This window comes from Enterobacter sp. WCHEn045836, assembly GCF_003965585.1.
Lineage (GTDB): Bacteria > Pseudomonadota > Gammaproteobacteria > Enterobacterales > Enterobacteriaceae > Enterobacter > Enterobacter dissolvens.
The window spans coordinates 1-89911 of sequence record NZ_RXPT01000021.1; the positions used below are offsets into that span (position 1 = coordinate 1).

An 89911-nucleotide genomic window follows, 5' to 3' on the forward strand; every position below is an offset into this window, starting at 1 on the left:
TGGTGGCGACTGAGCCACCCTGGCACGTTCACGGGTTATGTCGTTACAGAGTAGCAAGAAACATAAAGTGAACGGAATTACCTCTACAGCCATATGTTCCCCCTCACCCCAACGCTCTCCCTCAAGGGAAAGGGGGTCCTCCGTGCAGGTATTATTTTGTGGGGAACCCTCAGCCCTGTGGGAGAGGGTTGGGGTGAGGGGGAGCAGCACGCACAGAGTGACTTGCATTAGTTCGGTTTTCCAAACATGATCCCCCCATGAAAATAGAAACCGCACATCCCTCACACTTCGAACGCCTGGTCGCCATCTGGGAATCCTCCGTTCGCGCCACCCATCACTTTTTACAGGAAAGCGATATCGCGGCTCTGCGCCCGCTATTGCTCAACGCGTATCTGCCAAACCTCACCGTCGTGATGGCCCGCGATGATGCAGGCGTTATCCACGGTTTTTTGGGCGTGGATGAAAACCGCATTGAAATGCTGTTTGTTGATGACGCGAACCGGGGAAAGGGCGTCGGGAAATTACTGCTGAAATATGCCATCGCAGAGTTTGGCGCAAACGAAGTCGATGTGAATGAGCAAAATCCGCAGGGCGTCGCGTTTTATCGCCATATGGGGTTTGTGCAGGTCGGCCGCTCAGAGGTTGATGGGCAGGGGAATCCGTTTCCGCTGTTGCATATGCGGTTGAATCGGGATTAGCGCTTAGCCTGCTTATCCCATTTTAATAAGCCGACAATATCTTTCTCACCCTCGGCTTCTTTCAGCAGGCGCTGCTTCTTTTCATACTCGATGTATTCTGAGCACGCCTTTCATCCGCCGCTTTTTTGCTGATTTTGCCTGCGCCTTCTAAAACGTCCCGGTCGTTAAATTGCAGGAACTGATCGAGTTTGGTTTGCCAGTCTCGTAAAAATACCTGCTTGCGGCGTTTGGCCTGATCTTCAGCAAAGTCGAGCCACATATTAACGACACGATTTAGTTCGCTGACTTCATCCTGAGACAGATAATTTTTTGCTGTGGTGACATCGCTTTTACGGACTTCTTCGCCTTTATAGCTGGTCAGCCCCATATACGGTTGCGTGGCGTTCGCACGCTGGTGAATCAACTCAGCGGCGGTAAGGCCGGTGCAGGCAAAATGCAGTTTATTCTGGATGGTCTGGAAGAATTGCGTGGTTTCTTTGAGTGACGGCTGATAGTCAGCGGCTAATGCAAAAATCTCCCTCACGCGGAGATATACCCGGCGTTCGCTGGCCCGTATATCGCGAATGCGTTCCAGCATTTCATCAAAATAGTCAGGTACGGCGGATGATCCCACAGGCGGGTTTTTCAGGCGCTCGTCGTCCATAACGAACCCTTTTACCAGATATTCCTGCAGCGTTTGGGTAGCCCACTGGCGGAACTGTGTCCCTCGCGTGGAGCGGACGCGATAGCCGATGGCGAGGATGACGGGCAGGCTAATATATTGAACATTATATACTTTACCATCGCTGGCAGTTGTTCGGTAAAACCGAACAACTGAATTTTCGACGAGCTCACCCTCATCAAAAATATTCTTGATATGCCCACTGATCGTTGCTTTGGCTTTGCCGTATAACTCACAGATCGTAGCCTGTGAGAGCCACAAAGTATCGCTTTCGAAGCGGCATTCAATGCGAACTTCTCCATCCTTGCTGGCAAACATGACGAACTCACCGGCTGGTGAATTGATTAATGCTTCATATGTCATGCAGCCTCCGCCTCATAAGGTTGATGTCGGTAAGTTCGTAGTATGCCAGAAACAATCGTTAAGCCAGGAGGTTTGTATTTGATTTTGCGAGGCGCTTTCCAGCATGCGGAGTTTGGATCGCTGCAAGCGCGTTCTCTATCTCAATAAGCTTTGCTTTCGTCCGTTTATAATCATCCTGCAACCTCTGCTCCTGCTCGTTATACGCCACCAGAACGATGCATCCCTTCATGACTTTTATCGTGACCTGCTGTCCGGTATCAAAACCTGCTGCGCGTAGCCACTTGCCGGAAAGGATGATTTTCGGCGTGGATTTGTCGAAAACACTCGGGCGGTATCCCACAATTAACGAACGCTCGGTTCCGGATTGGTCGGTGTCTGGGGTAGAATGCGAATCAGCCATAATCAACTCCTTGATAGTTGGTGAGGTTAGACGCTCCTGTTGTGTTCCCGCACATCGGAGCCTTGCTAGTAGAGGAGGTTTAGGTGGCCTCCAATATGGCTCGGAGTAGATGGATAGGTGGCCTCATGTCAATCATATCGCGCGAAAAAAAACCAAAAGGCGGTGGGCAGTCCCCGCAATTTAAGATGCGTATTGATCCGGCATTGAAGGAGCAGTTGGATGCCGTGGCGGCTGAGGAAGGGGTGAGTCTCGCCAGTTGGTTGAAGGAACTGGCGAGAGAGGCTTTACGACGAAAAGGCCTGGAGCCAAAGGGATAATTCACTACGGGTTTCATTGCACTTCGACAATGAGTCGCGGTTGCTAAGCAAGGGCAAGTCTGCGCACCGTCATCAGGAAGTCGTAAGAGGTTGTCTCCCACAGCTCAGGCGAAAAATCAAATCCATATCGGCTTTTGAACTCATCATCCAGCTTGTCTCCGTAACACCCAATGAAAGTATCAATCTCTTCGGCTAACTTTTTTAACAACCAACCAGGTGCCGTCTTTTTAAATAGCCCAATTATTCCCTCAATTGTATCCTCATCATCATTAATGAGGTCATAATCTTGATTGAAGTAACCATGAATAAACTGATCAAGATGATAGAAATTTTGCATAATTCACCTACGGGGTCGGGAATGCAGTAAGGATATAGTAAGGCTTACCATTATATTCTTTCAGCTCAATAACAATCCTCACACTTCGCATGCTGATACGCTGTGTACTACCTCGTGAAAACCCATATCCAATCTCCTGACCTGCCGGGTAAACTATAGTGAGGCGCCCCCCCAGTGATCGGTTACTCAGCGTTTCCGCTTCTGTCACGCTCTTATCTGAAAGCACCGCCGCCAGTTGTACCGGTGACATAACGACGGTCATTCCACCTTCTTCCATAATATAATTCCATCACCATATCCTTACCCGATAATAATAAAAAACATCTTCGTTTGGTAAGAATAAATGCCTAATCTGTCTTTCTTGTTAAATTACGAAATAATAGTAGATGTAAAAGGATCGACTATTATTGAATATAAATTCAAAGATAGCTCGTCGGACTGCTATGGATCAGTGAATAACAATGCGAAGGAAAATAGAGATTTTTTAGACTTTCTCGGATAGTTGCGGACGAACTTTTGGCGGAAGATCACAGGAGTCGAACCTGCCCGGGAACGCTGGCGTCCCCAACTGGATTTGAAGTCCAGCCACCTCACCGGAGATGACGATCTTCCGCGCCTTCATTGCTACATGGAGGCGGGGCGCATTATAGCTACTTTCAGACATTTACCACATACCCCGACACACTTTTTTCACCTCTCTTTTGACCTGAACACCCCCATTTCAGTTAATTCTTAAGAAAATCCTCAGGTTAGCATTTCGTGCTCCGCGACATTTACCCCGATCACAAAAAACAAGAAACGTAATTTGCTAACCAGAAAACGCAATACTCGCTCCTGAAACAATGGTTTAAAACCTCTGTAACCGGTCTCAGTGCCCGTATCGCCACACGGCAGGCACCTGACGGCCAGCAAAGGATTATAGAACCAGGAGGACGAAAGTATGAAAATCAGTGATGGAAACTGGCTTATTCAACCTGGCCTGACCGTGACGTATCCGGTCCAGGTGTTCGATGTGGAGCAGCAGGGCAATGACCTGGTGGTGTATGTGGCACCGCGCGACGTCCGCGAACGCGCGTGGCAACTCGATACGTTGATGTTCACCGTCCGGCTCTTCGCACCGCAGGAAGGGATTGTCGGGGTGCGCATCGAGCACTTCCAGGGGGCGCAGGACAAAGGCCCGCACTATCCGCTCAACGTGCTGAAGGACGTAAGGGTCGAGACGGTAAATAACGCCGAATACGCCGAGCTGAAAAGCGGAAATCTCAGCGTGCGCGTCACCAAAGGCGAGTTCTGGGCGCTCGATTTTATGCGCAACGGCCAGCGGATCACCGGCAGCGAGCTGAAAAACAACGGCTACGTGCAGGACAGCAACACGAATCGCAACTATCTGTTCGAACGTCTGGATCTGGGCGTCGGGGAAACGGTCTATGGCCTCGGTGAGCGCTTTACCGCCCTGGTGCGCAACGGTCAGCAGGTCGATACCTGGAACCGCGACGGCGGCACCAGCACCGAGCAGTCCTACAAAAATATTCCGTTCTATCTCACCAACCGCGGCTACGGCGTGCTGGTCAACCATCCGGAAAATGTGTCGTTTGAAATCGGCTCGGAGAAGGTCTCCAAAGTGCAGTTCAGCGTCGAGGGCGAATATCTGGAGTATTTTGTGATCGACGGGCCGACGCCGAAAGCGGTCCTGGACCGCTACACGCAGTTCACCGGTCGTCCGGCGCTGCCGCCAGCGTGGTCCTTCGGCCTGTGGCTCACCACCTCGTTTACCACTAACTACGACGAAGCGACGGTGAACAGCTTCATCGACGGCATGGCCGAACGCGACCTGCCGCTGCACGTCTTCCACTTTGACTGCTTCTGGATGAAGGCCTTCCAGTGGTGTGATTTTGAGTGGGACCCGGTGACCTTCCCGGATCCAGAAGGGATGATCCGCCGCCTGAAAGAGAAAGGGCTGAAGATCTGCGTGTGGATCAACCCGTACATCGGCCAGAAATCGCCGGTGTTTAACGAGCTGAAAGAGAAAGGCTTCCTGCTGAAACGCCCGGATGGCAGCGTGTGGCAGTGGGACAAATGGCAGCCCGGGCTGGCGATTTACGACTTCACTAACCCGGACGCGTGCCGGTGGTACGCCGATAAGCTGAAAGGCCTGGTGGATATCGGCGTGGACTGCTTCAAAACCGACTTCGGCGAGCGTATCCCGACGGATGTGCAGTGGTTTGACGGATCCGATCCGCAGAAGATGCACAATCACTACGCCTTCATCTATAACGAACTGGTGTGGAACGTGCTGAAAGAGACGGTGGGCGAGGAAGAGGCGGTGCTGTTTGCCCGTTCGGCGTCCGTCGGCGCGCAGCAGTTCCCGGTGCACTGGGGTGGCGACTGCTATGCCAACTATGAATCCATGGCGGAAAGCCTGCGCGGCGGGCTGTCGATTGGTCTGTCCGGCTTCGGGTTCTGGAGCCACGATATCGGCGGGTTCGAAAATACCGCCCCGGCGCACGTCTACAAACGCTGGTGCGCGTTCGGGCTGTTCTCCAGCCACAGCCGCCTGCACGGGAGCAAATCCTACCGGGTGCCGTGGGCGTACGATGATGAGTCCTGCGACGTGGTGCGCCACTTTACGCAGCTGAAATGCCAGCTGATGCCGTACCTCTATCGTCAGGCGGCGCTGGCACGGGAGTGCGGCACGCCGATGCTGCGGGCGATGATGCTGGAGTTCCCGGACGATCCGGCGTGTGGCTATCTCGACCGTCAGTACATGCTGGGGGATGCCTTGATGGTGGCGCCGGTGTTCTCTGAGGCGGGTGAGGTGCAGTTTTACCTGCCGGAAGGTCGCTGGACGCACTTGTGGCACAACGATGAGGTTCAGGGCTGCCGCTGGCATAAGCAGCAGCACGATTTCATGAGCCTGCCGGTTTATGTGCGCGACAACACCTTGCTAGCGCTGGGCAATAACAAGCAGAAGCCGGACTACGCCTGGAATGAGGGTGCGGCCTTCCAGCTGTTTAACCTGGATGAGGGCGCAACGGCGGTGAGTGAAGTGCCTGCGGCTGACGGCTCCGTGGCGTTTACGTTGAAGGCGTCACGCCAGGGCGACACCGTGACCCTTACCGGCGCGGGTGAAGCGCGGAACTGGTCTGTCTGCTTGCGCAACGTGCAGAAGGTGAGCGGTGTGAAAGGTGGCGCATACGCGAGCAGCGAGTGGGGCGTGGTGGTGAACGCGGAGGGGGATGAGGTGGTGGTTCACCTTTGAGCGCAAGGTATTGTGCGGTTTGATGCCCTCACTCTGGCCCTCTCCCACAGGGAGAGGGAACCAAAACCGCGTAGCCGCTACCTGGCTTATTCATTGTGAAACTACGCCACCCGTCATGGTTTGCTGAACCTGCTGTTTATCCATATTTACCGCGCTCAGCTTGCCATTTACCGTCGGCTTCAGCGGGGCAGTCGCCTGCACGCTACCGCTGGCAGTCAGCTGAATATTACCGTCGCCGCTCACCGGCAGCGCAGGCCAGCCCCACTGCTGCAGGATGTTGAGCGGTACGCCGCGCCCGTTCAGACTCACCGTGGTCTGTCGTTGCGCAAGCTGTGAAACCGTCGCGGTGGCTTCCAGAATGCCTTTTTCGGTAAAGGCGCTCAGGTCGGTGATATTGACCGTGGCGGCGTTGGCGTTCAGCGCCAGCGACGGACGTCGCACGTCCACGCGGTTGAAGGTGGCCGCCGCGCCGTTCAGCGTGGCGCTGCCGCCCCACACGCCCCATTTGTGCTCCTGGGCCAGCTGCAGGTTAGCCCCGTAGCCATCAAGAGAGGTGATCTGCCACGGGAAAGTCGGATCGATGTCGATCACCAGGTTGCGGCTCAGGCCGAATTTCTTCAGCGTCACGCTGTTCAGCCATTCTGGCAGCGGATCCATCCACAGTGTTTTCCAGTTCTGCGGCAGGGTGTACTCCAGCCCGGCGACGGCGACATCGTCCAGTACCAGCGCTTTACCGTCGCGCAGCCAGTTGCCGGAGGTGCGCACCATGCCCCCTTCCCAGCGGGAGGTGAACTGACGCAGCGCCACACCCTGCGAAGAGAATTCCGCATTCAGGATCGGGTCGAACAGATGCAGTGAACCGTAAATGAATTCGCTGGCGTTCATCGATAAACGCCCCTCCTGGCTCTGCCAGTCTCCTTTACTCAGCGTCAGGTTGCGCAGGCTGAGATCCAGGTCGGTGACGGCCCAGTCTGGCCCCTGCAGGCGCGCGTCGGTGACCTCAAGACGGCCAATCTGCAAAGAGGGGATCGTGTTGAGCGGCGCAAAGAAATCCAGCAGCGATTTATCGCTCTGCAGGCGGATCTCATTCAGGCGCATGGTGTCGATGATCCAGCTTCCATCAGCGTTGCGCAGGGCGGAGCCGGTGAGTGAGCCGCGCGCCATATCGGCGCCGATGGTGTTCAGCACCACCTCCTTGCCGTTGAGCTGGCCCTGGATCAGCACGTTGGTGGCCGGTACGCCGTTCAGGGTGAGCGAACCCGCACTCATCTGGATCTGCGCGTTTTTACCCAGCACGTTACCCGCTTCTGGCTGCCACGGGCTGACACCGCCCGTCACTTTTTGCGCGCTTAAATCCCACTCCGTGTTGGGGCTGTTAAAGGCCATGTTGTTCAGCTGCAGACGGTCTGCCTGGAAGGGCAGCGGGGCGGTCTGCGGAGAGAGATTCAGCGTGCCATCGACCAGGGTGATGGTGTCCATATGCAGCGGATCGGTGAGCTGTCGGCTGCCAAGACCAATATCGACTTTTTTAGCCACCAGGGTGGCGGGCTGGCCGTCACGGCCAAAGGTGACGTTTTCCAGAAGGATGTGGGAAGGCGACGAAAAGCGGTGGTCCATCAGATCGAAACTGAGTTCGTAATCGGTGTTCACCGTGACCCAACTGCTGACCTGTGACGCACCCCAGCGGGTCTGGAGCAGAATATAAAGTGCCAGCAGCACAAGGAGCAGGGCTACCAGAAGATAGACGAGCAGCTTTCCAATAAATTTCATGGTCTTCCATCCCGCGAAACGCACATAAAGGAGTTATGCACGATTTATGCGCAATGCTCAAGGCGGGAATGGTGTAAAGAGATGTCACGGCAGGCATTGACAGCCTGCCGTGAGGACGATCAGTTTTTCTCAGGCGGGAAAACGAGGTTCAGTACGATAGCGGTGATGCGCCAGCGGCGATGCCGGAAGAGAGCAGGTTTTTCACCCAGTCCGGCGCAAACTGCAGGATCAGCGGCTGCTGAGAAACACCCAGACCCACGGCCAGCGACAGGGCAATAATCATGATCGCGCGGCGGTTCAGCGGCTCGCGGGAGACGATACGCACGCCCGAGGCCGCAATGGTACCGAACATCACCAGCGTTGCACCGCCCAGCACTGGCTCAGGGATGTGCTGCACAAAGCCACTCACCGCCGGGAACAGGCCAAGGACGATCAGCATCAGTGCCACCACAAACCCAACGTAGCGACTGGCCACGCCGGTCAGCTGGATCACGCCGTTGTTCTGCCCGAAGCAGGAGTTCGGGAAGGTATTGAATACGGCGGAGACAAACGAGTTCAGGCCGTTCGCCAGTACGCCGCCTTTCAGGCGCTTCATGTACAGCGGGCCGGACACTGGCTGCTCAGAGACGTCGGAGGTGGCGGTGATATCGCCGATGGTCTCCAGGGAGGTGATCATAAAGACCAGCATCAGCGGCAGCAGCAGACCCCAGTCAATGCCCAGGCCGTAGTACAGTGGCGTTGGAACGGTGATCAGCGCGCTGTTGGTTGGCGCGGTGTTTTCCGGCAGCATGCCCAGCGCCCACGCCAGCAGGTAACCGGCCGCCATGGCGATCACCAGCGAGGCCACGCGCAGGTACGGGTTACGCTGACGGTTGAGCAGGATAATGATGGCCAGTACCACACCAGCCAGCAGCAGGTTTTTCGGTGCGCCAAAGGTGTGGTCGCTCATCGCGGCATAACCCCCGCCGATGGAGGTCAGCCCCACCTGGATCAGCGACAGACCGATAATCATCACCACCACGCCCGAGACCAGCGGGGTAATGACGCGGCGAGCCAGGTGCAGAACGCGGGAGATCACCATCTCCGTGCAGCTGGCCAGCATCAGCGTGCCGAACAACGCCGCCATCATGGTCGGGACATCCGCTCCGCCGGTTTTCAGTGCCGTACCGCCCATGATCAGCGGTGCCACAAAGTTGAAACTGGTGCCCTGAATCGACAGCAAACCCGAGCCCACCGGACCCCACGCTTTAATTTGAATAATCGAGGCCACGCCAGAGGCGAAGAGGGACATGCTGATGATGTGCTGCGTATCCTGAGCCGGTAAACCAAGCGCCTGACAGATCAACAGCGCCGGGGTGATCACCGCAACAAACATGGCCAGAAGATGCTGGCAGGCAGCGAAGAGCGTCTGCGGAAGCGGTGGGCGGTCTTCAAGACGGTAAATCAGTTCGCTATTTTGCTTCTGCGCAATCGGTTGCGCATCAGGAGACTCTATGCTGTTAACGGACATCGACGGTAATCCCACGGTGGAAAAGCGGGCATTTTATCTGACCATCTGGTAAAAGCAAACGATTGCCAGCAAAAAAAGAGGAGAAAATCTGCCGCTGTGAGCAGGTTTTCTACAACCCACAGCGAAAAAAAATTACACTTTTTGCGCCGGTGGCTCATGACGAGCGCAAACCGGCCAGGATTACGCCGCGTGTGTATGGAACACGCGCATATAAGGAGCCTCCTATGATTCATCTCGATACGTTGTCGACCCTTGTTGCCGCAACGCTGGTTTTACTGCTTGGTCGCAAGCTGGTACACAGCGTTTCCTTTCTGAAAAAGTACACCATTCCTGAACCTGTTGCCGGTGGGTTGCTGGTGGCGCTGGCCCTGCTGGTGCTGAAAAAAAGCATGGGCTGGGAAATCGATTTTGATATGTCCCTGAAAGATCCACTCATGCTGGCCTTCTTCGCCACCATCGGCCTGAATGCCAACCTGGCAAGCCTGCGGTCAGGGGGCAAAGTACTCGGCGTGTTCCTGATTGTGGTCGTCGGACTGTTGCTGATGCAAAACGCCATTGGCATCGGTATGGCGACGCTGTTGGGGCTGGATCCGCTAATGGGCCTGCTGGCCGGATCCATCACCCTGTCTGGCGGACACGGTACCGGGGCGGCATGGAGTAAGCTGTTCATCGAACGCTATGGCTTTGAAAACGCGACGGAAGTGGCGATGGCCTGCGCCACCTTTGGTCTGGTGCTGGGCGGGTTGATTGGCGGGCCGGTGGCGCGCTATCTGGTGAAGCACTCCACCACGCCGGATGGCAGACCGGATGATGAACTGGTGCCCACCGCATTTGAAAAGCCGGACGTGGGGCGCACCATCACCTCCCTGGTGATGATTGAAACGATTGCCATGATCGCCATCTGTCTGACGCTGGGTAAAGCGGTTGCGCAATGGCTGGCGGGCACGGCCTTTGAGCTGCCGACTTTTGTTTGCGTGCTGTTTATCGGGGTGATCCTCAGTAACGGTCTGGCCCTGATGGGCTTCTATCGCGTGTTTGAACGCGCTGTTTCGGTGCTGGGTAACGTCTGTCTGTCGCTGTTTCTGGCGATGGCCCTGATGAGCCTCAAACTGTGGGAGCTGGCGTCGCTGGCGCTGCCGATGGTGGCGATTCTGGCGGTACAGGCGCTGTTTATGGCGCTCTATGCCATGTTCGTCACCTGGCGCATGATGGGCAAAAACTACGATGCCGCGGTGCTGGCAGCGGGGCACTGTGGATTTGGACTGGGCGCCACGCCAACGGCAATCGCCAATATGCAGGCGATCACCGAACGTTTCGGGCCTTCGCATATGGCGTTTCTGGTGGTACCGATGGTGGGGGCGTTCTTTATTGATATCGTCAACGCGCTGGTGATCAAGCTGTACCTGATGCTGCCGATGTTTGCCTGAGATCAGGCGTTGGAGTAGCGCTCAGTTTCCGGCATCCAGCGCTCAATTAACGCTGCCGCCTGTTCGGGGTAGCGTTCATGAATATGGCGTGCAAGGCGCTGAACTTCGGGGATCATCGCCTGATCGCGCAGCAAATCCGCCACCTTGAATTCAGCGTTCCCCGTCTGACGTGTGCCCAACAGCTCGCCCGGCCCACGGATCTCCAGATCTTTTTGCGCAATGACGAATCCGTCGTTGCTGTCGCGCAACACCTGCAACCGCATCTGCGCGGTTTTTGAGAGCGGGGCTTTGTAAAGCAGGACGCAGTGGGAGGCCACCGCACCACGGCCCACGCGGCCACGCAACTGATGTAACTGCGCAAGCCCCAGCCGCTCCGGGTTTTCGATGATCATCAGGCTGGAGTTTGGCACATCCACGCCCACTTCAATCACCGTTGTGGCGACCAGCAAATGCAGCTCACCCTGTTTGAAGGATTGCATGACGGCCTGTTTTTCTGCGGGCTTCATGCGCCCGTGTACCAGGCCCACCTTCAGTTCCGGCAGCGCCAGCTTTAGCTCTTCCCACGTAGCTTCTGCGGCCTGCGCTTCAAGCAGGTCAGATTCCTCAATCAGCGTGCAGACCCAGTAAGCCTGACGCCCTTCATGGGTGCAGGCGTTACGCACGCGGTCGATGATGTCGCTGCGACGTGTGTCCGGGATGGCCACCGTCGTGACCGGCGTACGGCCCGGCGGCAGCTCGTCAATGGTGGAGGTGTCCAGATCGGCGTAGGCGGTCATCGCCAGGGTTCGCGGAATAGGCGTGGCGGTCATGATCAACTGATGCGGATGGAAGCCCTGCTGTAGCCCTTTTTCCCACAGTGCCAGGCGCTGATGCACGCCGAAGCGGTGCTGTTCGTCGATGATCACCAGTGCGAGGCCGTTAAACTGCACCTGCTCCTGGAAGATGGCGTGGGTGCCGACAATCATCTGCACCTCACCGCGAGCGATGGCGTCCTGTTGCGCAAGACGCGCTTTGCCCTTTTGTTTTCCGGCAAGCCAGCCCACCTCAATGCCCAGCGGGGCGAACCAGGCGCGGAAGTTATTCGCGTGCTGCTCCGCCAGCAGTTCTGTCGGCGCCATCAGCGCCACCTGCTTACCGTGGGCAATGGCGCGCAGGGCTGCCAGGGCGGCAACCAGCGTTTTACCGGAGCCTACATCGCCCTGCACCAGGCGCATCATCGGGACATCAAGCGCCATATCGCGCTCGATCTCGGCGGTGACGCGCGCCTGGGCACCGGTAGGTTTAAACGGCAGGGAGGCCAGCAGCTTATCCTTGAGTTCATCACGCGGGCTTAAGGGCTGGGCATGAAAACGCTGCGCACCGGCGCGCAGCGCCAGCATGCTCAGGTTATGCGCCAGTAACTCCTCAAGGATAAGACGCCGTTGGGCGGGGTGTTTGCCGCTTTCTAAATCGCTGAGCTGCAGCGTGGGCGGCGGGCGATGCAGCGTACGCAGCGCTTCCGGCAGGCTCATCATCCCCTGCGCCAGCTCAGGTGGCAGCAGCTCGGTGATGGCGCAGGTATCGAGTAACTCCAGGGCCTGGTCGGTGAGCTTACGCAGCGTCGCCTGCTTGATACCTTCCGTTGTCGGGTAGACCGGAGTGAGCGTCTCCTGCAGCTCCGGCGTGCTGAGATCACCCTGTACGCGGTACTCCGGGTGGATCATCTCTGCGCCATATTTCCCGCGTTTGGCTTCGCCATATGCCAGCACCCGGCGGCCTGTCGCAAGGCTGTTTTTCATCGCCGCGTTGAAGTTGAAAAAGCGCATGGTGAGAATGCCGGTACCGTCGCTGATCTGACAGGTCATCATCCGGCGTCCGCCAAAGGTGATATTGCAGTTCAGCACTTCGCCTTCAACGGTGGCGTAAATCGCAGGCAGCAGATCGCCAATCTTATAGAGCTGGGTGCGGTCTTCATAACGCAGGGGGAGGTGCAGCAGGAGATCCTGCACGGTGTGCAGGCCAATTTTGCCCAGTTTACTGCTTTGCGCCGCGCCCACGCCCGTCAGGCTATTGAGCGGGATGGCATCCAGCAGGCGGCCTTTCATCGGTTACCCTGCGTACTGCATGGTGGCCCACCACCCGGCATCGGCTTCGATTTCGCCCTGCGCGTTGACGTGGGGGTAAGGCAATTTTTTCTGCTTCGCAACACGAGCCAGCACCGGATAACCGCCTTCAAACAGCAGGCGCTGTTGTTCGTCTTCCGGCAGCATGCTGTTGCTGCGCTCGTACATCCCGGCGTTCTGACGCTGGCGCTGCGCTTCATACAGAATGAGCGCGGAGGCCACAGAGACATTCAGGGACTGCACCATGCCGATCATGGGGATGATGATGTCCTGATCCGCCAGATCCAGCGCTTCCTGCGTGATCCCGGTTTTCTCCTGACCCATCAAAATGCAGGTCGGGCGGGTGTAGTCGATCTCGCGAAAATCAACCGCTTTGGCAGACAGGTTGGTGGCAAGAACTTGCATACCGCGACCTTTCAGGTGCGATACGGCTTCGCCGATGGTCTGATGGGTTTTGACGGACACCCAGCTGTTACTGCCTGCGGCTGTCGACGCCATGGTGCGCATGCGGGTACCCGGCCAGACGGCGTGCACTTCATGCACGCCGACGGCATCTGCGGTACGGACAATGGCAGAAACGTTATGAGGTTTATGGACCTGCTCCATGCAGACCGTCAGATCAGGCTGACGCCTGGCGAGCATTTCGCAGATACGTGCATAACGTTGTGCATTCATAAAACTAGTTTCGGTTTCGGGTGACTTTAATGACGTCCGGCATGACGCGGATCTTGCGCATAATATTTGCCAGATGCACGCGGTCGCGGGCGGTCAGACGAATAAAGGCGCTGTACACGCGGCCATCTTTTTCTTCCGTGTTCAGGCTCTGAATGTTGGAAGAGGCCGTGTTGATCGCTGCCGTCAGGTTCGCCAGGGCACCCTGGTGGTTGAACATATCCACCTTAATTTCGGTGATAAATTCCTGCGCCGTTTCTTTATCCCACTCGACCGCCATAAACTTCTCCGCCTCTTTTTGATAGCCGCGGATGTTACGACAGGATTCATGGTGGATAACCAGCCCTTTGCCCGGGCTGACGTGCGCAATAATCGGATCGCCAGGAATTGGACGGCAACACTTCGCAAAGGTGATAAGCACCCCGTCCGCGCCTTTGATCGGCAGATGCGCGTGGCCGGATGCGCCAGGTGCGGAAGGGATTGCTTCGCCCTGCTGCAGGTTTTTGGCCACCACGACGCTCATCGCGTTACCCAGACCAATTTCAGCCAGCAGATCGTCCAGAGAGGTGAGCTTCATCCGGTCGAGTTCACGCTGGATATGTTCTGGTGGGATTTCTGCCAGCTTACGGCTGCCACCCAACGCGTGGTTGAGCAGACGACGCCCCAGGCTGACGGAGTCATCACGCTTGAGGTTCTTCAGCAGCTGGCGGATTTTGGCGCGGGCTTTGGAGCTCACAACAAAGTTCAGCCAGGCCGCGTTTGGACGTGCGCCCGGAGCGGTGATGATTTCGACTGTCTGACCGCTGGCGAGCGGTTGAGACAGCGGATAAGGTTGTCTGTCTACGCGCGCGCCTACGCAGGCGTGGCCGATATCGGTATGCACGGCATACGCGAAGTCGACCGGGGTCGCGCCCGCAGGCAGTTCGACAATACGCCCTTCAGGCGTGAAAACGTAAATCTCATCCGGGAAGAGATCGGATTTTACGCTCTCGATAAATTCAAACGAGCTACCCGCACTCTGCTGCAGCTCCAGCAGGCTCTGCATCCAGCGCTGGGCGCGGATTTGTGCCGTGGTGCTGCTTTCACCACCGTGTTCTTTATAGGCCCAGTGTGCGGCGACACCCATCTCCGCCATCTGGTCCATGTCTTCGGTGCGGATCTGCACTTCAACAGGGACGCCGTGCGGGCCGATCATCGAGGTATGCAAAGATTGATAGCCGTTCGCTTTTGGAATGGCGATGTAATCTTTCATGCGTCCTGGACGCGGCTTATAGAGGCTGTGCATCTGCCCCAGCACGCGATAGCAGGTGTCGGCGTCGTGGACGATCACGCGAAACGCGTAGATATCCATGATTGAGTGAAAACGCTGCTCTTTCAGCACCATTTTGCAGTAGATGGAGTACAGGTGTTTTTCGCGACCGCTCACGCGGCAGGGAATGCCTGCTTCCTGTAAACGCCCTTCAATTTCCGAGAGGATCTTTTGAATCATCTCTTTACGGTTACCGCGGGCGGCTTTCACCACCTCTTTAATGACGCGATAGCGGTTCGGGTACAACGCTTCAAAACCCAGCTCTTCCAGCTCGGTTTTAATGTGATGAATACCTAAACGGTGCGCCAGCGGACTGTAGATTTCGAGGGTTTCACGGGCAATGCGGCGACGTTTGTCCGGGCGGAGTGAGCCCAGCGTGCGCATGTTGTGGGTACGGTCAGCGAGTTTGATGAGAATGACGCGGATATCCTGCACCATTGCCATAATCATCTTGCGAAAGTTTTCGGCTTGCGCCTCTTTCTTGTCGCGGAAGTTCAGCTTATCAAGCTTGGACACCCCTTCCACCAGTTCGGCAACGCTTTTGCCAAACAGCTGTTCCATATCCTGGTAAGTGGCAGGGGTATCTTCGATCACGTCGTGCAGCAGAGCAGCCATCAGCGTTTCATAGTCGAGTTTCATCTCGGCCAGAATACAGGCCACCGCTACCGGGTGCGTGATATAGGGTTCACCGCTTGAACGTGTCTGGCCCTCGTGAGCGTCACGTGCAACGAGATAAGCCTGCTGAAGACGCTTAATCTGGTCTTCAGGCAGGTAGGTTTGAATCAGTTGATTCAGGCTTTCAAACAGATACAAGGGCGACCCGCAGGTTTAATTAACGACGACCTTCAGCAATGGCGGTAACGGCCTGCAGTTCTGCGGCTTCCTGCTCTTGCTGCTCCTGGCGCTCACGTACGTCGAGGATCTGGTTGTTGATCAGACCTTCTTCGATTTCGCGAAGTGCAATTACGGTGGTTTTATCGTTTTCTTCCGGTACCAGCGGATCTTTACCGCCTACCTGCATCTGACGAGCGCGACGCGCGGCGACCAGCACCAGGTCAAAACGGTTACCAATTTTCTCTACAGCGTCCTGAACAGTTACGCGTGCCATACTTAAAATGCTCCACAGGTGAAGAAATGACTGGGCATAATACTGAAAGTGGGTTCAGTCTGCCAACAGTTTGGTGATTAATGCGTCATGTCGCTGCTTCTGGCGGCTCATACGCAGACGTTCTGCGCGAAGGATGGTTTTGAGATCGCTCAGTGCGGCATCAAAATCATCATTCACAATAAGGTAATCATATTCGGCGTAATGGCTCATTTCTGCAACTGCCTGCTCCATACGCTTTGCAATGACCTCTTCGCTGTCCTGACCGCGGCCACGCAGGCGGCGATCCAGCTCATCTTTCGACGGCGGTAAAATAAAGATACTGCGCGAATCAGGCATTTTCTTGCGAATTTGCTGTGCGCCCTGCCAGTCGATATCCAGGAACACATTCACGCCGGTTGCCAGAACCTGCTCAATAGTTTCACGCGAGGTGCCGTAGTAGTTACCGAAAACTTCTGCGTGTTCAAGAAACGCATCTCTGCCGATCATCGCTTTAAATTCGTCGTGATCGACAAAGAAATAGTGTTCGCCGTGCACTTCACCAGGACGCGGTTTACGCGTGGTGTGTGAAACTGAAACCTGTGTGTCGTACAACGGTTGGGTTTTTAACAGTGCCTGAATAAGGCTGGATTTACCCGCGCCACTAGGGGCAGAAACAATATAAAGCGTGCCTTGAGCCATGAGAGTCTTTTGTATGTGTTAACGAAGAAGTCCTACATACGGGCTTATTATACACGTCGCCGCTGTGTGACGTAGCCTTTGTCACACTTTTTCCCCTGGATTATTACATTTTGCGTGTCGTTTTCAGGTTTTACCTGTGTTTTGCAGCAACATAAACAAACCCTGGATGGCGCCTCGCAAAGCGCAATGTTGCTGTTAGCGTTGTTTTAGACGTCGGGTTATACCTCCTGCAACGCAAAGGAGGGGTAGCAATGTGGCGATGGATAAGCGGATTCATGCTGTTGTGGAGCGGTTATGGTACGGCGGTGTGTCCGGTGTGGTCTCAGGCAAAAGCGGAAACAGAGATTGCGACGCTAAGCGCGCAAATCAAACGCTGGGATGACGCCTACTGGCAGCAGGGTATCAGCGAAGTGAACGATGAGGTGTATGACCAGCTCAACGGGCGGTTAAAGCAGTGGCAGCACTGTTTTGGACATGAATCATCAGACGCAGCGATCCCCGCCCTTACTGGAACTATCAAACACCCTGTCGCCCATACGGGGGTTCATAAAGTAGCCAGTAAAGAGGAGCTTCGCCAGTGGATGCATACCCGGCGTAATCTCTGGATGCAGCCCAAAGTTGACGGCGTTGCGGTAACGCTGGTGTATCGGGGTGGAACGTTGGCTCAGGCCATTAGCCGTGGCGATGGGTTAAAAGGTGAAGACTGGACATCGCAGGTGCGTTTAATACCGTCGGTGCCACAACACCTTTCCGGCGCGCTGGCGAACAGCGTGTTACAGGGGGAGCTTTTTTGGCAGCGTGAAAACCACATTCAGCAGCAGATGGGCGGAATGAATGCACGCGCAAAAGTCGCAGGTGCGATGATGCGCCAGCAGGATAACGCGTTTTTGAGAGAGGTTGGGGTATTCATCTGGGCCTGGCCAGACGGGACAAAAGAGATGAAAACCGCACTGGCGGAACTCTCTGACGCGGGTTTTACCCTGACGGCGCGCTATACCTTGCCCGTAGAGCATATTGAGGCCGTCGAAAAGCAGCGCTCAGCGTGGCACACCGCAGCATTACCCTTTGCCACGGACGGCATTGTGGTTCGCTCGGCGGATGAACTGCCGGGTGAAAACTGGCTGCCTGGAGAGGGCAGTTGGGTAGTGGCATGGAAATATCTTCCTGTCGCGCAGGTTGCTGAAGTGCGGGATATTCAGTTCAGTGTGGGCCGAACGGGGAAGATTGCCGTTGTGGCGGCGCTGGAGCCAGTACGGCTGGATGATAAACAGGTGCAGCGGGTTAGCCTGGGATCCGTTGGCCGCTGGCAAAGGCTGGATATCGCGCCGGGCGATCAGATCCAGGTCAGTCTGGCCGGGCAGGGGATCCCCCGATTCGACAAAGTCGTCTGGCGAGGGACTGACCGGCAAAAACCAGAACCTCCAGTCCCGCAGTACCATTTTCTCAGCTGTTTTTACGCTTCACCGGAATGTATGGAGCAGTTCTTTGCCCGGTTGACGTGGCTCAGTTCAAAACAGGGGCTGGATATTGCCGGTTTAGGCGAGTCCGGCTGGCGAACGCTCTGGCAGGCGCATCGCTTTGAACATATTTTCTCATGGCTGTTGTTAACCCAGGCGCAGCTGCAAACCACGCCGGGGTTGTCTGCTGCACGCGGACTGGCGCTCTGGCATCAGTTTAATCTGGTGCGCGAGCGGCCTTTTATTCGTTGGATCATGGCGATGGGTGTTCCGCTGGCTCAGGCGACCCTGAAAGCCGCCGGCGAGCTATCATGGCAGACCATGCGCCAGCGTAGTGCTCTGGACTGGCAGACCTTGCCGGGAACGGGAGAGGAGAAAGCGCGGCAAATCGTTAACTGGCTGCACGTGCCGGAGGTGGATGTGCTGGCAAAGTGGCTGACTGAACAGCACATCAAGGGATTCGGAAATTAATGGGCGTTGTGTTTGTAATGAAACACCGGCAATCCGAGCTTCAGTCGCAGCGCCAGCATGCGGGCCGTAAAGCCAAACAGCAGCGTGGAGATGACCACCACATCATGGTTCGAAACATAATGCTGCAGGGCGACATAGAGCACCGCTGCCGCGAAGGAGATGCCGGCATACAGCTCCTTTTGAAAGACCAGGGGAATGCGTTTGCAGAACATATCCCGCAGGACGCCCCCAAACACCCCGGTCACCACGGCAGCAATGGTGGCGATAACCGGTCCTTCTCCCATATCGAGCGCGATTTGTGCGCCGATGATTGAAAAGACGATCAGGCCCAGCGCATCAAGCACCAGGAACAGGCGGCGCAGGTGGGGCATAACGGGTGCCACGATGGTGGTTAATACGGCAGCCGTAGCTACGATAATCACATACTCAGGGTGTTTAACCCAGCCGAGCGGGTAGTGGCCAAGCAGAATATCGCGCACGGAACCGCCGCCCAGCGCGGTCGCTGTGGCAATAATGATCACGCCGAAGGTATCCATTCGGCGACGACCGGCTGCAAGCGCGCCAGTCATGGCTTCTGCAGTGATGCCAATGAGATAAAGAATATGAAGCAGCATATAACCTCCGGTGTGAAGCCGGGAAGGTTAGCGTTTTGTGCGCACGATCACGATTGAGATTTTCTAAGGTGATCCGGTTTGCCATATAAATATTTATCAACTCATGTTGGACAAGGTTGTTCAATGGCGGTAAGGGAAGAAAGGGGATACATAAATGGATTAGAAATAGTAATGGGTGGCGTCAACCGACGTCACCCGAAAGGCATTACTCGATATTCTGGATCTGCTCGCGCATCTGCTCAATCAGTACCTTGAGCTCAATGGCGGAATTCGTCACCTCGGCATTGATCGATTTAGACGCCAGGGTATTCGACTCGCGGTTGAACTCCTGCATCATAAAGTCGAGGCGTCGCCCAACGGCTTCTTTCTTCTTCAGAATGTTGTAGGTCTCTTTAACGTGCGCTTCCAGACGGTCCAGCTCTTCGGCCACGTCAACGCGCTGCGCCATCAGTACCAGCTCTTGTTCCAGACGGTTGTTTTCCAGCTGAACTTCCGCTTCTTCCAGTTTGGCAACCAGACGCTCGCGCTGCCACTGCAGCACTTCCGGCATATGGGTACGTACTTTTGCCACTTCGGCGCTGACGCCCTCAAGGCGCTGTTCAATCATCGCTTTCAGCGCCTGGCCTTCGGTTTCGCGAGCAACGATAAAGTCATCGAGCGTGCTGTCGAGGGCTGCAAGGATTTCAGCAGCAATTGCATCCAGATCCTGCTCTCCGGCAGCCATGACGCCAGGCCAGCGCAGAATATCAACCGGATTAATTTCGCCTTCGTCGCTTTGCATTTTGACCCAGTTCGCCGCATTGACGAGCTGTTTTGCCAGTTTTTCGTTGAGGATCAGTTCGCCCTGCGCGCTGGCATCCGGCTCAAAACGCAGGTTACATTCCACTTTCCCGCGCGTCAGACGCGTACGGATACGCTCACGCACCACAGGCTCAAGGCTGCGGAACTGCTCCGGCATACGGAAATAGGTTTCCAGATAGCGCTGGTTTACCGAACGCATTTCCCAGGTAGCGCTACCCCAGCTACCCTTGATTTCACGCCGGGCGTAGGCGGTCATACTGCGGATCATAGATATTCCCGTTTTTAAAGGAGAGATGGGGGGATTATAGCTTTCAGGGGCTTCTCAGGATAGGAATAAGCGTCCTTTATCCGTATAATGCGCAGCCACATTCGTTTCAAGCCGGAGAATTCATCATGCGTCCAGCAGGTCGTAGCGCCAATCAGGTGCGTCCCGTCACCCTGACCCGTAACTATACAAAACACGCTGAAGGCTCCGTTCTGGTTGAGTTTGGTGACACCAAAGTGCTGTGCACGGCTTCCATTGAAGAAGGCGTTCCGCGCTTCCTGAAAGGTCAGGGCCAGGGCTGGATCACGGCTGAATACGGCATGCTGCCGCGTGCAACGCATACCCGTAATGCCCGTGAAGCGGCAAAGGGTAAGCAGGGCGGCCGGACCATGGAAATTCAGCGCCTCATCGCGCGTGCGCTGCGCGCCGCGGTTGATCTGAAAACGCTGGGCGAATTCACCATTACCCTGGACTGTGACGTCATTCAGGCTGACGGTGGCACGCGTACTGCATCGATTACCGGTGCCTGTGTGGCGCTGGCGGATGCCCTGAATAAACTGGTTGCGGCCGGTAAGCTGAAAACAAACCCAATGAAAGGGATGGTTGCCGCAGTGTCCGTCGGTATCGTTAACGGTGAAGCGCTTTGCGATCTGGAATACGTAGAAGACTCCGCCGCCGAAACTGACATGAACGTGGTGATGACCGAAGACGGACGTATCATTGAGGTGCAGGGCACCGCAGAAGGCGAACCGTTTACCCACGAAGAACTTCTCACCTTGCTGGCTCTGGCCCGAGGGGGGATTGAATCTATCGTAACGACGCAGAAAGCGGCGTTAGAAAATTGATTTTAAAGGCGACTGATGAGTCGCCTTTTTTTTGCCTGTAAGACAGAAAAGACAAAGGAGCGAATCCATGAAACCGTATCAGCGCCAGTTTATTGAGTTTGCGCTTAACAAGCAGGTCCTCAAGTTTGGCGAGTTTACGCTGAAATCCGGGCGCAAGAGTCCCTATTTCTTCAACGCCGGGCTGTTTAATACCGGGCGCGATCTGGCGCTGTTAGGCCGTTTTTATGCCGAAGCGCTGGTGGATTCAGGGATTGATTTCGACCTGCTGTTTGGCCCTGCCTATAAAGGCATTCCGATTGCGACGACCACCGCTGTGGCGCTGGCAGAGCACCATGACCGCGACGTACCGTACTGCTTTAACCGTAAAGAGGCTAAAACGCACGGTGAAGGCGGAAACCTGGTTGGCAGCGCACTGCAGGGCCGTGTGATGCTGGTGGACGATGTGATCACCGCAGGTACCGCCATTCGTGAATCCATGGAGATTATCCAGGCCAACGGCGCGACGCTGGCTGGCGTGTTGATTTCTCTGGACCGTCAGGAACGGGGACGCGGTGAAATCTCGGCCATTCAGGAAGTTGAACGTGATTACAGCTGCAAAGTGACGTCAATCATCAATCTGAAAGACCTGATTGCGTATCTGGAAGAGAAGCCAGAGATGGCGGATCATCTGGCTGCGGTGCGGGCATATCGCGAAGAGTTTGGCGTGTAACAGAATCGCCCGGTGGCGCGTCGCTTGCCGGGCCTGCGCAATTTGTGGGCCGGATAAGGCGTAGCCGCCATCCGGCAACGACGTTACTGCAACTGCGCCGCCACTAACGGCCAACGGGCGTCGAAATCGTCCGTTGGGCTGTATTTGAACTCACTGCGTACAAAACGAGAGAGCATCCCTTCGCAAAACGCCAGGATCTGGCTTGCCAGCAGCGTTTCATCCGTGTTGTAACCTTCGCCTTCACGCATTTTCTTCTCGCGCAGTACCTGGCGCAGCTGCGCTTCAATACGCTCGAAAAGCTGGTTAATGCGACCCTGCAGTCTGTCCTGCTCAAACATCAGCGCATGGCCAGTCAGAATACGGGTCAGGCCCGGGTTACGTTCGCCAAAGCCCAGAATCAACTGCACAATCAGACGCAGACGCGCGGTGGTGTCTTTTTCGTCTTTCAGAATCAGGTTGATGCGCGTGATCAGGCTGTCTTCGATAAACTCGATCAGGCTGTCGAACATCCGGGTTTTGCTCGGAAAATGACGGTACAGCGCCGCCTCAGACACGCCTACCGAGGCGGCCAGTTTTGCGGTGGTGATGCGTTGACTGCCATCGCTGGATTCAAGCATCAGAGCCAGAGATTGAAGTATTTCTTCGCGACGGTTCCTTTTCGCGGTTTGTTTTTCTGCCATGTTGCAAAATACCCCTGAAAATAAGCACTTGTCAGGCTGGCATCCACACAGCGACCGCAAACTGACGTTTGCGGTTTGTTATGACATTATGGCGCTGTGAGATGCGTGTCTGTCGGGCGGTTATTTGCGCCCGGAATGGCCGAAGCCGCCTTCGCCACGGTCGGTGGCATCAAAGTCTGCCACCAGGTTAAATTCTGCCTGCACTACCGGTACAAAGACCATCTGCGCGATACGCTCACCCGGTTCAATGGTGAAGCTGTCCTGACCCCGGTTCCAGACGGAGACCATCAGCTGGCCCTGGTAGTCAGAGTCGATCAGGCCGACCAGGTTACCCAGCACGACGCCATGCTTATGACCCAGACCAGAACGCGGCAGGATCACCGCTGCCAGTGAAGGGTCAGCAATGTGAATCGCCAGACCCGTTGGGATCAGGGTGGTCGCACCCGGAGCCAGTTCTACGGCGTCATCGAGACAGGCGCGCAGGTCAAGACCGGCAGAGCCGGAGGTGGCATAGGTTGGCAGCGGGAATTGCTCGCCAACACGCGGGTCCAGAATCTTAACGTCGATTTTTTTCATCATAACGGGTAACGATCTCGTCCAGTAATTGTTGGCCCAGGAGTTCCTTGCGCTCAAGCGGTAAGATTTTATCTCCATCCTGCCAGAAAAGGTGCAGTGCGTTGCTGTCGCTGTTAAATCCTTGCGTGGCCAGCGATACGTCATTCGCGCAAATCAAATCGAGGTTTTTGCGGGTACGTTTTTGCCGGGCATATTCTTCCACATTATTTGTTTCTGCGGCAAACCCAACAACGTAAGGACGATGGGTTTTCAGCGCGGCGACACCAGCAACGATATCCGGGTTTTTCACCATTTTTAGTGTTAATTCATCGCCTTGCTTTTTGATTTTGGCATCGGAAATGGTCTCTGCGCGGTAGTCCGCGACGGCAGCACAACCGATAAAAATCTGCTGGTTTTGCGCATGGGCCTGTACCGCGGCTTCCATTTCCAGCGCGGTGGTGACGTCAATACGCTGCACAAAGGGCGGCGTAGGCAATGAGACCGGGCCACTGACCAGCGTGACATTCGCGCCGCGTTTTGCCGCTGCGGCAGCAATCGCAAAGCCCATTTTACCGGAGCTGTGGTTGGTAATGTAGCGTACCGGATCCAGCGGCTCACGCGTTGGGCCCGCAGTAATCATGATGTTGAGATGTTGCAGGTCGTTGACAGGCGAAAAATGGGCCGCGGCCAGATCGACGATAGTCAATGGATCAAGCATACGACCTGGACCGACATCGCCACAGGCCTGGCTCCCGCTGTCCGGGCCCCAGATCAGCAGGCCGCGAGTGGCCAGCGTCTCCAGATTATGCTGGGTCGCGGCATTACGATACATCTGCTGATTCATGGCCGGCACAACGGCAACAGGGGCGGGGGTGGCCAGACAAATGGTCGAGACCAGATCGTTTGCCATCCCGGCGGCGACGCGGGCAATCAAATCGGCCGTGGCGGGGGCAAGGATAACCAGGTCTGCCCATTTCCCAAGCTCAATATGGCCCATCGCGGCTTCTGCGGCAGGGTCAAGCAGGCTGTCAGATACCGGGTATCCTGAAACGGCCTGCAGGCTTAAAGGAGTGATAAAGGCTTTTCCACCTTCGGTTATCGCGACCCGTACGTCGGCCCCGCGCTCGCGCAGACGGCGCACCAGTTCTGGCGCTTTATAGGCTGCAATGCCGCCGCTTACGCCAAGAACGATTTTTTTACCGGCCAGGCTCATCATGATTCTTTCCTGTTGGGTTTCACCAGAGAGCGGGCATTTTATCACAATCCCAAAAACGGGGTGATCTTGTCCTTCGGTCACTTTGCGAGGCGTTACGCAAGAACGAGACGCGAGAGTCAGGTGCCTGAGTAGCCTATGGCAAGATGGGCAAAAAACAGGGAGAAAAAGCATGGAAGAAGAGGACGAACTGCTGTTGCCGCGAGAAAAAATGCTGCGCTATGGCGTCACCTTACTAAAAGATGATGAACTGCTGGCGCTTTTTTTGCGCACTGGTACGCCGGGCAAAACGGTCTTTACGCTGGCAAAAGATCTGATAGGCCATTTTGGCTCACTGTACGGTCTGATGACGGCGGAACTGGCGGAGTTTGCGCATGTGGAGGGCATCGGTGTGGCGAAATATGCCCAGCTTAAGGGGATTGCCGAACTGGCCCGCCGTTTCCAGTGTGTTCGCATGCAGGAGGAAGACCCGATACTGACCCCTGCGATGACGCGTGAGTTTCTGCAAAGCCAGTTAACCGATATTGAACGCGAGATCTTTATGGTGATCTTTCTCGACAACCGGAACCGGGTGCTCAAGCATAGCCATCTTTTCTCGGGCACGCTCAGTCATGTAGAGGTTCATCCGCGTGAAATTGTGCGGGAAGCAATAAAATTGAATGCAGCCGGCGTGATACTCGCGCATAATCACCCCTCTGGCTGTGCAGAACCAAGCAGAGCTGACAAAGAGATCACCGACCGCATTGTCAAATGCTGTCAATTCATGGACATTCGTGTGCTGGACCATCTGATAATTGGCCGCGGAGAGTACCTTTCTTTTGCAGAACATGGCTGGATTTAGGCTATTTCTCGCGATCCATCGGGATCTTTGTCTGTTCGGGACTTGAGCACACCGCCGAGTCAGCGTATACTACGCCACCTTTGAGAATCTCGGGTTTGGCATTTGGGCCTGGCAATCGAGAGTTCAATAGAACTATGCGATGACCGGGCTGTAAAGCCTGACGAGGCGCCGATACCCCATACGAAGCTCGAGCTAATTTGATTTTTGGAGAATAGACATGTCCCGAGTCTGCCAAGTTACTGGCAAGCGTCCGGTGACCGGTAACAACCGTTCCCACGCACTGAACGCGACTAAACGCCGTTTCCTGCCGAACCTGCACTCTCACCGTTTCTGGGTTGAGAGCGAGAAGCGTTTTGTCACCCTGCGCGTATCTGCTAAAGGTATGCGTGTAATTGATAAGAAAGGCATCGATACAGTTCTGTCCGAACTGCGTGCCCGTGGCGAAAAGTACTAAGTACTTAAAGAGGAAATAAATCATGGCTAAAGGTATTCGCGAGAAAATCAAGCTGGTTTCTTCTGCTGGTACAGGTCACTTCTACACCACCACGAAGAACAAACGTACTAAGCCGGAAAAACTGGAACTGAAAAAATTCGATCCAGTTGTACGCCAGCACGTACTGTACAAAGAAGCTAAAATCAAATAATTTTAGTCTCCTTGTATTGAAAAACCCCGCAACTGCGGGGTTTTTTGCATTCTGCATCTTACTACGGAGGAATCATGCCTGAATTACCTGAGGTGGAGACCAGCCGCCGCGGTATTGAGCCGCATCTGGTCGGCGCGACCATTCTTCATGCTACCGTGCGTAACGGCCGCCTCCGTTGGCCGGTTTCTGATGAGATCCATGCGTTAAGCGATAAACCGATCCTCAGCGTCCAGCGCCGCGCGAAGTATCTGCTGCTGGAGCTGCCCGATGGCTGGATTATCATTCATCTTGGCATGTCCGGCAGCCTGCGGATCCTCACTGAAGAGCTGCCTGCGGAAAAGCACGACCACGTCGATCTGGTGATGAGTAACGGCAAAGTACTGCGTTATACCGATCCCCGCCGCTTTGGCGCATGGTTGTGGGCCAAAGAACTGGAAGGACATAGCGTACTGGCACATCTGGGGCCTGAGCCGCTTTCAGAAGCGTTTAACGCGGAATACCTGAAAGCGAAGTGTGCGAAAAAGAAAACCCCGATTAAACCCTGGCTGATGGATAACAAGCTGGTGGTCGGCGTGGGGAATATCTATGCCAGCGAATCGCTGTTTGCAGCCGGGATCCATCCCGATCGGCTGGCCTCTTCGCTGTCGGCGCAGGAGTGTGAGCTGCTGGTGCGGGTGATTAAAGCGGTACTGCTTCGCTCAATTGAACAGGGGGGAACGACGCTGAAGGACTTCCTGCAAAGCGACGGTAAACCGGGTTATTTTGCTCAGGAGCTGCAGGTGTATGGCCGCAAAGGCGAGCCGTGTAGGGTGTGTGGAACGCCGATCATCGCAACAAAGCATGCCCAGCGCGCCACATTCTATTGCCGTCAGTGCCAGAAATAGCGCTACTTTAGCTTGTCCATCAACGCCTGGTGGACGTTAACCGGCAGGAAATGGGTAACGTCCCCGTGATGACGTGCCACCTCTTTCACCAGCGTGGAAGAGATAAACGACCACTCCTTGGATGGCATCAGAAATACGCTTTCCAGCTCCGGCATCAAATGACGGTTCATGTGCGCCAGCTGCATCTCATACTCGAAGTCTGCCACCGCGCGTAAGCCACGGATCAGAATCGTCGCCTGCTGAGCGCGGGCAAAGTTGGCCATCAGATCGCTGAAGCCCACCACCTCCACGTTCGGCAGGTGCGCAATGGCCCCGGTGGCAAGCGCGACGCGCTCGTTCAGGTCAAACATCGGTTTTTTGCTTGGGCTGGCAGCAATTGCCAGAATCACCTTGTCGAACATGCACGCCGCACGGGTGATGATATCAAGATGACCATTGGTGATCGGATCAAAGGTACCCGGATAAATCGCTTTTGTGCTCATGGCTCACGTTTTCTCTGAGTAGCCGCGGCTGAGCGCCCACAGCTCGGTGTATTTGTTGAAAGTATACTGGGCATTTACCACGGCCAGTAACCAGCCCTGTTTACCGTCCAGCACGCCCCCACGCAGCAGCAGCGTTTTCAGAAATGCCCCCAGCGTGTGGGTGAAGATACCGGTCAGCGTGGCTTTCTTGCCACGCTGATGGCGCTCCTGCGCCCATGCGGTGGCGTAGTTGAGCTGTTTTCGCTGGAAGCTGGCGAAATCCCGACAGGTCAGGTGCAAAAGATCGCCCGTCAGAGGGACGACAGGCGCACTGTCGCAGGCCAGGGATTCATGGACCAGATTATCATTGTACTGATACCGCTCGCGCTCGTAGAGACGCGTCACCCGGTCAGGATACCAGCCGCTGTGACGCATAAAACGGCCGAGGAAGTAGTTGCGACGCGCAATGCTGTAGACCGTGCCCGGCGTTGGTGCGGCGAGCACCGCCTGAATGGCCTGACGCAACTCCGGCGTGATGCGCTCGTCTGTGTCGAGCATCAGTACATAATCACCGGTGGCATATCCCTGCGCGCGCTGGCGCTGGATACCATAACCTTGCCAGTCGGTGTTGGTATAGACTTTTGCACCCGCTGCGCGGGCAACGTCCGCCGTGTTGTCTTCACTGCCGGAGTCGAGCAGGATAATTTCGTCAGCCCAGGCAACGGAGGCCAGGCAATCCGGAAGCAGGTCGGCAGCGTTTTTGGCGATCAGAACGACCGACAGGCGCGTTGACATTAGTGGCTCCGCTGCGGCAGATAAGGTTGCAGAAGCTGCAGCAGACGGGTGAGGGCACCCTGGTTCTGATGCAGCACTTCGACGGCATGACGACCGTACCACAGGCGATAATCTTCGTCGGTCAGCAGGGTCGAGACCTCTTTGACCACCGAATCCGCATCGGTCACGGTAATTAACCCTTCGGCTTGCTGCAATTTCGCACAGATATCTTTGAAGTTAAAGGTATGTGGGCCCATCAGCACGGGAATGGCATGGGCCGCTGGCTCCAGCGGGTTATGACCGCCACGCTCCACCAGGCTGCCGCCAACAAAGGCCAGGTCAGCGATGCCATACAGCAGCATCAGTTCGCCCATGGTATCGCCAATGACCACCTGGGTGCTGCTGGAGGGGATCTCACCGCTGCTGCGCAGGGTGAAGCTGAAGCCACCTTTTTGCACCATTTCGCGGGCGTCTTTAAAACGCTCAGGATGGCGAGGCACCAGAATCAGCAGTAAATCGGGGAATTTCTCAAGCAGCTTACGGTGTGCCTGCAGGATGATCGTTTCTTCACCCTCATGGGTGCTGGTCGCAATCCAGACCTGGCGACGCGGTGCCCACTGGCGACGCAGCGTTATGGCACGGGCGGCGAGTTCAGGCGTGACAGAGATATCGAATTTCAGGCTGCCGGTCACCGCCAGCTGGTTGCGTTTCAAACCCAGCGCAATAAAACGCGCTGCGTCTTCTTCGTTTTGCGCAGCAATCAGTGTGATCTTGCTCAGCAGGCGGCGCATAAATTTCCCCAGCTTGCCGTAGCCTTTTGCCGAACGCTCTGACAGGCGAGCGTTAGCGATCACCAGGGGGATCTTGCGGGCATGCAGGGCGGAAATCATATTCGGCCACAGCTCGGTTTCCATCACGATCACCAGTTTAGGGCGAACGGTTTCCAGGAAACGGTTCATGGCGCAGGGGAGATCGTAAGGCAGATAGACATGATGGACATCTTTACCGAAGGCGGACATCACGCGCTCAGAGCCGGTAGGCGTCATGGTGGTAACGGTGATCGGCAGTGACGGGTAGCGGTGACGCAGGGCGCGAACCAGCGGGATCGCTGCCAGCGTTTCGCCAACAGAAACGGAATGCAGCAAAATACCGTCCGGGGCAACTTTATTGCGGCAGAAGCCATAGCGTTCAGCCCAGCGTTTTCGATACGCAGGCGCTTTACGGCTACGAAGCAGCAGTCTCAGCCACACCAGTGGTTGAATGATGTAGAGCAGGGCGGTATACAACAATTCCAAGCGATTATCCGTCTTTTTAGTTTCGGCGGGCAAATTCTAAGCATTTGGGCCAGGTAAAGCTATCTCTTATGCCAGATAGCGCTTCAAACGGAAGTAACGACGGCCCAGTCGCCAGCGCAGTCGTGGACTTTTTGCACTTTTCCAGATGAGTTTCCAGATCCCTTTCTCGAAAAACTCTTTGATAATAAATGCTTTTTTCTGTTCATCTTTCATATTGTCGAAAGTATGAATAATTCCCAGCCCTTCTTTGGCAATTTGCCAGTGGCATGCAGGGATCCCTTTCACTTTATCAGGGTAGCGCTGGTTGATGGCATCGAGCATCTGCAGGATTTTCATGTAGTGACGCGCCGAACGAATGAGCGTGTCATCATTGTCCGGCATATGTGAAACGGACGCCGAATGAATGTAATAGTCGTAGTAACGTTCACTGGTGTACTGCACCCGCTCCGCCGCCAGCAGCACTTCGGTGGTCCACGGAATATCCTGATGGCGCAGTCCCGGTTCAAAGTGAAAACCGTGCTCGCGAATAAAGTCATGACGATAGATGTTCAGCCAGGTCACGTGCAGGAACTTACGGGAGTCGAGCGCCATTTTGAGCCATGCAGGGCCGGACATGACGCCCGTTGATGCCAGTTTGTCTTCAGGGAAAATAGGGCGTGAAGGCTTCTTATTATTTTCCCAGACGTAGTTGCCGTTACAGGTAGCGACATCAAGACGTTGCGTGACCGCCATATCAAGCAGGTGCTGATACATGCCGGGTTTGAAGACATCATCAATATCAGGAAACGAGAGATATTGGCCCGTCGCGACGGCCAGACCGGTATTACGCGCGATGGATACACCCTGGTTTTGCTGTTCAATAACCTGCATCTGCGGCAGTTTTTCGCGCCAGTTTTCAACGATCTGCATCGAACGATCAGTGGAGCCGTCATTGACGATGATGACTTCCATACTGTCGATGCGTTGATTCACAAGGCAGGTAAAGAACTGATCCAGGAAAGCTTCACCGTTATAAACGGCTACCACCACGCTTAATAATGGCGCTGAATTTTGCATAAGAAACCTGATTATTTTTGATTGTCGACCAAAGCAATGTATTGCTGGCAAATGGCATTGATACCGAACGAAGCAATAGTTGCGCGATCAACGACCGGTGGAGAGCTGTAAATATCCGCCAGCGTTTTTGCCAGTGACTCGTCATTCAACTCTGCCAGACCGCGGGATAAGGCTCCCGTAAGGATTTCGGCAGGGCCACCGGGACAATTTGTACTGACAGGTGGCGTCTGGCAGATAATGGACTCAACCAGCACATTACCAAAACCTTCGCAGTCAGAACTTAACACTAAAAGGCGTGCCCCTTTTATCCAGGGATAAGGATTGGATTCAAACGGGCGGAAAACCGTTTTGTCTTCGATACCTAACTCGCGGGCAAGCTGCTTAAGCTTTTGAATTTTTACCTCAGAGCCATTGCCCATCATGACCAGCGTGGTGTCGAGCTGGCTCAGCGCGAACGCCCGTAACAGGCGGTCATGACGTTTGTGTTCATGGAAGCGTCCAACATGAATAATGTAATCCTTTCCCTGCATTTCAAAGGGGGCGTCCGCCAGACGCTGGATTTCAGGAATATCAAAAGGATTATGGATTACCGCCGTGCGCCGGAGATTCAGGGCCAGCGTCTGGGAAAGATCTTTCAACACCGCGCCTGAGACAGCCACCACGTTGCGGTTTTCGTAGGTATGGCGAATTTTAGTGTGTTTAAACCAGCGTGAAAGCCCGCGGCGATGACGAAGGTAGGAGAACGAGAACATGCCATGCACGCAGAACCAGACTTTATCCCGTTCCAGCGCACGGCAGTGCGCCACGATGCGGTCAGTTTTGTGCAGATGGGAGAACACCACATCAAATTTACCGCTGCGTTCTGCCCGCTCGATAGCCTGATCCAGCAGTCTGGCGCGGCGTGGGATCTCCGTTAGCTTCCGCCACGGTTTTTTGCAGGTATCCTGAACAACCTGATAATCGATGCCTTCCGGAATGGCGTAGTCGCACACTTTCCGCAGTGAGAACAGGGAGACCTGGTGTCCCATCTCTGTTAATCCGCTGGAGAGTGTAAGAACCGTTTTTTCAGCTCCTCCACCGGGTAAACCATCAATAATCATTAGGATGCGCATTTTTAATCCAGTAATTTTTGATAAAGCGAAATAAGCTGACTTGACAGTTTCTCGGGGGTGGCGTCTTTTACTCGTTCACGTGCCGCCCGTCCCATATTGTTATTTTTTTCCAGCGAAGGGGTGGCCGCAACCGCCTCCTTCAATGTGCTGATATCAAGTGCGTCACAGTAAAATCCGTTCTGGCCTTGCTGAATAAATTCTGCCCCACCGCAACTCTCTGAAGTAATGACAGGCAAACCGCAGGCCATCGCTTCAAGAATGACGTTAGGAAAGGGATCATACAGCGTTGGTAGCAGTAAACCATCAGATAGCTGATAAAATGGTAACGTCTCTTTTTGCATCCCCAGAAAGCGGATCTGCCCCTCGCAGCCCAATGAACGGGCGAGGTCGCGATAGCGACGTTCTGCTTTATCCTGCCCAACCACAATCAGCCACGCCGCGGTTCCTGCGACGGCACGTATAGCGCTGGCCAATCCTTTTCGTTCAAATCCTGACCCTACGAAGCAGAATATGACGGCATCGGTTGGCAAGCCAAACTGCTGACGCAGTGCAATACGCTGTGCTTCTTCTGCCGGAACGAAGCGGGTGGAATCGATTGAATTATAAATCACATGTATTTTTTTTGCGTCAATATCAAAGTCTTCAACGATTTCGCGTTTGATCATCTCCGCATTACAGATAACCGCTTTCAACTCCGGTGCCTGGTACATTTCACGTTCGGCATTCATTACGTAACGATGATAGCGGTCATGCATAAGCATTTGCGCGCGCCAGGCGGGCAGAATGCGCGCGCGCTGCAACAGCCAGCGGCGGTGTACGCCATCGCCAGCACGATAAATGTCGCAGCCTGGTATACGCTCGTGGCTTTGCACAATATCAAATTGTTGCTGCTGCCAGAGGGCGCGTGCGGCATGCGCAAACCCGCGTTCGCGGCTGATGCGGCCCCATTTACGCGGATCGCAAATATGAATATGCCAGTCGTCCTGTTTCTCACCCTGCCACTCGCGCGTGATGACGTTGAGCTCGAGATTTTGGTTGCTCAGCGCGGTAAGGGCGCGAGACACGAAGCGTTCTGCCCCGCCATCCGGGCGATACTTTTGGCGAACAATCGCCAGGCGATGGTGTTTCATGACAGATATCTCCTTGCGGCGGAGACGACAGCATCAACGGGAATGGCGTCGAGATAGCGTTCTTTTGTTTTGGTATCAATGGCGTCTGGATCGGGCAGTGGGCCGTAATCACCTGCCCAGATGACTTCCCCATTAACCTGCCAGGGTGACCAGAAGGTGAGTTTTGATGGGCCAAACAATGCCACACAGGGGGTATGAAGCGCAGCGGCCATATGCATCGGAACGGAGTCAACGCCAATGAACAGAGACGCATGATCGATAAGCGAAGCCAGTTGACGCAACGTGAGCTGCCCCGCCAGCGAGACGACTCCCGTCGCTGGCGAGGCGGTGAGAATGCGATCGATCATCGCCAGCTCTTTTTTATCCGGCCCGGCGGTGAGTACGACAGTGTGACCATCCTGCCGCAGCGCTGTGATGGTTTGCGCCATTTTGCCTTCGTCCCAGCATTTAAAGAACCAGCGTGACGTAGGCTGAATCACGATGTAATTGTCTCCCACACCGTTTTGCATCAGCTTTTGGTGAGCCGCGTGCCAGTCTTCAGCAAGGTAGGCCATGGTCACGGCAGGTTGAGCGGTGACCGGTAATGGCGACAAAATAGAGAGGTTCTGTTCGACAGTATGCAGCGCGTTGTGCCCGGCCACAGAGACCAAATCGCTATGGCAAAACCGCCAGAATGCGTTGTTGCGCTTGTGAAAAGCGAACCCGAGTCGTACCGGTGCGCCGGTGAAACGGGTGACGATAGCGCTGCGCCACTGATCGGCAAGATTAATCACCAGGTGATAATGTTGTTTCCTTAACGCACAGAGCAACTGCCACTCTTTTTGCAGATGTTTCAGCGTGCCCAGCTGCTTCCATTTACGGTCGATCCCGTAAACAGTACCGATCGCCGGGTGTGCGGCGAGCATATCGCGGGTTTCTTCATACAACAGCACATCAATCTGTGCCAACGGCCATTTTTGACGTAACGAATCAATGACGGGAGTGGTCAGCAACATGTCGCCATGATGGCGGAGTTTGATAAGTAAAATGCGCAAATCAGGCGTGTCAGGTAAGTTATTCATCATCATCTTATTGGCGTTGTACTGTTGGCAATTCTAATAGACCTGATAGCGACTTGCACTCTTTCTCCATAATCTCAGGAAATTCCCTGGAAGGGTTTACTCATGCTTCGGAGAGTGCGTAACATAGCGCTAACTTTCCTGTCTTGCGGACTCATTATGAAAAAACCAGCGTTTATCATCACGATTGATACTGAAGGCGATAATCTCTGGCAAAATCACCGCGTCATTAAAACGGAGAATGCGCGCTATCTGGCGCGGTTCCAGACGCTTTGTGAGCGTTTCGGTTTTAAACCCGTATGGCTGACAAATTATGAGATGGCCATTGAGCCCGTTTTCATTGAGTTCGCCAGAGACGTGATTGCCCGCGGTCAGGGTGAAGTCGGGATGCACCTTCATGCCTGGAATAGCCCTCCTGAATACGATCTCACGGGAGATGACTGGCGCTGGCAGCCGTATTTGATTGAATTTTCAGATGAGGTGATGCGCGAGAAAGTGTTGTTCATGACCCGTCTGCTGGAAGAGACCTTCCAGACCAAAATGTTAAGCCATCGCGCCGGGCGCTGGGCATTTGATAGCCGTTACGCCAGACTGCTGATTGAACTGGGCTACCAGGTTGATTGCTCTGTTACACCGCGCGTGAACTGGCGCAACGCGAAAGGCGCCCCGCAGGGGAATGGCGGAACCAATTATCAGCACTTTCCAGACCATGCCTACTTTATTGATACAGACGATATCTCACGAGCGGGCAATAGCCCCTTACTCGAAGTGCCGATGAGCATCCAGTATAAGCATCCGGCCTGGCTGAACACCGTCAAACAGGGCTACGATCGCCTGCGCGGTAAATATCGTTCACCGTCCGTAAACTGGTTGAGACCGTCCGGTGGTAATGCGTCGCAGATGATTCAGGTCGCACAGCAATGCCTGTCACAGGGACATGACTACGTGGAGTTTATGCTGCATTCCTCGGAATTTATGCCGGGTGGAAGTCCTACGTTTAAAGACGAGGCGGCGATTGAAGGGTTGTATCAGGATCTGGAAGTGCTCTTTAGCTGGTTATCCGACAAGACGGTAGGGATGACGTTGGCGGAGTTTTATGCTCATAAGAAAGGCGCCGACTAATCGGCGCCTCTGCAATTATTTTTGCAGCGCGGTTTTTACCGGGGTGCTGAAAATAATGGCAAGTGGAAGCCAGAATAGCACCCAGTATTCTCGCGGATTGCTGATCACAAACATGCCCTGGGTAACATAGAACATCAGCGCAAAGACAATAACCGCAATCTCTGCTTTGTGATTAGCAGCAAGGTGGCGAAGACATTGTCTGCCCGCAAAGAGAATCATACTCAAAAGCAGCAGAAGCCCCACTACACCGCCCTTCAGGAAAGTCGCTAAATAAAGGCTATGCGTTGTGGTAACAGGTTGACCATAGCCGTTAATGAATTCAAGTTCTTTATTGAAACCCCAGCCGAAAATCATTTTTTGTTTCGCCACTTCAAAGGCATGCTGCCAGATGCCGAAACGGACAGAGCCTGCACGGGAAGATTCTTCCGCGCGTTTGATGAATATATCGAAGAAGCCGCTGAAATAGAGGATGGAGCCAATAGCTAACAATACGATCAGCGAGCCCGCTAACAGCTTAAAATTCCATTTCGGTTTACACAGAAACGCAACGATAGCGGCGACAATCATCGAAAGGAAAGGCCCACGGCTTTGGGTCAGAATCAAGCAGACCAGCAGCAGGGGAACGGGAATATAGAACCAGTAGTTACGCGTTTCGCGAACCAGAATGGCACTCAATAGAATACCCAGCGCCATATATCCCCCAAGATCAATGACATTATCCGGGGAGAACGGGAAAGCACGCGATAGTCGGTTTTGAAATATATGCTCTTTATTGACATAAATCAGCGTTAATATCGTCAGTGCCACGATACCGAGATAGGCTGCGCCAATGATGTATTTTTTTCTTTCCTGTAACTCACACTGACGATAAAGGCACAGGAAAATAAATAAATAAAAGGAATGGCTGATGGCTGAGCTAAGATGTGAAGATTCCGCCCACAAATTTGAGAGTGAAAAGTAGAGCAAAAAGGCACCGGTCATCCCCAGTGCAGGAAGGAAGTCACGATCGTTAATAAAACGGGTGCGTGTCTCACTATTGATAATCATAGTGATGATAAACAGAGCCAGCGTGATATGGAATAAGATATTTACCCGTGAGACACCGCAAAAAATCATGCTCAAAAACATAAAGAGCACAAAAGGATAGAACAGGTAGCGTTGCAAATTAATTGAAGACATCACTAAAATCCTTTCTGGGAAAAACGGAGTCAGGGATAGCGCTTTGAGGAGAGAGATTGATAACTGAAATGTTATCATCTTTGAAAATGGTGCTTGCCAGCGTTAGCGCGGGGATCACAACATTATGCACTTTATCCTCAAGAAATGAGGGCAACATCGTATCGTTGCTTTCATAGAAACGTGGCTGGTTGAAATTATTCATATCAAGGCCAGCAATGTAAATTTTTTTGAATCCCAGAAAGTAAATTATCTGGAGCGCCCAGTATATCACGGTGCCAGCATCCACCACACCATGTCGCACATCACGACTAAAAGCAATATTCGGATGCGTATCAGAGAAAACGATTTCTGGTGTGTCTGCTAAAGCTTGACGCAGATTATCCTGTTTAATTGAAGGTTTGTAGGTCTCATAACAAATATCTTCAATGATACAAATTTCGCATTGAATGTTTTCGTAGGAAAACCGCTTTATAAGCTTGACGATCCCCATGACAGTAGTAAATAAAATAACATTTTTACAGCCTGTTAATCGTTTCAAAAGCGCCGTTTGGCGGTCGATAAACGTCATATCGACAATGAAATAAAGACTAAAGTTGAGCTGATTATTAAGGTGCCAGGCGCCGTTCACGCCTGCCGTCGCTACCGATGTCGGCAATTTTGAAAAATCAATATGTTTGATTGAGGGGCCTGACGCCGCAATCAGGATCTCACCATTGAATCGATGATGAAGTGAGGACAAAGAGGTCAGTTTGATATCCAACCCCTTATATTTTAAATCACATATTTCACCGGTTTCATTGCGGGATAATTTAATAAATGGCCATAAATTCTCATTATGTCGCATATTACGCTTATGCGTATATCGATACAGTTGCTTGGTCAAAGAGCCCATTTTACGCCTCAAGTGATTCTTTTTTGTTTTTATTCACTGTCGTCAATAAACTCGCAATCTTATCCAGATCGGTTTCACTTACGGCAAACAGCTCTTCTTTCGGTTGGCTGAAATAGTAACGCGTTTCAAATACGTATGAGTTAATATTCTCATCATTGCCAATCAACAGAACATTGCCGAGAGGGCGTTGTTCGTAATGGCAGCACGGGCCAAACAACATGACGATAGGCACACCCACTGCATCGGCAATGTAGATATTCCCGGAATCAGACGCGATATAGCAATCCATCTTTGAAATAGCCCACGGGAGTTCTTCCAGCGTGATCTTCCCAATCAGACTGATCAAGTTAGGAATGTCACCGTAAGCGCGGGTGATATCGTCCAGCCACGACTGTTCATCAGGGGCGCCAAACACATAAAACTCGCAGGGCAGGTCGGCGAGATGGTCAATAATTCGCTTCCAGATGACCGGCGGCACCGTTTTGGCTTTATTACCTGCGGCAATGCTGATGCCGATGCGGATCACATCAGGTTTGTCGAGAATTGCCGGGTAGGTCGCTGGTTTGAACAGCGGCTTTGTGGCGTGCTTAGGAGAGTCCTGCCACGTCAACGAACGGTCGGCTAGCTTCAGGTAATTGGTCACTGATAGCGTTTTTTTGCCGTGCTCAACGGTACCGTCGGCGGTGAGATAGAAAATCCCGTGATACCATCTGCGAGTGTAAATACTCAAAAATTGTTTGTTTTTGGCATTACAGACGGCGGCAAAAAAGAGATTTACGCTGTTGGGTTGCAGAAGATAGACATTGTCGTAGCGGTTCATGATTCGGCAGGCAAAGCTAAGCTTACGCCACAGGCTACGCTTATGCTGCTCGATAAAAAAAATCTCTTCGATCGTTTCGTCATGCTTCGCCAGCGCACCCACGCTGCGACTGATGAGCACATCGCTTTTTTGCAGGTATGCCAGAAGAGGCGTAGCATTAACAAAATCACCGATTTTGGCTGTCTGAATGACCAGGTTCTTACCTGTGTCTTTGCGAAACAGCTTCCGGATAAGCTTTACCGGAAGGAGTAAAATCAGCAGAAATACGTAACTCATGCGTTAGATATCCCTGTCGGAAAGCCAGTGGCTGCCCTGTAAAAATGAAAAAATAGCATCTGCGCTAATGTCCTTCGTTTGCTGAGTCGGGCTGACCATTTGATGCTGGTTTTTACCGTAACCCCCAATCAAACCAGGATCGGTCGGACCAAAAATCGTGATGTTTGGACGATCCAGCGCCGCGGTTAGATGACTTAAACCCGTATCAACGGAAACAACGGCTTTAGCTCCGGCCAGCTCAGCAGCCACTTGCGCCAGCGTGAGTTTAGGTAAAACCTCTACGTGCGAAAAACCAGCGGCCAGGCGTTCTGCACGCTGCCGCTCATGTTCAGCGCCCCACGGCAGTTTAATATGGATGCCGCAAGGTTGCATTAGTTCAATGAGCCTTCGCCAGTGCGTTTCCGGCCAGTGCTTATCATCACGCGTTGTGGCATGCAGGAAGACCAGCCAGGGCTGTGCAGATGTATCTGCATCGCGCAGAAAATGCTGCGAAATTGCGTAATCACCCTGGGTTTCCGGCTTTGCATAACCGAGGCTTTTTGCGAACAGCTCGCGGGTGCGTTCCACCGCGTGCTGCTGTTTTGCAATGTGGTGTCGACGATTATAGAACAGGCTGGCCAGCGGTTCGCGGGCGGTTTGCCAGTCCATGCCGTGCTTAACGCCGTGTGCCAGGCGCGTCACCAGCGCGGCGCTTTTGACCAGCCCCTGCGCATCAATGATCGCATCGTAACGCTGCGCCTGCACCGCATCGCGGAAGGCTTTGCGCTCGGCTTTAATCGGTGTGGAAAACCACGCTTTACGCCAGCGGCGGATGGCCACCGGGATCACGCGGTCGACTGCTTCATGCCAGGTAGGGATCTGCGCGAAGCCCTCTTCCACCACCCAGTCAAAACGAATGCCTGGAATGGCCCGCATGGCGTCCGTCAGCGACGGAAGCGTATGCAGCACATCACCCATCGAAGAGGTTTTAACGATCAATACCCGCATTCGTTATCCTTCTTCGCTCAGCAGCAGTTCGTTGAGTTCTTCGAGAACGCGCTGCGGCGTGATATCGATCAGGCTCTGGTGATACCCTTCCGCGGCATCGCCTTTTCGCACCTTATGGTAACCCGTGATCAGACGAATAACGCGCGCTTTATTTGAGAGCGGCGGCGTGAAGTCCGGGCTACTTGGACCGTACAACGCAACCAGAGGGCGGTTGAGCGCGGCGGCGACGTGCATCAGCCCGGAGTCGTTGGTGACTACGGCTTTGCAGGCAGCAAGCAGGATAACCGCCTGCTCAAGCTGGGTTTCCCCGGCCAGGTTGCGGCACCAGGCCTGCTGTTCTGTGCTGAGGGCAGCGAGGATTTCGTTCCCTGCCTCATGGTCTTTTGCCGAGCCGAACAGGACGACCTGGTAGCCTTCATCAATCAGCTGTTTTGCCAGTTCGGCGTAGTGATAGTGCGGCCAGCGTTTTGCCGGGCCGAATTCGGCACCTGGGCAAAAGCCAATCATCGGACGTTCAGAGGAAAGGCCAAACGCGTTACAGGTCTGGGATTTTTCACCCTCGCTGACCTGTAGCTGTGGCCATAGCAGCGGTTGCGGCAGGTCTTTTGCGCTGCGCATTACGCCTTTGTCGTAGGCCAGCGCCACATAGCGCTCCACCATTAATGGCCAGGCCTCTTTATCCAGCACGCGTGCGTCATTCAGCAGACCGTAGCGCATCTCACCGCGCCAGCCGGTACGGTGTGGTACGCCGGCGAAGAAGGGCACAAGCGCGGATTTAAACGAGTTGGGTAACACGTAAGCGCGGTCATAACGCTTCTCGCGCAGACTGTGGCCGAGTTTACGACGTTCGCCAATTTCCAGTGCCCCGTGGCCGAGCGGCATCGGGATGGCCTCATTCACTTCGGGCATACGCGACAACAACGGACGGCACCATGCGGGTGCCATCACGTCGATTATCGCCTGGGGATAACGCGCCTTGAGCGTGCGATAGAGACTTTGCGACATCATCATGTCGCCCACCCATGACGGGCCGATCACCAGAATTCTCATACTTACGCGTCGCGGTTCAGCCAGGCCATATATTCCGTTACGCCTTCGGCAACGGTCTTGAACGGCTTGTCATAACCCGCTGCGCGCAGGTTAGTCAGATCGGCCTGGGTGAATGCCTGGTAGCGGCCTTTCAGCTTGTCCGGAAAAGGAATGTACTCAATGCTGCCTTTCTTGTGATACGCCAGGGTTGCGTCAGCCACGGCCTGGAAGGATTCCGCGCGGCCAGTACCAAGGTTGAAAATACCGGATACCCCATTTTCCCAGAACCACAGGTTCACGGCGGCAACGTCGCCTACGTAGACGAAGTCACGCTTAAAGCCGTCGCTGCCTTCGAACAGTTTTGGACTTTCGCCGTTATTCAACTGGGTGTTCAGGTGGAACGCCACGCTCGCCATGCTGCCTTTGTGGCCTTCGCGCGGTCCGTAGACGTTAAAGTAACGGAAGCCGACAATCTGGGAGTTCGCTTCTGGCAACACCTGACGCACATACTCGTCGAAAAGGAACTTGGAGTAACCGTAAACGTTCAACGGCTGCTCATATTCGCGGGATTCAATGAAATCAGAGGTACGTCCGCCGTAGGTGGCCGCTGAAGAGGCATACAGGAACGGAATTTCACGCTCCAGACAGTAGTGAAGCAGCTCTTTAGAGTACTGATAGTTGTTGTCCATCATGTACTTGCCGTCCCACTCGGTGGTGGAAGAGCATGCCCCTTCGTGGAAGATGGCTTCGATCTCGCCGAACTCTTCACCTGCCATAATCTGGATAAGGAAGTCTTCTTTATCCATATAGTCCGCGATGTTCAGATCCACCAGGTTGACGAACTTGGTGCCGTCTTTCAGGTTGTCAACCACCAGGATGTCGGTGATGCCTTTGTCATTGAGAGCCTTAACAATATTGCTGCCGATAAAGCCCGCGCCGCCGGTAACGATGATCATAACAGTAACCTTTGAAGTGTGGAGTCCGGGGACAATCCCGGACGCTAATGGTTCTATCATATCATTAGTATGGCTGCCCTTCAGCCATTCACCGACATAGCGCAAGGGTACACGTGATTTATGCTGCAAAAACGAGAAGAGATAATGTGTCATCTCGTCATGAACTATAGGTTTGGGTAATATGTGCCGAAATTTGCCGAGTCTGGAGAATTGCAATGCGTGGTGATTTTTACAAACAGTTAAACAGCGACCTTGAGACCGCGCGTGCGGAAGGGTTGTTTAAAGAAGAGCGTATTATCACGTCTGCTCAGCAGGCGGACATCACCGTTGCCGATGGCAGCCATGTGATCAACTTTTGCGCGAACAACTACTTAGGTCTTGCGAATCACCCTGAGCTGATTGCTGCGGCGAAAAGCGGTATGGACACCCACGGTTTTGGTATGGCCTCCGTACGTTTTATCTGCGGTACGCAGGACAGCCACAAGCAGCTTGAGAAAAAGCTGGCGAACTTCTTAGGGATGGAAGACGCGATTCTGTACTCCTCCTGCTTCGACGCCAACGGCGGTCTGTTTGAGACGCTGCTGGGCGCAGAAGATGCCATTATCTCCGATGCCCTGAACCACGCTTCCATCATTGATGGTGTGCGCCTGTGTAAAGCGAAGCGCTTCCGCTATGCCAACAATGACATGGTTGAGCTGGAAGCACGCCTGAAAGAGGCGCGTGAAGCGGGGGCTCGCCATGTGCTCATCGCCACCGACGGCGTGTTCTCTATGGACGGCGTGATCGCCAACCTGAAGGGCGTGTGTGACCTGGCGGATAAATACGATGCGCTGGTGATGGTCGATGACTCGCACGCGGTCGGTTTTGTGGGTGAAAACGGTCGTGGCTCACATGAATACTGCGACGTGATGGGCCGCGTGGATATCATCACCGGTACGCTGGGCAAAGCACTGGGCGGTGCGTCCGGTGGCTATACCGCTGCGCGTAAAGAGGTGGTGGAGTGGCTGCGCCAGCGATCCCGCCCGTACCTGTTCTCCAACTCCCTCGCACCGGCGATTGTTGCCGCTTCCATCAAAGTGCTGGAGATGGTGGAGTCCGGCGCTGAGCTGCGCGACCGCCTGTGGTCCAACGCGCGTCTGTTCCGCGAGAAAATGAGCGCGGCAGGGTTTACCCTGGCCGGTGCCGATCACGCGATTATCCCGGTGATGCTGGGTGATGCTGTCGTGGCGCAGAACTTTGCCCGTGAGCTGCAGAAAGAAGGCATTTACGTGACCGGGTTCTTCTTCCCGGTCGTACCAAAAGGCCAGGCGCGTATCCGCACCCAGATGTCTGCGGCGCATTCGCCTGAACAAATTGAACGTGCGGTGGAAGCCTTTACCCGCATCGGCAAACAGCTGGGCGTAATTGCCTGAGGACGTGTGATGAAAGCGTTATCCAAACTGAAAGCGGAAGAAGGGATTTGGATGACCGACGTGCCGGAGCCGGAAGTCGGTCATAACGATCTGCTGATCAAAATTCGTAAAACCGCTATTTGCGGCACTGACGTTCATATCTACAACTGGGACCAGTGGTCGCAAAAAACCATTCCGGTACCAATGGTTGTCGGCCATGAATATGTCGGCGAAGTGGTGGGCATCGGTCAGGAAGTCAAAGGTTTCAAAATTGGCGACCGCGTCTCGGGTGAAGGTCATATTACCTGCGGTCACTGCCGTAACTGCCGCGGTGGGCGTACGCACCTGTGCCGTAATACCATTGGCGTAGGTGTGAATCGTCCGGGCTGCTTCGCGGAATATCTGGTGATCCCGGCTTTCAACGCGTTCAAAATCCCGGACAATATCTCTGACGATCTGGCCTCCATCTTTGATCCATTCGGCAACGCGGTACACACAGCGCTCTCTTTCGACCTGGTTGGCGAAGATGTGCTGGTCTCCGGCGCGGGCCCTATCGGGATTATGGCCGCTGCGGTGGCGAAGCACGTGGGTGCGCGTAACGTCGTGATCACCGACGTGAACGAATACCGTCTGTCGCTGGCACGTAAAATGGGCGTTACCCGCGCGGTGGACGTCTCTAAGGAGAGCCTGACCGACGTGATGGAAGAGCTGGGCATGACTGAAGGCTTCGATGTTGGACTGGAGATGTCCGGTGCGCCACCGGCGTTCCGTACCATGCTTGACACCATGAACCACGGCGGTCGTATCGCGATGCTGGGTATTCCGCCGTCAGATATGTCTATCGACTGGAATAAAGTGATCTTCAAGGGGCTGTTCATTAAAGGCATCTATGGCCGTGAAATGTTCGAAACCTGGTATAAGATGGCGGCATTAATTCAGTCTGGTCTGGATCTGTCCCCGATTATTACACATCGTTTCTCGATTGATGATTTCCAGAAAGGCTTTGATGCGATGCGTTCTGGTCAATCAGGGAAAGTTATTCTGAGCTGGGATTAAACCCACCAGCTGGCACCCGTATCAACGGGTGCCAGTGCTATTTTTGGTAGTTTGACTTTTCGGATTTTTCTTGTTATTTTTCAATTAATTACCACTCTTTCTTCTCCGCGCTTTTATTAAGAATAATTACGTCAGGAAGACACTGTCAGGCTCGTCAAAATATTATGTCTACACACCTTTCGCTGAAGTTAATTGATACAACTTCACGGTTTACTTCTTTTTTAAATCTGGTCATTTCTCTTTTAATATTTATTACTATAAATATTTTACACACCCGATATAATTTAGTCATTAACAGAACATTTGTTTTCCTGTTGATGTTGTTGATGCTGAAGTGCATAGACAATAAATTAATTCGCAATGTGCTGGCGATTGTACTTCTCATTCCAGTTGCGGCAGATATTTCTCTCCAGCTATACGCATGGAGAAATTTCGATTCCGCATTCAGTTATGGGTTTGCAATGAGCATAATTCACGCCACACCGGATGAAGCAAGTTCAATGCTCAGCCTGTACTGGCGCGAATGTATTATTTTTATCACACTCTCTGCTTTTTTTATTTACACCGCAAATATGGGCGCATGGCCTGTTGCACCACGTTTTCGTCGCTGGCCTGCCATTGTGCTTGGTATAACGTTGTTGGCTTTCTATGGTCAGGCTTTACAGCATCAGCTACGGAAAAGTAGCGTCGAAAGTCTGGCGCAGCGCGTGGTTCAGGCGACGCCAGTCAGTACGGCAAAAGTATTTATGCAGGCTATGGAAGATAACGCAGTCATTGCCAATATCGGTAACAATATTCCCGATTACAGGCTCACGTTTTCGGATACCGGTATTGAGAACTATGTGCTGGTCATCGGTGAGTCTGAGCGAGCGGCGAATATGGGGATCTATGGTTATCAACGAGATACAACGCCAGAGCTGGAAAAACAGAAATCGCAACTTTTACTGTTCCGTAACGCTGTAGCGCCAGCACCGGTCACGATTATGGCCGTACCGTTGGCCATGACCGCTGATAAAGTGAATATTCGCGATCCGAAAAATTATGGTGATAATGTTATAAATATTGCCAATAAAGCGGGCTATGACACTTATTGGTTTAGTCATCAGGGTAAAGGTGGGGCGCATAACAACGTCATCACCGGAATTGCCATGAATACGAAACAGCATGAATGGCTCGAAGGCGGTTACGATGAAGATCTGCTGCCTTTGCTGCTGAATGCATTAAAAGCTCCAGGCAAAAAAGTGATCGTCTTGCATCTCTATGGCAGTCATGAACCTTCCTGTACGCGCTTTCCGGCAAACCAGGCGGTGTTACAGGGTGATAATGAGGCTGATGACTGTTATGACAACTCTGTGCGGTATACAGACACATTGATGGGCAAGATGTTTAGCATGCTGGAAAATTCGCGTTCTTCGGTCATGTATTTTTCCGATCATGGTTTGATTCGTGATCCGCAGCGCGCTGTCGTTTACTCTCATGGTAATGTGCATCCGCCCCGAGAGGCTCTGCATATCCCTGTGTTTATCTGGTATGGGCAACAGGTTGATCAAGATAAGCAATACACCGGTGACTACAATACTGTCTGGTCTGCTGATGATGTGAACACGCTTGCTGAACTGTGGTTGGGGATCCATCGCCAGGGTCAACCTGTCCAGTCTGTACAATCCTGGCTTGCCGGTTATGATAAGAATGTCTCAGTACTGGATACTACAGGCAAGACCTATTACTGGAGCAATTTACATTAATCCGGACGCGTTAAATGAATGATATTGGTTGTATCCTCTGTCAATAACCGGAACGCAAAGCAATAAAAAGGGGCCTGAGGCCCCTTTATTAGTTAAAGGAATTATCCTGACTAAGTTTACTCAGTACTTTTGACGAAATATCATCAATATTAATTTTATTTTGGCGCTTATCATAAATCAGCTGCTCCGAGTTCTTACCAACAGGTGCGAAAATTGTATTGCCCTCAAAGTTTTTATTATGATCCAGCAGCATCGAAAAATAGACGGCAATAAGTTTTTTGTCATAAGCACAGGCGATATGAACGATAGCCGTATCCACGGAAACCACCAAATCGGCTTTTTTGATGAGTGTGATGGCATCCCAAAGCGATTTAAAACGGCAAACAGTAATTTTCTCATCATCGAAGGTAAGATCTGCCAGTTTTTTACCTTCACCAATGATAAAGACTTGAGTATCCGGGTGTTGTGCAATCTCATTCGCCAGTTTCTCCAGTTGAGGTAGCGAAAGACTGCGTTCCGCAACGCTCGCGAATGGGTTAAGCACAACGATCTTTTTCCCTTCATGCGGTTGTAGATAATTGTCTATAAAATCCTCATGTTCGGGCAAAACAGGTAAGGAGTAGCTGAGGAGTGCTGGCTTAACGTTCAATGCGTTAAGTATTTTGTTTTGGGGATGGGTTATATGAAACTCAGGACTAACGGGTAACATTAAGTTATAAGGTTTATCCAACCAGCCACCAAATCCAATCGCATATTTATAATGGATCTTAGCTAAAATTTGGGTGTTAAATAATTCCTTCCTTTTCATCCAGGAATAATGGCTTATCACCAGATCTGTCTCGATGTCTTTCATTATCTCGATATTGTTGATATCAACAACATAAACTTCATCAATGTACACCATCTTTTCGAAGAGATCGCGATTTCGCTCTTCAACAATCACCTGAAGTTGATAGCCTGCATCTTTCAGGTTACGCCAGGTTCCTGTGTGGCATACCGCATCGCCAATTCCAAGATCAACGAAAGGGAAAAGGATTTTCTTAATGCTGGAAACGTCAATTTTTTCTTGTCGCTTATCCTGTAGTTGTCGCGATAATGAAAGCAACTTTAACCGTCTTTTTAACTCTTTCGTTTTATAGTTCCGCTGCCTGTTAATTTCCTTTAAATAACCAATTATTTTTTTCATAACCACGCTGAACCAAATTAAGCATTTTACTGTGGGTAGTATAATCTTAATGCCAACGAAAAGGAATGACTGCGGGAATAGAGAAGTGAGATAAGTATTTTGCTATTAGTAAACAATAAGTTAATGAATCTTCTCACTCTGTGAGTTCGGTCATCCTTTCTGAGGTGACTAACGTGTTATAGAGTTTTTTATTGACCAAAGTGAACCTTGCCAGCTTTTTCATAAAAAATAACAAAATAAGGTACAGATTCGGAAGTGACAATAGTGTTAGCTGGCACTATCTTGTCAGGAGTGACTTGACTGAGTTCAGGAGACCACATGTTTAAACTAACCGTATGTCTTTTGACATACAACTCTGCTCGCTTGTTACATAAGGTTTTAACTCCGTTAATGAGTATTGCAGATGAGTTTATTGTTGTAGATTCTGGTAGTTCAGATGAGACGTTAGTTATCCTTCAGGAATATGCTATTACGCCAATATTTCATCCATATGCAATGCACGGTGAGCAGATGAATATTGCTATTTCCCGGTCATCGAACGACTGGGTGTTATGTATGGACAGTGACGAAATACTTGATGAAGACACCGTTCAGTATATCCTGGCGTTAAAGTCTGGAGAGGAGCCACCTGCGGATTACGGCTGGAGCCTGTCACGCTACTGGTATGTCTTAGGCGAGAGAACGCGAACCATTTATCCGATTTCTTCTCCAGATTTCCCTTTAAGATTGTTCAACCGCCAGCATGTCAGATTTAACAATCGACCAGTGGATGATAAGGCGATAGGTGCGGTGCGGGTGACGCGCATACCAGGCCATGTCAGGCACGACACATTTTATTCCCTGCATGAAGTGTTTAATAAGCTAAATGTCTATACCACCCGGGTCGTAAAATATCAGACGCTCAGGCCATCAATCGCACGTGGTGTGGTGAGTGCTATTGGGGCTTTCTTTAAATGGTATTTGTTTAGTGGGGCATGGCGGCAGGGAAAAGTTGGGGTGGTAACGGGTCTCTATGCCACCTTGTACAGTTTTTTAAAATATTTCAAAGCCTGGTATCAGTATCAGGATGAACGGGAGTCCGCCGCCCGGGAACATACGGACTCTCACTTTATAAAATAGTTATGCTTTTTTACCCCATCCCTGCCACTGCTGCTGGACGTATTTCACCAGCGTGCTATTGCTCACGCTTTCACCAATCACAGAGAAGAACCGGGTCGCATAAACCGGTTCAGGGGCTTGTTTCGGCACACAGCGTTTTACGCCGCGGAACGGGTTACGCGGCGTTGATGACCCAGGTTTCCCCTGGTTCGGCGTCGACGTATCAACCTGTGGTTCGTTCAGAAGATCGCTCGGACGCACCAGCGTGATATCCGAAGGCAAGGTTGGCAGCATTTGCTGCAGGACGCGAACGGTAGACGGGTGAGGGTGGCCAATGGCAATCGCCGAGCCATTGCGGCGGGCCAGCTGTACGGCGCGATTAAACTGCATGCGAATGTCTGCTTCGTTCTGCGTATCGTCAAGGAACACCTTGCGCTTGATCACCTTCACACCTGTTCCCTGCGCGGCACGCATCGCCTGACTGTTGCCGATGGTCATGCTGTCGAGGAAATAGAGGTTGTAACGCTCCAGCGCCTGCATCACTTTGAGCATCCCGTACAGGCTGGATGTCATCGCGCTACCCATATGGTTGTTTAACCCCACGGCATACGGCACTTTGTTGTATGCGTCGCGGATGATGCGATCGATCTCATCGCTGCTCATCTCCGGGCGCAGGGTATCTTTTTCCAGCGGTTGTTTGCTGATGGGGGCCATCGGCAGATGGATCAGCACCTGATGGCCGCTGTTGTGGGCCTTGGTCGCCATCTCACGTGCATGTGGCGCATTGGGGAGGACGGCGACAGAAATGGCCGCCGGCATCGCCAGCACCTGATTTTCGTAGTGAGGACGATAACCGAAGTCATCAATCACAATGGCGAGTTTACCGGCGTAAACCGGTGCAGCCAGCGCCAGTGCGCTGGCGACGGAGAGAACAATTCGACGAAATTGAAGCAAAACTTATCTTCCCAACCACGGCTGTGGATTGACCGCCTGACCCTGGCGACGAATTTCGAAATAGAGTGACGGGCGGCCCTGACCGCCACTGCTGCCCACAAGGGCGATGGGTTGACCCGCGCGCACCTGAGTGCCAACGCTGACCAGTGCGCTCTGGTTGTAGCCGTAGAGGCTCATGTCGCCTTTACCGTGCTCAACCACCACCACAAGCCCGTAACCCTGCAGCCAGTCGGCCAGGATCACGCGGCCATCGGCGATGGCTTTCACTTCGCTACCTTCAGACGCACCGATCACTATCCCTTTCCAACGTAGTTCACCCTGCAGCTGTTCGCCATAACGATGCAGAATTGAACCGCGAACGGGCCAGTAAGCCTGACCACGAGGGGAGCCCAGGCCACCGGTTCGTGACATCAGCGAGCGTTCGCTTTCGCTTGGTTTATAGGTCGTGCCTTTACGGGAGGCTTCCTGCTGCTTATCGCGCACGGCCTGCGCCTCGCGCGCCTCTTTTTCGGCGCGCGCTTTTGCTGCCGCTTCCGCACGGGCGATGCTGTTACGCAGCTTCGATTCGTTGGCGCGCATTTCGCTCAGCTGGCTCTGACCCGCCTGAATGGAGGACTCGAGGCCGGAAAGGGTTTTCTTACGCTCGTTGCGGGCCTGTTCGAGCTTCGCTTGCTGGGCCTGCTGTTCGTAGAGCAGCGTCTGCTGCTGGCTCTGCTTCTCTTCCAGTTCGGCTTTTTGCGTGGTGACCTCTTCGCGCGTCTGTTTCAGCTGCGCGATAGTCTCCTGACGCGCCTGGTTCAGATAGCCAAAGTAAGCCTGCAGGCGCTGCCCGCGCTGGCTCTCTTCGCCGCTGAGGATCAGCTGAAGGCCGGTGTGTTCACCCTGGCGGAATGCGGCATCAAGCTGTGCCGCAAGATTACGTTCCTGCGCATCGCGTTGACGTTCCAGTTTGGCAATCGACGCGTTCATCTCGTCGATCTGTTTATTCAACTGGGCGAGGGTGTTTTGTGTTTCGCGGAGCTTGCGTGCGGCGGCGGAGATCGCCTCTTCCTGCTGCTTAAGCTGAGCAAGCAGCGACGCGCGTTGCTGTTGTTGCTGACGTACCGCACGCTCTTTGGCGGCGATATCAGCCTGAATGGATTTCAGCTGGTCGCGATCATCCGCGTGGGCGGATGCGGCGCACAGCAATACGCCAGCGCTGAGTGCGCTGGCGTAAAACAGAGGTCTGACTGATAACCTAAGCGGCTTCACGACCCATGTGATTGAAAAAATCGCCTTTCCCCTCATGGGGAGCGATTATTCCACGATGAACAGCGGCTTACCAGTCATCTCTTCAGGGATCGGCATACCCATCAGCGACAACATGGTTGGCGCGATGTCAGAAAGCTTGCCGCCTTCCACTGCTTTCAGTGCTTTATCACCTACATAAATCAGCGGAACCGGCAGGTTGGTGTGGGCCGTATGCGCCTGGCCTGTTGCCGGGTCGCGCATCTGTTCTGCGTTACCGTGGTCAGCGGTAATCAACAGTTGGCCGCCAACGGATTCAACGGCTTTGGCAACCTGCTCAACGCAGTGGTCCAGCGCTTCAACCGCTTTAATCGCCGCTTCCATCACCCCGGTATGACCCACCATGTCACCGTTCGGGTAGTTACAGATGATGGTGTCGTATTTGCCGCTAACGATTGCCGCAACCAGTTTTTCGGTCAGTTCCGCAGAGCTCATCTCTGGCTGCAGGTCATAGGTAGCGACTTTTGGTGAATTAATCAGAATGCGATCTTCGCCTTTGAACGGCTCTTCAACACCGCCGTTGAAGAAGAAGGTGACGTGGGCATATTTCTCGGTTTCGGAGATACGCAACTGCGTCTTATCGTTTTTCGCCATCCACTCACCGAAGGTATTGGCCAGTGAAGCCGGCGGGTAAGCACATGGGGCGTTAATGTCAGCGGCGTACTCGGTCAGCTGGATGAAGTTGATATTCACCGCTTTCTTACGGGTAAAACCGTCGAAATCGCTGTTGACGAATGCACGGGTGATTTCACGCGCACGGTCAGCACGGAAGTTCATGAAGATCAGCGCGTCGCCATCTTCCATGGCGGCATCAGCCTGGCCTTCTGCGCGAATAACGGTCGCTTTCACGAATTCGTCGTTTTCATCGCGTGCATACGCGGCTTCAAGGCCTTCAACGGCAGTCGCGAACTGGAACTCACCTTTAGCCAGCGTCATCAGATCATAGGCCTGTTCCACACGATCCCAGCGATTATCACGATCCATGGCGTAGTAGCGACCAATGATAGACGCCACGCGGCCTTTGCCCAGGGCGGCAAATTTTTCTTCGAAGGCTTTGAGCGAACCTTTAGCGCTGCGCGGTGGCGTATCGCGGCCATCCAGGAACGCGTGCAGGTAAATTTTTTCCGCACCGCGCTCAGCGGCCAGTTCAACCATCGCCATAATATGATCTTCATGGCTGTGAACGCCGCCAGCAGAGAGCAGACCCATGATATGAACGGCTTTGCCTGCGGCAACGGCTTTATCCACCGCACCACACAGCACAGGGTTGGCGAAGAAGGTACGTTCTTTGATTTCAACATCCAGACGCGTCAGATCCTGATAGACGATACGCCCGGCGCCCAGGTTGACGTGACCCACTTCAGAGTTACCCATCTGACGGTCTGGCAGACCCACTTCCAGGCCGGATGCATCAATCAGGGTGTGGGGACGTTTTGCCCACAGCGCATCCATAACCGGGGTTTTAGCGTTGAAAATGGCGTTATCCTGTTGGTCTTCACGGTAGCCATAGCCATCCAGAATCACCAGTACCATAGGTTTTTTAGAAACCGACATTGCGACAACCTCATGCTCAAGAGTCAAAATTTGCGTAATTTTACTACAGCTGAATCGATCAAATAGCCGCAGAAGATCAAAGAAAGGGCAGGGGCAAGATGCTTCTCCGACCATTTTGAGGCATTTTTTTAGGTGGCATGCCGCAGAAAATGGATTAGCTTAGGGTCGCTGGCTGTATTTGCCACAACGCACAGGTATACTCCTGTCCTGGTTTTTTTAATCACTAAGTCGGGAGTAGTTACCCTCCATGCAAGAAATTATGCAATTCGTTAGCCGCCATCCGGTTCTGAGCATCGCGTGGATTGGCCTGCTGGCCGCTGTGCTGTTCACCACATTTAAGGGCCTGACGTCTAAGATTAAGGTTATCACCCGTGGTGAAGCGACGCGTCTGATTAACAAAGAAGATGCCGTCGTGGTCGATCTGCGTCAGCGTGACGATTTCCGCAAAGGGCACATTGCAGGCGCTATTAACCTGCTGCCAGCTGAAATCAAAGCGAACAACGTGGGCGAGCTTGAGAAGCATAAAGCCCAGCCGATTATCGTTGTTGACGGTACCGGCATGCAGGCGCAGGAATCTGCCAGCCTGCTGCATAAAGCAGGCTTCGAAAACGTATCTGTGCTGAAAGAAGGCATTTCCGGCTGGAGCGGAGAAAACCTTCCTTTGGTGCGCGGTAAATAAGGAGTTCAGTGATGGCCAATATCGAGATCTACACCAAAGCGACCTGCCCGTTCTGTCACCGTGCGAAAGCGCTGCTGAACAGCAAAGGCGTAACGTTCCAGGAACTGCCGATCGATGGTGACGCGATTAAACGCGAAGAGATGATTCAACGTAGTGGTCGCACGACGGTTCCGCAGATTTTTATTGATGCGCAGCACATTGGCGGCTGTGATGACTTGTATGCGCTCGACGCCCGTGGTGGACTCGATCCCCTGCTGAGCTAAGAGACTTTAGGACAATTAAAAAGGGTTTTTCCATGTCAGAACAAAACAACACCGAAATGACTTTCCAGATCCAGCGTATCTACACCAAGGATGTCTCTTTCGAAGCGCCAAATGCGCCACACGTTTTCCAGAAAGATTGGCAGCCAGAGGTTAAACTTGATCTGGATACCGCATCAACCCAGCTGGCTGATGACGTGTATGAAGTCGTACTGCGTGTGACCGTAACCGCCTCTCTGGGTGAAGAAACTGCATTCCTGTGTGAAGTACAGCAGGGCGGTATCTTCTCCATCGGCGGTATTGAAGGCAACCAGATGGCGCATTGCCTGGGTGCATACTGCCCGAACATCCTGTTCCCGTATGCGCGTGAATGCATCACCAGCCTGGTTTCTCGCGGTACATTCCCGCAACTGAACCTTGCGCCAGTTAACTTTGATGCGCTGTTCATGAACTATCTGCAGCAGCAGGCTGGCGAAGGTGCTGAACAACATCAGGATGCCTGATGAGCACTGTTAATGCGTCAATGACTGTGATCGGTGCCGGCTCTTACGGCACCGCTCTTGCCATCACGCTGGCAAGAAATGGTCACGAGGTGGTCCTGTGGGGCCACGACCCAAAACATATCGCAACGCTGCAGCACGACCGCTGCAACGTGGCGTTCCTTCCTGACGTTCCGTTCCCTGACTCCCTGCACCTGGAAAGCGACCTTGCGACCGCGCTGGCGGCCAGCCGCAATATTCTGATTGTGGTGCCGAGCCATGTGTTTGGCGACGTGCTACAGCAGATCAAGCCGCTGATGCGCCCGGATGCACGCATTGTGTGGGCGACGAAAGGGCTGGAAGCCGAAACCGGTCGTCTTCTGCAGGACGTTGCCCGCGAAGTGCTGGGCGAGGAGATCCCGCTGGCGGTTATCTCCGGTCCAACCTTTGCCAAAGAGCTGGCCGCAGGCCTGCCGACAGCGATCTCGCTGGCCTCCACGGATCCTGCCTTTGCGGACGATCTTCAGCACCTGCTGCACTGCGGCAAGAGTTTCCGCGTCTACAGCAACCCCGATTTTATCGGCGTGCAGCTGGGCGGCGCGGTGAAGAACGTGATCGCAATAGGCGCAGGGATGTCCGATGGCATCGGCTTTGGCGCAAACGCACGTACTGCGCTGATCACCCGTGGGTTAACCGAGATGTCTCGTCTCGGGGCGGCACTGGGTGCCGATCCGGCCACCTTTATGGGGATGGCGGGTTTAGGCGATCTGGTGCTGACCTGTACCGACAATCAGTCGCGTAACCGCCGCTTTGGCATGATGCTCGGTCAGGGTATGGATGTAAAAGGCGCGCAGGAGAAGATTGGACAGGTGGTTGAAGGCTACCGCAATACCAAAGAAGTCCGCGAATTGGCGCACCGTTTTGGTGTCGAAATGCCAATAACCGAGGAAATTTATCAGGTATTGTATTGCGGAAAAAATGCGCGCGAGGCAGCATTGACCTTATTAGGTCGTGCGCGCAAGGACGAGCGCAGCAGTAACTAGTCGGAACCATTGTCACCTGAATGACCCAGCCAGCGCAGAACTGGCTGGTCATTATACTATCGTCTGGAGTAAGCAATGCCGTGTGAAGAACTGGATATCGTCTGGAATAATATTAAAGCCGAAGCCCGGGCGTTGGCCGACTGTGAGCCGATGCTGGCCAGTTTCTACCATGCAACGTTACTGAAGCACGAAAACCTCGGTAGTGCCCTGAGCTATATGCTCGCCAACAAGCTGGCGTCTACAATCATGCCCGCCATCGCCATTCGTGAAGTGGTGGAAGAGGCTTACGCCGCAGACCCGGAAATGATCGCCTCTGCCGCCTGTGATATTCAGGCCGTGCGCACGCGTGACCCGGCGGTCGATAAATATTCTACGCCGCTGCTGTACCTGAAGGGTTTCCATGCCTTACAGGCGTACCGCATCGGCCACTGGTTATGGAAGGAAGGCCGCCGCGCGCTGGCTATTTTCCTGCAAAACCAGGTTTCTGTGACCTTCCAGGTTGATATTCACCCGGCGGCCAAAATTGGCCGGGGGATCATGCTCGACCATGCCACCGGGATTGTTGTCGGTGAGACGGCGGTCATTGAAGATGACGTGTCGATCCTACAGTCGGTTACCCTGGGCGGTACCGGCAAAACCAGCGGCGATCGCCATCCGAAAATTCGTGAAGGGGTGATGATTGGCGCGGGTGCCAAAATCCTCGGCAATATCGAAGTGGGCCGCGGCGCGAAAATCGGCGCGGGCTCTGTGGTGCTGCAGCCCGTGCCGCCGCACACCACCGCCGCTGGCGTACCGGCGCGCATCGTCGGTAAGCCAGACAGTGATAAACCGTCCATGGATATGGATCAGCACTTCAACGGCATTCACCATACGTTTGAGTATGGTGACGGCATTTAACTTCTGAGAATGGCGCCCGGATACCCCAGCTGGCGCCAGGCTTCATACACCACCACGGACACCGCGTTCGACAGGTTCATGCTGCGGCTGTCCGGCATCATCGGAATACGGATTTTCTGCTCAGCGGGCAGGGCGTCCAGAATCGTGGCCGGCAGGCCGCGGGTTTCCGGGCCAAACATCAGATAGTCACCGGCCTGATAGCTTACGGCACTGTGCGCGGGCGTGCCTTTGGTCGTCAGGGCAAACATGCGCTCTGGCTTTTCGCTTTCCAGAAACGCGGCGTAATCATGATGGCGAACCACCGCGGTAAATTCGTGATAATCCAGCCCCGCGCGGCGCAGGCGTTTGTCATCCCACGTAAAGCCCATCGGCTCGATAATATGCAGGCGAAACCCGGTGTTGGCGCACAGGCGGATAATGTTGCCGGTATTAGGCGGAATTTCTGGTTCGAATAAAACGATGTTAAGCATGCTGCCCCCTTAATTGCGGGGGCAGCATAGCAGAAATGACGGGCACTACGCGACGCCGGGTTCCTGTGGGCGGCAGCGCAGCATTTTATAGACGGTGGCACCCGCAGCCACCAGCGCGGGCAGGCTGAGGATCATCAGTATACTGTCTGCCTGCCACTGCATGGAGAGAAGCTGCGCGCTGGTCATGGTACCCGCCACGCCACCAAAACGGCCAATTCCCTGCATCCACGCGATACCCGTCGCACGGCACTCGGTAGGGTAAAAGGTGGCGGCCAGGGTTTGCATCCCTGATTGCGCGCCGTTCATGGCGATCCCCATCAGGAAGATCAATCCGCCAAACAGGGCGATGTGATTATGCTCCATGCCGAGCAACAGGATGAGCCCCATCGTCAGGACAAACCCGCCTGCCACCACCCTGTGCGCTTCCCAGCGGTCCATCATCCACCCGGCGAGAAGAATGCCTGCGGTACCGCCGAAGGTGAACAGCGAGGTGAGCCAGGCAGATTCCGCCAGCGGATAACCCATCCCCAGCATCAGCGTCGGCATCCAGCTCAGCAGGACGTAATAAATCACCAGCCCCATAAAATAAGTCACCCACAGCATCAGGGTGCCGGGCAGCCAGGGCATAGAAAACAGCTGTGCCACGCTCCCTTTCTTAGACGCGACCCGCTCCTCCGCCAGGAAAAAGCCGGTCACGCCATCCAGCGTGCCGCGGGCGAAGCGGCTGGCGATACGGCGGACCTGCATCACGTCTCTTCCACGCTGTACCAGAAACTTCACCGACTCCGGCAAAAGCAGCGCCAGCAGCAGCGTCAGGATCAGCGGGGCAATTGCGCCGGTCAGCAGTACGCTTCGCCAGCCGTGATGAGGAATCAGCCAGGAGGATATTGCCCCGCCGCCCGCCGCGCCCAGAGGAAAACCACAGTACATGGTATTAATTGCCATGGCGCGACAGCGCTTAGGGGCAAACTCTGAGATCAGCGTGATGGCGTTAGGCATTGCCGCACCTAATCCCAGGCCCGTGAGAAATCGCCACAGCGTCAGGGTGTTCAGGGTTTGTGCCCAGGCGGCGCCCAGGCTTGCAACACCAAAGAATAAACACGAAAAGACCAGCACGCGCTTGCGGCCCATCCGGTCCGATACCGGGCCTGCGATCAGCGCACCCAGCGACAGTCCCAGCAGCGCGGCACTCAGTACCGGCCCCAGATCCTGTTTGTGGATCCCCCATTCTGCCGACAGCGTCGGGGCGATGTAGCCCATTGCCGCCGTATCGAACCCATCGACCGCCAGCACCAGAAAGCCCAGCACAATGAGTAGCCAGTGAAACCATGAAAAGGAACTGTCGTCGATCACCTGCTGAATATCCACCTTACCTGAATAGGCCATACGCTCCTCTCTGATGTGATGTTGTTTTTGTGTTCTTGTCTTTGCTTGTCTATACAATTGCGTGTGGCAGGGGATGTCAAATATTCTTATCTAATATGTTATCTGGATGTTATTTGCGACACAAAAACGCGCCCGATGGAGGAGATCGGGCGCGTGAGTAAGGTAGGTTAAGCGGAGGGGATCAGGCCGCGTCTCCGTGGGTAAGCGGTGCCAGTGCCGCAGGGATCTTGCTCAGCTCCTGCACCAGAGAATCCTTGCTGATCTCGCCGATTGTTTTCGCCCCGGTGAGAGTCATAGCAACCTTCATCTCTTTCTCAATCAGGTTGAGCAGGTTTGCTACCCCTGCCTGGCCGCTGGTGGCCAGCGCGTAAAGATAAGCGCGTCCCAGCAGTACGCTGTCGGCGCCGAGCGCAATCATACGTACCACATCCAGCCCGTTACGAATACCGCTGTCGGCGAGGATAGCGATGTCGCCTTTAACCGCATCGGCAATCGCCGGAAGGGCGCGTGCGGATGAAAGGACGCCATCGAGCTGACGTCCGCCGTGGTTCGAGACCACTATCCCGTCTGCGCCAAAACGCACCGCGTCGCGGGCGTCGTCCGGGTCGAGGATCCCTTTGATCACCATTGGACCGTCCCAGAATTCGCGGATCCACTCCAGGTCTTTCCAGGAAATGGACGGATCGAAATTGTTCGCCAGCCAGCCGATATAATCTTCCAGCCCGGTAGGTTTACCGAGATAAGCCGAGATGTTACCCAGATCGTGTGGACGGCCATTCAGGCCCACATCCCACGCCCACTGCGGATGTGTTACCGCCTGCCAGTAACGACGCAGGGCAGCGTTCGGGCCGCTCATGCCGGAGTGGGCATCACGGTAGCGCGCGCCGGGGGTGGGCATATCAACGGTAAAGACCAGTGTGGAACAGCCCGCCGCTTTGGCGCGCTCCAGCGCGTTACGCATAAAGCCGCGATCGCGCAGGACGTACAGCTGGAACCACATCGGGCGCTTGAGGGTCGGGGCGACCTCTTCAATCGGGCAGACCGAGACGGTGGAAAGGGTAAACGGAATGCCTTTGGCATCCGCCGCGGCAGCGGCCTGCACTTCACCGCGACGGGCGTACATACCACACAGCCCGACCGGGGCGAGCGCTACCGGCATGGCGAGCGTTTCGTTAAACAGTTTCGTCTCAAGGCTCAGATCCGACATATTCTTCAGCACGCGCTGACGCAGAGCCACCTCCGACAGATCTTCCACGTTACGGCGCAGGGTATATTCGGCATAGGCCCCGCCGTCGATATAGTGGAACAGGAACGGCGGCAAAATACGCTGCGCCGCGGCGCGGTAGTCACTGGCTGCTGAAATAATCATGCTTTGTTCTCCCTGGATATATCACTGTCGCCAGGCAGACGGGTAATACGCGCCTGTCGGGCCTGATCTTCATCAAATCGTTTAATGGTGGTGTGGACGAAGCCCAGATGCGCCATCATCGCCTTGCGTGCGGCCTCGGCATCACCGGCCAGAATGGCGTTCAGCACCGCCTCGTGCTGTTCGGTCAGTTGGGCAAAGACCGGTGGGACCAGATACATGCGCTGGCGGCTCTGCTTCACGGAGGATTGCAGCAGGTCGAAAAAACCGCGCATGGTCTGGAGCAGCACCACGTTGTGCGACGCCTCGGCAATCGCCAGGTGAAAGCGGACATCCGCCTGCGAAGCGATATCCGGGTTGCTGCTTTGCGTGGCCTCAAAGCAGGCTTTGAGCTTCTCTTTGTCGGCATCGGTTGCCCGCATGGCCGCATGCCAGGCGGTACTGGTTTCGATGGCGTGACGGGCTTCGAGGATGTCGAAGCTGTAGTCCGGGTCATTCTCCATCAGGGTTTTGAGCGGCTGGACGATGTTTTGCTCGGACCAGTCGTCATGTTGCCAGCGCACAAAGGTGCCGCCGCCGCGACGGCTTACCAGTACCCCTTCGCTGACCAGCGTCGCCAGCGCTTCACGCAGGGAATTGCGCGACACGCCAAGCTGGGCGGCGAGTTGACGTTCGGCGGGCAATTTCATACCCGCTTCAAGCTGTTGTTCTTCAATCAGCGCCCGCACGCGAGAGGCAATCTCGTCGGACAGGCGTCTGGGCATAACTATCATGGGATCATCCAGGTTAAGACATAGGCCTGCAGGGTGGTGATCACCCCGACCATGCAGGTGAATATCAGGCTGTGTTTCACGGTAAAACGGAACAGGTCGGACTCTTTACCCACCAGCCCTACTGCCGCACAGGCAATGGCGATGGACTGGGGAGAGATCATCTTCCCGGTCACGCCGCCGGTAGTATTCGCGGCCACCAGCAGCACGTCAGAGACGCCAATCTGCTGAGCCGCCGTCGCCTGCAGGGCGGCGAACAGGGCGTTAGACGAGGTATCTGAACCGGTCAGGAACACCCCCAGCCAGCCGAGGAACGGCGAGAAGAAGGTGAAGGCGTGGCCGGTATGGGCCAGCGCCAGTGCCAGCGTTGATGACAGGCCGGAGTAGTTCGAGATAAACGCGAACGCCAGCACCATGCCGATGGAGTAGATCGGCAGCATCAATTCTTTAATGGTCGCCGCAAAGGTCTGTACCGCGGCGGCCGGCTTCATGCGCAACCACACCACAGAAAGGAGTGCGGCAAACAGGATGGCCGTGCCGGTGGCGGAGAACCAGTCGAATTTATACACCGCGGCGTACGGCGTGGCAGCGTGCACCACCGGCGGCATACGGGCGACCATCTTGTCGAGGAACGGCACGGAGATGTTAATCACCATGTCATACAGCGCACCGCCCGGGGCAAACAGGGCCTTAAACGGCGGGATGCTCCAGAGCGTTACGGTGGCGGTCAGGAACAGGAACGGTGACCAGGCGCGGACGATCTGCCCGGCGGTGTAGCCGGTGCGGGCGAGCGTCTGATCCACATGCGATGCACCCATATCGGCGAAGCGGAAAATACGTACCGGCTGCCAGCGTTTCAGGAACAGCGTCAGACAGACCAGCGACACCAGCGAAGAGATGATGTCCGGCAGCTCCGGGCCAAGGAAGTTGGAGCTGAGATACTGGGCGATAGCGAACGAACCGCCCGCCACCATCACCGCAGGCCAGGTCTCCTTCACGCCGCGCCAGCCGTCCATAATCGCCATGATCCAGAACAGCACGATAATGGTCAGGAACGGCAGCTGGCGGCCAACCATCTGACCAATTTCGAAGCTGTCCAGGCCAGTCACCTGGCCTGCGACCAGAATCGGAATACCCATCGCGCCAAACGCCACCGGTGCGGTGTTGACGATCAGGCAAAGACCGGCGGCATAGAGCGGGTTAAATCCCAGCCCCACCAGCAGCGCGGCGGTGATTGCCACCGGTGCGCCAAACCCTGCCGCCCCTTCCAGAAACGCCCCGAAGGAGAAGCCAACAATCAGCATCTGCAGGCGCTGGTCCGGCGTGATGGAGAGAATCGACGAGCGAATGATGTCGAACTGCCCGGTTTTGACTGAGATTTTATAGACAAAGACTGCGGCAATGATGATCCACGCAATCGGCCACAGGCCGTAGAAGAAACCGTAGACAACGGAGGCCAGCGCGCGATCGATCGGCATTTTGTAGAAGAACAGCGCCACCAGCAGCGCGATGGCGACGGTGTACGTCGCGGCGAGGTAGCCCTTCAGCTTGAGCTTAATCAGCGCAAAGAAGAAGAACAGGATCGGCAGCGATGCGATCAGGCTAGACAGCCAGATATTCCCGGCCGGGTCGTAGTTTTGTTGCCAGAGGCTCATGCAGGTCTCCTGGGGACCAGACAGCCTATGCTGCGGGTGAGTCTCCGCTCATCTCTGCGTCACAGTCTGTGTAAAAGTGGTCCTGCCAATATTGTGTTGTAGGGGTAATGACAACAAATGGTAAACCAGATGTTATGGACTGGCAATGGTTTTGTGAGCGGAAATAATGGATTTGTGAACCAGGGAAGAAAGAAAGGGGGGATTGGTTGGGCCTATTAAAAGCAGGGTGGGGCCTGATGCCCTCACCCACAGAGAGGGGAATGATCAGAACGCCGTCTTACAAAACCCCGTCATCTCTTTCAGACCCATCTCGCGGCCAAGCTCGGTCATCGGGTGGACCACCACCAGACCCCGGACGCTTTTCTTCAGCTTGCCCATGTCGGCCTGCTCTTTTTTGGTGATGGCGCGACGGTGCGGCATATTCATTAGCTTCTGCGCTTCTTTGCTCAGCTTCTGGCCTTTTACTTCACGCAGACGCTCGATTTCCGCTTCCAGCTTCGCGGTCTCTTTTTCAAGCTCGGCGTACTTCTCGGCGGAGTCTACCAGCGAGAGGCCGGCCATCTGATGGCGGATCAAATCCAGGCGGTCGCTCAGGCGTTTAATTTCGTTCTTTTCGACTTCTTTCATGACAAATAACTCTGAAAACGGGGAATTTAGAGGGAAGGATACACCAATGTGAGCAGGCTTACTTCTGAAACGCTTTTTTTAAGCTGATTCGGGAAATCAGCTCAGTCAGGGAAAGAACCATCGTGGAACGGACAACCTGTTGATAACGCAGCTTTTGCATGGCGTACAGTTCCGGGTCGCTGTTATCAAAATGGGGGGCAGGGGGGAGCGCGGTAACGCAATGCAGCTCGCCGAAGGGGCCGAGGATCTCGTCATCGGTAAAGGTGTACTCATTGCCGTCATGATTGAGCTCTTCGCGCAGCGCCATCAACAGCTCCGCATCTTCATACTCTTGCCGGTTCAGCACGCCAAGACCATATATCAGCTTCAGACGCACGGATAAATCGCCCAGCGGTCCGTCGCCGTCCAGTAACGGTTCTACAGCATATTTTACCGCGTAGTCGTCTTTGCGAAACACCTGAAGTACCAGGATATTCACCGCCTCGGTTAACAACTCGACGGCGGTAATCAGGAAACTTCGTACGGTTTTGCCAGCATTCAGACGCTCAAGCACACGATTTTCAAAGGCCTGGGTTTGTTCCATTATTGCCTGCATATCTGACAATCTGTAATCAGGGCGCAGGATTACCTGCGCCTCACTGTGCATCATTTGGTTGCGTTATATGCGTTAACCGCCTCCGCAACCACATCGCTGTTGGCGTCCAGACCGGAAATCTGCGCCAGCGCCGCCTGCGCGCCTTTTTCATCAATCAACTGAGCCAGCTCCTGCGCCTGTGGATCCTGCTCGCTGCGGTAGTGCATCGCGGCGGCAATCCCTTTCACCAGGTTGGCGTGCGGCAGGCCGTATTCCAGCGTGCCCAGCAGCGGCTTAATCAGGCGATCGCCCGCGCTCAGTTTACGCAATGGCTGGCGGCCCACGCGCTCAACGTCATCTTTCAGATACGGGTTTTCAAAACGACCGAGGATTTTCTGGATGTATGCTGCGTGTTTATCAGCATCAAAACCGTAGCGTTTGATCAGCACCGCGCCGCTCTCTTCCATTGCCCCTTTTACCACCGCGCGGATCTTCTCGTCGAGGATCGCATCACGAATAGTCTGATGACCGGCCAATTTTCCGAGGTACGCGGTTATAGCATGACCCGTGTTCAGCGTGAAGAGTTTACGTTCCACAAATGCCATCAGGTTATCAGTTAATTCCATGCCTGGAATGGTCGGCAACGCGCCTTTAAACTGGGTTTTGTCCACGATCCACTCGCTGAAGGTTTCCACCGTCACTTCCAGCGGGTCGTTAGTCGCAGATTCTGACGGCGGAACGATACGGTCAACGGCAGAATCCACGAAGCCAACGTGCGCTTCCACCCAGGCTTTGTCTTCGTCCGCAACGGCGGCCAGAACGTGGCCTTTCAACTGCGTGGTGCCACGCACCATGTTCTCACAGGCGATGATGTTCAGCGGGGTATCAATGCCCTGCGCTTTACGTTTTGCCAGGCCTTTTGCGACCGCAGGCGCGATGCGCTCAAGTACCACCGGGCCCACCGCGGTGGTCACCAGATCAACGCTGGCGATGAGGTCGATAACATCGTCACCAATGCTGCTTACCGCGTTGACGCCAGAGACCGTTTCAACCTGCTCGTTTTCTCCCACCACGTGTACCTGGTAGCTATGACGGGCATTCAGGGCATCCAGAACGACCTGATTCACATCGGCGAATGTCAGCGTAATGCCCGCGTCTGCCAGCAGTTTGCCGATAAAGCCACGACCGATATTACCTGCGCCAAAATGTAATGCTTTCATAGTGTTAACCTTTATCAATGTTTTTACCCGAGAGGGCTGGGGTGAGGAACGTTTACCCCTCACCCTAGCCCTCTCCCCGGAGGGAGAGGGAGGAGTACGGTTATTTGTTCAATAGCGCGAGCACTTCTTCCACGCTGGTGGTATTGGCCAGACGCTCAATGACGGACTCATCGTCCAGCGCATTGGTCAGGCTGGTAATCACCTGAATGTGCTCGTTATTGCGAGCGGCGATACCAATCACCAGACGGGCAATGTCGTCTTCTTCTTCACCGAAGCGCACGCCATCAGGATACTGGCAGAACACCACGCCGGTTTTAAGCACGCGGTCTTTCGCTTCCACCGTACCGTGCGGCACCGCGATGGATTCGCCCAGGTAGGTTGGCGTCAGTTTTTCGCGTTCCATCATCGCGTCGACATATTCAGGCTGAACGTAGCCGCCTTTTACCAGTTGCTCACCGGCAAAGCGAATGGCCTCTTCTTTGGTCGTTGCGGTACGGCCGAGGAAGATATTCTCCGCACCCAGTTTAAACAGGTGGGCGTTGCTCTCGTCGAAGCTGTCCTGCAGGCCGGAGCGCACTTTCACTTCGTTGTCTTCGTGACGCTGCGCGGCCACCAGACGTTCGGTCAGGCTGGTGTACAGGCCGCTGTCGAGGAAGTTGGTCAGCGAAATATGCTGTGCCTGCGGTACCTGGCGCATGGCGCGTTCGGTCAGATCGCGGTGCGTAATCACCAGGTCAACATCCGGTGGCAGACTGTTAATGGCGCTGTTGGTCACTGAGATATTGGTCAGGCCCGCATCCTGCACTTTCTTACGCAGCACGCCGGCACCCATTGCGCTGGAACCAATACCGGCATCACAGGCAACGATGATTTTACGCACGTGGCTCAGGTCGTTAGAAACATCACCCGCTGACAGCGGCGTTGCGCCTTTGGACTCGGCTTTCATGTCGTGCATACGACGGGTTGCCGCTTCGATATCGTCATCTTCTTTCACTTTGCTGGTTTTCAGCAGGATAGAAGCGACCACGAAGGAGACCGCCATTGCCGCACAGATAGCCGCGATGTTAGCAAAATAGGCACCTTTTGGCGTCATTGCCAGTACCGCCAGGATAGAACCCGGAGACGCCGGAGAAACCAGACCACCACCCAGCACGCTCAGGGTGAACACACCGGTCATACCGCCGAGGATAACGGCCAGGATCAGACGTGGGTTCATCAGCACGTACGGGAAGTAAATTTCGTGAATACCGCCCAGGAAGTGAATGATAGCCGCACCGCCAGCAGACTGCTTCGCGCTGCCGCGACCAAAGAACATGTACGCCAGCAGAACGCCCATACCCGGACCCGGGTTCGCTTCAATCAGGAAGAAGATGGACTTGCCGAGGTCATGAGACTGCTGAATACCCAGCGGTGAGAAGATACCGTGGTTAATGGCGTTGTTCAGGAACAGGATTTTCGCCGGTTCAACAAAGATAGACGCCAGCGGCAGCATGTCGTGCGCCACCATGAAGTTAACGCCCGCCGCCAGAATCTTGGACAGGACTTCAACTGCCGGGCCAATGCCGAGGAACGCCAGAATCGCGAGGATCATCCCGATGATGCCCGCAGAGAAGTTGTTCACCAGCATTTCGAAGCCGGATTTGATTTTGCCATCAACCCAGACGTCGAATTTCTTAATCGCCCAGCCACCCAGAGGACCGGCAATCATCGCACCGAGGAACATCGGCATATCCGCACCGACGATAACGCCCATGGTGGTGATGGCACCCACTACGCCACCACGGTCACCGCCCACCAGACGACCACCGGTGAAACCGATGAGCAGGGGCAGCAGGTAAGTAATCATGGGGCCAACAAGTTTCGCCAGCGTTTCGTTAGGCAACCACCCTGTCGGAATGAATAATGCAGTGATGATACCCCACGCGATAAACGCGCCGATATTTGGCATCACCATATTGCTGAGGAAACGACCAAAGCTTTGAACTTTGATCTTGAAATCGGATGACATAAAACACCCCTTCTTCTGTTTACGCTTAGGCTTGCGGCCCGAGGTTTATTGTTAATGAGGCGGCAGAGGTAGCCGGGCCCTGTTCTGATGCTGTGAAATCTGGCACTGAATCGTTCAACTGTCCAGACAGCGAAAAATTGTGTGATCGCAATCACGTAAACGAAGGGGGTGTGACGGGAAATGAGGTGATCTGAATCACAAAACCGCAGTCTAAAAAAAACACAATGGGGAGAAAATCGGCAAAACACCCTTCTTTTTGTGATGTGAATCACATTTGGTTGTCGCGAGTTTGTTTCTGAGTTGTGACTGAATTCACAAAAAATTTTTATGCAGATTTCTCCGGATGTGATCGCTGACAAATTCTGCTCTGCGATTCAACGCCAGGATGATTACGACACACACATAAAGCTAAAAAACCACTTTTAAGATGTGGTATGGCGAAAAGTTAAAACCTGGATTACGCTCATAATGTAAGGTTAAGTATATTATTATTCAGGATATATTTTGACACGTTTATAAACTTGCATGGAGATATTATAAAAAACGATACTCCCCGGCTCTGAAATTACCCGCATACCTTTTATGTTTAAAAATAAATTAATTAGGTTGCGTACTGTTTTATTAATTTAATGAGTTGACGTTGTTTAAGTGAGGAGAATATGTTTCTCAACTATTTCGCGCTGGGCGTATTGATTTTTGTATTTCTGGTTCTTTTTTACGGAATCATCGCCATTCATGACATCCCCTATAATATGGCCAAAAAGCGTAATCATCCCCATGCCGATGCGATTCACACGGCGGGCTGGATTAGCCTGTTTACGCTCCATGCCATCTGGCCGTTCCTGTGGATCTGGGCCACATTGTACCGGGAAGATCGCGGTTGGGGCATGCAAAACCACATCACCAAACCTGATGAGGTGCCAGGTATGGATGCGCTGGCCAAACGCGTGGCCGAATTAGAACAAAAGCTGGCAGCGGTACAGCCCACTGCTGATACGAAAACGCTGGAGCGCTAATTATGGATCTGTTGATTATTTTGACCTACGTGGCGTTTGCCTGGGCGATTTTTAAAATATTTCGTATTCCGGTTAACCAGTGGACGCTCGCCACCGCCACATTAGGCGGGGTATTTATCGTGGCGGGTCTCATTTTATTAATGAACTATAACCACCCGTATACGTTTACGGCGCAAAAGGCGGTTATTTCTATTCCGATTACGCCGCAGGTGACCGGGGTGGTCAGCGAAGTCACCGATAAAAATAACCAGCTCATTAAAAAAGGCGAAGTGTTATTTAAACTTGATCCAGGTCGCTATCAGGCTCGTGTCGACAGACTGCAGGCCGACCTGGTGACCGCGACGCACAATATTGACGTGCTCAAAGCACAGCTGTCGGAAGCGGTAGCCAACACCACGCGGGTCTCCGCGGAGCGGGACCGTCTGTATAAAGATTACCAGCGCTACCTGAAAGGCAGCCAGGCGAAGGTAAACCCGTTCTCTGAAAGCGATATCGACAACGCGCGGCAGAACTATCTGGCACAGGATGCGCTGGTAAAAGGCTCTGTGGCGGAACAGACGCAGATCAAAAGCCAGCTGGACAGCATGGTGAACGGCGAACAGTCGCAGATAGCCTCTTTACGCGCCCAGCTGGCCGAAGCCAAATACAACCTGGATCAGACCGTGGTGCGTGCGCCGAGCAATGGCTACATCACCCAGGTGCTGATTCGCCCGGGAACGTATGCCGCCGCGCTGCCGCTGCGCCCGGTTATGGTCTTTATTCCTGAACAGAAACGTCAGATTGTGGCCCAGTTCCGTCAGAACTCGCTGCTGCGTCTGAAGCCGGGCGATGAAGCGGAAGTGGTGTTTAACGCTCTGCCGGGGCAGGTCTTCTCTGGCAAGCTCACCAGCATTCTGCCGGTGGTGCCAGGGGGCTCGTATCAGGCACAGGGGGCGCTACAGTCGTTAACGGTGACACCGGGAACGGATGGCGTGCAGGCGCTGATAGAACTGGAGCCGAACGCCGAGGTGGATGCGTTGCCGGACGGTATTTACGCGCAGGTGGCGGTCTATTCCGACCATTTTGCGCACGTCTCGGTGATGCGTAAAGTCCTGCTGCGCATGACCAGCTGGATGCACTATCTCTATCTTGATCATTGATCCTCGCCGGGCAGGAATGCGACATGCATACCTGCCCTTTTTTCAGCGCTTGATCCATACTGACTTTTTCTGGCATCAAGGATCAGGCAATGAAACTCATCGGCAGCTACACCAGTCCCTTCGTGCGAAAGATCTCGATTCTCCTGCTGGAGAAAGGGATTGAATTTGAATTCGTTAATGAACAGCCGTACAACGCCGAAAACGGCGTTGCGCAGTACAACCCGCTGGGGAAAGTCCCGGCACTGGTAACGGACGAGGGCGAATACTGGTTTGATTCCCCGATTATCGCTGAGTACATCGAGCTGCTCGGCGTTGCGCCAGCCATGTTACCGGCAGATCCGAAAGCGGCCCTGGCAGTGAAGCAAATTGAAGCCCTGGCCGATGGCATCATGGATGCGGCGTTAACTTCCGTGCGCGAGCAGGCAAGGCCCGTTGCTCAGCAGTCGGAAACGGAGCTGCTGCGCCAGCGTGAGAAAATCAACCGAAGCCTGGACCGGTGCGAGCAGCTCATCCAGGAGGGCAAAATTGCAACGGATAGCCTGAATCTGGCGACGATCGCTATCGCCTGCGCCATTGGTTATCTCAACTTTCGTCGCGTCTCTCCGGGCTGGTGCGTCGACCGTCCACTGCTGGTGAAGCTCGCCGAAACGCTCTTCCAGCGCGAGAGCTTCGCCCGTACCGAACCGCCAAAGGCTTGACGCGGGTTATAACACTTCGCGTCAGGAGGCGGTACAATCCCTCCACATGTTAACTCCCTCTCCCGTCGGGAGGGGGGATGATATTTACTCGCCAGGCGCTTTCATGACTACTCATCACTCCCTGTACAGCCAGATCCCTGCTACCGACCGACTTCTTCGAGAACCCCTTATTCATTCCGCTGTCGAGCGGTTCGGCCATACCGCAACGGTTGAGATGTTACGTCTGCTTCAGGACGAGGCCCGGCGCCATATTCAGGCAGAAAATGCCTTGCCCGCCTGGTGCGTGGCGTGGGAGCAGGCGCTGGAACAGAGGCTGGTTGAGAAAGGGCAAAGCGCGTTGCGCCGGGTGATTAACCTGACGGGGACCGTCCTGCATACCAATCTCGGGCGTGCGCAGCAGGCAGAAGAGGCGGTTGACGCCGTTACGCAGGCCATGCGTTCGCCTGTCACGCTGGAGTACGATCTCGGCGGTGCAGGACGCGGGCATCGTGATCGGGCCCTGGCGGATCTGCTTTGTCAGCTCACCGGTGCTGAAGATGCCTGCATTGTGAATAACAACGCGGCGGCGGTCCTGTTGATGCTGGCGGCGATCGCCTGCGGCAAAGAGGTGGTTGTCTCGCGCGGCGAACTGGTGGAGATTGGCGGCGCGTTTCGCATCCCGGACGTGATGCGCCAGGCGGGCTGTACCCTGCAGGAAGTGGGTACCACTAACCGGACCCATGCGAAAGATTACCGTGCGGCGGTTAATGAAAACACCGCCCTGCTGATGAAGGTCCACACCAGTAATTATCATATTGAAGGGTTCACCAAAACCGTTGAAGAGGCTGAGCTGGCGGCGATTGGCCGCGAGCTGAATGTACCGGTGATTGCCGATCTCGGCAGCGGCTCGCTGGTGGATCTAAGCCAGTATGGTCTGCCGAAAGAGCCGATGGTGCAGGAGATGATTGCGGCGGGCGTTAGCCTGGTCAGTTTCTCTGGCGATAAACTGCTGGGCGGGCCGCAGGCCGGGATCATTGTCGGTAAGCGTGAGCTGATTGCGAAGCTGCAGCAGCATCCGCTCAAGCGCGCCCTGCGCGCCGATAAAATGACGCTTGCCGCGCTGGACGCGACGCTGCGACTCTATCTCCACCCGGAGAAACTGGCGGAACGCCTGCCAGCGCTGCGTCTGTTAACGCGTGATGCCGCCTCGATTCGCGCGCAGGCCGAGTTACTGTTGCCCAATGTCGCGTCGCATTACGCCGATTTCGACGTGCGCATTGAGTCCTGCCAGTCGCAAATTGGCAGTGGCTCGTTACCGGTGGATCGGCTGCCCAGCGCGGCCCTGACTTTCACCCCGCGCGATGGCCGCGGCAGCCAGCTTGATGCGCTCTCTGCGCGCTGGCGTGCCCTGCCAACGCCGGTTATCGGGCGGATTTACGATGGCCGAATGTGGCTGGATCTACGCTGTCTTGAAGATGAAGAGCGATTTCTGGAGATGTTGTTGAAATGATTATTGCCACCGCCGGTCATGTTGACCACGGAAAAACCACCTTGTTGCAGGCCATCACGGGCGTGAATGCCGATCGCCTGCCGGAAGAGAAAAAGCGCGGTATGACCATCGATCTGGGTTATGCCTACTGGCCGCAGCCCGATGGCCGCGTGCTGGGCTTTATTGACGTCCCCGGACACGAAAAGTTTCTTTCCAACATGCTGGCGGGGGTTGGTGGTATTGACCATGCCCTGCTGGTGGTGGCCTGTGATGACGGCGTTATGGCGCAAACGCGTGAACACCTGGCGATCCTGCAGTTGACGGGCAACCCACAGTTGACCGTGGCGCTGACCAAAGCCGATCGTGTGGACGCGACGCGTATTAACGAGGTGCGCGAGGCGGTGCAGGCTACGTTGCGCGAATATGGCTTTACCGATGCTGCGCTGTTTGAAACGGTCGCCACAGAAGGGCGCGGGATCGACGCACTTCGCCACCATTTGCAGCAGCTCTCGTCGCGAGAACATGCCAGCCATCACCGCTTTCGTCTGGCCATCGACAGGGCGTTTACCGTGAAAGGGGCGGGTCTGGTGGTGACCGGTACCGCCCTGAGTGGGGAAGTGAAGGTGGGCGATACCGTATGGCTGACGGGCGTTAACAAACCGATGCGCGTGCGCGGGTTGCATGCGCAAAACCAGCCCGTTGAACACGCTCATGCCGGGCAGCGTATCGCCCTCAATATTGCCGGCGATGCGGAGAAAGCGCAGCTAAACCGCGGCGACTGGCTGCTGTCTGAGGCGCCGCCAGAACCGTCTGAGCGGGTGATTGTCTCCCTGCAGACGCATATCCCGCTCAGCCAGTGGCAGCCGCTGCATATCCACCATGCGGCCAGCCATATCACCGGGCGCGTGTCGCTGCTGGAAAACGATCTCGCTGAACTGGTTTTCGATACGCCGCTCTGGCTGGCAGATAATGACCGTCTGGTGCTGCGTGATATCTCGGCGCGGGAAACGCTGGCCGGGGCGCGGGTGGTGACGCTCAACCCGCCGCGTCGCGGGAAGCGTAAACCGGAGTATTTGCAGTGGCTGTCGGCACTGGCGCAGGCCAGCAATGACAAGGCAGCGCTGGAGGTGCATCTTGAACGCGGTGCGGTGAGCCTGACCGACTTCGCCTGGGCACGTCAGCTCAGCAACGAAGGCTTGCTCCCGCTGACCCAGCAGCCGGGATTTATCCAGGCCGGTAATAACCTGCTGAACGCGCCGGTTGCGGCGTGCTGGCAGCGTAAGGTACTGCACACGCTCGCCACCTACCATGAACAGCATCAGGATGAACCTGGCCCGGGGCGCGAGCGCCTGCGTCGCATGGCGCTGCCCATGGAAGACGATGCGCTGGTGCTGTTGCTGATAGAAAACATGCGTGAAAGCGGCGTGATCAAAAGCCACCACGGCTGGCTGCATCTGCCGGATCACAAAGCCGGGTTCACCGCAGAGCAAGAGGCAATCTGGCAAAAAGCGGCCCCTCTGTTTGGCGATGAGCCGTGGTGGGTTCGCGATCTCGCCCGGGAAACGAATACCGACGAGCAGGTGATGCGCCAGGTATTGCGCCATGCCGCACAGCAAGGGCTCATCGTTGCGATCGTGAAAGATCGTTATTACCGCAACGATCGGATTGTCGCGTTTGCCAGTCTGATCCGCGAACTGGATCAGGCGCGAGGCTCTACCTGTGCGGCTGATTTCCGCGATCGTCTGAACGTCGGACGTAAGCTGGCCATTCAGATCCTGGAATATTTCAACCGCATCGGTTTTACCCGCCGTCGCGGTAACGACCATTTATTACGGGATTCGTTACTCTTTCCAGAAACAGCGTGACCCCTGTCGTAAACACCGTTACCGGCTGGCGATAAAATCACCAGCCGGGACTACCCTTGATGTACACCAACAGCAAGGAGACGGTCATGACAAACAATCCTCCCTCTTCACGCATTCAGCCAGGCGAGTACGGTTTTCCTCTCAAGCTGAAACCCCGTTATGACAACTTTATTGGCGGCGACTGGGTGGCACCCGTCGACGGCGAATACTATTCCAACCTGACCCCCGTCACCGGCCAGCCGCTATGCGAGATAGCCAGCTCAGGCAGGCGCGATATCGATCTGGCGCTGGATGCGGCGCATAAAGCCAAAGATAAATGGGGACAGACTTCCGTGCAGGACAGGGCGGCGATCCTGTTCAAAATTGCCGACCGGATGGAGCAAAATCTTGAGCTGCTGGCGACGGCAGAAACCTGGGATAACGGCAAGCCGATCCGTGAAACAATGGCGGCGGATGTGCCGCTGGCGATTGACCACTTCCGCTATTTTGCCTCCTGTATTCGTGCTCAGGAGGGGGGGATCAGTGAAGTTGATAGCGACACCGTGGCGTATCACTTCCACGAGCCGCTGGGCGTGGTGGGGCAGATTATCCCGTGGAACTTCCCGCTGCTGATGGCGAGCTGGAAAATGGCGCCCGCGCTGGCGGCCGGGAACTGCATTGTGCTGAAACCGGCCCGCTTGACGCCGCTGTCGGTACTGCTGTTGATGGACATTATCGGTGACCTGCTGCCACCAGGCGTGATTAACGTGGTCAACGGGGCCGGGGGTGAGATTGGGGAATATCTGGCGACCTCAAAACGCATCGCCAAAGTGGCGTTTACCGGCTCGACGGAAGTGGGCCAGCAGATCATGCAGTACGCCACCCAGAACATCATTCCGGTGACGCTGGAGCTCGGCGGTAAATCCCCGAATATCTTCTTTGCGGACGTGATGGAGGAAGAGGACGCGTTCTTCGATAAAGCGCTGGAAGGGTTTGCGCTGTTTGCCTTTAACCAGGGCGAAGTCTGTACCTGCCCAAGCCGTGCGCTGGTACAGGAGTCGATCTATGAGCGCTTTATGGAACGGGCCATTCGCCGTGTGGAGTCGATCCGCAGCGGTAACCCGCTTGATAACGTGACGCAGATGGGCGCACAGGTGTCACATGGACAACTGGAGACCATCCTCAATTACATTGATATCGGCAAAAAAGAAGGGGCGGATGTCCTGACCGGTGGACGTCGTAAAGTGCTCGGCGGCGATCTGCAGGAAGGGTATTACCTTGAGCCGACCATTCTGTCTGGCAAGAACAACATGCGCGTTTTCCAGGAGGAAATTTTCGGACCGGTGCTGGCCGTGACGACCTTTAAAACGATGGAGGAGGCGCTGGAGATTGCCAACGATACGCCGTATGGCCTGGGAGCTGGCGTCTGGAGCCGCAACGGCAATCTGGCGTATAAAATGGGACGGGGGATTCAGGCCGGTCGCGTATGGACCAACTGCTATCACGCCTACCCGGCGCATGCGGCCTTTGGGGGTTATAAGCAGTCAGGCATCGGGCGTGAAACGCACAAGATGATGCTGGAGCATTATCAGCAGACGAAATGCCTGCTGGTCAGCTACTCCGATAAACCGCTGGGGCTGTTCTAATCATCCAGTTCAGGCCGTCCGTTGGCGGCCTGAGCTATTTGCTGGCGAAGATTATTCAGGACGCCATCCAGAACGTATTGCACGCGCCATGGCTGGTATTCACGCTTGCGGAAAATGGCCGTGAGATCAAGCCACCACTCTTCCTGATGCGGGAAGCAGGGAACAAGTGAACCGTTTTTTAACTCTTTTTTCAGGCTCTCTTTTGGGGCAAAGACGATACCGAGATTATTTCTCGCCAGCTCCAGAGCGGTTTGCGTATTGTCGCAAATATAATTCCCGGTAACCCGGTAATCCTGTACATCATCACTGCCATGAACGCGAAAACGCCAGATGTTAGCATCATCCACCAGCATGGAGTCGATTAAAATACAAGAATGGTTTATTAAATCTTCCGGACCGTTTAATGGGTGCTGATTTAAATACTCTTCGGTCGCGAAGGCGGTAACGGAATATTGGGTTAAAACACTCGCGACCAGACTTTCGTCTTTCGGCTGAGCATAGGTAATTAAAATATCGCAGTCATCCGGAAAGGTCACACCCTCAGAAAATTCATTGCGATCCAGATTGTATGTTTTGAGTGAGATACGAATATCACCGATATCTTTTATCTGGTGGATCACATGACGGGAGAGATAGGTCACGATACCTGTCGGGGCGTAAATCGTCACTTTCCCGCGTTTTTCATGCTTATAATCGGCAATGAAATTAATAAGCTGACTATTTTTATCCAGCGTGGCGTTCACATAGGGAAGTAAGGCCTCACCAAACTGCGTCAGTGCCAGCTGTCGGGTGGTGCGCTCAAAGACCTTCAGGCCGACTCGCGTTTCAAAATCAGAGAGATATTTACTGACGTTGGCCTGTGCCATGCCCAGCAGGGCGGCGGCGTCGCCAATGCTGTGGGTGGCGGCGATGACGGAAATTATTTTTAATTCACGGGGTTTTAGTTGTAATTTATTCATCATGCGCACCCATCTATATGATTTTATATATAATATTATATAAACAGCGGCGTTGCACAGGCAAATTTGTAACCATTATTATTCGCCTCGCTTGTTTGGCGTTTAAATGGATTACATGGAATGACTATTAAAAACAATTTACTCATCGCTGCCACGTTATTTGCGACCTCATCCGCAATGGCCGGTGACTTTTCACTTGGCGCGGGGGCTGTATTTAATGAGTCACCTTATAAAGGGTATAATGAAAATACCACCGCGGTTCCGTTAATTAGCTATGAAGGTGACCGATTCTATGTCCGCCAGACCACGGGAGGGTGGATCCTGTGGAAAGACGAAAAAAATGAATTTAGCCTGACCGCGTCGTGGATGCCGCTGCATTTTGATCCCGACGATAACGACGACCCTCAGATGAAACACCTGGATGAGCGTAAAGCGTCCGCTTTCCTGGGGGGCGCCTATTACCGCCATGAAAACTGGGGTTCGCTGAAAGTGGCCGTCTCTGGCGATGCGATGGATGAAAGTGGTGGCGTAGTCGGTGAGATTTCGTACTTCCGCCCCATCCGCATGGAACGCCTCACGCTGACGCCATCTGTGGGCATTTTCTACAGTGACGAGAGCTATAACGACTACTACTACGGGGTTTCCGTCAGCGAGTCTCGCCGTTCAGGTCTCAATGAATACACCGCTGGTGACAGCTGGACGCCCTACGTGGGTCTGGCGGCAAAATATCAGTTAACCCAGAATCTGTTCCTTAACGCCAGTGCGATTTATTCCGTATTGCCTGACGACGTGAAGAACAGCCCGATGATCGACCGCGACGACAGCTTTGCGCTGATGACCGGGCTGAGCTGGCGCTTCTGATGCTGTAAAGCCGGGTGGCGGCTTCGCCTTACCCGGCGTTGTGATAGCGCCTGCATGTTGATCAGCAATTTACCTGTTCCGCCTTTCTTTTTGCGTTGCTTCTTCCTGTTCAGACAAAACCCGGCTGCGTTTGCATTTCCTTTCGTCTATTGTCATCTGCACCAGTAGCGATGGTGTGTGTGATGTGTATAATCATGGAAGGATTGGAATGTGATAAGTGCGGATGTCATTACTGTTCTGGTCAGGCATGGCTGGAAATGTGTAAGAACGAAAGGAAGCCATCATCAGTTTCGCCACCCAGTACATGCGGGGTTGGTGACCGTTCCACATCCCAAAAAGGACATAAAACCCGGCACCCTCGCGCAAATCTGGCGGCAGGCGGGAATCAAACACTGATATCAGGAGTAGTTATGTTTTATCCGGCTTACATTCATTCTGATCCCGACGGTAGCGCCAGCGGTTTTTTTCCTGACGTTCCTGGTTGTTTTTTTGCCGGCAATTCTCTGGATGATGCTTTTCAGGATGCACGTGAAGCACTGACAGCTCACTTCGAAGCGCTATTTGAAATGGATGAAGAGTTACCTCTCCCTGGCAATGTTGAAGCACATCTTGAAGCCACACCGGGTGATTTTATCGGCGGACAATGGTTGCTTGTAGATATCAATATGAAGCAATTCGACGGTAAGGCCGAACGTATCAATATCACCCTGCCTCGTCGATTGCTGGTGAAAATTGATTCTTTTGTGAGTGAACATCCGCAGTTTAGTAACCGAAGCGCTTTTCTGGCTGAGGCAGCGCGTCGCGTGCTGCCTTAATGATCCCTCTCCCGTGGGAGAGGGTTGGGGTGAGGGCATCAGGCCGCAGATATTCAGCCCTCATCTACCCAAATGCGCATTTCCCCTTCTCCCCGGTTAGCCCAGCTAAACCACGGAATAAAGGTCAACGTTTTGGGTTGACGTTGCACCGCAGGACGGTCGTACTGCCATAACGCCTCCGATCCCGCTTCTGCGGCGTCATGCGTGACACCTTCCGCCTGAATCAGCATCTTATGAGCGAAAATTCCTTTACCCTCGAAAACCCGGAATTCACTGTCGGCAGGCAGGGCTAGATTATGCAGGTTGGCGCCATTATCGGCTTCTTCCAGGCAGTAGACCAGCGGACCGCGCTGCAGCGCGACCTTTCCGGCCTGCTGTCGAACCTGTGGATGACCGTACACGCGGCGGACCGGCATCGGTAAGGTTAGCGTGAGCGTATCGCCCTCCTGCCAGCGACGGGTGAGGTGAAGATAACCCCGTGATACCTCGCCCGTCATGCCTTCTCCGTTCAGCGACACGTGAGGATTTGCGCACCAGTCCGGCAGTCGCAGGGCCAGGGTGTGCGTTACCGGTACGGGCGAGGCGATCTCAATGTTGACCTCTTTCTGCCACGGATAATTACCGCTGATCCGCAGCTTGAGCGTCTCATCGCCCACCGGGATGGTGACCTCATTCCCTACGAAGAGATTAATGAAAAGCGCATCCGGGCGAACGGTGTAAATGTAATGCCCCAGCGACGTCAGCACCCGGGCGATATTCGGCGGGCAACAGGCACAGCCGAACCAGCGCTGACGAACCGGTTTGACATGGTCGTAGATGTGGTTAAAGGCCAGCGTCCTGGGGTGTACTTCCAGCGGGTTGACATAGAAGAAATGTTTACCGTCCAGCGCCATGCCGCCCAGCACCGTGTTGTACAGAGCGCGCTCCATCACGTCGGCGTAGCGGCTATCCGCTTCCATCTCCAGCATCCGGCGGGCAAACATCATCAGGCCAATCGAGGCGCAGCTTTCGGCATACACCGTATCGTTAGGCAGATCGTAATCGCTGCTGAAGGCTTCACCGCTACTTTGCGAACCAATCCCGCCGGTAATGTACAGCTGGCGCTGCGCCATGTTGTTCCACAGGCGTAAGCAGTCCTGACGTTTTGCGTCGTCTTTGCTCAGACGGGCCAGGTGTGCCATACCCGCCATCAGGTAGACAAAACGCACCGCATGGCCAATCGCCGTTTGTTGTTCAGCAAGCGGTTGATGCGCCTGGCTGTAAGCTTTGTCCTTGACCATCCATGCCGGGCCGTAGGTATGCCAGTACGATGTTCTGCCGCGCTTCTCGTATTCGGTATCATAGAAGTGAGGCTGCGTACCGCGCGCCTCGATGAAGTATTTCACCAGGTTCAGGTAGCGTGGCTCCTGAGTAACGTCGTACAGCCGCATCAGGGCCAGCTCGATTTCCGGGTGGCCCGGATAGCCGTGAAGCTGACCCTCCCGGGGGCCAAAAACGCTGTCGATATGATCTGCCAGTTTACACACCACCTCCAGCAGTCGGCGTTTTCCGGTGCCCTGAAAATACGCCACGCCAGCTTCGATCATATGCCCGGCGCAGTAAAGCTCGTGGCACTCGGCCAGATTGGTCCAGCGTTCGTCAGGCGCTTTGACGGTGAAGTAGGTATTGAGATAACCATCTTCACACTGCGCCGCGGCGATCAGTTCAATCACCTCATCGGCGGTTTTTTCCAGTTCAGCATCTGGTTTCTGACACAGCGACCACGCCACGGCTTCCAGCCATTTCGCCACGTCACTGTCCTGAAAGACCATGCCATAGAACTCACCTTCTTCAAGACCTGCCGCAATGCGGAAGTTGGTGATGGCATGACTGGGCTCGGCTTCCGCCACGCGATCGTTGAGCGCATCCCACTGATAAGGGATGACCACATCACGCACCAGCCGCTGATACTGGCCAAGAAACGGGTCGGTGATTTTCAGGTTATGCAGGTTGGCTTCCATTATGGACATCACGTTCTCCTCAGGACGGTACATGACGCTGGCGCAAATCGGTGGCAATGCGCGACATCATCGGATTGTTGAGTCTGCACCAGCGGATTGAGACCGCCAGCAGCAGGTGGAAAAGGGCAGGGAGCAGCGTCTCCATGGCGGTAATGCCCTGCAGCGAGGCAGGTGTCTGGTTACCCGCTCCCGGCTGATAGGCGACGGCGATAAACACCAGGCTGATGATCCCGGCGCTGGAGGCCCATGCCAGCTTGATGAAAAACAGGTTGAAGGCGAAGTTCATGCCCGACGATCGCACGCCGGTCTTCCACTCGCCGTAGTCGTCGGCAAAAGCCATCAGCGAGAAGTGCAGCGGCAGGGTAAAGCCCAGGATGACGCCGTTACTCAGAATCACGATCAGCCAGAGCGACTGATGCGCCGGGCCGCCGGGCAGGAACCACATGCCAGCCGCGATCGCGGCGAGCACCAGGTTGGTGTAGTAGTAGAGTTTGACCGTATCAATACGGCGAGAGAGGGGGCTGACGATCACCGCCCCAAGGATCGCTGCGAAGGTCACCATGGTAAAAAACAGCGAGGTGTAGGCGGTGCTGCCCTGCAGCACATAGGTGATGAAGTACATGTATCCGCCGCCACGGATATTGAAGACGTTGATCAGCAAAAATGACATCACCAGCATCAGCAGCAACTGGTCGTTTTTACGCAGCCCAGCCAGGTGTTCGCGCAGGGTGAATTTCCCCATCAATGCCAGTGGGACGCGTTCACGGACCCAGAAGAAGCAGCAGAGAAACATCACCACGGCGAGGGTGCACAGGACGCCAACGCCCAGCTGATAACCCCGGGCGGCGTTACCTTGCCCCAGCGCCGCCACCAGCCACGGCAGGCCGACGGAGACCAAAAATCCCGCAACGCCGCACAGCACAAAGCGCCATGACTGGCAGGAAATGACCTCGCTGTGGCGGGTGGTCATGGTGTTGATCAGCGCACAGTAGGGCACGTTGATGGCGGTATAGCCGACGGACAGCAGCAGGTAAGTGCCGAATGCCCACGCAATCTTCACGCCCATGCTGGCTTCAGGTACGGTGAAGGTCAGCACGCCGATGATGCCAACAGGGAATGCCACCCACAGCTGCCAGGGACGAAAGCGCCCCCATCGGCTTTGGGTGCGGTCGGCAATCACGCCCATGACAGGGTCAGAAATCGCGTCAAATACGCGCAGGGCAATAAACAGCGTGCCGACAAGCGCCGGGGTCAGGCCAAAAATATCGGTATAGAAAAAGGTCAGAAAATTCATGATCAGGCAAGTAATGACCGTGCCGCCCGCGTCGCCCAGGCCGTAGCCAATTTTTTCGCGAACGGACAAACGATCTTCTCTCACCCGTTGTGCAACGTCAGACTCGGTAATCGGTGTGGAAGTCATGAGATAACTCCTCGGTAATCGATTTTTATCGTATTTGTGCAAGGTACCTCATTCATTCTGCACCGAACGCAAAGGGCAACAAGGGAAGGGAAAAGTATAAAAAGAGGACGATTCCGACCTGATGAAGAAAGTGTGAGTTTGATCGGGCAGCTATAACGTTAATTGTTAATAATCAATGGATAAGTCAATTAAATACGGCAATAAAAGCGGAATGGTGAATATCCATGCTCGAATTATCCATAGCGCTTCCGATTAAGGTGCAAAATGGCGGATTATTTATTTCGCGGGGCGTGGGTCGCCACCCGGCGCGTAAATTAACGTCGTGGGAGATTATTTTTGTCGAAAAAGGGACATTAACGATCCGGGAGGAGAACCGTCTTTTTGAGGTGAAGGCGGGGGAGAGTTTATTGCTCTGGCCGAAGCGGAGGCATGTGGGTACAGAAGATTTTCCGGCCGATCTGCGATTCTACTGGCTGCATTTTGAGGTGAAGCCTGAGTCTTCCGCTTTGCCGGAGGCTTCTCCGCTGACCATTGAACAACATTGCTGCGTGAGGGATGTCCCGTCGGTGATTGCGCTTTTTCGCCAGTTCCTCAGTGAGCAGGAAAAATTACAGCGCAGCGTGGCGCTGGAAATGCTTTTGCTACTGATTTTGCAGCAAATATCCCTCTCAGCAGGGTATGAGGACCGCGCCGATGAGGTCGGTGCAGCACTGGCCTGGAAGGCAAAACAGCTTATTCGCACGCAGTTTCATTTACCGCTCTCCACCTCGTTGCTGGCAAAATCGCTGCACTGTAATGCCGATTACCTCGGGCGCGTGTTTCGTCGGACATTTCATTTAACCCTGACGGAAGCGATTCATCGCCAGCGCGTCAGGGCGGCAGAAAAAATGCTGCTGAATGACTCAGCGTCATTAACGGAAGTGGCCGCCCGCTGCGGTTTTAACGACGTGGGGTATTTCCGGCAGATATTTTCGAAGCATACCGGGTTAACGCCCGCCGTCTGGAAACGGCGGTACTGTAAGGAACACATTAATTCCGGTTGATCACTGCCCGTAATAGGCATGCGCACCGTGCTTGCGCAGATAATGTTTGTCGAGCAGTTCCTGCTGCATAACCGTAAGCTGCGGCGCAAGCTGGCGCGAAAACAGGCCCATATACGCGCACTCTTCCAGCACCACGGCGTTGTGTACCGCATCGGCGGCATCTTTACCCCATGCGAACGGTCCGTGGGAGTGCACCAGCACTGCCGGGATCTGCATGGGGCTGATGTCGCGCTCTTCAAAGGTTTTGATGATCACTTCACCGGTCTGATACTCGTAGTCTCCTGCGATCTCCGCCGTGGTCATCCGCCGCGTGCAGGGGATCGCGCCGTAGAAGTAGTCCGCGTGCGTCGTGCCCCAGGCCGGCAGATCCTGACCTGCCTGAGACCAGATGGTGGCATGGCGGGAATGGGTATGGACGATGCCGCCCATCTCCGGGTAGCGACGGTACAGCGCAAGATGGGTAGGCGTGTCTGACGACGGTTTCATGCTGCCCTCGACCACCTCACCGGTGGCAATATTCACCACCACCATATCCTTCGCCGTCATCACGTCATACTCCACGCCGGACGGTTTGATCACCATCAGACCGCTGTCGCGATCCACCGCGCTGACGTTACCCCAGGTGAAGGTCACCAGCTGGTGGGCGGGCAGTGCCAGGTTGGCTGCCAGCACCTCGGCTTTGAGTTGTTCTAACATGTCATGCCTCCTTCCTGCATACGGGCTTCAATCCAGCGGCGCGCCTGGATAATCTCCAGTACCGGCTCTTTTGCTTTTTCGGTCCACATTTCAATCAGAAACGCGCCGCGGTAGTTCAGCTTATTGAGCGTGCTAAACACGCCAACGAAATCGACGCAGCCCTCGCCAAACGGCACGTCGCGGAACTGTCCTGGGCTTTGTGCCGTGACGGGCTGGGTATCTTTCAGGTGGATTGCCGCGATGCGGTCAATGCCCAGCGTCAGTTCGGCGGCCACATCGTTACCCCACGCGCTGAGGTTGCCGACATCCGGGTAAACGCTAAACCACGGCGAGGCCAGCATCTCGTCCCACTTTTTCCATTTGCTGATGGAGTTCATAAACGCGGTGTCCATGATCTCAACGGCCACCATCACCTGCGCGGCGGCGGCCTGCTCGACTGCCCATGCCAGCCCTTCGGCGAAGCGTTGCCGGGTGCCTTCATCATGCTCTTCGTAATACACGTCATACCCGGCCAGCTGGATGGTGCGAATACCCAAATCACGCGCCAGTTTAATGGCGCTGGACATGATCTCCCGGGCGCGGGTGCGGACGGTTTCGTCCCGGCTGCCAAACGGGTAGCGGCGGTGGGCAGACAGGCACATGGAGGGGATCGACACACCGGTTTCCAGCATCGCTTCCACCAGCGATGCACGCTGCGTGGTGCTCCACGCCAGGCGTGACAGGCGTTCGTCCGTTTCATCTACCGACATTTCAACAAAATCAAAGCCACAGCTTTTTGCCAGCACCAGGCGCTCCGGCCAGGTGAGGGATTTCGGCAGCGCTTTTTCGTAAATACCTAACGGATGCTGACGCATGATTACGCTCCCCAGATGTCGCGGATTTGCGAATGGAAGGCCTCTGCCACCTGCGGTGGATTGGCCGCGCCTGCCAGCGCGCGACCGGCGATAAAGGCTTTGACGTTGATCTGCTTAAACAGCGGCAGGTCAGCCGGGGTGATGCCGCCGGTGACGGACAGCTGCAAACCGATGTCGGAGAGCGCTTTCATTCGGGCGAGATCGGCCTCACCCCACTGCTGACCGCTGGCCTGTGCGTCGCGTCCCCGGTGGTAGATGGCCTGCTTCACGCCGATGCGGTGCCAGGCGCGGGCATCGTCCAGCGTCCAGTTGCCAAACAGCTCCATCTGAATTTCCCCACCGCAGCGCAGCGCCACCGCGTGGCCTTTTTCAACCGTGGCCAGCGGCGCGGCGCAGATGATGGTCATCCAGTTCGCGCCTGCGCCAAACGCCTGCTCTGCCAGCGTTTCTCCGGCGTCGGCCACCTTCCAGTCCGCCACGAGGGTTTTTGCCGGACACTGCTCGCGTAGCGCACGCACGGCGTTAAGCCCTTCGGTCAGACATAAAATGGTGCCCGCTTCGATAATATCGACGTGATCGGAAAGCCTGGCGACATCGCGCTGGGCAGCCTGAAGTGAGGTGTGGTCGAGCGCCAGCTGCAGTAATGGTCGGCTCATAGGTCGTGCTCCTTAACACGGGCGTGATAGCCCTGTAGTGCTGAAATCAGTAACTGGTAGCGCTGATACTTGCGCTGATAGGCCGCATGGGCGTGCATGTCGGGTTCAATGACCCGAATGTCGTGTCTGAGCGCGCGCTGCGCTGCGTAAAAATCGGGATAAACGCCGGTACCAACCAGGGCGGCCAGCGCCGCGCCGGAACAGCCAGTCTCTTCCACCTGCGGCAGCGCAATCGCCAGACCGCTGACATCCGCCAGCATCTGCATCCATACGTCAGAGTGGGTCGGGCCGCCGGTGACGCGCAGTGCCTGTACGTCGGTAAAGCGTTCGAGCATGCGGCTGAGATGGGTCATATGGCTGAACACCACGCCTTCGTAAACTGCCTGCAAAAGATGCGCGCGAGTATGCAGCGCCTGCATGCCGTAGAAGCCGCTCGTCATCTCCAGCCCGGCGTTGCTGCCATAGAGAAACGGCAGGAAGAACAGATCGCTTTCGGCTTTCGGCAGGCTGGCCACGGCGTGGTTGATCTCGCAAAAAGAGATCTCGCCCCACTGGGCGGTTAACCACTCAAGGTTGCCGGAAGAGGTGGGGCTGGCTTCGTGGACAATGTACTGCTGCGGGTGGACGTAACGCCCATAGACATAGGGATACGGTTCGTTGTCCCGAAGCGCATTGGCAATCCCGCTGGTGACGGCCCAGGTGCCCATCACGGCGTTCAGCGTATGTTCGTCGTGCAGTCCGGCACAGATCGCGGTGGAAACCACATCAAACAGCCCACCAACGACGGGGGTTCCCGCCGCGAGACCGGTAAGTGCGGCAGCCTGAGCGGTGATTTCCCCGCAGATTTCTGCTGAACCGACAACAGGTGGCAGAGCGTTGTCGATTTCACTGATACCGAGCCAGCGCGTGAGCTGCGGATCGTACTGGCCGGTGTTCATGTTGTAGAGATTGGATTCAGAAATATTGCTCTCTTCGCAGCCTTTTACGCCGGTGAGGCACCAGCGCAGGTAGTCGTGCGCCATCATCACGCAGCCAATCTGCTGATAGCGCTGTGGCTCATTCTCTTTGACCCAGCGCAGAAGAGAGGCCGGATGCCCGGTCCAGAGCGTCTGTCGCGTGTGCGGATAGAGCTTTTCGGGAATACCGTCCTGCTGCCAGCGCTGCACGATGTCCAGTGCCCGACGGTCTGAGGAGAGCATTGCATTGCCCAGGGGACGATCCTGTTTATCGAGAAGAAACAGCCCCTTGCCTTGCGCTGAAATGCCCACGCCTTTGATCTGCTCGCCGCTAACCCGGGCGTTGTTGAGCAGAAGAGCGACGGTGGTGTGACACTGCTGCCACAGCTGGTTCATGTCCCGCTCCGCATAGCCTGCTCGCGGGCTGAGCGTGGCAACCGTGCGGCGTTCAATACAGACCTCTTTGCCCTCGCGGGTGTATAAACCGGCTTTCAGATAAGTACCGCCACAATCGATACCCAGCCAGAAAGGTTCTTTTTCACTCATCTTTGACTCTCTCGTCTTTCTCCCTCTCCCCGTGGGAGAGGGCTGGGGTTCTCGTCTTGCTCCCTCTCCCTGTGGAAGAGGGCTGGGGTGAGGGCATCAGGCCGCACGCTTATGCGGGTTCACCGTAGGATTAGGCTCCGCACCGGCATCGCACTTCGCCGGTAGCAGCAGGGCCAGCAGCGAGGCCAGCGCCAGCGACACCGCCAGGCAGTAAACCCCCGCATCTTTGCTGTATAAGGTGATCAGCACGCCGACCGCATAAGGGCCACAGAACCCGCCGAGGTTACCCAGGGCGTTAATTACACCCCGCGCACCGCCTGCCATCTCCGCGCTGAACAGGCGTGCCGGAATGGTCCAGAACACGCCCGCCGCCGACTGCAGGAAGAACCCACACCCCACCAGCGCGGCGTAGGCCAGCCAGGTATGCTCTTTCAGCGCCACGGAGAGGAACATGCAGAGCGCAAAACCAATCAGCGGCAGGGAGACAAACAGCTTGCGCTTACCGGTACGGTCAGAGAGCGAAGAGAAGAGGAACATACCCGCAATGGCCCCGATATAAGGCAGGATCGCGAGCACGCCTACCTGGCCGATGCTGGTGTGCGTGAGCTCTTTGAGAATGGTGGGTAGCCAGAGGGTGTAACCGTAAATGCCGGTCTGGTAGAAGAAGTTCAGGGCAATCAGCTGCCACATGGTTTTGTCGGACAGCACCGCGCTCAGCGAGGCGTTTTTCACCGCTTTACCGGCAATGGCCTGCTGTTCTGCGGCCAGGGTTTTGACCAGATAGTTTTTTTCCGCTTCAGAAATCCAGCGTGCTTCCTGCGGGCGGTCGTACACCGTGAAGGCCCACAGCACCAGTACAACGATGGACATCAGCCCTTCAATGATGAACAGCCAGCGCCAGTCGAGTGCGGTAATAATCCAGCCCGACAGGGGGGCGGTGATGATCCCGGCAATGGGGACGAACATAATCACAATCGCATTGGCGCGACCGCGTTCGGCGTCAGGGAACCAGTTACTGATCATCGTCAGCACAACCGGCAGCATCCCGCCTTCCGCTACCCCGAGTAAGAAACGCAGCACCAACAGTTGATACTGGCTGGTGACGAGTCCGGTCAGGACCGAAATCACCGCCCAGGCGACCAGCGACCAGCCGATAAATTTCTTCCCGCTACCATGAACGGCAATCTTGCCGCCAGGCACCTGCAAAAACAGATAGCCAATAAAGAAGATCCCACCCGCCAGGCCTGCCATGGTGGCAGAAATACCTAACTCTTCATCCATACCGCCGGGCATGGCAAAAGCAATATTCACACGGTCCATATAAGAAATAATGCAGGCGATAAGAATCGGGGGAATAATTCTTAGCCAGCGCTGGCGCGGAATGTCCGCATGTAGAGCTTGAGTAGACGTATTCATATTTAATATCTCAGTGTAGGTAACCGGAATAAGATTTTTTTTATTGTTATTGCGTTGCTTTTTTCATTTGGCCAATGCCGTCGCGCAAAATAGCGATGCGATGGCTGATATCAGCATTAGCATTTATTTCCAGTAATTTAATACCGGAAAATTTCAATGTTGCGGCGCTCGCCGCAGTAAAGAGTGCTTTTGCATGTTCAGTGGTCATCAAACTGTCGGTACAGTACGATGAAAACGGCGCGTGCAGATCCTGCCATTCACCGTACGCTCCGCGAGTGGTGGTGCCGGAGAACATCAGCGCGGCCAGTTTTCCGGCCTGAAGGGCGGTCTGAACGTGCTCAAGCGGAAGCGTGGTGTTGCGCCCTTCAATGGCTGAGCGCGCCCAGTTGATACAGACGCTGATATCCGTCTCTTTTATCACCTCCAGCACCTGCTCTAAGGGTAAAAATCCCTTACGCGGTGCGGGACCGGTCATGGCATCGCAGTGTTCAAGCACCAGATCGCAGTCCCACTCCCAGCGCGTGATGTCGCGGATGGAGCGCGCGAATGCCTCCGTGGCTTGTTCGACAGAACCTTTGCCCGCCTGCGGTGCTGCCTGCATTTCCAGAGCGATCACCTTTCCCGGAAAACGGGCGTTAACCGCAGCAATCTTTTGCTGCAGATGGCGGTAATATTCCACACACGCTTTACGCTGTTCTTCGTCAGCAGACGCCAGCCCAAATGCGCCGTTGGTACCACGGCGACGCATGGTTTCCATCACGGCCGTGACGACGATTTGCCAGTCTCCAGGCGTATGGCGGAACAGCCATTCATCACCAAACAGATGCAGGTTTTCCAGGCACGGTTGTTCCAGCCCACGGATGTGAGGTGTGTCGGAAAGCTCCCGCCAGAAGGCCTGTTCTTCTTGTTCCCCTTTCTGGTGAAACGAGGGTGCGCAGGGGTACGCACCAATAATAAACCCGGTGTTGGTCATTTCGCGTTCCTGTATTTATCAGAAAATTAATCTAATTCGCTGATTGCCACTTTCACCACAATTTTACGAATTGCAGCTTCCTTGTTTTTAATACAGGCAGGACGGTGTACATCCTGCGGGAAAAATATGGCATAACTGCCAGGTACCATTTCAATAAACGATTCATTTTCACTGTTGTGATAAAAAATAATATCCCGTTGTTCCAGTAATGATTCGCTGATTTTGTTATTTCCGGTATCGATAGCAATACCGATTTTTTCTTCACCCCACGCCAGAAATTGAATATCGAGATAGCGGCGATGAACTTCGGGGCGATTCTCATGCTGCTCTTTGGTGGTCAGGTCGATGACCTGGGCAAAGAGGTTCCGTCCGTCAATCTCCACCACGCCCGGCTCCAGGGCGGTGAAATCCGTGGTGCGCAGAAAATCGAGGGCTTTTTCAATCGCCTGCGGCAGGCGGCACGGATTGGGCTGCGAAATATGTCCGAATATCATGGCCCACTCCTTACAGCGCCTGGATTTTCGCCCACACGCTGTCGTCAATGGTGATGCCGTTGCGGCGGTTCTCTTCAAGCAGTCGCGTAAATTCATGCCCCGGCAGACGGACAGCGACGTTTTCGTCAGACCGCTCGGCGGTGGTGATGAAGTCCATGATGCGCTGCAGTTTGGCATCGCGGGTTGGGCCGTCGATCAGGCGGTCGACCTCGATGGCGATAAAGATCTGCGACACGCCATACTCGTCGCTGTTGTCCTGGGTGACTTCCGCCACGGAGGCGCCGTTAGAGAGCAGGGTGGCGATCATGTCGAGCACAATCGATAAGCCGGAACCTTTCCAGTAGCCCATCGGCAGAATGCGGCGGTTTTTCTCAATCACGCCAGGCTCTTTGGTCAGATTGCCCTCGTCGTCGAATCCGCCGTCGACCGGTAACGTGCGTCCGGCCAGTCGGTTCACTTCCAGCATGCCGTAGGAGAACATCGACATCGACATATCGACCATGGTGATTGGGGAGGAGGGGATCGCCACGATCAGCGGGTTGGTGCCGATGCAACATTCTTTTGAGCCCCACGCGGGCATCACCGCAATAGAGTTGGTCCAGCAGATCCCGATGTAGCCCTTCTCTGCGGCTTGCCAGCCGTAGCTGCCCCCGCGCATCCAGTGGTTAGCGTTACGCAGCGCAACCAGACCGATACCGTGATCGGAGGCCAGTTCGGTGGCGCGATCCATCATTTTTTTCGCCGTCAGGTTACCGATGGCGCGTTGGGCATCCCACTGTTCGATGGCCCCTAATGTGGTCACCCGTTTTGGCTGGGCATCAGGAAGGATGTCGCCCGCGTCCAGTTGCTGAATAAAACGCGGGAAGCGGTTCACACCGTGGGAATAGACGCCAGATTCCGTGGTGCGGGCAAACATCTCCGCGCAGGCGTCCGCCGTGTCTGCTTTTACACCGCGATCGAGCAGAACCCGATTGAACGCTGCTTTCAACTCTTCGAATGTCACTTTCATCCCTGTTCTCCTGTTCTTCGTAGGGGCAAGTGCGAGTGCTTTTTTATCGCTAAATTTCACTATGCGAAATCTGATTTCAAATATAGCGATCAAATTTTGCCAGATCAACGACATTCATGTTTTTCAAAATCGATTAAAATCAACTGGTTGTGTTTTTTCTGTTGAGATCGTGAACTGAACCACACTTTGCGCTACCATCAGGGCGCGATAAAAAGGAGCCATGGGATGAGCATGAAAGAGAGCGACATGACGCAAGAAAGAGAGAGGCCAGCTGGTAGCCAGAGCTTGTTTCGCGGTCTGATGCTGATTGAGATCCTCAGTAACTATCCGAACGGCTGTCCTCTGGCCCATTTATCGGAACTGGCCGGGCTGAATAAAAGCACCGTGCACCGGTTACTGCAGGGATTGCAGTCGTGCGGGTACGTCACCCCGGCACCGGCGGCGGGCAGCTATCGCCTGACCACCAAATTTATCGCCGTCGGGCAAAAGGCGCTGTCGTCGCTGAACATCATCCACGTGGCTGCTCCGCATCTTGAGTCGCTGAATATCGCCACTGGCGAGACGGTGAACTTCTCCAGCCGCGAAGACGATCACGCGATCCTGATTTACAAGCTTGAGCCGACCACCGGTATGCTGCGCACGCGCGCCTATATCGGCCAGCATATGCCGCTTTACTGCTCGGCAATGGGTAAGATCTACATGGCATTCGGTCACCAGGATTATGTGGCGAGCTACTGGGAAAGCCACCAGGATCAGATCCAGCCGCTGACCCGCAACACCATCACCGAACTGAGCGCGATGTATGACGAGCTGGCGGAAATCCGTGAGCACAGCATGGCGATGGACAAAGAAGAGAACGAACTGGGGGTCTCCTGTATTGCGGTGCCGGTGTTTGATATTCATGGCCGCGTGCCGTATGCGATCTCTATTTCGCTGTCGACCTCCCGCATGAAGCAGATTGGCGAAAAAAATCTGCTCACACCGCTGCGTGAAACGGCGGACGCGATCTCCAGAGAGCTGGGTTTTACCGTGCGCGAGGGATAACAGATGAACCGGTTCATCATGGCGGATTCGGCAAAATGCATCGGCTGTCGCACCTGCGAAGTGGCGTGTGTCGTGTCGCATCAGGACGCCATCTCAGCAGACGCCTTTACGCCCCGCATTCGGGTAATCAAAGGGGACGCTTTCACCACGGCGGTGGGTTGCCATCAGTGTGAAGATGCCCCTTGCGCGAATGTCTGTCCGACGCAGGCGATTCGCCGTGGCGAGGGGGCCTGGCAGGTTGAACAGGCGCGCTGTATTGGGTGTAAACGCTGTATGGTGGCGTGCCCGTTTGGGGCGATGCAGGTGCAGTGGGCAGGAAATACGCTTCAGGCGCTGAAATGCGATTTATGCGCGCATCGCGCGGAGGGACCGGCCTGTGTGGAAGCCTGTCCGACCCACGCGCTGAGCTGTGTCGATCCCGCCAGATTACGCACCGAACGGTTGCGTCATCTGGCGTAGGTTCTTACTGGGCGTCTTCGCGCCAGGCGAACGCAATCTCTTCGGCGAGAATTTTTACCCCGGCTTCGATTTTTTCCGGATCGGGCACGTAGTTCATGCGCATACATTGATGCGTATGCGGCCACGGCTTGTCCAGCCCCGGGAAGAAGTAATCACCCGGCACCATCAATACGCCTCGCTTCTTCAGGCGCTGGTAAAGCAGCTCGGTGGTGATCGGCAGATCTTTAAACCACAACCACAGGAAAATCGCCCCTTCAGGTTTATGGATCAGGCAGCGTTCTTCCGGTAAATAGCGGCGAAGAATGGAAATCGTCTCCTGAACGCGCTGATAGTAGAACGGCTTAATCACGTCATTAGACAGGCGCAGCAGATCGTTGCGTTTAATCATTTCGCACATCATCGCCGGGCCAATACCGCCAGGAGAAAGGCTGATAATGCCGTTCATGTTGGTAATGGCGGTGATGATTTTTTCATTGGCGACGATGATCCCGCAGCGGCTGCCCGGCAGGCCGAGCTTGGAAAGGCTCATACACAGGACGATGTTCGGGTTCCACAGCGGACGTGCTTCGCTAAAGATAATACCCGGGAACGGCACGCCATAGGCGTTATCGATCACCAGCGGGATGCCATGCTGATTTGCCAGCGCATCCAGCTTCATCAGCTCATCGTCGGTGATGACGTTGCCCGTTGGGTTGGTGGGACGTGATACGCAGATCATGCCCGTCTCTTCACCAATGTGCAGATGTTCAAAATCGACGTGGTATTTGAACTGGCCTTCCGGCAGCAGCTCAATATTCGGGCGCGCGGAGACGAACAGATCCTCTTCCAGACCCGAATCGGCGTAGCCGATATACTCCGGGGCCAGCGGGAACAGCACTTTTTTGGTGGTACCGTCGGCGCGACGTCCTGCGAACAGGTTAAACAAGTAGAAAAACGCGCTCTGGCTGCCGTTTGTTAGTGCAATATTCTGCGGTTCGATATCCCAACCCAGCTCTTCACGCAGCATATCGGCGAGGAGTTTCAGCAGTTCGGTTTTACCCTGTGGGCCGTCGTAATTGCAAAGCGCATCGGTTGCTTTGCCGTTTTCCAGCATCTGAGCGAGCAGCGTCTGGAAATAGGTATTCATCTCCGGGATTTGAGCCGGGTTTCCGCCGCCGAGCATGATGGCGCCCGGTGTGCGCAGCCCGTCGTTGAGGTCCTCCATCAGGCGGGTAATGCCTGAATGGCGGGTAAATTTGTCGCCGAAAAGTGAAAACGTCATAGCAGGTGATCTGTCGAGCTTGTTTTGAAAGTGGGTAACCATAACGCTAGCACCGTGCGGGTGCAAATCGGCTGGTGTGGTCGGATTTGTGGTTTTATGTGGCGGGTGTGGATTTTTGTAGTGAATAGTTCTGTTGAGTTCCCCTCTCCCCTTGGGGCTGAGGGTTCCCCACAAAATAATGCCTGCACGGAGAACT

Annotated in this window: 85 protein-coding genes, 1 tRNA gene and 2 pseudogenes; 33 read left to right on the forward strand and 55 right to left on the reverse strand. The window is 54.7% G+C overall.

Annotated elements, in window-relative coordinates; genetic code table 11:
* Positions 1-257 precede the first annotated feature (257 nt).
* Positions 258-698 (forward strand): acetyltransferase, encoded by a 441-nt coding sequence (locus tag EKN38_RS21725; protein ID WP_014830118.1) that lies wholly within the window; start codon positions 258-260, stop codon positions 696-698.
* Here EKN38_RS21725 and EKN38_RS21730 read toward each other — a convergent pair.
* A pseudogene (locus EKN38_RS21730) lies at positions 695-1722 on the reverse strand (virulence RhuM family protein). The gene EKN38_RS21725 and the pseudogene EKN38_RS21730 sit on opposite strands and share 4 nt — an antisense overlap.
* A 58-nt stretch (positions 1723-1780) precedes the next feature.
* On the reverse strand, positions 1781-2122 hold the full coding sequence (locus EKN38_RS21735) for a SymE family type I addiction module toxin (RefSeq protein WP_014830120.1): 342 nt from the start codon (positions 2120-2122) through the stop codon (positions 1781-1783).
* A gap of 125 nt (positions 2123-2247) precedes the next feature.
* On the opposite strand from EKN38_RS21735, the gene EKN38_RS21740 reads away from it, so the two are divergent.
* On the forward strand, positions 2248-2439 hold the full coding sequence (locus EKN38_RS21740) for a toxin-antitoxin system HicB family antitoxin (protein WP_028028019.1): 192 nt from the start codon (positions 2248-2250) through the stop codon (positions 2437-2439).
* Between the two features lie 43 nt (positions 2440-2482).
* Here EKN38_RS21740 and EKN38_RS21745 read toward each other — a convergent pair whose 3' ends face one another.
* The 3 genes from EKN38_RS21745 to EKN38_RS21755 all read right to left on the reverse strand — a co-directional run bounded on the left by EKN38_RS21745 (position 2483) and on the right by EKN38_RS21755 (position 3388).
* Positions 2483-2776: a contact-dependent growth inhibition system immunity protein gene (locus EKN38_RS21745; protein WP_014830122.1), complete on the reverse strand. Its 294-nt coding sequence runs from the start codon at positions 2774-2776 to the stop codon at positions 2483-2485.
* Between the two features lie 7 nt (positions 2777-2783).
* Positions 2784-3026 carry an RNase A-like domain-containing protein gene (locus EKN38_RS21750; RefSeq protein ID WP_225738787.1) on the reverse strand — a complete coding sequence of 81 codons (243 nt, stop codon included), beginning with the start codon at positions 3024-3026 and terminating at the stop codon, positions 2784-2786.
* Between the two features lie 267 nt (positions 3027-3293).
* Positions 3294-3388, reverse strand: a tRNA-Sec gene (locus EKN38_RS21755).
* 328 nt (positions 3389-3716) lie between these two features.
* On the opposite strand from EKN38_RS21755, the gene yicI reads away from it, so the two are divergent.
* Entirely contained in the window at positions 3717-6035 is a 2319-nt protein-coding gene (gene yicI, locus EKN38_RS21760; RefSeq protein ID WP_014830137.1) for an alpha-xylosidase, read from the forward strand.
* 90 nt (positions 6036-6125) lie between these two features.
* On the opposite strand, the gene EKN38_RS21765 is transcribed toward yicI, so the two are convergent.
* Positions 6126-7805 (reverse strand): AsmA family protein, encoded by a 1680-nt coding sequence (locus tag EKN38_RS21765; protein ID WP_014830138.1) that lies wholly within the window; start codon positions 7803-7805, stop codon positions 6126-6128.
* Positions 7806-7924: 119 nt separating this feature from the next.
* Positions 7925-9315 (reverse strand): annotated as a pseudogene (locus tag EKN38_RS21770) (nucleobase:cation symporter-2 family protein).
* Positions 9316-9539: 224 nt separating this feature from the next.
* Between EKN38_RS21770 and gltS the strand changes: the two are divergent.
* The gene (gene gltS, locus EKN38_RS21775) at positions 9540-10742 is read left to right on the forward strand and encodes a sodium/glutamate symporter (protein ID WP_014830140.1); all 1203 of its coding nucleotides are present in this window, start codon (positions 9540-9542) and stop codon (positions 10740-10742) included.
* A 2-nt stretch (positions 10743-10744) separates the two neighbouring features.
* Here gltS and recG read toward each other — a convergent pair whose 3' ends face one another.
* The 5 genes from recG to gmk are packed head-to-tail and all read right to left on the reverse strand — an operon-like array spanning position 10745 to position 16611.
* Positions 10745-12826 (reverse strand): ATP-dependent DNA helicase RecG, encoded by a 2082-nt coding sequence (recG, locus tag EKN38_RS21780; RefSeq protein ID WP_014830141.1) that lies wholly within the window; start codon positions 12824-12826, stop codon positions 10745-10747.
* 3 nt (positions 12827-12829) lie between these two features.
* Positions 12830-13519 carry a tRNA (guanosine(18)-2'-O)-methyltransferase TrmH gene (gene trmH / locus EKN38_RS25825; RefSeq protein ID WP_014830142.1) on the reverse strand — a complete coding sequence of 230 codons (690 nt, stop codon included), beginning with the start codon at positions 13517-13519 and terminating at the stop codon, positions 12830-12832.
* A gap of 4 nt (positions 13520-13523) precedes the next feature.
* Positions 13524-15638 carry a bifunctional GTP diphosphokinase/guanosine-3',5'-bis pyrophosphate 3'-pyrophosphohydrolase gene (spoT, locus tag EKN38_RS21785; protein WP_013094882.1) on the reverse strand — a complete coding sequence of 705 codons (2115 nt, stop codon included), beginning with the start codon at positions 15636-15638 and terminating at the stop codon, positions 13524-13526.
* Positions 15639-15657: 19 nt separating this feature from the next.
* Positions 15658-15933: a DNA-directed RNA polymerase subunit omega gene (gene rpoZ / locus EKN38_RS21790; protein ID WP_000135058.1), complete on the reverse strand. Its 276-nt coding sequence runs from the start codon at positions 15931-15933 to the stop codon at positions 15658-15660.
* 54 nt (positions 15934-15987) lie between these two features.
* The gene (gene gmk, locus EKN38_RS21795; RefSeq protein WP_013094883.1) at positions 15988-16611 is read right to left on the reverse strand and encodes a guanylate kinase; all 624 of its coding nucleotides are present in this window, start codon (positions 16609-16611) and stop codon (positions 15988-15990) included.
* Between the two features lie 251 nt (positions 16612-16862).
* On the opposite strand from gmk, the gene ligB reads away from it, so the two are divergent.
* The gene (ligB, locus tag EKN38_RS21800; protein ID WP_014830143.1) at positions 16863-18539 is read left to right on the forward strand and encodes an NAD-dependent DNA ligase LigB; all 1677 of its coding nucleotides are present in this window, start codon (positions 16863-16865) and stop codon (positions 18537-18539) included.
* Here ligB and EKN38_RS21805 read toward each other — a convergent pair.
* Together EKN38_RS21805 and EKN38_RS21810 are read right to left on the reverse strand one after the other, a co-directional pair.
* Positions 18536-19153 (reverse strand): trimeric intracellular cation channel family protein, encoded by a 618-nt coding sequence (locus EKN38_RS21805; protein WP_014830144.1) that lies wholly within the window; start codon positions 19151-19153, stop codon positions 18536-18538. The genes ligB and EKN38_RS21805 overlap by 4 nt on opposite strands.
* 205 nt (positions 19154-19358) lie before the next feature.
* Entirely contained in the window at positions 19359-20222 is an 864-nt protein-coding gene (locus EKN38_RS21810) for a YicC/YloC family endoribonuclease (RefSeq protein WP_014830145.1), read from the reverse strand.
* Positions 20223-20347: 125 nt separating this feature from the next.
* Here EKN38_RS21810 and rph point away from each other — a divergent pair, with 125 nt between their 5' ends.
* Positions 20348-21064 carry a ribonuclease PH gene (gene rph, locus EKN38_RS21815; protein WP_013094888.1) on the forward strand — a complete coding sequence of 239 codons (717 nt, stop codon included), beginning with the start codon at positions 20348-20350 and terminating at the stop codon, positions 21062-21064.
* A gap of 67 nt (positions 21065-21131) precedes the next feature.
* Entirely contained in the window at positions 21132-21773 is a 642-nt protein-coding gene (gene pyrE / locus EKN38_RS21820; RefSeq protein ID WP_014830146.1) for an orotate phosphoribosyltransferase, read from the forward strand.
* An 83-nt stretch (positions 21774-21856) separates the two neighbouring features.
* On the opposite strand, the gene slmA is transcribed toward pyrE, so the two are convergent.
* From slmA to coaBC, 3 genes are all read right to left on the reverse strand, one after another.
* Complete coding sequence (gene slmA / locus EKN38_RS21825; RefSeq protein ID WP_014830147.1) at positions 21857-22453, reverse strand: nucleoid occlusion factor SlmA; 597 nt, start codon at positions 22451-22453, stop codon at positions 21857-21859.
* 120 nt (positions 22454-22573) lie between these two features.
* Positions 22574-23032 (reverse strand): dUTP diphosphatase, encoded by a 459-nt coding sequence (gene dut / locus EKN38_RS21830; RefSeq protein ID WP_015570042.1) that lies wholly within the window; start codon positions 23030-23032, stop codon positions 22574-22576.
* Entirely contained in the window at positions 23010-24221 is a 1212-nt protein-coding gene (gene coaBC, locus EKN38_RS21835; protein ID WP_014830148.1) for a bifunctional phosphopantothenoylcysteine decarboxylase/phosphopantothenate--cysteine ligase CoaBC, read from the reverse strand. Before coaBC ends, dut begins: the two co-directional genes overlap by 23 nt.
* Positions 24222-24393: 172 nt before the next feature.
* Between coaBC and radC the strand changes: the two genes are divergently transcribed.
* The 4 genes from radC to mutM all read left to right on the forward strand — a co-directional run bounded on the left by radC (position 24394) and on the right by mutM (position 26590).
* Positions 24394-25062, forward strand: coding sequence for a RadC family protein (gene radC, locus EKN38_RS21840; protein WP_014830149.1), 669 nt, complete (start codon positions 24394-24396; stop codon positions 25060-25062).
* Between the two features lie 217 nt (positions 25063-25279).
* Positions 25280-25516 (forward strand): 50S ribosomal protein L28, encoded by a 237-nt coding sequence (gene rpmB, locus EKN38_RS21845; RefSeq protein ID WP_002436699.1) that lies wholly within the window; start codon positions 25280-25282, stop codon positions 25514-25516.
* Positions 25517-25538: 22 nt separating this feature from the next.
* On the forward strand, positions 25539-25706 hold the full coding sequence (rpmG, locus tag EKN38_RS21850; RefSeq protein ID WP_003024094.1) for a 50S ribosomal protein L33: 168 nt from the start codon (positions 25539-25541) through the stop codon (positions 25704-25706).
* 74 nt (positions 25707-25780) lie between these two features.
* Positions 25781-26590 (forward strand): bifunctional DNA-formamidopyrimidine glycosylase/DNA-(apurinic or apyrimidinic site) lyase, encoded by an 810-nt coding sequence (gene mutM / locus EKN38_RS21855; RefSeq protein ID WP_014830150.1) that lies wholly within the window; start codon positions 25781-25783, stop codon positions 26588-26590.
* A 2-nt stretch (positions 26591-26592) separates the two neighbouring features.
* Here mutM and coaD read toward each other — a convergent pair whose 3' ends face one another.
* From coaD to rfaQ, 7 genes are all read right to left on the reverse strand, one after another.
* The gene (coaD, locus tag EKN38_RS21860; protein WP_014830151.1) at positions 26593-27072 is read right to left on the reverse strand and encodes a pantetheine-phosphate adenylyltransferase; all 480 of its coding nucleotides are present in this window, start codon (positions 27070-27072) and stop codon (positions 26593-26595) included.
* Positions 27073-27075: 3 nt separating this feature from the next.
* Positions 27076-27846, reverse strand: a complete 771-nt coding sequence (locus tag EKN38_RS21865; RefSeq protein WP_014830152.1) for a glycosyltransferase family 2 protein — start codon at positions 27844-27846, stop codon at positions 27076-27078.
* Complete coding sequence (gene waaA / locus EKN38_RS21870) at positions 27846-29120, reverse strand: lipid IV(A) 3-deoxy-D-manno-octulosonic acid transferase (protein ID WP_014830153.1); 1275 nt, start codon at positions 29118-29120, stop codon at positions 27846-27848. The genes EKN38_RS21865 and waaA overlap by 1 nt, the downstream gene beginning before the upstream one ends.
* A 66-nt stretch (positions 29121-29186) precedes the next feature.
* Positions 29187-30176, reverse strand: a complete 990-nt coding sequence (locus EKN38_RS21875) for a glycosyltransferase (RefSeq protein ID WP_014830154.1) — start codon at positions 30174-30176, stop codon at positions 29187-29189.
* Between the two features lie 11 nt (positions 30177-30187).
* Entirely contained in the window at positions 30188-31288 is a 1101-nt protein-coding gene (locus EKN38_RS21880; protein WP_043951543.1) for a glycosyltransferase, read from the reverse strand.
* Between the two features lie 2 nt (positions 31289-31290).
* Positions 31291-32418, reverse strand: a complete 1128-nt coding sequence (locus EKN38_RS21885; protein ID WP_014830156.1) for a glycosyltransferase family 4 protein — start codon at positions 32416-32418, stop codon at positions 31291-31293.
* A complete protein-coding gene (gene rfaQ / locus EKN38_RS21890; RefSeq protein ID WP_014830157.1) occupies positions 32415-33485 on the reverse strand; it encodes a putative lipopolysaccharide heptosyltransferase III in 1071 nt (356 codons plus the stop codon). The genes EKN38_RS21885 and rfaQ overlap by 4 nt, the downstream gene beginning before the upstream one ends.
* A gap of 150 nt (positions 33486-33635) precedes the next feature.
* Here rfaQ and EKN38_RS21895 point away from each other — a divergent pair, with 150 nt between their 5' ends.
* Positions 33636-34598 carry a polysaccharide deacetylase family protein gene (locus EKN38_RS21895; RefSeq protein WP_014830158.1) on the forward strand — a complete coding sequence of 321 codons (963 nt, stop codon included), beginning with the start codon at positions 33636-33638 and terminating at the stop codon, positions 34596-34598.
* Positions 34599-34613: 15 nt separating this feature from the next.
* On the opposite strand, the gene EKN38_RS21900 is transcribed toward EKN38_RS21895, so the two are convergent.
* Genes EKN38_RS21900 through rfaD form a run of 6 tightly spaced genes read right to left on the reverse strand, consistent with a single transcriptional unit; the run spans position 34614 to position 40737 of the window.
* A complete protein-coding gene (locus tag EKN38_RS21900) occupies positions 34614-35777 on the reverse strand; it encodes an O-antigen ligase family protein (protein WP_014830159.1) in 1164 nt (387 codons plus the stop codon).
* Positions 35764-36621 (reverse strand): sugar glycosyltransferase, encoded by an 858-nt coding sequence (locus EKN38_RS21905; protein WP_118283581.1) that lies wholly within the window; start codon positions 36619-36621, stop codon positions 35764-35766. The genes EKN38_RS21900 and EKN38_RS21905 overlap by 14 nt, the downstream gene beginning before the upstream one ends.
* 49 nt (positions 36622-36670) lie before the next feature.
* Positions 36671-37765 (reverse strand): glycosyltransferase family 9 protein, encoded by a 1095-nt coding sequence (locus EKN38_RS21910; RefSeq protein ID WP_014830161.1) that lies wholly within the window; start codon positions 37763-37765, stop codon positions 36671-36673.
* Between the two features lie 3 nt (positions 37766-37768).
* On the reverse strand, positions 37769-38752 hold the full coding sequence (gene rfaC, locus EKN38_RS21915) for a lipopolysaccharide heptosyltransferase RfaC (RefSeq protein WP_014830162.1): 984 nt from the start codon (positions 38750-38752) through the stop codon (positions 37769-37771).
* Positions 38753-38755: 3 nt separating this feature from the next.
* The gene (gene rfaF, locus EKN38_RS21920) at positions 38756-39802 is read right to left on the reverse strand and encodes an ADP-heptose--LPS heptosyltransferase RfaF (RefSeq protein WP_014830163.1); all 1047 of its coding nucleotides are present in this window, start codon (positions 39800-39802) and stop codon (positions 38756-38758) included.
* A gap of 2 nt (positions 39803-39804) precedes the next feature.
* A complete protein-coding gene (gene rfaD / locus EKN38_RS21925) occupies positions 39805-40737 on the reverse strand; it encodes an ADP-glyceromanno-heptose 6-epimerase (protein WP_013094908.1) in 933 nt (310 codons plus the stop codon).
* A gap of 215 nt (positions 40738-40952) precedes the next feature.
* Here rfaD and kbl point away from each other — a divergent pair, with 215 nt between their 5' ends.
* The 3 genes from kbl to EKN38_RS21940 all read left to right on the forward strand — a co-directional run bounded on the left by kbl (position 40953) and on the right by EKN38_RS21940 (position 44929).
* A complete protein-coding gene (kbl, locus tag EKN38_RS21930; RefSeq protein ID WP_013094909.1) occupies positions 40953-42149 on the forward strand; it encodes a glycine C-acetyltransferase in 1197 nt (398 codons plus the stop codon).
* Positions 42150-42158: 9 nt separating this feature from the next.
* On the forward strand, positions 42159-43184 hold the full coding sequence (gene tdh, locus EKN38_RS21935; protein WP_014830164.1) for an L-threonine 3-dehydrogenase: 1026 nt from the start codon (positions 42159-42161) through the stop codon (positions 43182-43184).
* 164 nt (positions 43185-43348) lie between these two features.
* Positions 43349-44929, forward strand: a complete 1581-nt coding sequence (locus tag EKN38_RS21940; protein ID WP_126522697.1) for a phosphoethanolamine transferase — start codon at positions 43349-43351, stop codon at positions 44927-44929.
* An 88-nt stretch (positions 44930-45017) separates the two neighbouring features.
* On the opposite strand, the gene EKN38_RS21945 is transcribed toward EKN38_RS21940, so the two are convergent.
* A complete protein-coding gene (locus EKN38_RS21945; RefSeq protein WP_014830166.1) occupies positions 45018-46115 on the reverse strand; it encodes a glycosyltransferase family 9 protein in 1098 nt (365 codons plus the stop codon).
* Between the two features lie 318 nt (positions 46116-46433).
* On the opposite strand from EKN38_RS21945, the gene EKN38_RS21950 reads away from it, so the two are divergent.
* Entirely contained in the window at positions 46434-47234 is an 801-nt protein-coding gene (locus tag EKN38_RS21950; protein ID WP_014830167.1) for a glycosyltransferase family 2 protein, read from the forward strand.
* Here the strand turns inward: EKN38_RS21950 and EKN38_RS21955 are convergent, their stop codons facing one another.
* The 3 genes from EKN38_RS21955 to gpmM are packed head-to-tail and all read right to left on the reverse strand — an operon-like array spanning position 47235 to position 51008.
* Positions 47235-48167 (reverse strand): divergent polysaccharide deacetylase family protein, encoded by a 933-nt coding sequence (locus EKN38_RS21955; protein ID WP_014830168.1) that lies wholly within the window; start codon positions 48165-48167, stop codon positions 47235-47237.
* Positions 48168-48170: 3 nt separating this feature from the next.
* Positions 48171-49430 (reverse strand): murein hydrolase activator EnvC, encoded by a 1260-nt coding sequence (envC, locus tag EKN38_RS21960; RefSeq protein WP_229692898.1) that lies wholly within the window; start codon positions 49428-49430, stop codon positions 48171-48173.
* 33 nt (positions 49431-49463) lie between these two features.
* Positions 49464-51008, reverse strand: coding sequence for a 2,3-bisphosphoglycerate-independent phosphoglycerate mutase (gene gpmM, locus EKN38_RS21965; protein ID WP_014830170.1), 1545 nt, complete (start codon positions 51006-51008; stop codon positions 49464-49466).
* Between the two features lie 247 nt (positions 51009-51255).
* On the opposite strand from gpmM, the gene EKN38_RS21970 reads away from it, so the two are divergent.
* The 5 genes from EKN38_RS21970 to cysE all read left to right on the forward strand — a co-directional run bounded on the left by EKN38_RS21970 (position 51256) and on the right by cysE (position 54366).
* The gene (locus tag EKN38_RS21970; protein WP_013094920.1) at positions 51256-51687 is read left to right on the forward strand and encodes a rhodanese-like domain-containing protein; all 432 of its coding nucleotides are present in this window, start codon (positions 51256-51258) and stop codon (positions 51685-51687) included.
* An 11-nt stretch (positions 51688-51698) separates the two neighbouring features.
* The gene (grxC, locus tag EKN38_RS21975; RefSeq protein ID WP_010426371.1) at positions 51699-51950 is read left to right on the forward strand and encodes a glutaredoxin 3; all 252 of its coding nucleotides are present in this window, start codon (positions 51699-51701) and stop codon (positions 51948-51950) included.
* 32 nt (positions 51951-51982) lie between these two features.
* Complete coding sequence (gene secB, locus EKN38_RS21980; RefSeq protein WP_003860835.1) at positions 51983-52450, forward strand: protein-export chaperone SecB; 468 nt, start codon at positions 51983-51985, stop codon at positions 52448-52450.
* Positions 52450-53469, forward strand: a complete 1020-nt coding sequence (gene gpsA, locus EKN38_RS21985) for an NAD(P)H-dependent glycerol-3-phosphate dehydrogenase (RefSeq protein WP_014830171.1) — start codon at positions 52450-52452, stop codon at positions 53467-53469. Before secB ends, gpsA begins: the two co-directional genes overlap by 1 nt.
* A gap of 75 nt (positions 53470-53544) precedes the next feature.
* Positions 53545-54366 (forward strand): serine O-acetyltransferase, encoded by an 822-nt coding sequence (gene cysE / locus EKN38_RS21990; RefSeq protein WP_014830172.1) that lies wholly within the window; start codon positions 53545-53547, stop codon positions 54364-54366.
* Here the strand turns inward: cysE and trmL are convergent.
* The 9 genes from trmL to EKN38_RS22035 all read right to left on the reverse strand — a co-directional run bounded on the left by trmL (position 54363) and on the right by EKN38_RS22035 (position 64442).
* A complete protein-coding gene (gene trmL, locus EKN38_RS21995; RefSeq protein ID WP_013094923.1) occupies positions 54363-54836 on the reverse strand; it encodes a tRNA (uridine(34)/cytosine(34)/5-carboxymethylaminomethyluridine(34)-2'-O)-methyltransferase TrmL in 474 nt (157 codons plus the stop codon). The two genes, cysE and trmL, sit on opposite strands and share 4 nt — an antisense overlap.
* 45 nt (positions 54837-54881) lie before the next feature.
* A complete protein-coding gene (locus tag EKN38_RS22000) occupies positions 54882-56222 on the reverse strand; it encodes an MFS transporter (RefSeq protein ID WP_014830173.1) in 1341 nt (446 codons plus the stop codon).
* A 181-nt stretch (positions 56223-56403) separates the two neighbouring features.
* Positions 56404-57591, reverse strand: a complete 1188-nt coding sequence (lldD, locus tag EKN38_RS22005) for an FMN-dependent L-lactate dehydrogenase LldD (protein WP_014830174.1) — start codon at positions 57589-57591, stop codon at positions 56404-56406.
* The gene (gene lldR, locus EKN38_RS22010) at positions 57588-58361 is read right to left on the reverse strand and encodes a transcriptional regulator LldR (RefSeq protein ID WP_014830175.1); all 774 of its coding nucleotides are present in this window, start codon (positions 58359-58361) and stop codon (positions 57588-57590) included. The genes lldD and lldR overlap by 4 nt, the downstream gene beginning before the upstream one ends.
* Complete coding sequence (lldP, locus tag EKN38_RS22015) at positions 58358-60013, reverse strand: L-lactate permease (protein ID WP_014830176.1); 1656 nt, start codon at positions 60011-60013, stop codon at positions 58358-58360. The genes lldR and lldP overlap by 4 nt, the downstream gene beginning before the upstream one ends.
* Positions 60014-60277: 264 nt before the next feature.
* Complete coding sequence (locus tag EKN38_RS22020) at positions 60278-60640, reverse strand: YibL family ribosome-associated protein (protein ID WP_008502724.1); 363 nt, start codon at positions 60638-60640, stop codon at positions 60278-60280.
* A 58-nt stretch (positions 60641-60698) separates the two neighbouring features.
* On the reverse strand, positions 60699-61289 hold the full coding sequence (mtlR, locus tag EKN38_RS22025) for a mannitol operon repressor MtlR (protein WP_013094931.1): 591 nt from the start codon (positions 61287-61289) through the stop codon (positions 60699-60701).
* Complete coding sequence (gene mtlD / locus EKN38_RS22030) at positions 61286-62434, reverse strand: mannitol-1-phosphate 5-dehydrogenase (RefSeq protein WP_014830178.1); 1149 nt, start codon at positions 62432-62434, stop codon at positions 61286-61288. The genes mtlR and mtlD overlap by 4 nt, the downstream gene beginning before the upstream one ends.
* Positions 62435-62534: 100 nt before the next feature.
* Positions 62535-64442 carry a PTS mannitol transporter subunit IICBA gene (locus EKN38_RS22035; RefSeq protein WP_126522699.1) on the reverse strand — a complete coding sequence of 636 codons (1908 nt, stop codon included), beginning with the start codon at positions 64440-64442 and terminating at the stop codon, positions 62535-62537.
* Positions 64443-65101: 659 nt separating this feature from the next.
* On the opposite strand from EKN38_RS22035, the gene EKN38_RS22040 reads away from it, so the two are divergent.
* From EKN38_RS22040 to EKN38_RS22065, 6 genes are all read left to right on the forward strand, one after another.
* Positions 65102-65458, forward strand: coding sequence for a DUF3302 domain-containing protein (locus EKN38_RS22040; RefSeq protein ID WP_013094935.1), 357 nt, complete (start codon positions 65102-65104; stop codon positions 65456-65458).
* 2 nt (positions 65459-65460) lie between these two features.
* Positions 65461-66597, forward strand: coding sequence for an HlyD family secretion protein (locus EKN38_RS22045; protein WP_014830180.1), 1137 nt, complete (start codon positions 65461-65463; stop codon positions 66595-66597).
* 89 nt (positions 66598-66686) lie between these two features.
* Positions 66687-67295 (forward strand): glutathione S-transferase, encoded by a 609-nt coding sequence (locus EKN38_RS22050; protein WP_014830181.1) that lies wholly within the window; start codon positions 66687-66689, stop codon positions 67293-67295.
* Between the two features lie 103 nt (positions 67296-67398).
* Complete coding sequence (gene selA, locus EKN38_RS22055) at positions 67399-68784, forward strand: L-seryl-tRNA(Sec) selenium transferase (protein WP_043951544.1); 1386 nt, start codon at positions 67399-67401, stop codon at positions 68782-68784.
* Positions 68781-70628: a selenocysteine-specific translation elongation factor gene (selB, locus tag EKN38_RS22060; protein WP_014830183.1), complete on the forward strand. Its 1848-nt coding sequence runs from the start codon at positions 68781-68783 to the stop codon at positions 70626-70628. The genes selA and selB overlap by 4 nt, the downstream gene beginning before the upstream one ends.
* 86 nt (positions 70629-70714) lie before the next feature.
* Positions 70715-72253: an aldehyde dehydrogenase family protein gene (locus EKN38_RS22065; protein WP_014830184.1), complete on the forward strand. Its 1539-nt coding sequence runs from the start codon at positions 70715-70717 to the stop codon at positions 72251-72253.
* On the opposite strand, the gene EKN38_RS22070 is transcribed toward EKN38_RS22065, so the two are convergent.
* Complete coding sequence (locus EKN38_RS22070; RefSeq protein ID WP_014830185.1) at positions 72250-73215, reverse strand: LysR family transcriptional regulator; 966 nt, start codon at positions 73213-73215, stop codon at positions 72250-72252. The two genes, EKN38_RS22065 and EKN38_RS22070, sit on opposite strands and share 4 nt — an antisense overlap.
* A 117-nt stretch (positions 73216-73332) precedes the next feature.
* On the opposite strand from EKN38_RS22070, the gene EKN38_RS22075 reads away from it, so the two are divergent.
* The 3 genes from EKN38_RS22075 (at position 73333) to EKN38_RS22085 (ending at position 74888) form a co-directional block, all read left to right on the forward strand.
* Entirely contained in the window at positions 73333-74073 is a 741-nt protein-coding gene (locus tag EKN38_RS22075; protein ID WP_014830186.1) for a MipA/OmpV family protein, read from the forward strand.
* Positions 74074-74283: 210 nt separating this feature from the next.
* A complete protein-coding gene (locus EKN38_RS22080; RefSeq protein WP_014830187.1) occupies positions 74284-74469 on the forward strand; it encodes a type II toxin-antitoxin system HicA family toxin in 186 nt (61 codons plus the stop codon).
* Positions 74470-74483: 14 nt separating this feature from the next.
* Positions 74484-74888, forward strand: a complete 405-nt coding sequence (locus tag EKN38_RS22085; protein ID WP_014830188.1) for a type II toxin-antitoxin system HicB family antitoxin — start codon at positions 74484-74486, stop codon at positions 74886-74888.
* Between the two features lie 53 nt (positions 74889-74941).
* On the opposite strand, the gene EKN38_RS22090 is transcribed toward EKN38_RS22085, so the two are convergent.
* Together EKN38_RS22090 and EKN38_RS22095 are read right to left on the reverse strand one after the other, a co-directional pair.
* A complete protein-coding gene (locus EKN38_RS22090; protein ID WP_126522702.1) occupies positions 74942-76897 on the reverse strand; it encodes a glycoside hydrolase family 127 protein in 1956 nt (651 codons plus the stop codon).
* Between the two features lie 10 nt (positions 76898-76907).
* The gene (locus EKN38_RS22095) at positions 76908-78308 is read right to left on the reverse strand and encodes an MFS transporter (protein ID WP_014830190.1); all 1401 of its coding nucleotides are present in this window, start codon (positions 78306-78308) and stop codon (positions 76908-76910) included.
* Between the two features lie 224 nt (positions 78309-78532).
* Between EKN38_RS22095 and EKN38_RS22100 the strand changes: the two genes are divergently transcribed.
* A complete protein-coding gene (locus EKN38_RS22100; protein ID WP_014830191.1) occupies positions 78533-79351 on the forward strand; it encodes a helix-turn-helix domain-containing protein in 819 nt (272 codons plus the stop codon).
* Here EKN38_RS22100 and araD read toward each other — a convergent pair whose 3' ends face one another.
* The 8 genes from araD to yiaK all read right to left on the reverse strand — a co-directional run bounded on the left by araD (position 79352) and on the right by yiaK (position 86951).
* Positions 79352-80047, reverse strand: a complete 696-nt coding sequence (gene araD, locus EKN38_RS22105) for an L-ribulose-5-phosphate 4-epimerase (protein WP_014830192.1) — start codon at positions 80045-80047, stop codon at positions 79352-79354.
* Positions 80041-80901: an L-ribulose-5-phosphate 3-epimerase gene (locus tag EKN38_RS22110; RefSeq protein WP_125365967.1), complete on the reverse strand. Its 861-nt coding sequence runs from the start codon at positions 80899-80901 to the stop codon at positions 80041-80043. Before EKN38_RS22110 ends, araD begins: the two co-directional genes overlap by 7 nt.
* Positions 80902-80903: 2 nt before the next feature.
* Positions 80904-81557, reverse strand: a complete 654-nt coding sequence (ulaD, locus tag EKN38_RS22115) for a 3-keto-L-gulonate-6-phosphate decarboxylase UlaD (RefSeq protein WP_014830194.1) — start codon at positions 81555-81557, stop codon at positions 80904-80906.
* Positions 81554-83059 carry an FGGY-family carbohydrate kinase gene (locus tag EKN38_RS22120; RefSeq protein ID WP_014830195.1) on the reverse strand — a complete coding sequence of 502 codons (1506 nt, stop codon included), beginning with the start codon at positions 83057-83059 and terminating at the stop codon, positions 81554-81556. The genes ulaD and EKN38_RS22120 overlap by 4 nt, the downstream gene beginning before the upstream one ends.
* 96 nt (positions 83060-83155) lie before the next feature.
* Positions 83156-84475 carry an MFS transporter gene (locus tag EKN38_RS22125; RefSeq protein ID WP_014830196.1) on the reverse strand — a complete coding sequence of 440 codons (1320 nt, stop codon included), beginning with the start codon at positions 84473-84475 and terminating at the stop codon, positions 83156-83158.
* A 46-nt stretch (positions 84476-84521) separates the two neighbouring features.
* A complete protein-coding gene (locus EKN38_RS22130) occupies positions 84522-85448 on the reverse strand; it encodes a DUF4862 family protein (protein WP_014830197.1) in 927 nt (308 codons plus the stop codon).
* A gap of 26 nt (positions 85449-85474) precedes the next feature.
* Positions 85475-85942 (reverse strand): YhcH/YjgK/YiaL family protein, encoded by a 468-nt coding sequence (locus EKN38_RS22135; RefSeq protein ID WP_014830198.1) that lies wholly within the window; start codon positions 85940-85942, stop codon positions 85475-85477.
* Positions 85943-85952: 10 nt separating this feature from the next.
* Positions 85953-86951, reverse strand: a complete 999-nt coding sequence (yiaK, locus tag EKN38_RS22140) for a 3-dehydro-L-gulonate 2-dehydrogenase (protein WP_014830199.1) — start codon at positions 86949-86951, stop codon at positions 85953-85955.
* A 225-nt stretch (positions 86952-87176) separates the two neighbouring features.
* Here yiaK and yiaJ point away from each other — a divergent pair, with 225 nt between their 5' ends.
* Entirely contained in the window at positions 87177-87995 is an 819-nt protein-coding gene (gene yiaJ / locus EKN38_RS22145; protein ID WP_014830200.1) for an IclR family transcriptional regulator YiaJ, read from the forward strand.
* A gap of 3 nt (positions 87996-87998) precedes the next feature.
* Positions 87999-88454, forward strand: coding sequence for a 4Fe-4S dicluster domain-containing protein (locus tag EKN38_RS22150; RefSeq protein WP_014830201.1), 456 nt, complete (start codon positions 87999-88001; stop codon positions 88452-88454).
* Positions 88455-88458: 4 nt separating this feature from the next.
* Here EKN38_RS22150 and avtA read toward each other — a convergent pair whose 3' ends face one another.
* Positions 88459-89715, reverse strand: a complete 1257-nt coding sequence (gene avtA, locus EKN38_RS22155; RefSeq protein WP_014830202.1) for a valine--pyruvate transaminase — start codon at positions 89713-89715, stop codon at positions 88459-88461.
* Positions 89716-89911: the final 196 nt, after the last annotated feature.

Bases quoted from the DNA above. Each gene is read 5' to 3' on its own strand.
- EKN38_RS22090 (WP_126522702.1), bottom strand. From the start codon at position 76,897: ATGTCCATAATGGAAGCCAACCTGCATAACCTGAAAATCACCGACCCG.
- yicI (WP_014830137.1), top strand. From the start codon at position 3,717: ATGAAAATCAGTGATGGAAACTGGCTTATTCAACCTGGCCTGACCGTG.
- EKN38_RS22110 (WP_125365967.1), bottom strand. From the start codon at position 80,901: ATGCGTCAGCATCCGTTAGGTATTTACGAAAAAGCGCTGCCGAAATCC.
- rfaD (WP_013094908.1), bottom strand. From the start codon at position 40,737: ATGATCATCGTTACCGGCGGCGCGGGCTTTATCGGCAGCAATATTGTT.
- rpoZ (WP_000135058.1), bottom strand. From the start codon at position 15,933: ATGGCACGCGTAACTGTTCAGGACGCTGTAGAGAAAATTGGTAACCGT.
- EKN38_RS21805 (WP_014830144.1), bottom strand. From the start codon at position 19,153: ATGCTGCTTCATATTCTTTATCTCATTGGCATCACTGCAGAAGCCATG.
- EKN38_RS21810 (WP_014830145.1), bottom strand. From the start codon at position 20,222: ATGATCCGCAGTATGACCGCCTACGCCCGGCGTGAAATCAAGGGTAGC.
- EKN38_RS22000 (WP_014830173.1), bottom strand. From the start codon at position 56,222: ATGGCCTATTCAGGTAAGGTGGATATTCAGCAGGTGATCGACGACAGT.
- yiaK (WP_014830199.1), bottom strand. From the start codon at position 86,951: ATGAAAGTGACATTCGAAGAGTTGAAAGCAGCGTTCAATCGGGTTCTG.
- EKN38_RS22130 (WP_014830197.1), bottom strand. From the start codon at position 85,448: ATGACCAACACCGGGTTTATTATTGGTGCGTACCCCTGCGCACCCTCG.
- ligB (WP_014830143.1), top strand. From the start codon at position 16,863: ATGTGGCGATGGATAAGCGGATTCATGCTGTTGTGGAGCGGTTATGGT.
- EKN38_RS22075 (WP_014830186.1), top strand. From the start codon at position 73,333: ATGACTATTAAAAACAATTTACTCATCGCTGCCACGTTATTTGCGACC.
- trmL (WP_013094923.1), bottom strand. From the start codon at position 54,836: ATGCTTAACATCGTTTTATTCGAACCAGAAATTCCGCCTAATACCGGC.
- selB (WP_014830183.1), top strand. From the start codon at position 68,781: ATGATTATTGCCACCGCCGGTCATGTTGACCACGGAAAAACCACCTTG.
- EKN38_RS22050 (WP_014830181.1), top strand. From the start codon at position 66,687: ATGAAACTCATCGGCAGCTACACCAGTCCCTTCGTGCGAAAGATCTCG.
- EKN38_RS22035 (WP_126522699.1), bottom strand. From the start codon at position 64,442: ATGTCATCCGATTTCAAGATCAAAGTTCAAAGCTTTGGTCGTTTCCTC.
- EKN38_RS21725 (WP_014830118.1), top strand. From the start codon at position 258: ATGAAAATAGAAACCGCACATCCCTCACACTTCGAACGCCTGGTCGCC.
- coaD (WP_014830151.1), bottom strand. From the start codon at position 27,072: ATGAGCACAAAAGCGATTTATCCGGGTACCTTTGATCCGATCACCAAT.
- EKN38_RS22125 (WP_014830196.1), bottom strand. From the start codon at position 84,475: ATGAATACGTCTACTCAAGCTCTACATGCGGACATTCCGCGCCAGCGC.
- lldR (WP_014830175.1), bottom strand. From the start codon at position 58,361: ATGATAGTTATGCCCAGACGCCTGTCCGACGAGATTGCCTCTCGCGTG.
- EKN38_RS21905 (WP_118283581.1), bottom strand. From the start codon at position 36,621: ATGCGACATAATGAGAATTTATGGCCATTTATTAAATTATCCCGCAAT.
- gpmM (WP_014830170.1), bottom strand. From the start codon at position 51,008: ATGTCGGTTTCTAAAAAACCTATGGTACTGGTGATTCTGGATGGCTAT.
- cysE (WP_014830172.1), top strand. From the start codon at position 53,545: ATGCCGTGTGAAGAACTGGATATCGTCTGGAATAATATTAAAGCCGAA.
- EKN38_RS22065 (WP_014830184.1), top strand. From the start codon at position 70,715: ATGACAAACAATCCTCCCTCTTCACGCATTCAGCCAGGCGAGTACGGT.
- EKN38_RS21910 (WP_014830161.1), bottom strand. From the start codon at position 37,765: ATGAGTTACGTATTTCTGCTGATTTTACTCCTTCCGGTAAAGCTTATC.
- EKN38_RS22120 (WP_014830195.1), bottom strand. From the start codon at position 83,059: ATGAGTGAAAAAGAACCTTTCTGGCTGGGTATCGATTGTGGCGGTACT.
- selA (WP_043951544.1), top strand. From the start codon at position 67,399: ATGACTACTCATCACTCCCTGTACAGCCAGATCCCTGCTACCGACCGA.
- radC (WP_014830149.1), top strand. From the start codon at position 24,394: ATGGAAGAAGAGGACGAACTGCTGTTGCCGCGAGAAAAAATGCTGCGC.
- EKN38_RS21950 (WP_014830167.1), top strand. From the start codon at position 46,434: ATGTTTAAACTAACCGTATGTCTTTTGACATACAACTCTGCTCGCTTG.
- mtlD (WP_014830178.1), bottom strand. From the start codon at position 62,434: ATGAAAGCATTACATTTTGGCGCAGGTAATATCGGTCGTGGCTTTATC.
- ulaD (WP_014830194.1), bottom strand. From the start codon at position 81,557: ATGAGCCGACCATTACTGCAGCTGGCGCTCGACCACACCTCACTTCAG.
- grxC (WP_010426371.1), top strand. From the start codon at position 51,699: ATGGCCAATATCGAGATCTACACCAAAGCGACCTGCCCGTTCTGTCAC.
- EKN38_RS21945 (WP_014830166.1), bottom strand. From the start codon at position 46,115: ATGAAAAAAATAATTGGTTATTTAAAGGAAATTAACAGGCAGCGGAAC.
- EKN38_RS21765 (WP_014830138.1), bottom strand. From the start codon at position 7,805: ATGAAATTTATTGGAAAGCTGCTCGTCTATCTTCTGGTAGCCCTGCTC.
- EKN38_RS22150 (WP_014830201.1), top strand. From the start codon at position 87,999: ATGAACCGGTTCATCATGGCGGATTCGGCAAAATGCATCGGCTGTCGC.
- EKN38_RS22070 (WP_014830185.1), bottom strand. From the start codon at position 73,215: ATGATGAATAAATTACAACTAAAACCCCGTGAATTAAAAATAATTTCC.
- EKN38_RS22040 (WP_013094935.1), top strand. From the start codon at position 65,102: ATGTTTCTCAACTATTTCGCGCTGGGCGTATTGATTTTTGTATTTCTG.
- EKN38_RS21875 (WP_014830154.1), bottom strand. From the start codon at position 30,176: ATGCAAAATTCAGCGCCATTATTAAGCGTGGTGGTAGCCGTTTATAAC.
- rfaF (WP_014830163.1), bottom strand. From the start codon at position 39,802: ATGAGAATTCTGGTGATCGGCCCGTCATGGGTGGGCGACATGATGATG.
- araD (WP_014830192.1), bottom strand. From the start codon at position 80,047: ATGTTAGAACAACTCAAAGCCGAGGTGCTGGCAGCCAACCTGGCACTG.
- rpmB (WP_002436699.1), top strand. From the start codon at position 25,280: ATGTCCCGAGTCTGCCAAGTTACTGGCAAGCGTCCGGTGACCGGTAAC.
- gpsA (WP_014830171.1), top strand. From the start codon at position 52,450: ATGAGCACTGTTAATGCGTCAATGACTGTGATCGGTGCCGGCTCTTAC.
- lldP (WP_014830176.1), bottom strand. From the start codon at position 60,013: ATGAGCCTCTGGCAACAAAACTACGACCCGGCCGGGAATATCTGGCTG.
- dut (WP_015570042.1), bottom strand. From the start codon at position 23,032: ATGATGAAAAAAATCGACGTTAAGATTCTGGACCCGCGTGTTGGCGAG.
- EKN38_RS21745 (WP_014830122.1), bottom strand. From the start codon at position 2,776: ATGCAAAATTTCTATCATCTTGATCAGTTTATTCATGGTTACTTCAAT.
- EKN38_RS22135 (WP_014830198.1), bottom strand. From the start codon at position 85,942: ATGATATTCGGACATATTTCGCAGCCCAATCCGTGCCGCCTGCCGCAG.
- trmH (WP_014830142.1), bottom strand. From the start codon at position 13,519: ATGAATGCACAACGTTATGCACGTATCTGCGAAATGCTCGCCAGGCGT.
- avtA (WP_014830202.1), bottom strand. From the start codon at position 89,715: ATGACGTTTTCACTTTTCGGCGACAAATTTACCCGCCATTCAGGCATT.
- EKN38_RS22100 (WP_014830191.1), top strand. From the start codon at position 78,533: ATGCTCGAATTATCCATAGCGCTTCCGATTAAGGTGCAAAATGGCGGA.
- gmk (WP_013094883.1), bottom strand. From the start codon at position 16,611: ATGGCTCAAGGCACGCTTTATATTGTTTCTGCCCCTAGTGGCGCGGGT.
- mutM (WP_014830150.1), top strand. From the start codon at position 25,781: ATGCCTGAATTACCTGAGGTGGAGACCAGCCGCCGCGGTATTGAGCCG.
- pyrE (WP_014830146.1), top strand. From the start codon at position 21,132: ATGAAACCGTATCAGCGCCAGTTTATTGAGTTTGCGCTTAACAAGCAG.
- recG (WP_014830141.1), bottom strand. From the start codon at position 12,826: ATGAAAGGCCGCCTGCTGGATGCCATCCCGCTCAATAGCCTGACGGGC.
- EKN38_RS22045 (WP_014830180.1), top strand. From the start codon at position 65,461: ATGGATCTGTTGATTATTTTGACCTACGTGGCGTTTGCCTGGGCGATT.
- EKN38_RS21885 (WP_014830156.1), bottom strand. From the start codon at position 32,418: ATGAAACACCATCGCCTGGCGATTGTTCGCCAAAAGTATCGCCCGGAT.
- rfaC (WP_014830162.1), bottom strand. From the start codon at position 38,752: ATGCGGGTATTGATCGTTAAAACCTCTTCGATGGGTGATGTGCTGCAT.
- secB (WP_003860835.1), top strand. From the start codon at position 51,983: ATGTCAGAACAAAACAACACCGAAATGACTTTCCAGATCCAGCGTATC.
- gltS (WP_014830140.1), top strand. From the start codon at position 9,540: ATGATTCATCTCGATACGTTGTCGACCCTTGTTGCCGCAACGCTGGTT.
- rpmG (WP_003024094.1), top strand. From the start codon at position 25,539: ATGGCTAAAGGTATTCGCGAGAAAATCAAGCTGGTTTCTTCTGCTGGT.
- EKN38_RS21880 (WP_043951543.1), bottom strand. From the start codon at position 31,288: ATGCGCATCCTAATGATTATTGATGGTTTACCCGGTGGAGGAGCTGAA.
- lldD (WP_014830174.1), bottom strand. From the start codon at position 57,591: ATGATTATTTCAGCAGCCAGTGACTACCGCGCCGCGGCGCAGCGTATT.
- EKN38_RS21970 (WP_013094920.1), top strand. From the start codon at position 51,256: ATGCAAGAAATTATGCAATTCGTTAGCCGCCATCCGGTTCTGAGCATC.
- rph (WP_013094888.1), top strand. From the start codon at position 20,348: ATGCGTCCAGCAGGTCGTAGCGCCAATCAGGTGCGTCCCGTCACCCTG.
- EKN38_RS21895 (WP_014830158.1), top strand. From the start codon at position 33,636: ATGAAAAAACCAGCGTTTATCATCACGATTGATACTGAAGGCGATAAT.
- EKN38_RS22095 (WP_014830190.1), bottom strand. From the start codon at position 78,308: ATGACTTCCACACCGATTACCGAGTCTGACGTTGCACAACGGGTGAGA.
- yiaJ (WP_014830200.1), top strand. From the start codon at position 87,177: ATGAGCATGAAAGAGAGCGACATGACGCAAGAAAGAGAGAGGCCAGCT.
- EKN38_RS21750 (WP_225738787.1), bottom strand. From the start codon at position 3,026: ATGTCACCGGTACAACTGGCGGCGGTGCTTTCAGATAAGAGCGTGACA.
- EKN38_RS21900 (WP_014830159.1), bottom strand. From the start codon at position 35,777: ATGTCTTCAATTAATTTGCAACGCTACCTGTTCTATCCTTTTGTGCTC.
- EKN38_RS21740 (WP_028028019.1), top strand. From the start codon at position 2,248: ATGTCAATCATATCGCGCGAAAAAAAACCAAAAGGCGGTGGGCAGTCC.
- mtlR (WP_013094931.1), bottom strand. From the start codon at position 61,289: ATGATGCACAGTGAGGCGCAGGTAATCCTGCGCCCTGATTACAGATTG.
- EKN38_RS21940 (WP_126522697.1), top strand. From the start codon at position 43,349: ATGTCTACACACCTTTCGCTGAAGTTAATTGATACAACTTCACGGTTT.
- EKN38_RS21735 (WP_014830120.1), bottom strand. From the start codon at position 2,122: ATGGCTGATTCGCATTCTACCCCAGACACCGACCAATCCGGAACCGAG.
- EKN38_RS22085 (WP_014830188.1), top strand. From the start codon at position 74,484: ATGTTTTATCCGGCTTACATTCATTCTGATCCCGACGGTAGCGCCAGC.
- EKN38_RS22020 (WP_008502724.1), bottom strand. From the start codon at position 60,640: ATGAAAGAAGTCGAAAAGAACGAAATTAAACGCCTGAGCGACCGCCTG.
- rfaQ (WP_014830157.1), bottom strand. From the start codon at position 33,485: ATGATGATGAATAACTTACCTGACACGCCTGATTTGCGCATTTTACTT.
- EKN38_RS21865 (WP_014830152.1), bottom strand. From the start codon at position 27,846: ATGTCAACGCGCCTGTCGGTCGTTCTGATCGCCAAAAACGCTGCCGAC.
- tdh (WP_014830164.1), top strand. From the start codon at position 42,159: ATGAAAGCGTTATCCAAACTGAAAGCGGAAGAAGGGATTTGGATGACC.
- coaBC (WP_014830148.1), bottom strand. From the start codon at position 24,221: ATGAGCCTGGCCGGTAAAAAAATCGTTCTTGGCGTAAGCGGCGGCATT.
- slmA (WP_014830147.1), bottom strand. From the start codon at position 22,453: ATGGCAGAAAAACAAACCGCGAAAAGGAACCGTCGCGAAGAAATACTT.
- kbl (WP_013094909.1), top strand. From the start codon at position 40,953: ATGCGTGGTGATTTTTACAAACAGTTAAACAGCGACCTTGAGACCGCG.